This window comes from Rhodopseudomonas rhenobacensis (assembly GCF_014203125.1).
Taxonomy (GTDB): Bacteria; Pseudomonadota; Alphaproteobacteria; order Rhizobiales; family Xanthobacteraceae; genus Rhodopseudomonas_A; species Rhodopseudomonas_A rhenobacensis.
In genome coordinates, this window is the sequence record NZ_JACHIH010000006.1 from 57,672 (window position 1) to 150,227 (window position 92,556).

Below are 92,556 nucleotides of genomic sequence, written 5' to 3' on the forward strand. Positions count from 1 at the left end.
TCGATATGCGCCACCGACGGCGCGGTGAAGCCGTCGAGCTCCTCGGTGATGTCGTCCATCGCAATCCGCAGGTGATTGGCTTCGCTCACCGAGGGCGGACGCTGCACCTGGGCGACATTGGCCATCACGGTGAGGATATGGCTCGCCCCCGTCGCCTCGACGGTCGGATGCAATGCAGCGAGCGAGCAGACGTGAATCATCGCGGTCCTTGGGTTGCGGCGATTATAGGTCCGCCGCCCCGGAGGGGAAAGCACGATCGCGGTCGCGGATCAGTCCTGCAGCATTTCGAAGCGGGCGAGGAAACGCTTCGCCGCCTTGCCGGCCGACCATGGCGTCAGATAGTCGAGCCTGGTCGCCTCCGGCAGCCCGGGATCGTTGCCGAACAGCCGCTTGGCCTCGGCCTTGGTGAAGCCGGCAAGCGCGGTCGCCTCCAGATAGGCGGCGCCCATGTCGGCGGCCTTGATCTGCCGCTCCAGCGCGTCGTCGAGCTGGGGAGGCAGGCCGAAGCGGATGTGGATCGCCGCCAACAGGCGATGTTCGACCGCCTTGTAGGAGCCGCCGATCACCGCCTTGAACGGCGAGATCATGTCGCCGACGACATATTCCGGCGCGTCGTGCAGCAGCGCCGCCAGTCGGACGCGACGATCGATCCGCGGCGCGTGCGCCCGCATCACCGCTTCGACCAAGAGCGTGTGCTGCGCCACTGAGAAGATGTGGGTGCCGTGGGTCTGCCCGTTCCAGCGCGCCACCCGCGCCAGACCATGGGCGATGTCGGCGATTTCGATGTCGAGCGGCGAGGGGTCGAGCAGATCGAGCCGGCGGCCGGACAGCATGCGCTGCCAGACCCGCGGCGAGACGTCGGAGGTTTTTGGTTTGGCCGTCGTCATGTCGCGTGAGCCGATTCCAATTCTGATTCACAGCGGGATATCACGGCGGGCAAACCCCGGTCACGGTCTGTGTGACACTGGCGTGGCGGCGGCGGTGGCGGATGCGGCGGAGATCAGCAGGATTTCGGTTGGGTTCGATGCGCGCCCAGAAAATCAGCTGTCATCCCGGGGCACGAGCGGCGTGAGCCGCGAGTGAACCCGGGACCCAGTACTCACCGCCCTGCAATACTGGATTCCGGGTTCACTCGGCCTGCGGCCTCGCGCCCCGGAATGACGGTCGTTTTTTGGTTCGGGCGCAGCAACCCACCGGCGAACGGGCTGTTGCCGCTCGTTACTTCCGCATAGCCTTCGCCGCCGTCCGTTTCATCGCGCCGCAGCGCTCGTGACAGAAACAACTCACCAGATGATCGTTGACCATGCCGGTGGCTTGCATAAAGGCGTAGACGATGGTCGGGCCGACAAATTTGAAGCCGCGCGAAAGTAGCTCCTTCGACATCGCGGTGGACAGCGGCGTCGCCGCCGGCACGCTGGCGGTGGATTTGAAATTGTTGACCAGGGGCTTGCCGTCGACGAAGTCCCACAGCAGCTTGGAGAAGCCGGGGCCTTTCTCCATGATCTCCAGATAGGACTTGGCGCTGTTGATGGTGCCTTCGATCTTGGCGCGGTTGCGCACGATGCCGGCGTCGTTCATCAACGCGTGGATCTTGTTCGCATCGTAGCGCGCGATTGTTTCCGGCTCGAAGTTGTCGAAGGCTTTGCGGAAATTGTCGCGCTTGCGCAGGATGGTGACCCACGACAGCCCGGCCTGGAAGCCGTCGAGGATCAGCTTCTCGAACAAAGCGCGGTCGTCGTATTCCGGCACGCCCCATTCTGTGTCGTGATAGGCGACATAGAGCGGGTCTTCGCCCGGCCACGGGCAGCGCGTCAGCCCGTCCGAGTGCTTCACCGAGCGCGTCATGGCGAAACTCTCAAGCCAGCGTCCGGGTCGGCGCCTTCGGCACCTCAACCGGATCGAGCAGCCGCACCGCGACGCCGCCGGCGCTCAACGGCGCCGAAGCCTCGACCGCTTCGGCCAGCCGATCGATCCGCACCAGCGCCAGGCCGATGCCGTCGGCGAGCGAGCCGAGATGGCCGACCGGCTTGTCGGCGGCGAGCAACTCGGCTCCCGGCTCAGGCCGCGCGCCGTCGAACGCCAATCGCACCGTGCGGGTTCGCGCGGTGCCGCGATGCTGCATCCGCGACACCACTTCCTGGCCGACATAGCAGCCCTTGTCGAAATCCACGCCGTGCAGCCGGTCCATATTGGCTTCGTGCGGAAACGCGTCGCCGTAGCGGAAATCGATGCCGCCGGCCGGCGCGCCGCAGCGGATCCGATGCGCGTCGTACAGCGCGGCATCGACCAGCTCGGCGCCGATCGCAACCGCGGTCTTGTTGGCGAGCTCCACCGGCACCAGGCTGCGCCAGCCGAGCCGCGGATCGCGCGGATCGGCGAAGCTTGCCTCCGGCGGCGTCGCGAGATCGCCATCCCAGATCGCCAGCACGCCGAGCCGGTCGGAGAGGTTTTCCACCAGAACTTTCGCGCGCAATTTGTAGAACTTCAGCTTGTCGGCGAGCGGCTGCGCCAGTTCGCGCGCACAGTCGATCAGGAAGCCGCCGTCGTCGGCTGCCGGCAGTTCGGTGACGAAGAAGTCCGCGACGATCTTGCCCTGCGGCGTCAACAGCGCGCCGAACCGGCCCTCTCCCGGCACCACCTTGGTCATGTCGGTGGTGACGAGGCCGTTGAGGAAATGCCGGGCGTCCTCGCCGCTGAGTTTCACCACGCCGCGATCGGCGAGAAACGCTGCCTTCATGTCGGTTCTTTCGCTCGATGGCCGGGAGCAAGGCCGCGGCCGGATAGTCCATTTCAAGTTAAGTCGCTAAGGTGGCTGCAACAAGCCCGCATGATCAGCGGCGCTGCCTGCCAAACGGGCGAACGAGGACCCATGACACAACGTTTCGACACGATTTTGAAATCCGGCACCATCGTCAATCAGGACGGCGAGGGCATCGGCGATATCGGCATCACCGCCGGCAAGATCGCTGCGCTCGGCGACCTCGGCCAGGCCTCGGCCGGCGAGGTGATCGACTGCCGCGGCCTGCACGTGCTGCCCGGGGTGATCGACACCCAGGTGCATTTCCGCGAGCCGGGATTGACCCACAAGGAAGATCTGGAATCCGGCTCGCTGAGCGCGGTGATGGGCGGCGTCACCGCGGTGTTCGAAATGCCCAACACCAATCCGTTGACCGTCACCGCCGACGCCTTCGCCGACAAGATCAAGCGCGCCGAGCATCGCATGCATTGCGACTTCGCGTTCTACATCGGCGGCACCCGCGACAATGTCGCCGAGCTGCCGGAGTTGGAGCGCGCCCGCGGCTGCGCCGGCGTCAAGGTGTTCATCGGCTCCTCCACCGGCAGCCTGCTGGTCGAGGACGACGACAGTTTGCGGAAAATCTTGCAGGTGATCCAGCGCCGCGCCGCATTTCACGCCGAGGACGAATATCGCCTCAATGATCGCAAGGGCCTGCGCATCGAGGGCGACCCGCGCTCGCATCCGGTGTGGCGCGACGAGATCGCGGCGCTCACGGCGACGCAGCGGCTGGTGGCGCTGGCGCGCGAGACCGGCAAGCGCATCCACGTGCTGCACGTCTCGACCAAGCAGGAGATCGAATTTTTGCGCGAGCATAAGGATGTGGCGTCCGTCGAGGTGACGCCGCATCACCTGACGCTGGCCGCCCCGGAGTGCTACGAGCGGCTCGGCACGCTGGCGCAGATGAATCCGCCGGTGCGCGACGCCTCGCATCGCGACGGCATCTGGCAGGGCGTGGCACAAGGCATCGTCGACGTGCTCGGCTCCGACCACGCCCCGCATACGCTGGAAGAAAAAGCCAAGACCTATCCGGCGTCGCCCTCCGGCATGACCGGGGTGCAGACGCTGGTGCCCTTGATGCTGGATCACGTGAACGCCGGCAAGTTATCGCTGGCGCGGTTCGTTGACCTCAGCAGCGCCGGCCCGGCGCGGCTGTTCAACATCGCCTGCAAGGGCCGCATCGCGGCGGGCTACGACGCCGATTTCACGATCGTCGATCTCAAGCGTAGCGAGACCATCAGCAACGCCTGGACCGCCTCGCGCGCCGGCTGGACGCCGTATGATGGGGTGACGGTGAAAGGCTGGCCGGTCGGCACTTTCGTGCGCGGTGCCCGGGTGATGTGGCAGGGTGAATTGACGACGCCGGCAACCGGCGAGCCGGTGCGGTTTCTGGAAACGCTGGGCGCATAGCCCACGCGGTTTGAGTCATGCGCCTGGGTGTCCCGGGCGCGGTGCAGCGCCTTTGGCGCTGCTCCGCAGAACCGGGACCGTCACGAGTGCCGCGTTCTGGTACGGCCCCGGCTCTGCAGCGCACGCCGCCGCAAGTGCGGCGTGGTGCGCTTTGTCCGGGGCGCGCTTCTGTGAAAAGTCGATAATGGAGGCGAGCCGCTAATTACTGCCGCGCCAGGGACAGCGAAAATTCGCCGTTGCGGACTCGGCCGGGCAGGCCTTCCACGAATTTTGCCACCGCGTCCTCGCCATAGGTGCTGACCAGTTCGGCGAAGGCGGCGAACAGGCTGGCCTGCGCCAGGCAATCGCCATCGACTCCATCATGCCGGGCTTCGGCCCAGGCTTCGTTCAAATAACTGAGCGCGGCCTGCTTCTGTTCTTGATCGGGCAGCGGGTCGCGAGCGGCGGAAAAGGACGATTGCTGGCTCATGAAACTCAACAGGCTGGAGCGCGACCCACAGCGGACCGCGGCGAATGCTTGAGCATTAGCATGCGGATTAACCGGCGAAAGGGCAGTTCTTTAGGAAAGGTTAATGGCGCCATTGGGGTTCCCGGCGAGCGGGAACTGCGCGTATCGTTGCGCGAGACTCGTGTCCCGGACGCGTTGCCGCGCTTGCGCGGCGACGCGAGCCGGGACCGTTTCAAGCGCTCTGTCTCACCATGCCGTCATTCCGGGGCGCGAGGCCGCTGCAGCGGCCGGTCCAACCAGGCAGTCATTCCGGGGCGGGAGGCCGAAGGCCGAGCGAACCCGGAATCTCGCTGCGAGCAAGGAAGCGCTTGTTGCAAGATTCCGGGTTCATTCGCAGCTTCGCTGTTCGTGCCCCGGAATGACGTCGTTGTTGATGAGGCGCTAATTCGCGTAGCGCGCGGTGAGGTCGCGGGAGATCTTCGAGCCTTCTTCGAGATAGCGGCGGATCGCGATGTCGGCGGCCGGGGTGCAGGTCCGGTAGGTCTGCTGGAAGCCGTTATAGCCGCGGTTGAAGCCGGCGATCATCTTGGTGCGGCGCTCGCCGGACGGCGTCTCGGCGTCGACCAGGGCCTGCATCTCGTTGCGCCATTTGGTGCCCTCGTTGGCGCCGCAGATGCCGCGCAGGTAATGCAGCGCGCCGAGAATTTCCGCCAGCCGCTGCAGGTCGCCGTCGAACGGCGCGGCGGCGTCCTGCGCCCGGGCCGGGGCGAGGCCGCAGCTGGCGACGATCATCAGGATGGCGAAAAGGCGGCTGAGCATGAACGGGTCCAAGCGTGGCCTGATATGCCTTCTCGGGCCGGGCGGCGCAAGGCGCGGCAATGGCGGGGTCAGCCGCGGATCAGCGCGGAGGCGAGGGCGGCGATCGCCGGCAGCCCCTCGGTATGGCGCAATTCGGCGATTGCGTCGGGCGCAATCCAGCGGAAATCGTCGAGTTCCTCGTTGAGCTTCGGCTCGCCGCCGATCCAGCGCGCTGCGAAACTCATGATCAGATAATGCCCGGCGTGCTGCGGCCCCGGCAGCACTTCGTGCCAGCCGGCGAGGCTGGCGATCTCGATCGACAGCGCGGTTTCCTCGGCGACCTCGCGCGTGAGCGCGGCGCTGAGCGATTCGCCGTATTCGACCCGGCCGCCCGGCAGCGAATAGAACCCCTTGGCCGGTGACCTGGCGCGGCGCACCACCAAGAGCCGGCCGTCGCGAAAGATCGCGGCGCTGACCGCGAGCTGCGGCCGCAGCGGCGGGGTGTCGAGATCGGAGGGCGCGGTCACGGCGCTCAATGCGCCATGATGTAGTCGACGTCGGCCTCGGCGCCCTGGCCGTTGATGATGCCGCCGGCGCGGGCGACCAGCGGCTTGACCCAGCCGACCGCCTGTTCGGCCAGCGCGGCGCGGGTTTTGTCCTGTTTGGCCTCGCGCATTGCCGCACCGACCGCGTTGAGGATCGCGGTCATGTTGCGTGCGATATCGTCGAAATCGGCGCGTATCGACGGATCGGCGTTGTCATAGGCCTCGATCGCGAGGTCGCGGGCCTTGAAATTGGAGGCGTGGAAATGCTCCGCATAGGACAACGGCTGCCATTCGAGAAAATCCTCGAAACATTCCGGCAGGTCCGGAATCATCTCCAACAGCATGATCGCTTCGTTGAAATGGTTGAGATAATCGGTGGCCAGGCCGGTGTTCGGATTGATGTTGGCGGCTGCCAGCTGGGCGGCGCGCGCGGCGGCATCGGCGCCGGGCGGCGCCTGGCGAGCAGTCTGCGCCGATTGCATGGTCATCGATGACATCGCGGCAGTGTTGGGGGTTTTCGGTTAAAGGGTGCTGAAGATGACAGTTTTTTGGCCAGGTCTTTGGTCAGGCCGATGTGCGGCCGGTTCGTAATCACCTCGCCGCCGGCCGCGGTGCGGCTGGCATTCGGCTATAGCGACCAGCCGAATTTCCCGGCGCGCTACAATATTGCCCCGACCCAGCCGATCCCGGTGGTGATCCTGGACAATGGCGCCCGCAGGTTCCGGCTGATGCGCTGGGGGCTGATCCCGTCCTGGGTCAAGGACCCGCGGCAATTCAGCCTGTTGATCAATGCCCGCTCAGAAACGGTGCTGGACAAGCCGGCGTTCCGCAACGCCATGAAGCGGCGGCGCTGCCTGGTGCCGGCCGACGGCTATTACGAGTGGCAAAGCGGTGGCAAGCCGAAACAGCCGTATTTCATCCATCCCGCCGACGGCGCGCCGCTCGGCCTCGCCGGCGTGGCGGAAACCTGGGTCGGCCCGAACGGCGAGGAGCTCGACACCGTGGCGATCGTCACCACGGCGGCGTCGCAGCCGATGGCGGTGCTGCACGACCGGGTGCCGGTGACGATTGCGCCCGGCGATTATGCGCGCTGGCTGGATTGCGCCGAGGTCTCGGCCGAGGAAGCGGCGACGCTGCTGCATCCGCCGGCGGAGGGCGCGTTGCGCTGGCATCCGGTGTCGACCGCGGTCAACCGCGTCGCCAATGATGACGCGCAATTGATCCTGCCGATCGCGGTCGGCGAGCCGGCGCCGGTCGAGCCGCCGAAGCCCGCCAAGGCCGCGGCGGCGTCGCGCCGCGCCGCCAAGGCGGTGTCCGGCGACGACGGGCAGGGCTCGCTGTTCTAGCAGCCGCGGTTCGCCGCCCGGGTCGAAGGGCGCAAAAACGCCCTTATTCTGTCGGAAGCCGCAATCCGCTCCATTCCGATCATCTCATCCTCAAACCGCGGTTTCCATTCCATGAAAGCCACTATTTGCCTTGCCTTCGTTGCCACGGCTGCGACGGCGGGGGTCGGCGTCGGTCCCGTGCAGGCGAGACAGTCGCAGGATCAGCAGATGATGAAGCTGTCGCCGGAAACCCGGCTCGAGCAGCGCTGCAACGCCAAGGCGATGGGAACGGTGAACCGCGAGCACAAGAACTTCAAGACCGACGAATTCGTCGCCTATGCGTTCGCCGACACCATCATCCAGGGCGAGTTGGTGAAGGCGCCTGGCGGTGCGATCCGCAACGGCAATACCTGGTATCACCTGGCTTACACCTGCCTGACCGCCGACCAGGGACTCACCGTCAAGTCGTTCAGCTATCAGCTCGGCGCCGCCGTCCCGCGCGGCGATTGGGACAAGCATTTTTTGGTGCCGAAGTAGCCGCGCGGCGGCGCTCAGAACATTTACGTTTGGATTGAAGCATCCAACTTAAACACAGCCGTCATTCCGGATTGCGAGTTCGCAAGAACGAGCAAGTCCGGAATCCATACTCCCTGCAGGGGTTATGGATTCCGGGCTCGCTCGCAGCTTGCGCTGCTCGCGCCCCGGAATGACGGCCAGCGCATCGATCCACTCGAAAGGTCTCTGACGCGCGAGCCGCAATCTTTGTTTCGTCATTGCGAGCCGAGGCCGGCGCGTAGCGCCGGTCGACAGCGAAGCAATCCAGGGGCTGCACGCGGAGCCCTGGATTGCTTCGTCGCAAGAGCTCCTCGCAATGACGAACTTGAATGCCTGATTTCTTCAGTGGCGCTTTAATCGCGCTTGAAGTTACAGCTACGGCGTCGGCTCGCGGCCGTCGAGCCATTTGGCGAATACCACGCGGTCCTGCTCGGCAAAGCCGAGCTGCTGATAAAACGCCTTCACCGGAAGATTGTCGCCGCGCACCAGCAGCATCAGTTTCTCGATGCCGCGCCCGCGCAGCCAGGCTTCCGCGGCATCCATGATGCTGCGGCCAAATCGCTTGCCGCGGTGGTCGGGATCGACCGCGACGTAATACACCCAGCCGCGATGGCCATCATGGCCGACCAGCGCCGTCGCGACGATTACGTCGCCGATGCGGCCCGCCAGCACCTCGGCGTTGGCGCCGCGGCGCGCCAGCGCGATGTCGGCGCCGGGATCGTTCCACGGCCGCGTCAGCCCGCAGCGCTGCCACAGCGCGATCACTTCGGGACTGTCGGCGTCGGCGATCGGCGCGATCGCCAGCGTGTCGGTGCTAGTCATTCGGGATTTGCCGTTGTTGCTTATGGGTGGGGATGCGCCAGCAGAACCTTGCCGGGATTCATGATGCCGAGCGGATCCAGCATGGTCTTCAGCGAGCGCATCAGTTGCATGGCCACCGGGTCCTTGACGCCGGGAAGCTCCGCGGCTTTCAGGAGGCCGATGCCGTGCTCGGCGGAGATCGAGCCGCCCATCTTCATCACGATCGCGAACACCACCGCGTTGACCTCGTGCCAGCGCGCCAGGAACGCCGCCGTATCGGCGCCGACCGGCTGGCTGATGTTGTAGTGGATGTTGCCGTCGCCGAGATGGCCGAACGGCACCGGCCGCGCGCCGGGGATCAGTTTCACCACCGCCTCATTGGCATCGGCAATGAACGCCGGTACCGCGGCGACCGGCACCGAGACGTCGTGCTTGATCGAGCCGCCTTCCGGCTTCTGCGCCGGCGAGATTTCTTCGCGCAATTTCCACAACGCCGCGCGCTGGCTGAGATTTTCCGCCATCACCGCGTCGTCGATCAGCGCTTCTTCGAGGCCGCGGGAAAGAATCGCCTCCAGCGTGTCGCGGCAATCCGCGCGCGACGACGACAATTCGATCAGCACGTACCAATCGTGCTTGCTCTGCAGCGGATCGCGATTGCCGAGCGCGACGCTGAAGCGCACCGCGATGTCGGCGATCAGTTCGAAGCTGGTCAGCGCGCCCGCCGCCTCGCTGCGCGCGATGTCGAGCAGCTTCAGCGCATCCTCCGGCGATTTCAGCCCGACGAAGCCGGTCTCCACCGCGCGCGGCTTCGGAAACAGCTTCAGCGTCGCCGCGGTGATGATGCCGAGCGTGCCCTCGGCGCCGATGAACAGGTCGCGCAGATCGTAGCCGGTGTTGTCCTTCTTCAGCTTCGACAGGCCGTTGAGAATCCGGCCGTCGGCCAGCACCACTTCGAGCCCGAGCGCCATGTCGCGCGCCAAGCCATAGGCCAGCGCGGCGGTGCCGCCGGCGTTGGTCGACAGGTTGCCGCCGATGGTGCAGGAGCCCTGCGCGCCGAGCGACAGCGGGAACAGCCGGTCGGCGTCGGCGGCGTGGCCTTGCGCGTTCTGCAGGATCATGCCGGCCTCCACCGTCATGGTGTTGGAGGCGAGGTCGATGTCGCGGAGCTTGTCCATCCGCTGCAGCGACACCACCACCTCGCCGTTCAACGGCGTCTGGCCGCCGACCAGGCCCGTGTTGCCGCCTTGCGGAACCAGCGCGATCCGCGCGGCGGTGGCGAGCTGGCAGATCGCCGCCACTTCGGCGGTCGAGCCCGGCCGCAGCACCAGCGGCGAGCGGCCGTGGAACAGGTTGCGGTCCTCGGTGACGTAAGGCGCCACGTCGGTCGGGTCGGTGACGGCGTATTTGTCGCCGACGATGGTCTTGAACCGGGCGATCATATCGGCGGAGAGCGGCGGCATGGCGGGTCCTGAAGGCTTGTCTTCGGGCGGGACGGCGAGGGCGGCAAGGTAGCAGATCCTCTAGCAGATCCTTTGACGCTGCGGTGATGGTCCACCGCTGCAGTGCGGCGAGAGGGCGCGCGGCAGATTTGCCGGAACAGGGCCACGAATTCTTTTGTGTAAATTGCCCGGAAGCGGCCTTAAAAGACCGCCAACCCTTTCATCTGCCAAGGAACTCGCCATGCCCGCCTATCGCTCCCGGACCTCAACCCATGGCCGCAACATGGCGGGGGCTCGCGGTTTGTGGCGTGCCACCGGCATGAAGAATGAGGATTTCGGCAAGCCGATCATCGCGGTGGTGAATTCCTTCACCCAGTTCGTGCCCGGTCACGTGCATCTGAAGGACCTCGGCCAATTGGTCGCCCGCGAAATCGAGAACGCCGGCGGCGTCGCCAAGGAGTTCAACACCATCGCGATCGACGACGGCATCGCGATGGGCCATGACGGCATGCTGTATTCGCTGCCGTCGCGCGAATTGATCGCCGACAGCGTCGAATACATGGTCAACGGCCATTGCGCCGACGCCATGGTGTGCATCTCGAATTGCGACAAGATCACCCCCGGCATGCTGATGGCCTCGCTGCGGCTCAACATTCCGACCATCTTCGTCTCCGGCGGGCCGATGGAAGCCGGCAAGGTCACGGTCGGCGGCAAGAAGCGCGCGGTCGACCTGATCGACGCCATGGTGGCGGCGGCCGACGACCGCGTCAGCGACGCCGACGTCGAAGCGATCGAGCGCTCGGCCTGCCCGACCTGCGGCTCCTGCTCCGGCATGTTCACCGCCAATTCGATGAACTGCCTGACCGAGGCGCTCGGTCTCGCGCTGCCCGGCAACGGCTCGGTGCTCGCCACCCACGCCGACCGCAAGGCGCTGTTCGTCGAGGCCGGCCATCTGATCGTCGATCTGGCCCGGCGCTATTACGAGCAAGACGACGAGACGGCGCTGCCGCGCAACATCGCCAGCTTCAAGGCGTTCGAGAACGCCATGACGCTCGACATCGCGATGGGCGGCTCGACCAACACCGTGCTGCATCTGTTGGCCGCGGCGCATGAGGGCGAGATCCCCTTCACCATGCAGGACATCGACCGGCTGTCGCGCCGCGTGCCGGTGCTGTGCAAGGTGGCGCCGTCGGTGCCCGACGTGCATCTGGAAGACGTGCATCGCGCCGGCGGCGTGATGGCGATCTTGGGCGAGCTCGACCGCGCCAAGCTGATCAACGCCGAACTGCCGACCGTGCACTCGGCCTCGCTCAGCGAAGCGCTGAACCGCTGGGACGTGATGCGCACCCAGAGCGACAGCGTGCGCAAGTTCTATAAGGCCGCACCCGGCGGCGTGCCGACGCAGGTCGCGTTCAGCCAGGACCAACGCTATGACGAGGTCGACACCGACCGCGCCACCGGCTGCATCCGCAACGCCGAACACGCGTTCTCCAAGGACGGCGGCCTCGCGGTGCTGTCCGGCAACCTCGCGATCGACGGCTGCATCGTCAAGACCGCCGGCGTCGACGCCAGCATCCTGACCTTCCAGGGCCCGGCGCGGGTGTTCGAGAGCCAGGACGCCGCGGTCGACGGCATTCTCGGCGGCAAGATCGTCCCCGGCGACATCGTGGTGATCCGCTATGAGGGACCGCGCGGCGGCCCCGGCATGCAGGAAATGCTGTATCCGACCAGCTATCTGAAATCGAAGGGGCTGGGCAAAGCCTGCGCGCTGATCACCGACGGCCGGTTCTCCGGCGGATCCTCGGGGCTGTCGATCGGCCACGTCTCGCCGGAAGCCGCCGAGGGCGGGCTGATCGGCCTCGTCGAAGAGGGCGACCGCATCGAGATCGACATTCCGCAGCGCTCGATCCGGCTCGCGGTCGACGACGCCGTGCTGGCGGAGCGCCGCGCCGCCATGCTGGCGCGCAAGGACGCCTGGAAGCCCGGGAAACGCGCCCGCAAGGTCACGTCGGCGCTGAAGGCCTACGCCGCAATGACCACCAGCGCCGCCCGCGGCGCGGTGCGGGTGGTGAAGGATTAGGGCGTTTCGACTGGGATTGAAGCGTCCAATCCAAATGCAGCCGTCATTCCGGATTGCGAGTTCGTTAGAACGAGCAAGTCCGGAATCCATATCCCCTGCAGGGGTTATGGATTCCGGGCTCGCTCGCAGCTGAAGCTGCTCGCGCCCCGGAATGACAGCGGTGGGAATCTTAGCGGCCAAGGCGGCGACCGTAACGGTCCCGGGTCTGCGGAGCAGCGCTCCGCGCTGCACCGCGCCCGGGACACAGGGAGTCCGGGAACTGGTCAGTAGCCGTAGGATGGGTTGAGCTCTTGCGAAACCCATGTCTTGCGAAACCCATGTCTTGCGAAACCCATGCCGTCGTCAGCGGCGAGCGCCGACGGCGCTACCTACTTCAGCGCCTCGCACACCGAGACGTGCTCGCTCTGCAGTAGCCCGGGGCTGCGGGTCGAGACCGCGCTCCACCACGCTTCCAGCGCGACGCGGCTGCATTTCAGCCGCACGCTCATGCCGTCGGCGAATTTGATCCAGTCGTCGAAGCGATAGTCCGGCACCGCGATCAGCACCGGAATGTCGGCGCTGAGCGCGCGATCGATCAGGTAGCACAGCCCCTGGCCTTCGCATTCCAGCTTGCCGAAGCGGTTGATGATGACGAGATCGGCGCCGCGCTCGATCGCAGCTTCAATCTGCGCGCCGGCCTCGAGCAATTGCCCGACGTCGAGCCGGCAGCCGGAGGCGAGCGCGCCGAGATTCTGGAACAGCTGAAGCTGTTCGCCGGAATGCACCAGCATCGCGGTCAGTTGCCGCTGATCCAGTTCGTGATGGCCGATCTGCACCAGCCCGACCGGGCGTGAGCCTCGCACCGAAAGATCCGCGGCGAAGTCGCGCAGGATCGCGTCGGGGTCCTGGTCCTTGTCATAGACCAGGGCTGCGAGGTCGCATTGCGAATCGAACATGACGTATCCTTCGCGGCGCGCGGAACTTTTATCATTGGCGTTATAGCTCGCTGTATATCACGATGGCGCGGCGCCACCAACAACGTGAACGACAGAGGCTGCGGCGGCTGCGCAACCCAGCCCGCCGTCAGGCGCCGGCCTTCTCGGCCTTCTTGCGGCCCTTGGCGATGTCGGCGCGTAGCGCAGTCAATTGGGTGCGCGCGGCGGTTGCGGCGGCCTTTTCGATCGCGCGATAGCGCTCGACCAGCGACTGGCCGAACGGCGTCAGCATCGCGCCGCCGCCGTTCTTGCCGCCGGTCTGGCGGTCCACCGCGGCATGGCCGCAGATCCGGTTCAATTCGTCGACCAGATCCCAGGCCCGCTTGTAGGACATGTCCATGGCGCGGCCGGCGGCGGAGATCGAGCCGCAGGCGGCGATGTTTTCCAGCAACTGGATCTTGCCCGGGCCGATCCGGCCCTCGGGATCGAGATCGATGCGGACGCTGAGCTGCGGCAAGGCGCGGGCAGGGGCTTTGGGCATGGGACGACCGTTCACAAGGATGTCGGAGAAGAGAATAGCCTGCGCGGCAAAACGGTCCAATCGATCATCGCCGCAATGGCGCGATGCGCACCTGGACGTCGCGCGGCTTCGCCAGATAGGGCGACGAGGTGACCAGGAGATCGGCGCCGGCCTGCGCATAGGCCGCGGCATTGCCGGCGTTGACGCCGCCGGCCGCGGCGATCACTGGGCGCCGCGGCATTGCGGCCAGCCGCGCCATCAGCGCCGCGATGTCGGCCGGCACGAATTTCTCTGCCTGGATCACGTCGAAGCCGGCTTCGGCCGCCGCCACGCCGGCCTCCACCGAGCTGACCTCGATCACCAGTTTCTTTTCCGGCGCACCGCGCCGCAGCCGCGACGCGGTGTCCGTCAATGTCTCGTCGCCGAGAAAGCCGCGATGCTCGGCGAACACCAAGAGCGTCTCCGACAGCCCCAGCCGATGCATCACGGCGCCGCCGGCCTTCACCGCCGCCACCGCGAAGCGCTTGGTGCCGGGGGTGTTCTTGCGGGTGCAGGCGACTACGGGGCCGGGCGAAACCGCGGTGGCGGCATCGACGATGTCGCGCGCGGCGCTGGCGACGCCCGACCAGATCTCGATCAGGGTCTGCGCCACCTTCCAGCTTTTCAACAGCGCCGCGGCGGCGCCTTCCGCGGTGAGGATCGCCGCGCCCGGCGCCAGCCTTGTCCCGGAAGTGGCGTGCAGCTCGACGCGGCCGCCGGCCAGTTCGATGATCGCGGCGGCGTCTTCGGCGAGCGCCAGCAGCATCGGATCGCGTGCGAAAAACTGCATCTGGCCCCATGCGGCGCCGATGCCGAGCGCCTCGGTGGTGAGGTCGCCATAAGGCACGTCATCGGCGAGCAGGCGCTCGAGTTCGGCGCGGCTCGCCGCGGTCGACAGGGTTTGGCTCAAGGGTCCGTCCTCTTCTTGCAGGCCAGCTTTACGGCCAAGCCGCCGCCGCTGGCAATCCGGCCGCCGCGGTTGCGCGGCGCCGTTCCGTTATGTCCGTTTGGATACACCGATGTCGGACATCCGACGGCGCGGCGGCGGTATGGTCCGATTCCCGGCGAAATCGCCTGGTTTCCTCCGCATTCCCAGCAATTCACGGACCAGTCCGGCGCGGCACGAAGCTTGCTCTTAGGTTGGACACTTGTCGGGCAGTGGCTCATTGTCGGAGGGCTTCGGCGCGCAACGCGCGAAATCTTCCGCCCACCCAGGACGCTTCGTCATGACGCTAGACCTTCCGGACCCCGATCCGACCCTCGTCGCCGCCATCGCCTACCGCGCCGAGGACGACGTCGACACCCTGCTGGCGGATTTCGGCGAGGCCTTGGTGCGCGCCGGCACCAAAGTCGGCGGCATCGTCCAGCGCAACAGCAAGGACGGCAACGGCAAGCTCTGCGGCATGCAGGCGATCGACCTGATGACCGGCCGCGCCATCGGCATTTCGCAGTCGCTCGGCTCCGGCTCCAGCGCCTGCAAGCTGGATAGCGCCGGGCTCGCCGAGGCCTCGCGCGCGGTGCAGGCCGCGGTCGGTGCCGACCTTGACCTCATCATCGTCAACAAATTCTCCAAGCAGGAGGCCGGCGGCCACGGCCTGCGCAGCGAGATCGCCGACGCGATCCAGAGCGGCCGGCCGCTGCTCACCGCGGTGCCGGCGTCGTGCCTGGAAGCCTGGAGCGAGTTCACCGGCGATCGCGGCACCACGCTGTTGTGCTCGCGCGCCGTGGTCGAAGACTGGTGGCGCGAAGTGTCCACCCGGCAGGCGCTGCTCCGCGGCGCCGCCCCGTCCCAGCCCGACGCGCGGAGAGCGACGTGACCCATAGCCGATTGAATTCGCGGATCCGCGCCAGCCAGTTGCCGATCGCGGTGCTGCTCGGCACCAACGAGATCGCCTCCGCGGTCGCAGTCAGCCTGACCGGGCTCGGCTACGCGGTGATCCTGTGCCACGATCCGTTTCCGCCGGTGATGCGCCGGGCGATGTCGTTTCACGACGCGCTGTTCGACGACCGCGCGGTGGTCGATGGCGTCGCCGGCAAGCACGCCGAGACCCCGAGCGAGATCGCCGCGGTGTTCTCCACGCCCGGCCAGGTGGTCGTCACTTCGCTGCATCTCACCGACATCATCGCGCTGCACCCGATCAAGATCCTGGTGGACGCGCGGATGCAGAAGCATCGCGTCACCCCGGATTTCCGCGGCATCGCCGACGTCACCATCGGGCTCGGCCCGCAATTCACCGTCGACATCAATTGCGACATCGCGGTGGAAACCCGCCCGGCCAAGAACGGCACCGTGGTGCGCTCCGGCCGCACCGATGCGCCGGACGGCGTCGCCCGCGCGCTCGGCGGCGTCGGCGCCGAACGCTTCGTCTATTCCGACCGCGACGGCCGCTGGCATACCGCGCTGGAAATCGGCACCCGGATTTTCAAAGGCGTGGTGCTCGGCCATCTCGACGGCCAGCCGGTGCCGGCGTCGCTCGACGGCGTGCTGCGCGGCCTGGTGCGCGATTCCACGCTGGTGCCGGCCGGCGTCAAATTGCTGGAGATCGATCCGCGCGGCGCCAATGCCAAATGGACCGGCACCGACGAGCGCGGCCGCGACATCGCCAAGGCCACGCTGACGGCGATCCGGTTGCGTGCGCTGCGCCCGGCGATCAAGGATGTCGGCGCCGGCGTGTACTACATCTGAGCGCAATTCAGGCGGGGCGACCAGCGATGGCCAAAGTGACGTTCTACGAAAAGCCCGGCTGCGGCGGCAACGCCCGGCAGAAGGCGCTGCTGATGTCCTCGGGCCACGACGTCGAGGTGCGCAACCTGCTGACCCAGCCGTGGGACGCCGCATCGCTGCGGCCGTTCTTCGGCGACAAGCCGGTCGCCGACTGGTTCAACGCCTCCTCGCCGCGGGTGAAATCCGGCGAGGTCAAGCCGGCCGAACTGTCCGCCGAGGCGGCGCTTTCGCTTATGCTCGAAGATCCGCTGCTGATCCGCCGTCCCTTGATACAGGTCGGCGAACGCCGCGAAGCCGGCTTCGATCAGGCCGCGGTCGATGCCTGGATCGGGCTGCGGCCGACCGACGTTGTCGTTACCGACCGCTGCCTGAAGGAAGGCGACGCCGCGCACGCCGCGGCCTGCCGCGCCGCCGCGGAGCCGTAGCCGCTGCGTCATTGCCAGCCGCGCCCGCCGCTGGTGCCGTCGAGCGCCGCGCGGCAGGCCCGCGACACTTGCGGCCGATGGCTGTTCAGGCAGTTGCGCACGCCGCGATTGCCGTGCCGGATGCCGGCGCAATAGGCGTCGATATCACGCGCGCAGACCTGGCCGACCGGGCCGCGGCCGTCGCCATAGCCGCGGCCCTGCGCCTGCGCGGCGTCGATCGTCGACAACGCCAATGCTGCGAACAGCGCGGTGAGAATGAGGCTCTTGGTCATCTGTGGTCTCCATGGTTGCGGATGAGAAAGCGCGGGCTATTGCGGCGCGTAGCTGCGCCGCTGCCCCCAGCCGGTGTTGTCGAGCGCCATGCGGCAGCCTTCGCTGAGCTTGTCGCGGGTGGTGTCGAGGCAGCGCCGCACCAGCCCGCTGCCGTGCTCGATGCCGGCGCAGTGCTCGGCGATTTCGCTCATGCACAGCCGCGCCACCGGCCCCATGCCGGGGGCCATGTCGGGGCCGGTGCCCTCGATCGCGGCAAGGCAGTTTTCGCCGAGCTGCTTCTGGTGATCGTTGAGGCAGACCCAGGCCGCCGGACCGCGCGGTGTGGTCGGGCAATGCGCCTCGATCTCCTTGGCGCACAGCGCGGTGATCACCTGCATGCGGCCCATGCCGCCGCCCATGCCCATCCCCATGCCAGGGCCAGGGCCGCCGGGGCCCGGGCTCTGGGCGAGGGCGGGCGTGGAGAGCAGCGCGGCCAATGCGCCGAGCGCGACGATGCCGATTGGTTTGCGGGTCATGATGTGCCTCCTTGATTGCAGGTTCGCAGCGACCTTGCGCCGCGCGCTCTGTCGCCAGACTGAAACCCGGCTTCAGCGTCCTGTAAGGTTGCGGCCGCTAGATCACGGGGCGACCCATGCTCGCGGAGGACGCCGCAGTGACCACGCGCTCGATTCACGCTCTGCCGGCGGCACTGCTGCTGGCGCTGTCGGTCCCGGCGCTGGCGCAACCGACGCCGAGCCCGCGCGAATGCGCGCTGCGCGACGACGCGCCGCCCGAGACCACCGCGGCATTCGCGGCGATATTGGCCAAGATCAAGGCGCGTTTCCCCGATGCGCATATCCTGAAGATCGAGCGCACCGCGCTCGATCTCGAAGGCCGCCGGCTGGCCTACGAGGTCAAGCTGCTGCCGCAGGACGGCCGCATCGCCTGGCTGCGGTTCGATGCGCGCACGCTGGAGCCGCTACAAGGCGCCGCGCCGGAGCGCGATTGCGCGCCGTCATAGCCGCGCGGCGATCGCGGGCAGGAGCCACCATGCGCGTTCTGCTGATCGAGGACGACACCCGGCTGGCGCGGCAGATCGCCGAGGTGCTCGAGCGCGCCGGCTACACCGTCGATCGCAGCGCCGACGGCGAGGACGGCTGGTTCATGGGCGACAGCGGCGTCTATGACGCCGCGATCCTCGACCTCGGCCTGCCGGGGCTCGACGGGCTGTCGGTGCTGCGGCGCTGGCGCGACGCCAAGCGCGCGACGCCGGTGCTGATCCTGACCGCGCGGGCGTCGTGGCGCGAAAAGGTCACCGGGCTGCGCGAAGGCGCCGACGACTATCTGACCAAGCCGTTCGAGATCGAAGAACTGCTGGCGCGGATCGAGGCGCTGATCCGCCGCGCCTCCGGCCACGCCACCGCGGAGATCAGCGTCGCCGGGCTCAGGCTCGATCCCTCGACGCAACGCATCAGCCGCGACGGCGCGCCGCTCGATCTCACCGCGCTGGAATATCGCGCGCTGGCCTATCTGATGATGCATCCCGCCAAGGTGGTGTCGAAAACCGAACTCACCGAACACATCTACGGCCAGGACGACGACCGCGATTCCAACGTCATCGAGGTTCTGGTCAACCGGCTGCGCAAGAAGATCGGCGCCGATGCGATCCGCACCCGGCGCGGTCACGGTTACCAACTGACGGACGTGGCGCCATGACGCGGGCGCCGTCGCTGAAGCTGCGGCTGGTCAGCGCCTCGCTGGCCTGGGTGGTGGTCTCGCTCGCGGTCACCGGCGTGCTGCTGGTTTGGCTGTTCCGCTCGCATATCGAACGCCGCTTCGATCTGACGCTGCACGATCATCTCGAGGAACTCGCCGCCGCCGCCGAACTCGACGACCGCGGCGGGCCGACGCTGTCGTGGGAGCCGGCCGATCCGCGCTTCAAGCCGGCGCTGTCCGGCTGGTACTGGGAAATCCGCGCCGACGGCGGAATACTGCGCGCTTCGGCCTCGCTCGGCGGCGCGCCGCTCGCCGGGCAAAGCCCCGGCGTCGGCCGGCCGGCGTCCTATCAGTACGTCACGGGACCGGCCGGCGAGAGCCTGCGCGTCATCGTGCAGGACATCGTGCTGCCGAACCGCGCGGCGCCGCTCACCGTGCTGGTCGCCGGCCCCTGCCTCGACATCCATGCCGACGTGCGCAGCTTCGCCGGCAACCTTGCGCTGTCGCTCGGCCTGCTCGGGCTGACGCTCGGCGCGCTGGTGCTGCTGCAGGTCGGCTACGGGCTGCGGCCGCTGCGCGCGGTGCAGAGCGCGCTCAACGCGATGCGGTTCGGCACGCGCGACCAACTCGACGAAACCGCCGGCCCGGTCGAGGTGCTGCCGCTGATCCAGGAGGTCAACGCGCTGTTGCGGCAACGCCAGGCCACCATCGATCTGGCGCGCGCCGAAGCCGGCGATCTCGCCCATGCGCTGAAGACCCCGATCGCGGTGATCAGCAACGAGGCCGCGCTGATCGCCGGCGCCGCCGGCACGGTGTTGAAAGCCGAGATCGACCGCATGCGGCGCGCCGTCGAGCATCATCTGGTGCGCTCGCGCGCCGCCGCCGGTTTCCGCGCGCCGCACGCCCGCGCTGCGCTCGCCGAGGTGCTGGCCGATGTCCGCTTCAGCCTGCAGCGGCTCTATCCCGAGCGCGCTCTGAGCATCGACGCGCCCGCAGACGCGTGGTTCGCCGGGCAGGCCGACGATCTCGGCGAGATGATCGGCAACCTCGCCGACAATGCCGGGAAGTGGGCGCGGCAGCGGGTCGCGATCGGCGTCGCGCTGGCCGGGCCGCGGCTGATCGTCACCGTCGACGATGACGGGCCGGGGCTCGGCGCCGAGGATCGCGCGGCCGCGATGCAGCGCGGCGGCCGGCTCGACAGCGAAAAGCCCGGCCATGGGCTCGGGCTCTCGATCGTCGCGCATCTGGCGGAACTGTATGGCGGGGGATTGACGCTGGCGCCGTCGCCGCAAGGCGGGCTGCGCGCCGAACTGGATCTGCCGGCGGCGGTGTAAGCCGCGCCGCGCGATCGTGTAACGCGCAAGATCACATGGCACAGGGCTGTTGAGGCGGGATTACCCGGGAAAATCCGGGATATTGTGAGACGCCGCAATGGCTTGGGCGGCTCTTGAGTAGTCCCGCTGGCGGTGGGCACCGCGCAAGATCAAATGGCAGTTCTGGCGCCATAGGCTACGGGCGCGCTGCCGAAAAACATCGAGAAATCAGTGATCGCCAGCGCCGAACTCCGAAACGAGTTCGGAGTTCGGCGATTAGCACCGGAAATGCGGGTTATGCCCGTCTCACGCCGCTTTCTCTAGCTTCGCGGCTTCAGGCGCCGCGGCCGAACTCCGAAAACCGCGTGCCACACTTAACGCCGCACGCGGCGCTCGGCGGTGCGCAAGGCGCGCTCACAGCTCGCCAGGTTCTGCCGGTACGACTCGTCGAGCCGATTGACGGCGACCAGCGTCCGGGCCGGCTCCTCGTCGCGGACGATCGCCGCCACCGCAGCCGACAGATCCCCGGCCGCCATCCAGCACGACGCCCGGGCATCGCCCGGCTTGGTGCCTTGCAACAGCCGCGACTCGATCTGAAACAGCCGGCCCTTCTGCGTCCTCAACTCACGCGCGTCGCCGGTCTGTAATGCTGCCGTTATCAGCTTTTCGGCATCGCGAATCTCGCGAACGGCCGCCTCGAAGTCGGGATTCGCCTCGGCGTACGCGTTGAGCACCGCATCGACCTGCTGCATGGCCCGCTCGGCGCTGACCGGAACCGGCGCAGATGGCTCGGCCGAAGCCGTGCCGATGGCAAAAATGCAGGCCGAAAAGGCCGTCGAAAAGGTCTTAGAACCGGCCATTTTCAGCCCCAATCGTCAAACTGGTAATTGCAATTCGCTGCCATTGACCCGAGAAACGGATCTATCAGGGCCAGCAGCCGCACCACCATCAAGCCGAGGCTTTGCCGGTGCCGGGCGCGGCCTGTGCGGCTCTGATTTCTGCACGTAACTGCGCGACGATCAACTTGATCATAGCACCGCACTCCTCGGGGTCCCCGGTTGCGTCGATGATCTCGCTGTATTTACGGAAGGCGAGCCGGCCGAGGTCTATCGGCGGTAGCGCCACCCTCTCTTCCTTGTAGAGCCGATGGACCGCGTCAAAAACGCGGCCGAACAGCTCGTCATTGCCAGATGTCTCCCTTACGCGCCCGAAATTGGCGTCGCCAAATTTGGCATTTTGCGACGGTGTGAACCGGTCGTCCCCATCTCCCTTCAGCAGCCAATCGACTGACACGTCGCAAGCCTCTGCAATTTTCATCAGCGACGTGGCTGAAGGCTCGTTCGTCGCTGCGATGTAATGACCGAGAGTGCGCGGCGGAATTCCCGCCATTCTCGCAACGTCCTTTTGAAGTCCGCGTCTCTCGACGGCGAATTTAATCCGGCCTGCGAGGCCCATCAGATGCGGCTTTCGATCCAATTTCCAGTTCCAAACTGCGACATTTGGCTTGCGAATCAGATGCCAAATATGGCATTCAGAAATTCACAAAAGCGATCACGTTACGGACCCGAGAAAAGCCGGCCCCTGCCAGGGCCGGCTCAGCCGGAGGACATCAATGCAGCGTTGGGACAGGTTTTCGATCAAGGCCGAGGTGCAGCGGCGCGGAGAAACCCTAACCGGCCTGGCGATCGATGCCGGCCTTGAGGAATCCGCCTGTCGTGTCGCGCTGGTCCGCCGCAACACCCGCGGGGAACAGGCGATCGCCGCGTATCTCGGTATCCCGGTCGAGGACCTGTGGCCCGATCGTCACAAGATGCCCAAGCGCAAGACTATCGCGGAACGTCGGCGACTCGCCAGTCAAAAGCGGGACGCCTGCACGGACATCGGAGAGGCCGCATGACCCCCGATCTGTCCAAGGTCCGGCCGCTCGTTGACTTCCCGCGCGTGCGCCCGGCGCCGCTGCCACAGGCCGAGCGCGATGCCGGCCTGCTGGCGATGTGGCAGGCGAACCGCGGCCTTCCGGCGAGCGCGCGCGATGCGCTGCTGGCGCGCTACGCGGCGCCGTCACTGATCGGGGGTGCGCGATGACGTGGCTCCAGCTCGCTGCGGCCGCCCCGCAATCCTTCACTGCCGTGTCGACGGTGCCGGAGCAACAATACCAAGCCCTGCTGGCGGAAATTCATCGCGCCATGGCGGAAGGGGCTTCCTTTCAAACATTCCGAACACGAGTAGCAGCGCTGCAGTTGCGCGTTCTTGGTCCGGCCCTGATCGGGGGCAGGCAATGAACACCTCACCACATACCCCGGGGCCTCCGGTCGAAGATCACCGCGTCACCGTCATCCACCGTTTTGCGCACACGGCTACCGCATACGTGGCACGCCAGAATGTGCGCGTGCAGCTCCGCCTTCTCGAACTGCAGGAGCGACTTCTTCTTGTCGCCAAAGCAGCGAGCGCAGTAGCAGGGCGCTGGCTGTTGCGGTTGTCCCGCCGCGTTACTGACGTAGGCAAAGGCGTCAGGCCCGAGCTGCTGAAGAGAGTAGTTTTTCGCGTCGGCTTCGAATGCTCGCAGCTCGGCATTCTCGCGATCGAGCTCCGCATTGCGCTTTTCGATCGCGGAATAGCGATCAAGCAGCGCGCTATATGCCTCACGCATCGCCTGCATCCGATCGAGAAGATCGCCGATCTGCCCATTCAATTCGTTTCGGGCCTCCTGGTCGATTTTCCCGCCGATCTTCAGGGCCGTGTCCCGGAGTGTCTTCGCCGCCGTGGCGGCGGCGTTGAAGATGCCGAACGGGTCAATTGTCACTCGAATTCCTCCGACTCGGTTGGTCACGCGTCCGAGTGTGAGGAGACGCGCCACCTGCGGCAAGTGGTGGGGCGGCGGGGCTACCCGCATCCCTCCCGAATGACTGCGGCGGACGAACAGCCTTTGGCTGAGCGTTCGCCGCCTCTTTCCCACCCCTTCAAAGCCGGCTGAAATGATCCGAAAAAGCATCAAAATCGAAGATATCGACGCCTCCGAGCGTCTGCGCGAGCTGCGGCCCGATTGGGTCGAGACCTTCGCCGAACAGATTGCCGCCGGGGAGCCTCTTCCGGCGATCGAAGTTGCCGCCAAGCCGGACGGCAAGTGGCTGCTGCTACTCGGTGCGCATCGTCTCGCCGCCCACGCCAAGGCCGGCCGGACGATCATTGACGCCGACGTCTCCGATATTTCGGCGCTGGATGCCGACGCCTGCCGGCTCCGGGAAGTCAAGGGGAATCTGGTTTGCGCCGAGCTGTCGGTGCTCGATCGCGCGGTCTCGCTGGCCGAGTGGAAGCGGATTTACGAGGCCAAGAACCCGCTGCCGAAGCGCGGGCGCCCCGCCGCAGGGGAAAATGGCGAAAAGATTTCGAACATTTTCGTCGAGCGGTTTTCCGCGGCTGCGGCGCGCGCGCTCGGCATCACCGAGCGGTCGGTTCAGCTCGCTCTTGAAGTCGCTTCGATCGACGCCGAGGTGCGCCGTAAGCTCGCGCTGCACGAGGTCTCCGACAGTCAAAGCGAACTGCTGGCACTGGCGCGGCAGAGCGTCGCCCGTCAGCGCGAGATCGCCAAGCTGCTGCTCGATCCAGAGAGCGGCATCGCCTACGTCGACGACGCCATCGCGGCGATCGACAAGACCCCGGCTCCGGCGCGCGCCTCGGCCTGGGAGGCGATTTCCAACAAATTCTCCAAGCTGAAGGAAGCGCAGCAATACGCGTTCTTCGACGCGCACCAAGACGCCATCGCGATCTGGCAGAAGTCCCGAAAGGCGTAGAGCGATGGCCCCCCGGCGACGCGACACCTCAACCTTGGATCTGTTTCGGGACGTCGAGCCCACGCAAGTGGTGCGTCGGTTCGATGCCGAAGAGATCAAGGCGTGGAGTGCCGCGCGCCGTCTGTCGCGCGCCATCGCGGCGGCGCTCGACGGTTTCAAACGGGAAGAGGTCGCGATCCAGCTGTCCGAACAACTCGGCGAAGCCGTCTCCAAGGCGACGCTCGACGCCTACGCGTCGCCGGAAAAGCCCCACGCGATCCCGGCGCACCGGCTCGCGGCGCTCTACGCCGTTACTGCCGACGAGCGGCTGCTGAATGCGCTGCTCAATGAGGTCGGGCTGATCGCGGTTCCTGCCAAATACGAGGCGTTGCTGAAACGCGAGCGTGCTCGCGAGCTGAAGGAGCGCGCCGAGCGCGACGAACAGGCCGCCGATGCCGAGTGGAGGGCGCGCCGATGAAGGAATGGTGCACAGCGCGCGAACTTGCGGACGCATCTCTCGCCAGCCTTCCGGATACCGAGCGCGGAATCCAGCTCTTCGCGCAGCGTGAGGGCTGGAACGATAGTGTCGCCTATGTGCGACGCCGCTCCGGTCGCGGCGGCGGCCTCGAATACAACGTCAGCCTTTTGCCGCCGTCGGCACGTGTCGAGTTTGAGCGTCGCCACCGCGTGGTCCAGGCGCCGGAGCCGGCCGCTGTCAACGTTGCACCGACCCTCGGCTCCGGATTGAGCGACCGCGCCGCACGGGAACGCGACGCGCGGCTCGCAGTGGTCGCAGCCTTCCAGGCTTTCGAGCGGGGCCAGCGGCTCGGCAACGCGTCCCGCTCCAAGATCTTCGTCGACGCCTACAACGGCGGCACGTTGATCATTGATGCGTGGATCCGCGACCTCATTCCGCAACTTTCGCCGCGATCTCTCGCGCGCTGGTGTGCGGCGCGGCGCGCCGGGCGGGCCGATCGCCTCGCAGTCGATCGCGCCGCCGCCCGAAAGGGCAAGGGCGTGCTCGATGTCGCCTGCAACGGCCGGGTCCGCGCCTATTTGCTGGCGTTGATCGCGCACAATCCGCATTTGTCCGCGCAGCACCTGCGCACGCTCCTCCGCTCCGAGTTCGGCGACCAGCTCACGCTCGCCGATGGACAGCTGGTCGAGGTGCCGCCGGTGCGGACGATCCAGCATGCCGTGGCGAAGCTCAAAAAGGACGAAGAGGTCGCGCTCACCAAGCTGTCGCACCCGGATCGCTATCGCTCGACCATGGCACCGTCCGGTGTCGGCACCTATCGCTGGGTCAGCGAGCCGAACACGCTGTGGATGATCGACGCATCTCCTGTCGATGCGCTCTGTGTCGACGGCCGTCACTCGATCTACGCCGCGATCGACATCGCGACGCGCCGGCAGAAGCTCTATGTGTCGCGCACCCCGCGCGCCTCCGCCGTCGCGCTGCTGATCCGCAAAGCAATCATGGCCTGGGGTGCTCCGGACAAGATCAAAACCGATAACGGCAGCGATTTCGTCGCCAATGACACCAAGCGTCTGTTCGCCGCGCTCGATATCGAGATGGAGCTTTCAGACGCCTATTCGCCGCAACAAAAAGGCCATGTCGAACGCGTCATCAAGACTTTCCAGCACGATTGCGCCACGCTGCTGCCCGGCTTCGTCGGCCACAACGTCGCCGATCGCAAGCGGATCGAGGATCGCAAGAGTTTTGCCGCCCGGCTCGGCGAGGAAACCGCCGAAACCTTCGGCGTTTCGCTGACTGGCGCCGAGCTGCAGGCGGTTGTCGATCGTTGGGTCGATACGGTTTACGAGCAGCGCACTCACAGCGCGCTCGGCATGTCGCCGATGCTGGCCGCCGCCGGCTCGAAGCGACCGATCCGCACCGTCGATCCACGGGCGCTCGATCTGCTGCTGATGCCGGTTACCGGCATGCGGACCGTCACCAAGTTCGGCATCCGGGTCGATAATTTCCACTACGTGATCAACGCGGCGTTCCCGGGCGACCGGGTGATGGTCCGTCAGGATCCGATCGACGCCGGCCGCATCATCGCGTTCGACGCCGATAGCGGCGCCTATGTCGGTGACGGCATCTGCCCGGAGCTTGCCGGTGTCGATCCTGCCGAGTTGCTCCGCGCCAAGCGCGAGATCACCACCGAAAAGTTGGCGGAGAAGACCCGCGAGGCGCGCAAGGAAATCAAGAAGCTCACCAGCGGCCGGTCGCTGATCGAGCGCGTGCTCGAGGTCGCCCAGCGCGACATGCCGAACGTCATCGCGCTGCCGAAGCGCGAGGAGAAGCACGAGACGCCCGCGATCAGCGCAGCGCTCGACGCGATGGTGCCGCGCGAAGCGCCGCAGGCCTCCGCCGAGGTGCTGGCGATGCAGGCCAAACTGATCGCCGAAGAAACCGTCGTGCCGCTGCGCACAGCAGAAACCCCGCATCAGCTCTGGCAGCGCGCGCTTAATGTGATCGCTCGCATGCGCGCCGGCGAGCCCGTCAGCGCCGACGAGGCGATGTGGTTGGGCGGCTACCGCGAAGGCCCCGACTTCAAGGCGCGTGCGTTGATGCACGGCGACCCGATAGAAACGAAAAACCCCGCCGCGTCCTGGACCGACGCGGCGGGGCAGCAATCACTGTGAAGGAGATCAAGATGACTGCAACTAACAACGGCGTCAAGGGTGGGCAGGTGCCCCTGAAGAACGTCGCGTCGTTTCTGACGCTGACGATGCGGCTGATCGACAGATCTTCCCATCTGCCCGGCTTCGGCGTGTTCCACGGCCCCTCCGGCTTCGGCAAGACCGAGGCCAGTATCTACACGCAGAACAAGACCAACGCCGTGCGCGTCGAGGTCGGCGAATCGTGGACGCAGAAGAAGTTCCTCCAGGAAGTGCTGTTCGAGCTGCGCATGCAGGCCAAGGGGACGATCGCCGATCTCGCCGACCAGGTGAAGGCCGCGCTCGGCGATGATCCGCGGCGGCCGCTGATCATCGACGAGGCCGACAAGCTAATCCGCAAGAACGGCCTCCTCGAAATCGTGCGCGAGATCGGCGACGTCGCCGGCTGCCCGGTAATTCTGATTGGCGAAGAGATGCTGCCGGAAAAGCTGGCGGTGCACGAGCGATTCCACAATCGCGTGCTCGACTGGACCGGCGCCGAGCCATGCGATGCCGACGACGTCGCCGCGCTCGCGGCGGCGCTCTGCCGCGGCGTCACCATCGCGCCGGACCTGCAGGCGGAGATTTGCCGCCAGTCGGCCGGTCGAGCTCGCCGCATCTGCACCAACCTCGACGAAGCTCTGAAGATCGCCCGGAACAAGGGTCTGAAAACCGTCGACCTCGCGGCCTGGGGCGGAACGAAGTACTACACTAACAAGCCGCCGGGAGCGCGCTTCGTCTCCTCCAGCTCGCGTCGGGGTGCGTAGCATGCCGACGGCATCCACACTGATCGCCGCGAAGCTGACTGTGCCGGTTTCGACCGGCCAAGACGCGATCTGGCAAATCATCCGCGACCTCGACAAGAAGGGACCGTGGTCGATCCCGGACATCGATGGCGAGACCAACAAGGCGCACTTCGACACGCTGGTTGACTACGTCCACCGCCTGCGCGCGGGCGGCTATGTCGAGATCGTCGGCACCCTTCCCAAGATCGGCGAGATGACGCCGACCAACCTCTATCGGGTCAAGATCAAGACGAGCGCAACCCCGCGGCTTCGGCGCGACGGCAGCAAGGCGCCGCCGTCCGGCCAATTGCAGATGTGGCGGGCGATGCGCTCGCTGCGCCAGTTCGACTACCGCGATCTGGCGCGCGTGGCATCGACCGACGAGCTGGTGATCGCCGAAGTCACCGCGAAGACCTATCTGCACCGGCTGTCTGATGTCGGCTTCCTGCAATTGCTGAAGCCGGCCACGCCAGGCCGCGCCGATCCCAGCCCGGCGGTGTGGCGGCTGAAGCCGAGCATGAACAGCGGCCCGCTCGCGCCGAAGGTCATGCGAACGCATTTCGTGTTCGACCCGAACCGCAGGATCGTTGTCGGCGATCCTTCCGCGGCCGAAAACGAGGAACAGTTCCGATGAATCAGGTCGCGAAGAAAGACCCACTCGACACCGCGCGCGCGGCCTGGGGCGACGCGATGCCGGCATGGGTCGAGGCTCTCGCGCAGGAAGCCGGTCGCACCAGCGGCGTCGCAGCCGGCGACCGCATTGGTTACTCCGGCTCGCTGGTCTCTTCGGTGCTCGCCAACAAGTACAAGGGCCGCCTCGATATCGTGGAGGCCCGCGTGTCCGGCGCGCTGATGGGCGCCACTGTCGACTGCGAGGTGCTCGGCGAGATCGCCCGCGACCGTTGCCTGGACGAGCAGATGTGCGGCTTTTCGTCGTCGTCGTCGGTGCGCGCGCGGCTGTACCGTGCCTGCCGCAGCGGCAGGTGCGAGCACTCCCGCCTCTCCAGCGAGAAATGAGCCGATCATGCAGCCCCGCGTTTCCGTCAACATGATCTTGCAGGCCACATCGGTGGTGTTCGGTGTCAGCGTGATCGAGATGCGCTCGCACCGCCACCATGAAGTGGTGGTACGTGCCCGCTTTGCCGCCTGCCTGCTGTGCCGCGAATTGACCGACCACAGCTTCCCCATGCTGGGCCGCTCGATCGGCCTTCGCGACCACACCACGATCCTGCGCGCCGTGCGGCGCGCGGAACAGATGCGCGCCTCCGATGCCGAATTTGCGCAGTGCTACGAGGAAGCCAAGGCGGCGATCCTGTTCGTGTCCGGGACCAAGCTCGCCGACCTCCTGCGCGACGATGACGCGGTCGAGGTCGCGGTCCGCATCCTCGACGCACCTAACTCAGCACCGGTGCGGGTCTCGACCCGTGAGATCATTGCCATGGCGGTGCGCCTCATCACGCTGGAAGAGCTCGCGATCAGCAATCTTGAGCTGCTCACAACGCTCGATGTTTTGGCCGAGACGCAATCCGAAACCGAAGCGCAAGCGCTGCGCGCCGAAGCCGCATTGCTGATCGACGGCATCGCCACCTCGCTGGGTTCGCTCGGCCTCGCTAACGCATCGATCCCGTCAGCCCCCAAAGGAGACCTCCATGCCTGAAGCCGCCACCATGCAAGCCCCGATCGCCGATGGAACGATCGAGATCTCCGGCAAGATGTTCATGCACGACTCGTCGGGGCGGCTCGTGCCGACCGAGCTGATCAAGCCGCAGTACCTGCTGGAAGATCAGACCGTGCGGAAAATCATCGGCTTCGCGCAGGAGCTTTCTGACCAGATCACCCGCTTTCGTGGCCACACCTTCGACGACGTCGCCGCCTTCGGCGAGCTGCTCGCCGAGCAGTACCAGGCCAAGCGCGGCGGCAAGAAGGGCAACGTGACGCTGTCGACCTTTGACGGCCTGTTTAAGGTCGTTGTCCAGGTCGCCGATCAGCTGTCGTTCGGCCCCGAGCTGCAGGTGGCGAAGACGCTGGTCGACGGATGCATCACCGCCTGGTCGGACGGCGCCCGCAGCGAGATCCGCGCGCTGGTCGACTACGCCTTCCAGGTCGACAAGGAAGGCCGCATCAACCGCGCCGCGCTGTTTCAGCTGCGCCGGTTGGAGATCGACGACGAACAGTGGCGCCATGCGATGGCCGCCCTCGGCGACGCCATCCGCGTCGTCGGCAGCAAAGAGTACGTGCGGTTCTATCGCCGCCCAAACCTCTCCGCGGCGTGGCAGCCGATCACTATCGATCTCGCAGCGGCGTGAAGTCCACCATCCATCAACCCAACTGAGGAGAACACGATGACTGATAAAAACGGCAAGGGACCCTTCAATGTGCATCCCTTTCTCAAAATCATCGCTGCATTCCGGGGGCCCTGGGCGCGCAACTATTCGAGTAGTTCGGACGAACTGCAGAAGCAGATTTCGGACCTTGGCGCTGCCAACCTCTTAGAAGCCATGGCTATCTCCGACAAGCTTGAGAAGGTCTTTTCGACGAAAATCGAGCCGAGCATCAGGATCGCTTGTGGCGAGGAAACGAAGACCGATCATCCGTTCTTGAAGCCGGCCCCGCCGCCGAAGCCGCAGCCGCACTACGAGAACGTCGAGGAGATGTTGGGGCTGCTAGACGGCGAGTGGAAGTGTCAGGTGCATCCCGTCGACCGCACTACAGACATCGAGCACTTCGTATCCCTCAAGATCGAGACCGGGCACACCTGGGCTTTTAAGGTGGTCCTATGGTCATTGGTTGACCGGCGCGTGCGTATCGCGATCCTGGTGAGCCCATTCCAGTTGCTGCAGACAGCTCATTTCGAGTGCGACAGCGAGAAGTTCGGCTTCAAGCCAGAAATCACAACCTGCAGCGACGATCCCTTCCTCGATCTGTGCAAGGTCGTCATCGCTGGAAAGCTCGACCGCTACAATCATGCGGCGGGCGAAGATCTGGACTGACGCTGTGCCCTGGGCGGATCGATCGCTGCCACCCGAGCGCGACGATGACCCGCCGGCCGAACTGCCGGCGCCGATCGAGGCCCTCGCGGCCGAGCGCGGCGCCCTGATGAAGCAAGTCCGCCGCGGCGTCCAATCGGAACGCCAGCGGCGGATCCTTAAGCGGATCGCGGCAATCACGCTGGCGATCCTCGCGACGGCCGGAGGACGAACGACGTGAGCGAAGAAATCATCAAGTCGACGCAAAACAAGATCGCGGAGGTCAAGCAGGCCTTCGGAGCGCCCGGCGATTGGGGTTACGACGATCCCAAAGGGCAGGCGCTTTACGGGCTGTACAATTTCGGGGCGACGCTCGCTGCTCACGCTCCTGCCGCAGCCGCTGATACGCGCGACGCTGTCCGCTATCGCTGGCTGCGCTCGCGGGACGTGGGGACGATCTACGACGGCGGCGTATTCGTCGGCAAGACACCCGGGAATCTCGTTCTGAGCGGCATCCACCTTGACGCCGCGGTCGACGCCGCCCGCATCGCCGAACAATCGCCGGACGCGGGAGAGTGAGATGCGCAAGTACGGTCACAAGACCTCCACGTCGATCGACCGCATCGGCACTACGGTGCAGGTCAGCATCGCCTTCGAAGACGAAGTCACCGCTGAAGCGGCTACGGAACTGCTGCGCCGCCGTCAGCAGCACGGCGCGCTGACGATCGACCTGCAGCGCGTCGGCTTCACTCAGATCGAGGGGAGCTTCGAGCGGCTATGAGCAACATGGGGCAGGAACGCATCACCTTCACAGACACAGACATGGCCTTGGCGTTGACGCTGATGCTTCCGCGCCTGCGCAGCGGGATCGAGCACGACCTGCATATGGCCCGCTGGGTTGCAGACGAGATCGGGCTTCCGCTTCCCAGTCTGGAGTTGTCGATCGCGCAGATGCAGCGCGATGTTGCAGCGATCGAAGCTATTCCCGATCGGCTGAAGCAGCTCGCGACTGTGGAGGCCGAGATAGACGTACTGATCCTGCGCAAGGCATCGGGTTGTTGGATCATCAGTTCGATCGAGAACCCTTCCGCGCACGTCAGCTCCCAACTCAGTGAACCCTTCCTTGGAGCGCAGCCATGACAAGATTTGCAGTCGCGAAGGTGTCGGCGCCACAGATTGCGATGATCCACTTGCTGGCGAAGCAAGCCGGCATCGACGATGACTGCCGCCGCGACGTGATGGAAGCCGTCTGCGGCAAGCGCTCGGCGCGCGACCTCACCGCGATCGAGGCGGTGAATGTTATCGACCGCTTGAAGGGCGCTTCAAAGTCCGCCGATATCGACGGGCCTTATGGCAAGAAGATCCGGGCGCTGTGGATCTCGGCCTGGAATCTCGGCGTGGTGCACAACCGCACCGATGCCGCGATGCTGGCCTTTGTCGAGCGGCAGACCGGCATCGAGCGCACCCGCTGGCTTCGCGCCGCGAAGGATGCCCGCAAGGCCGTCGAAGCGTTGAAGCAATGGCTGGCGCGTGAGGCCGGCGTGAAGTGGCCGGCCGGCGACGATCCGATCGCCGTGCGCCGCGCGGTGATCGAGGCGCAGCAACGGCTGCTCGGTTTGCCGGTGATGCCGGCGACTGAATTGCTGCCCGACGACGCGGTCTATCTCGACCAGAAGATTAGTCTGCTCGGTCGCCAGTTGCGCAAGGCGCTGGCTAAGCCCGCGAGGTACTGAGCCATGTTCGCGAATGACAAAAAGTCGGTGGAAGAGTTCGTCGAGCTGCTGCGCAGCGCGGCGCCGGAATTGAACGTCGTGTTCTCTCTGGATGATGCGGATGCCGTTGCTGATCTTGCTCGAGGTCTGATCACGGTTTCCATGCCAGAACTTCCGCCCGCGCTCCGCACTCTGGAGCTTCCGGCGGGCACGGTGCTGCCATGACCAGGCGCTCCGGGATCAACGTTTCAGATCACGCGCTGCTGCGGCTGCTGGAGCGTGCCGGCGCCGTTGACGTTGAAGCACTGCGCCGCGCGGTGGCGACGTCGATCGGTCGCGCCGTTCTGGTCGCCGAATCGATCGGCGCCAGCGAATTTGTGATCGTCGCCGACGGGCTGTCCTACGTGGTCAAGAACGGCGTCGTCACCACCGTGTTTCCGGAGCCGCGCCGGTGACCTACACCTGGCTGCCGGAGGTGCTGGCCGAGATCGCCGATGTGGCGGGGCTCGACGCTGCATTGAAGGTGGCCGAATCCTTTGGCGGCACCCGCAAGCAGGTTCCGGCTCAAGTCCCCGACGGACCTCACTGGCTGACTGATTGTGTTGGTCGGCGGGCGGCCGAGGCGATCTGCAAGCACTTCCGCCAAGGGACGGCCAGCGGCCGATTTGGTGGTGCGTATTTGACGATTCCGCTCGGCCCGGCCGGAACGGTGGCGGCGGCTCGGCGTCGCATGGCGAAAGCCCTGCTGGACGGAAAGTCCGCGTCAGAAGCGGCGCGGATCGCCGGCATGACCGAGCGCACAGCCTACCGCGCCCGCTCACGCGCCCGCAATCGTGGGTGGGATGACAATCAGGACGACATGTTTTAGGTTGGTCGCGCCTCCCGATCGCCCTTCGTCATCGCCGCCGATGACATCTGTCAGCCGGGATATGCAGAGCTAGGAGCGCCTACGGTCTTTCGTCGATCACGCGATGGAGACCGCTTTCATGCCCTGCGAAATCAAATCCAACCGCATCTACCGCGACGGCAAGGCCGTCGGTTTTCAACAGACAAAAAACGTTGGCGGCGCCATCGTTCCAACCGTCATCGTGCTCCACGACACCGCAGGTCATCTGCACGGTCGCGACTCGATCGATTGGCTGCTCGGCGGACCGGGACGATCGCAGGCTTCCAGTGCCCATGTGGTGATCGGCCGCGACGGCACGATCACCCAGCTTGCCGCCACCAACATGAAGACCTGGCACGCTGGCGCAAGCTCTTGGCGCGGGCGGCAGATGCTCAACGGTTGGTCAATCGGGATCGAGATCGTTAATCCGGGCGGACCGCTCACCCCCCTCGGTAATGGTCGCTACAAGGGCGTCGACCTGATCGACACCAAGGCCGATCCGTCGCTGAAAGTGCGGACCGGGGTTTTCCCGCAGCGCACCGAGGACGGCAAGCCGATGCCGACGAACGCCGGTGCCGGCTATTGGCTTGAACATTCGCCGCAGCAGATCGCAGCCATAGTGGACCTGTGCCGTGCCCTGGTCGCGGCCTATCCGACGATCACCGAGATCGTCACTCATTGGATGATCGCGCCGACCCGCAAGGTTGATACCAATCCGCTGTTCCCGCTCGCCGAGGTCCGCGCCCGTGTGTTCGATCGCACGATGCCGGTCGGCTTCGGCGATATCCCGCTCGCCGATGATGCCGGCGAGGACGCTTCCGCTACGGCCGACGAGGCTGATGCCGCGCCAGGTCCCGTCGACGACGGCCTCTACTCGGATCCCTCTGCGGCGGCAGCCCCGGCGCCGGACCATGCCGGACCGCCGAAGGCACTCGTCGAGTTCGTCCAGGGGCGGCTTCGCTCGCTCGGCTACTACGAGGTCGGCGATATCGATGGCGATTTCGCCGGGCGCACCGAAGACGCGCTGGTGACGTTCAAGCGCCACAACGGCCTTCCGCCGGACCCGGTGCTCGACCAGGCGACGCTCAATGCGCTCACCTCCGCAGAGCCACGCGAGGTTGGCGAGGCCCGCGCCAATGCCACCGCAAAGTCGCTGCGCAAGGCGGTGCCTGCGGTGCAACAGGCGGGCCGGTCGAAACTGCTAGCATGGGTGCTGGCAGCCCCGTCGGCCCTCTTCGCGGCGCTGCAGGGCATCGCCTCGAACGTGTCGAGCGTGATGACGCAGCTCGCGCCGATCACCGGCTGGCTTTCCGCCGTGCCCGGCTGGGCCTGGGCGCTGCTGATCCTCGCGATTGCCGGCGGCATCTGGTGGTCCTCCCGCGCGGTCGAGACCGAGACGGTCGATGCTTATCGCGCCGGCCGGCTCACCTGACGGAGGCAATCATGCTCGCTGCTATCCGGATCGCCGCAATTTGCCTCGGTTTCTACATCGTCATCGTGGTCGCCGTGATGATCACCGTGCGCGCCCGATGGGTGCATCAGACCTATGGCGCCGATTTCAGCTTCGCCGATCGCGTCGAGGCGGTGATGACGCCTGCGCTGTGGAGCTGGGCGGGCATCGGTGTGGCGTTGCTCGGCGTCAGCTGCGGGATCGCGCCATGATTTCGCTCGCCGCACTGACTGCTGTCGCGGCGCGGCCGATCGGCAAGGCCGCGCTGATCGCCTTGGGAATCGCCGGCCTGTTGGCGATCGGCGGCCTCGGCGCCTGGCGTGCCGCAGCCACGGTGCAGGCCATGGTCGATGACGCCGCCGCGACCGCGAAAGCCGAGCGCGACGCGCATTGGCGCTCCGAGATCGCGGAAGCCAACGTCAAGGTGGCGCAGGCCGAGGTCGAGCAGGCCCGCGCGGCGATGACCGCGGATACCGAGGTCAAAGCCGCTGAAACGCGTCGTGAAGAGGCATTGAAAGAGTTGGAGACGAAGAATGCGACGCTTGCTGACAGCGGTCGTTGTGGGCTCGGGCGTGATCGTGTCCGGCTGCTCAACAACTCGCGATGAGCCGGTGGTGAAGCTGGAATTGATGTGGCCGACCGTGCCGGCTGCCGCAACCGAGCCGTGCGCCGACCCGGTGTCGGTGCCCGATCGCGATCTGACCGAGCGCGAGACCGTCAGCTATTGGGGGCGCGATCGCGCCTCGCTCAAAACCTGCGAGGGCCGTCGTCGCGTGGCGGTCGACGCGATCAAGGAGCGGCCGTGACCGACCAGCTGGATGAGGCGCAGCTCCTCGAGGAGAGCGAGCGGACAGCAAGCATCGAGCGCGTCGGCGCGCGGCTCGCGGGGCGCGGGTCGATTTTTTGTCAGGCGTGCGGCGAGGAGATCGAGCCCGCCCGCCGCAAAGCGTTGCCTTCGGCGACGCGCTGCAGGGATTGCCAACAGCGGCGCGAGAATTGGCGCCGCATGAAAGGAACGCGGTGATGGATTTCGGGTGGGCGGGGATGGTCGCCCTGATCAAGGACGTCTGGTGGTTCCTATCTGTGCCGTTGGCGGCCCTGATGGCATTCGGCATGTGGTACCTGCGCGGCCAGTTTCCGACCAAGGCCGAGTACGCCGACCAGACGAAGGCGCTGAACAAATCGGTGACAGAGCTGTCGGCTAAGATCGATGCCAACGACAAAAAGACCGGGGACCGCCTCGTCAAGAGCGAGCGCGAGATGAGCGATCGGATCGCGAAGCTGGAGGGGGACGTGAAACAGCTGCCCGGCCGTCCGGAGATGGAAAACCTGTCGGACCGCATCAGCCGGGTCGAAACGCAGATCGCCGCCTCTGCCGAGATGACGCGCGGCGTCGAAAAAACCGTCAACAAGATGGACCACACCCTCAGTCTGATCCTCGGCCATCTGCTGGACGCCAACAAGAAGGAGAAATCGTCGTGACCGACAGCCTCGCCGAAACCTTCGACAAGGATCGCCGCCTCGTCATCCTGCGGCTACTTGCCGAACAAGATGATTACTCACTGTCCGCGCCGCTGATCACCAAGGCGGCGCAACAACTGCGCCACCGTGTTTATCCGGACGTGGTCGAGGCCGATCTCGTGCTCCTCGAGCAGCACCGGCTGCTCAAGCGCGAGGAGCTGGAGGTCGGCGGATCGAAAATGACGATTGCCACGCTCACCAAGTTCGGCCGCGATGTCGCCTGTGGCCGGCCTCACCCGATGGTGGCGCGGCCGTCGCCGAAGGATTGAGCGATGTCGAAACGACCCTCCTCGATCGACCGGATGCCGCCGGAGGTGCGCGACTGGATCGGCCGGCTGCGCGATCAGGGTCGCACGCTCGACGAGATCATCGCCAAGCTGCGCGAGTTGGACATCGATGCCCTGCCTTCGCGCTCGGCGCTGCACCGTCATCTTCAGAAGGCGGAGGAAGTCGCCGAGCGGATCCGCAAGTCTCGCGCCGTTGCCGACGTCATCGTGCGTCGGCTCGGCGAATCCGACCCGGACAAAACCACACGGATGAATATCGAGCTGATGCACAACGTGCTGTTCGAGATCGCATCGCGCACCTCCGACGAAGATGGTGAGCCGGTCACGTTCGAGCCGATGGAGGCGATGCTGTTGGCGAAAGCGCTCGACCATCTCGGCAAAGCCGCGAAGGACGATGTTTCGCGCACGGTGGTGATCGAGAAGCGCGCCGCCGATCGGGCGCGGGCCGAAGCCGTCAAGGCGATCGATGCTGTCGGCGACGAAAAGGGTCTTTCCGCCGACACCATCGAACAGATCAAGGCGAAGATTTTGGGCGTGACGAAGCCGGAGCCAAAGCCGTGATCGACACCTTTCCGCAGCTCGCTCTGTCGGTTCGCCAGCCGTGGGCGTGGGCGATCGCCGCCGGGTTCAAGCCGCTGGAAAATCGTTCGGCCGCGATGATCAAGCACCTTCACCCGCTGAAGGGGCGTCGCGCCATCCACGCCTCCAAGGGCATGACGCGCGACTACTACGAGCAAGCGCGAGCCTTTATGGCGTCGATTAGCATAGAGTGCCCGGCGCCGGCCGATCTGTTGCGCGGCGGCATTATCGGCAGCGTTGATGTCGTTGACGTCGTGTCGAAAAGCGGAAGCCCGTGGTTCTTCGGCCCCCGGGCGCTGGTGCTGCAGAATGCGCAGCCGTGCGACTTCATCCCGTCTGTTGGCGCGCTCGGCTATTTCGAGTGGCGGCCGGCCGATCCGTCGATTGTCCCGCCGCCGGCGCGCTGGATGCTCGCGGGCCATCATTCGATTGGCGATGATGTCCCGGCACGGTCCGACCTGTTCGGTGACGCGCCATGAGTGACCTCCTCATCACTGCCGAGGATTGGGCGCGGCATCGGCGCGAGCAGCTCTCGCAATTGCCGCCGCAATTGGCCAACACGTCGCTTCCCGAAGTGCTGTTGCCATATCAGCGAGAGTTGCTCGCCGCGACCGCGGCCTACCAGCTTGTGGTCGTCGACAAGTCCCGCCGGATCGGCGCTACCTGGGGAATTGGCGCCGACGCCGTTCTCACCTCCGGCGCGCGCAAGAGCGAGGGCGGGATGGATACGCTTTATCTCGGCTACAATCTCGACATGGCTCGGGAGTTCATCGACACCTGCGCGAGGTGGGCGCGCGCGTTCTCGCAGGGCTGCAGCGAGGTACAGGAGTTTCTGTTTCGCGAGCAGGATGACAAGGGGGCGGATCGCTCGATCCAGGCATTCCGGATCAGCTTCGCGTCCGGCTTTGAGATCGTTGCGCTGTCGTCGCGGCCCCGCTCGCTGCGCGGCCGGCAGGGCTATGTGATCCTCGACGAATTCGCGTTCCATGACGACGCTGACGAACTCTTGAAGGCCGCGATGGCGCTGCTGATCTGGGGCGGCAAGGTGCTGGTGATCTCGACCCATGACGGCGTCGACAATCCCTTCAACGTGTTGATCCAGGAAATCCGCGAAGGCCGGCGGCCTGGTCACGTCGTGCGCTGCAGCTTCGACGACGCGTTGCAGCAGGGTCTTTATCAGCGCATCTGCATGGTGAGGGGAAAGACCTGGTCACCCGAGGCCGAGGCGCAGTTCCGCTCCGAAATTCGCGGCTTCTACGGCTCGGCGGCGGCCGAGGAGTTGGACTGCGTCCCCTCGCAGGGCTCTGGCGTCTATCTCACCAGCGCGGTGATCGAGGCTTGCATGACCGCGGATGCACCGATCCTGCGCCTCAACTGCCCGCTCGGCTTCGAGTTGAGGTCGGACGCCGAGCGCGCGTCCTATGTGGACGACTGGCTCGAAGAACAGGTCGAGCCGGTGTTGAAGCAGCTCGATGGCCGGCTGCGCCACGTTTACGGCTACGACTTCGCGCGATCGGGCGACTTGTCGGTGATGCTGCCGCTGGCCGAAGGCCGTGACCTGGTGCGGCGGACGCCGTTCGCGATCGAGCTGCGCAATGTGCCGTTCCGCGAGCAAGAGCGGATCATGTTCTACGTCGCCGATCGGCTGCCGCGGTTCGGCGGCGCCAAGCACGACGCGCGCGGCAATGGTCAAGCTCTGGCAGAGTACGCCGTGCAGAAATACGGAGCGCTGGCGATTGAGGCGGTGATGCCTTCGCAGCCCTGGTACATCGCCAATGTGCCGCCGCTTAAACGCCGCTTTGAAGATCGCACCATCGCCATTCCGCGCAACAATGACGTGAAGGACGATATGCGGCAGATCAAGATGGAGCGCGGCGTGCCGAAGGTGCCGGACGATGCGCACACCACCGGCGCCGATGGTGGTCAACGTCACGGCGACTTCGCCATTGCGCTCGTGCTCGCCAACGCGGCGATGGATGCCGGCGTGATCGAATACGCCTATCAGCCCGCGACGGCCGAGGCCGCCGGCGCCAATCTGTTCAAGACCCAAGGAGGGCGTGCGCTGTGGTGAGTCGAATTCTCGGTCCCGACGGCAATCCCGTCGACACCACGCTCCTGTCCAGGGAAGTGGCGACGCCGACCGTGATCGGCGTGCGGGCAGTCCATCTGGAAGGCGTCGCATCCGGGCTGACGCCGGAACATTTGGCCTATCTGCTGCGCCAAGCCGCGCAAGGCAACGCGCGCGACTACCTCACGCTGGCCGAGGAGATGGAGGAGCGATACCTGCACTATGCATCGCAGGTGCAGACCCGCCGCCTTGCGATAGAGGGCGTCAAGCCGTCCGTCGCGGTGCCGAAGGGCGTGCCGGCCAAGATCGTCGACTTCGTTCACGAACTGATCGACGATTCCGGCTTGCGCGACACGCTGGGCGAACTGACCGACGGCATCGCCAAGGGCTATGCGGTGTCCGAACCCGTTTGGGAATACGAGCGCCGCGCGCTGCGGCCGGTCGCCTACAAATGGCGCGATCAGCGGTTCTTTCAGTTCGACCGCCTGAAGCAAACCCAGCTTCGGCTCGCGGTCGACGGCAGTCTCGACGGCGAAGAGATCACCAAGCCCACCTTCATCGTGCACAAGCCGCGATCCAAGGCCGGCATCCCCATCCGCCGCGGCTTCGCCCGTGCCGCGGCCTGGGCGTTCCTGCTGCAGTCGTTCGCATTGAAGGATTGGAGCGCGTTCGCCGAGGTGTTCGGCATTCCGCTGCGGCTCGGCAAATATCATCCGGGTGCCTCCGAGGCCGACAAGAAGGCGCTGCTGCAGGCGGTGCGCTCAATCGCCTCCGATGCGGCGGCGATCATCCCGCAAGGGATGGAGCTGGATTTTGTGGAGACCAAGGGCCAGCGCGGCGAAGCCGTGTTCGGTCAGTTGCTCGACTACCTCGACAAACAGGTGTCGAAGCTGGTGGTCGGCCAGACCATGACGTCCGACAACGGCGCGTCGATGGCGCAAGCCAAGGTGCACAACGAGGTCCGCCTCGACATCCAGCGCGCCGATGGCGTTCAACTCTCCAACACGCTCAACCGCGATCTGGTGCGATGGGCCGTGGCGCTCAATTTCGGGCCGCAGGATGATTACCCGCGCGTCGAACTCCCCGTCGCCGAGCCGGAAGACACCAAGGCGCTGGCGGACGGCGTCGCGAAGCTGGTGCCGCTCGGGTTCCGGGTGTCGCAGGCGGAGATGCGGAGCAAGTTCGGCCTCTCCGAGCCCGGCGAAAATGACGAGGTGCTCAGCGCACCAGCCGGCACAACCGCGGCCAACGACGATCCCAAGAAGGCGGCGCGGCTGTCGGCGGCCGACTGCCATTGCCCGGCCTGCGGCGGATCGCAACGCGCGTCGCTCGCCGCCACAGCGGTGGCCGAGCGCGATGATCTCGATGACCTGGTTGACGACGCGATGAACGGCTGGGAGGAACTGGTCGATCCGATGCTGAGGCCGCTGCGCGACGCGGTGGCGCGGGCCAACAGCTTCGCCGAACTGGAAGCGATGCTGCCGCAGCTCGCGGCGGAGATCGACGGCTCGAAGCTTGCCGAGGTGCTGGCGCGGCTCACCGCGAAGGCGCGCGGCCTTGGCGACGTGGCCGACTGATGCGTGTCACGCGCCGGCAGACCCTCACGCTGATTGCCCGCATGGCCGCGGTGAAACGCGGCATGCAGACGCCGCCGGAGATCCTCGACTACTTCCGGGCCAAGGATCTCGCGCCGCGGTTCTCCTGGCTCGACGTGTGGGGCGAGGAGCACGCCCACGCCTTCACGGTGGCCGGCGTCACCGAGACCCGGGTGCTGTCGGATTTCCGCGCCGCGATCGATAAGGCGCTCGCCAACGGCACCGGCTTCGAGGCCTTTAAGTCGGATATTCAAAGCCGCTTAAAGCCGCATGGATGGTGGGGGCCGCGCCAGGTCGCCGACCCCGAGGGCAAGTGGAAAACCAAAACCGTCGATTTCACCCGGCCGGGGCGCCTGGAAACCACGTTCTGGGCGAACGTGCGCAGCGCACGCGCCGCCGGCCAGTGGAATCGCATCCAGCGCACCAAGGCGTCGCGGCCCTATCTGCTCTACGTTCGATCGACCGCCGAGCGGAAGCGGCCGGAGCATCTCGCGGTGGCCGGCACCATCAAGCCGGCAGACGATTCTTGGTGGTCGTATTGGTTTCCCCCGAATGGTTGGGGCTGCAAATGCAGCGTGCAACAGCTCGATGGCGAGGATCGCGACCGCTACCTGGCGCAGGAAGGCTATTCGGAAGACGCGCCGGACCTCGGCGCGAAAACCTACGTCAACCGTCGCACCGGCGAAGTGACGACGATTCCGCGCGGCATCGATCCCGGCTGGCAGACCAATCCGGGCCTCGCGCGCGCCCGCACGCTCGTGTCGCAGCTCACCGGCTCGCTCGCCGAGGCGGGGCCGGAGCGCGCCGCCGCCACCATCCGAAAGCTCTGGCGCGGCAACTGGCCGAAGGCGGTCGCGAAGATGGACGAGCGCGTGCATCTGCCGGTGGCCGCGTCGGCGCGCGTGGTCGACGAGCTAGACGCCAAGGTCGATATCGTCACTGTGATGAATGACGTCATGGTCAAGAAAGCTGGCAAACATGCGGCCGTCGATATCGAGAGCTTTGCGCTGGTCCAGCAGATCATCGACGCCGGCGAATGGACGGAGGACCGCGAACCGGCGGTGCGCAATATTCTCGCGGTGATCGGCGGGGTGCATTGGGTGTTGGCGATCCGCCGCTCGAGCAACGGCTACATTCAGGTGCGGACGCTGTTCAAGGTTGATGCCCGCCGCCACGGGGAAATCCGGCGGCGCGAGGCTCGGTACAAGGCTGAAGGGAGTGAGTAGCAGCCGGGGGGCCGTGACATCCCCGCGTCCACCTGGGACGGTAACACGTGGCTCGGCTGCAATGAGAATATAGGGCGGCGGGGCCGCGATGGCAACTGAAACGCCAAACCGCCACACAGGGCCACAGGGGCGTTATTTCGGGCCGCCCCCTGCGATGGCACCAGCTGCGGGAAAAACGCACCAGAACGTTTAATAACCGCTTTAACTCGCGAGCTGCTTGGGGGAGAAAGGTCGCGGGCGGGATCAGAGGGCCAGTTTGGCCCAAAATGCCCCAGCTGACACCTGTCAGCGGTCCGACCCCGGGGGTGCACGGCTAGATGTGCACCCATGACACGCGCTTCCGCAAGTCCCCAGTTCGCCAGCCTCGACGCCGCGCCCGATGTCGCGTTGGGCGCGGTGACGATCGATGTCGCAGCGCTCGCCGCCGGCGCCGAGGACTGCGAGCGCTGGATCCGGGTCACGCCGCGCGGCGCGATCGACACCCGCGACGATCGGCATTTCAATTTCGAGCCCGAGCGGTTGGTCGCGCGCTTCGATGCCGACGGCATCGACGTCCCGATCGATTTTGACCATGCGATCCCGACCAAGGCCAAGCTCGGCGAGAAGGCCGACGCGGTCGGTTGGATCAAGCAGCTGCAGGCCCGTGCCGACGGCACCTATGCGCTGGTCGAGCTGCTCGCCGCCGGCGCCGCCGCGCTGAAGGCCCGCACCCACCGTTTCGTCTCGCCGACCTTCACCTACACGAAGGAAGGCCTGGCGCTGTGGCTGCATTCGGTCGCGCTGGTCGCCGCCCCGGCGCTCGCCATGCCGGCGATCGCCTCCGCCTCACTCACACCCACCAAGGAGCAACCCATGTTGAAGGCGATCGCGAAGGCGTTAGGCCTCGCGGAAACCGCCGACGAGGCCGCGTGCCTCGCGGCGATCGGCAAGCTGTCCACCACGGATCCGTTGAAGCCGATCGCCAAGGCGCTCGGCCTGGCCGGCTCGGTCGACCAGGCGGCCTGCCTGTCGGCGATCGGCACGCTGTCGACCGGCAAGGTCGATAAGCTGGTTCACGACCAGGCGCTTGCCAATCTCACCGCGGCGACCACTCAGGTGGCCTCGCTGCAGGCGCAGCTCGCCGAGCGCAGCACCTCTGATCACAAGGCCAAGGTGGAAGCGACCATCGAGGCCGCGCTCACCGCGAAGAAGATCGTCCCCGCGCAGCGTGAACATTACACGACGCTGTGCGCCACGGCCGAAGGCTTGGCGCAGGTGACCGCGCTGCTCGGCAGCACGCCCGCAGGTCTGCAGTCCTCCGCGCTCGACACCCGCCCGACGCCGGAAGGCGGCGTCGCGGCGCCCGACACGCTGCTCGCCAAGGCCTATGCGCTGATCGAAACCGCGGCGAAGTCGGGCCGCACGCTGTCGCTCGCCGACGCCGTCGTGCAGGCCAACAAAGGAGAAGCCAAGTGAGCTGCGAGCTGATCAAGGGTTTCGTCGCCGACGCCGCGATCCGCGGCAATCGGATCGTCGCCTTCCACGCGACCAAGCAGGCTGTGATCGAGGGCGCTTCCAACGTCGCCCCGCTGACCGGCGTTTCGACCTCGACCGGTGCGAAGGCTGGCGGCGTGGTCGACGCGGTGCAGCTCGGTCTGACCGAGGTGGTTGCCGGTGGCGTGCTCGCGCGCGGCGCCCAAGTCACTTCCGATGTCGAAGGCCGCGCCGTCGCTCTGCCGGCGCCGGCCGCCGCGGCCGTCACTGTGCGGACGATCGGTCAGGTCCAGGCGGCGGCCGTCGAAGGCGACATCGTTCCGATTGTCGTCTCGGCCGGCTCCGTCTTCATCCCAGCTTCCGCCTAATACCCCGAGCGCGGTCACCGACAGGCGCGGCAGAAAGACCCGGCTGCAGCGGTGACGCGGCCGGGCCGTCAAATCTCTCAATCACAAGGTAGCAACCGATGGCCGTCAATCGCCCGTTCCCCGTCAACCCCGTGCTGACCGCGGTCGCGATCGGCTACGCCAATCCGGCGATCACGCTGATCGCCGACCAGGTGCTGCCCCGCACCCCGGTGGGCTCCGAGTCCTTCAAATGGCTGGAGTACCCGCTGGCGGAGGGCTTCAACGTGCCGGACACCAAGGTCGGCCGCAAGAGCCGCCCGAACCGCGTCGAGTTCACCGCGACCGAGCGGGACGGCTCGACCGACGATCACGGTCTCGACGGCGAGGTCCCGCTCTCCGACATCCGGGAAGCGGAACGGCAGCGCGCAGCCGGCTTGTCGAATTACGACCCGCGCGCGCGATTGACCGAGGGGCTCACCAACAACCTGCAGCTCGCCCGCGAAGTCCGGGTGGCTTCCATCGTGCATAACGCGGCCACCTATGCAGCCGGCCGCAAGATCTTGCTGTCCGGCTCCTCGCAGTTTTCCGATTACGTCAACTCCGATCCGATCGCGATCCTCACGGCGGCGATCGACGGCACGCTGGTGTTTCGCGCCAACGCGCTCGTGATGGGTCAGGCGGTGTGGGCAAAGCTGCGTAGTCACCCGGTGCTGGTGAACGCTCTGCGCGGCAATCTCACCAACAAGGGCATCATCACCCGCGAGGAGCTGGCCCAGCTCCTCGAGATCAAGAAGGTGCTGATCGGCGAAAGCTTCGTCAACAGCGCGGCCAAGGGTCAGAGCGTGTCGCTGTCCCGCGTCTGGGGCAAGCACATCGCAGCGCTCTACCTCGATCAGGCGGCGACCACCAAGGCCGGTGTCACCTTCGGCTTCACCGCCGAGGTCGGCACTCGGATCGCCGGCTCGATCCCCGACCCGGACATTGGCCTGGAGGGCGGCGAGCGTGTCCGCGTCGGCGAGAAGGTCAAGGAACTCGTGGTCGCGCCGGACGCCGGTTACTTCATCGAGAACGCAGTCGCGTAAGGAGCAGCAGATGGCCAGGGCTCCGACCAACACCAACACCAGCGGCACCGACGGCGCCCAGCGCGCCGGCGCCACCTCCAACGCCAGTACAGACCAGGGCGCGGGTACCGCCGCGACCACGTCCACCGACGCCGCGACACCACCAAAAAAGCGGGCTGCGAAGGCGGAGACCCAAGAGCACGTCGTCACCCGCGAGGTGCTTCACGACGGCGATCTCTATGTGGCGGGCGATGATATCTCGCTGACCCGCGATCAGCATGCCCAGATGCATGCAGTGGGCGCGGTCGAGGAAGTCTGGCGCGCCTGAAGGTTCGTGCGCCCGCCGCCGGACGCACCACGCGAGCCATCCGGTTCGCCCCGCCGAGGACGGTCCGCCGCCCTCGGCGCCTTATCGAAAGCCCGCCGGAGAATTCCCATGGCCGCGTTCGCCACCCTTTCAGACGTTTTGGCGCGATATCCCTCCGAGGCGACTATCCTTGCAGCGGATGAAACCACGCGCCTGCGCGACGACAGCCGGATCGAGGCCGCGCTCGACGACGGCACCGCCGAGGTCCGCGCCATCCTTGCGGCCCGGTACACCCGCGACGAACTCGACCGGATCGATGACGACAGCCGCGCGGCGCTGCGCATCTACACCACCGACATCGCGCTCTATCGCGTGGCGCTCTCATTCGGGCGCTCCAACGAGCGCGTCAAGGAGCGCTACGACGTAGCGATCGCGCGGCTGCAGGCGATCGCCAAGGGTTCGGCCGCGTTGACCTTCGACGGACCGGGCGGCGGCGGCAGCGGTGCTGCCGGGGAGCCGGCCGGCGCCGTCTCTCCGAATGAAGCGATCGTCGTCGCCAATGACCGCGTACTGACGCGCGATAGATTGCGGGGCTGGTGATGGACGCCGGCATTCGCATCGACGTCGATATCTCGGACCTCACCAAGGCGCTCGCCGGGCTGTCGCACCTCGACAACCCGGACACCGAGCCGTTGATGTCGGACATCGGGGCGCGGCTGGAATTCTCGATGCGCGAGCGCATCACCACCACCAAGACGGCTCCGGACGGTTCCCCCTGGCCTGCGAATCTCGAAGGCACCTCGATCCTGATGCGGACCGGCGATCATATGTTGGGTTCGGTCGCCTGGACCGCCTCGGCGACCGAAGTCGAGGCCGGCCTGTCGTGGGAGTACGCGCACGTCCATCAGGACGGCATGACCATCAACGCCAAGAACGCGCCATTTCTGTCGTTCGTCGTCGGCGGCAAACGGGTCAACAAGAAGAGCGTCACCATTCCGGCGCGGCCGGTGGTTGGTATCTCGGCCGAGGACGCCGAGAAAATTGACCGGCTCGCGACGAACTTCGTCGCCGGCCGGCTCGGCGGTGGCGAATGATCGCCCCGGCCACCATCCCGCAGCGGCTGGAGCGCGCCGCCCTGGTGCGGTTTCTCAACGCGGTGGAAGCGGCTTTGAAGCCGCTGTTTCCGGACGTCACCGTGCGCCAGCACCCGGGCCGGATTGACGTCTCGGACATCATCGACAAGGACATTTTCAACCCGCCGATGATCGCGGTCAGCGCGTCGCGCTGGAAGCTGGACGGCGATCTCGACGGCTCCTGGAGTCTCGCGATCGAGCCAGTCGCCTACATCGTCACCGAGGACGCGGCCTTCGGCGGCAAGTTGGTTCGCCGGCAGGAGATCGCGCACGCGCTCTCGCAGGGGCTACTCGAAGTTCTCGGCGATCTCAACGCGCATCGCTGGGGCCTGCAATCGATCGGCTCGCCCAAGAAGGTGGAAGTCCGCCCGCTGTTCACCAGTGAGACGTTCGCCAAGGGGGCTGCCTACTACGTGGTGACCTGGGAACAGACGCTTTCCAACATCGGCGCGAGCCCGCTGGCCAGGCCGGTGATCGCCGAGCCGCAGTTCGTCGATTTCGACGGCGAGCCGATCGACGTCAGCGACGGGGCGCCGGTATGAGCATCACCGATCCGGGTGTCCGCGCCCTCAAACGCCATCTGCGCAATCTCGAAAAGCAGATCGTCGAAGTCGATCAGCGTGTCGCGCGCGTGGTCATGCACGGCAAGGTGAAAAAGGGCGGTGTTCGTAAACAGGGCGACGACTGGCAGGTGCAGCTCGAACTCGCCCGGGACGAGAACGATAAGCCGGTGGAGTCGCCGTGGGTCGCGGTGCAGCCGGTTGGTGCCGGCGCGCTCAAAATCAAGGTCAAGCCCGCCGAGGGTGAGCGCTTCACGCTGCTGTCACCCTCCGGCGTGATCGGCAGCGGCTCTCAGGCGATCCGCGCGCCGTTCGACGACGATCACCCGGCGCCGAAGGGCGACGAGGATCTCGTGCTCGAAGTCGGCAACGCGAAGCTCCTGATCAAGGACGGACAATTCAACATCAAAGTCGGCGACAGCGAAATCGAACTGACCGCCGCCGCGATCAACACCGTCTCCAAGAGTCAGCACCTGGTTGGCAAGGTGCACCTCGGGGTCGACGCCAAGAACCAAGAAGCCGGGCCGCTGGTCACCACCGAAGCCGGGCCAGCCAAGCAAACTTTCGCAAAAACATAGAGGGCAACAATGAGCGACAAAAAGAGCTATCGCATCACCACCCGCCGGCCGATCGACGGGCGCATGCGCAAGGAAGGCGACATCGTCGCGCTGACCGACCGCGAGTATCAGGCCGAGGCCGGCTGGGGTGGCATCGAGCCTGTCAAGGCCGAGCTGGCGCCGGCGGCAGCGCCAGAAGCTCCGGAGACGAGCGAGACCGAAACCGCCACCGGCAAGAAGCGCAAGTAGGCGATGGCGGAGCGCACCACCAGAACCGGGGTCGACGCGCGCACCGGCCGCATTCTGCGCGGCAGGGCGCATGCCGAGCATTGCGTGGCGCGGATCCTCGCGACCCGCGTCGGCACGCGGGTGATGCGGCTCGATCTCGGGGCCGACCTGGCGCCGCTGCGGGGTGAGAACCTGACGGCCGTCAACGTGCTGCGCGCCTATGCGGAGATGGTCACGGCTGTGCACAGCCAGGAGCCGGCGGTTCGGTTTTGCAATATCCAGCCCGAGCTGCTCGATGGCCGCAACGGCGCGATCGGCTTCATCTTCGGCTACAAGTTCTATCCCTACGGACACCTTGGCGATTACTCCGTCGAGGAAGACGCTGACTTTCGGGTGCCGGTGACGGCACTCGCGCGCGGCACCGCGGCGGTGTCGCCATGACGACGGCAGCCACTCTCGATCTGTCGCGCATCGGCGCGCCGACGCTGGTCAAGATTGACTACGAGGCGACGCTGCGCGTCCGCCTCTTGAGTTTCAAAGCGCGGTGGGATGCGGCGCGGCTGAAGGACCCGACGCTGCCGGCATTCGACTTGATCGATGCGGACGGCAACCCGCTGACGCAGTTCGACACCTCCATCGTGCTCGAGCAAGAGTTCGCGGACGGTGAGACGAAGATCGAGCAGACCATCAACGATCACGGCAACGCCCTGCGGCTCGCCACCGCAACCGGCGCTGACCTCGCCCATCTGGCGCTGACCTATAAGGCCACTTCGCGTCTCATCTTGTCGCCAGCTACCGAGACTTCGGACGAACAACAGGAATCCGACGACGAGCTGCGCGCGCGCGCCCAGCTCTCCGACGAGGCGCGGCCGCTGTTCGGCCTCACCCCCGGCGGCTACGCCTGGCGGGTTCGCAAGCTGTTTGGCGACCGCGTCAAGGATGTTCGCCCGCTTCGCCGGCCTGGCGGTCATATCGATCTGATCATCCTCGCGCGCACCGGCGACGGCACGCCGGCGGAGACGCTGATCGGCGACATCCAGGGCGCCTTCGACGGCGAAGCCGGATCGCAGTCCACCGACATCGTCACCGTGCGGCCGGCGCGGATCGTGCCGGCGGCCGTCGCCGTGAAGCTCTGGGTTTCCAATGGGCCCGACCCGGCAGCTGCCGTCGCGCTGGCCACCACGGCGATCGCGGGCCTCGGCGCGGAGCGTCACAAGATCGGTGAGACGCTGCACGCCCAGGCGATCGGCGCCGTCGCCAAGTCCGGCGCGGTGCGCAAGGTCGACGTGCTTGGTCCGCTCGCCGATGTCGCCGGCGGCGACGATGGCGCGCCGTACATCTCGTCGATCGCCGTGAGCTGGGGGATCGACGGATGAGCGCAGATTTTAACCCGATCCAGCCGACCATCGGCGACGCCGAGCGCGGCCATAGCCTGGTCAACGCCGAGCGCTGGCCTGTGCTGTTCGCCGAGGCCGCCAAGCTGCGTACGCTGTGGGACCCGTGGACATGCCCGGCCGACCAATTGCCGTTGCTGGCCTGGGCTTGGTCGGTCGATTTCTGGCGGAGTGAATGGCCGGAGCATCGCAAGCGCCAGGTGATCGCCGAGTCGCCAGCGTATCACGAGGCCAAGACCACGGTCGCCGGCTATCGCATGGCGCTCGGCTATGTGGATGCCGAATTCGTCCGGGCGCGGCTGCCGCGCCACGCGTTCTTCGTCGGCGCCGCGCCGACCAAGGAGTCTCACGATCGCTGGCTCGCCGGCCTGCCGGAGATCCGCATCTACACGGCGGACTACCCGATCCGCTATCAGCCCGTGCCGTGCCTCGAGGCGGACGGAACGATCGTTCAACGCACGCTCAAAGGCCGCTTCATCGGCCGGCGTTTCGTCGTGCGATCCGCCGCCGCCGTGGTGCTCGGCCGCCGGCGGCCGGAGCTGCGCAAGGGCGGCACGGTCCAGCGCCTGGTGTTCGCCGGCGTGCGGATCGACGCCTCCGGCCGGCTGCTGTCCGACCCCGAACGGCTGGTCATTCCCGGACCGCGTCGCAACACCTTCCAGGTCGGCAAGCGGCTGCGCGGCCGCTTCGTTGCAGACGGTCGGCTCGCGAGCCAGCGCGTCATCCTACTGAGTTTCACCGCCGGCGGCGATCAGTTCATTCCGGCCGTGATGTCGCCGGGGCTGATGCCGCTCGACGCCACCCCGCGCAGGCTGTGGGAGCCGCAGCCTGGCGGCCGCGGCTGGTTCGTCGGCCGCAGCCTGAAAGGCCGCGGCATCCGGCCGAACCGCGCCGACGAACAGGCTTACTTGTCGATCCGTCTGGCCGATGGCAGCTCGGCCGTGCTCGGCCGGATGCGCAACCGGATCGGCCGCACACGAATCCGCCGCGCGCGTTTCACCGCCACCGTGCTGGCGCATCTTGGGACCACGCCGAAGTCCGGATTTCCGCTCGGCCGCTATCTGCGCGCCGGGCCCGAGCCCCGCGTGGTCGAAGTTCTCGACGCGCTCGCGGTCACGCAGGCCGCTCGCGACATCCTGTTTCTCGACATCAATTCCGTCCGGCCGATCACGTTCGGGGACCTTGCGAGGTTGCCTGACGATGTGCGGTACGGCGCTGTTCTCCGCCGCTGAAAGGGCTGTCATGTACAAGCGTACGATTTGGGATATCGACCAGGAAGGCACCGACGAGGATATGGAGCGGATCGGCCAATGGCCGCAGCAGGGCATCGCCCAGCTCACCGACGATCTCCTCGTCTCCGGCCGGATGTACAAGGGCTTTACGACGCTCGCCTCCGGCACCGCCGCGATCGAGGTGGCGCCCGGCCGCATCTATGATGGGGGCGCGATGTATGCGCTCGAAGCGGAGCTGTCGATGTCGGCCGCCGAGTTCGTGCCGATCACCGCCGGCCAGAAAGTGTACGTCACGCTGATCGGTCAAGGCCGCGAAGACGACGGCTATGTCGAGGCGCGCAACTACGAGCGCGAAGTGCCGCAGTCCGGCGGGGGCACCGCGATCCAGCAGGTGCCGCAGACCGGCGCCCGCGCCAAGGTTCGCAGCGCCATCCTGACGCTGTATCCCGGCGCGCCGTCGCTGATCCCGGTGAAGCCGTCGATTCCGCTCGGCACCGTGGCGATCGCCGACATTCTGGTCGGCACCGGCGGCATCGAAAGTATCGAGATGCGCACCGCCAATGAGGCGCCGGAGCTCGACGAACTGGCGACCAAATGCACCGGCCTCAGCGGGCGGCTCGATCTCGTCAATCAGGAGATGGCCGGCCTGCGCAACGACATGGCAGCGCTCGCGCGGCAGATCAAAGGCGGCGTGTCACCCGAAACTTTCCGGGCGTCGCAGGGCGAAATCGCCAAGATTAAGCAGGTGCTGGCGATTCCCGACACCGGCTCCCCGTTCTCGGCCGACAACTTCCTCGACGATAGCGAGAGCGACATCGCGAATGTCGACTACAAGGCCCGCGTGCTTGAGGGCATCCGCTTCCCGGCGGCCAATCAGGACAAGAAGCCGCTGGCGCTTTACAACCCGAACGACGGCAACCTGATGCACGCCTCGGCTGGGCTGATCTGTCCGAAATACACCGTGATCGAGGGCATCAAGCTGGCCGATCGCGCCGGCACGATGCCGCTCGGCGGCACGGTGTATCAGACGCTCGAACTGACCCAGATGCTGATGAGCCGTCAGGAGACGGCCTATGGTGATTACTTCGAGGCCTGCGAGAACTCGGAGTGGTGGCAGAGCGGCCAGTACGATCCGGCCAAGGGCATCCTGCGCATCGGCAACGAGACCTATGAGATCTCCGGCACGGTCGGCAACTACGATTGGACCGGACACCAGATCAAGCGGCTCCGGAAGTTCTGGACCACCACCGTCAAGGAGCCCTACGACGTTTACGCGCCGGTCGCCCATACCATCCAGGGCGTCATCAAGGCGCAGAGCTGGCTGCAGTCGCAGGATCGCTGGTCGCCCGGCATGCGGCTGTATCTCGACAGCTGGTCCGCCGGCGCGGAAATCACCGTCACGGTGGTCGAATGTGGCGAGGACGGCCGGCCGCAGAAGGGCCGGATGCTCACGAAAACCACGCTGGCTGCGTCGCAGTTCAAGCGTTGGCCTGAGGCGACGCGGTTTCCGTTCGCGGTGCCGAGCTTCCGCCAATCCGGCAAGCAATACGCCTATCTGATCGCCACCACCGGCGACGTCACCGCCGTCTATGCCGAGGGGCAGAAATTCCTCAGCGGCAATCTGCTGGAGAGTACCGACGGCGGCAGCTTCTATGTCGGCGATCTCACCCGGGACCTCTGCCACGTGACCGAATATTGCAGCTTCGACCTGACGTCGCTCACGGTGCCGCTCCAAGGCGTCAATCTCGATGGCGGCATCCACAACCTCCGCATCCGCAACGCCGAGGTGGTTCCGAATAACTCATCGCGGCAGTTCCAGCTGCAGGTCGGCGGCGCCTGGCGCACGATCGAGGATCCGGCCGGGGAAGACACGCTGTTCGGCTCCGGTGTGACGGCCTACTACGACTTCCGCCTGGTGCTGAACGGCAACCAGTGGGCGATGCCGATCCTCGACATGGGGGCCAGCGAGGTCGAGCTGTTCCGGGCCGACGATGACTTCTGCCACATCTCGTTGCCGCTGGTGTTAGGCACCTCGCTTCAAACCGTGGTGATCTCGACGCCGGTCGGAGCCTGGGATCCGGCGCGCCACACCATCGCGGTGCGGCTGAGGCACGGCGCCGGCTTTGCCTCGCTCAAGACCCACACGGCGGTCGAGACCAAGCCGCTGATCGGCAAGAAGGGCGTGGTGCGAGCCGATGCATACGAGAAGATCTGGACCTTCTCGTTCGCCGGCGCACCGATCTCGACCTGCAAGGTCGACATCGTCGGCACCACCAATAATCCCCGCGTCACCTGGCACGTCGAGGGACGTGTCCAAACCACGGAGTAACCCGCTATGGCCACCAAGAAGTCCACCGCTGACGTCGCCGCCACTCCGGAGATCATCGCCGACGCCTACTACGCCGTCGAGGTCTCAGCCCGGTTCAAGGCGTTCGGCGTCGGCTTCGGTCAGGCATCGCAAACGCAGGTCACCGGCGAGCTGCTGACGCGCCTGCTCGCATCCGAGCACGCCGCCGAGGTGGCCAGCTACACGCCGGTTTAGGGCCGGCCCGGGAGACCATTGGATGACGCGCAAATTCGAGACCGAGTACCGGGTCGGCAAGGCCGACGAGATCCTGAAGAAGGAAAACAAATTCCGGCAGGATGTCGACATGCGGCTCGACGCCATCGAGCGCGCGGTTGCGGCGCTCGGCGGCGATGCCAATGTCCTGGTGGCTCGGGTGCTGCGCGTGATCGAACTGGAGATCTCGCCGCGCGCGGCCGAGATCGAGGCGCAGCTGAACGACTACCGCAGTGGTGTTCCGGCGGCGAGCGTCCAAGAAGAAACCACCGGCCGGCAATTCCTCACGCCGGCCCGGCGCGCCGCGATCCTCGCCGATCTGCGCGGCGGCGTTGACGCCGATCACGACACGCTCGCCAAGCTGCTCGCGTATCTGATTGCGGTCGACGCTGCGAAAGCGCCGTCCGTCGATCCGGTGCTCGCCGGCACGCCGCGCGCGCCGACGGCGCCGCTCGGCACCAACTCGACGCAAATCGCCACGATGGCGGCGCTGTTGCAGATGCGGGCCGATCTGCTCAACTATCTGACCAACGGTGCCGGGCCGGCGCTCGATCAGTTCAACGAGATCGCGACGGCACTCGGTAACAATGCCAACCTCGCCGCGACGCTCAATGCCGCGATCGCCGGCAAGCAGCCGCTAGACACCGACCTAACGGCGATTGCGGGTCTTTCTACAACCACATTCGGCCGATCTCTGTTGACGCAGGCGGACGCGGCGGCGGCGCGCGGGACGTTGGGAGCACAGGCCGCACTTGGCTTCACTCCTGCCCAGCAGGGAACTGGCGTCGGACAGAACCCAAGCAGTATCGTCAAGATTGGCTGGGGCTCGGGCTCTGTTAGAGCGACGGTCGACTCCACCGACTTCGGCAAGGTATGGACCGACCATGATACTGTGGCGTCGTTTGGCACCAGCGGTTACCAGAAACTCCCCAGCGGATTAATTATCCAGTGGGGAACAATGGGCGGAAGCGATACGGCCAACAACTTTCCAATGGCCTTCCCTAATTTCTGCTTCTCCGTAGTTGCGTCGATCGGCAGCAACGTAGGGATTGAAGGCACACAATCACTTTCGATTGCGGTCGAAGGCATCAACCCTGTTGGGTTCACCGCCCGGGCAAGATACGTTAATAACGGTGGCGTCGTGGGATATGCGTCACAACCTGGGCGCTATATAGCGATGGGATACTGATCATGCATCTCTACGCAGTTTTCACGCCCGCCGGATTCCCGGCCGGATTTTACAGCGACGATATTCATGGCCCGCGGCTGATCGACGGTCAGCCGAACCCGGACTGCAGGGTCCCGGCGGAGGCGGTCGAGATCACCGAGCCGCAGTGGCGGGACTTGCTGGCCCACCCCGGGCTCCGCCGGCTGGTGGACGGCGCCGTTGTGGACTACACGCCGCCGGAGCAGCCCATTGATCTGCCCGCCTACACGGCGGCTGTCCGCTGGGCCAAGGAGACCGGCGGCACGGCTTGGTCCGGCTGGCCGGTCGCTACCGACGATCGCAGCCAAGGCAAGATCCTGGCCGAGCTGACCGCCATCGACCGCGGCCAGCGCGCCGACCCGGACGGATGGAAGTTCGCCGACGGTGAGTTCCGGCTGGTCTCCAACGCCGATTTCGTCACCTTGGCGATGGCGGTGCGGGCGCATGTCAGAGCGTGCTTCGCCGCCGAGGCCAGCGTTCTCGCCGGCATCGCCGCCGGCTCCATCACCACCACGGCGCAGATCGACAACGCGTTCGGTTAACCGCACGCCTTTCCTGCCGCGACGCTTCTGCCGCCGGAACGAACGAGGCCGCTGACAGCTGTCAGCGGCCCTCTTTGCTTGTGCGCCCCATAGGTTCATCCCGATCCAATTTCTGGTCAAGGGGCTTCGCTCATGGCGGCACTCACCAAGAACCACGGCGTCCGCTTTATCGACGCGGGCGAGGACGCTCGTACAGTCCAGGCACCAGACTTTTCCACGATCGCCCTGGTGGCGCCGGCCGACGAGGCCAACCCGTCGATCTTCCCGCTCGAAACCAACGTCCACCTCTACGGCGACGAGGCCGACAAGATCGCCACGCTGGGCGACGCCGGGGAGCTGTCGATGGCGATCGATGACATCCTGAGCGAGGGCATCAACGCCAGCATCCTTGTCCGTCGCGTCGCCAAGGCGACGAGCCGCAACGAGCAGCTCGGCGCCATCATCGGCGATCCGTCCGACCGCACCGGCCTCTGGGGCCTGCTCGATGCTCGCGCGCAGACCAGCGTGCGGCCGGGCATCATCGTGCCGCCCGGCTTCTGCAACGAGTCGCCGATCGGGGCGACGATCGCCACCATGACCAACCGCGGCGCCGATTACACGCATGCCGACGTGACCTTTACGGCGGCCGGCGCCGTCGTCGTGCCGAAGGGGCATTGCGTCATCACCGGCGGCAAAGTGGACGTCGTGATCGACGATGCCGGCTTCGGCATCCCCAACACCTGCACGATGACCATCACGGGCGACGGCGCCGGCGCGGCTGGCACGGTCGAGGTCGGCGCGGTCGCGAATCCCGTTGCGCTGGCGGCGTCTGCCGTCGCCAAGCGCGTGCTCGGCATTAGCGTGATCGACGGCCCGAACCTCGACCGCGTCGCGGCGGCGCAGTGGGCCGAACGGCTGAAGCGCGACAACGGCCGCTACCTCTACGCGATCGACCCGGCGTTGCGGCGTTTTGCGGTGCTCGACGGCGCCGATGACACCATCCTGACCCGGCCGGCCTCGACCACGGTGGCGGCGCTGTTCGCCAAACGTGACCGCGAGCGCGGCGGCCCGTACTGGTCGCCGGAAAACCAGACCTCGTCGGCGATCGTCGGCACCGCGCGCCCGGTCTCCTACTACGACGGCGAGATCGATCACGAGGCCAACTTCCTGATCAATGCCGGCGTCAACACCTTCATCGAAGGCAAGGAGCTGTTCGGCTCCGAGACGCTGTCCAACGACAGCAACTGGCGCTTCATCAACAAGGTGCGGACCGAGAACGCGATCCGCGCCTCGCTGCCTGGGGCGTTGCGAAAGTGGCGTGGCGAGCTCTTCACCGCGCACAACGCCCTGATGGTGGTCAAGACGGTCGAATACTTCCTCGACGAATTGGTATCGCTCGGCGTGGTGCTCGGTTACACGCGCTATTTCGACCGCGCGCTGAACCCGAACGCCAACATGCGCCAGGGCATTCTGCGGATCGAACTGCCGCACGAGAACACGCCGATCATCTCCGACATGGTGTTCGGCATGCGGCCCTACGCCCCCGCCTTCGACATCCTCGCCTCGGACATCCAGCGTGCGCTGGGTGGCTATGAAGCCATCGCGGCCTAAGGGAGACCCACCATGGAATTCGTCCGTAAAGCCGGCAACCTGTACTGCGAGGGCGTCAACACCTGGCTCTCGCTCGCCAGCTACAAGCTGCCATCGCCCAAGGCCATCACCGAGGAGCATCTACCCGGCGGCGGCATCATGAAGCTGGACGTGCCGATCGGCGCGATCGAAGCGCCGAAGCTGCAGTTCAACCTGAAGGGCGCGCCGCCGGCGGTGCTCGGCCAATTCGGCCTCTCGCTCGGCGAGAGCAAGCTCTACACGATCTACGAGCTGATGGTCGATGAACTGGACGGCACCAAGCGGGAGCGGATCGTCACGGTTCGCGGCCTGTTTCAGGAGGCCGATGCGGACGAGATGAAGGGCCGCGGCCTCAACGGCTATGCTTACCACGTCGGCTCGATCACTGATTTCGAAGACGTGATCGAAGGCTACGGCATCATCGCGGCCTTCCGGTTCAAGACCAACACGCGGCTCGGATATCTCGGTAGCGCCAGCTCCGACGCCGAGAACCGAATTCTGCGGATTGCGGGTTGATCAATCCCGAGCGAAAGAACCAGAGGCAAGCGGCCATAATCGGCGGGACAGACCCTTGCGGACCCGCCACCGCGGTTCGAGTAGGCGACGGCCCGGCGCGGACCCGGGCCACCATTTCGAGGGGCCTTAAAGGAGCTTTCAATGGCCATTGATCTACCGCCGCCGGTCGAGGTCGAGCCGGCGCTGAAGCCAGTTGTTCCGCCGCCCGGCTCGCCCGACGCCAAGCGCAAGGCCGGCGCGAAGACGGACGATTTGGCGGTCGCACAGCCCGCTGCCGAGGCCCCGGCCGAGGCGCCGCCGATGGTGGCTGTTCTCGACTTTGCCGGCGGGCGATCGAAGCGCGTCCCGCTGTCGTGTCCGTTCATGGACGGCTCGCTCTGCCGAGACGCCGTCGTGATCAACCGCCTGACGATGGTGCAGGTCGACAAGCTGGTAAGCGAAAATCGCCACAACGATCTCTACGAAATCTACGCCGAGATGACCGGCGTTCCGGCGCCGGTGCTGCGCGGCATGGATGCGGACGATGGCGAGGCCATGATGGAGGCCGGTGCCGATTTTTTGCCCCGGTCACTCCGGAAGGCGTTCGGCTTTACGTCGGGCTGAAACGTTGGCGCAGCTACGCGGCGCGCGTCGCGGCGGTGCTCTCCACGCCGGTGCCCGCCGTGATGGCGATGACGTGGCCCGATGTGCTGCTGTGGTGGAATGAGGCGGCTGATATCGACCGCGAGACCTGGGGCCAGCTGAGGGGATCATGAGTAATCTCGACGTCTCGCTGCGGCTGCGCCTGGTCAATCAGCTCGCAGGCCCCGCCAAGGATGCCAAGCGCGAGCTGGAAGGCGTCGGCGCTGCTGCCAAGAAGCTCGACGGCGCCAAGGCTGGCAAGCTCGCCGCCGATCTCGCCAAGACCAAGAACGAGGCGAAGGGCGCGGACGCGGCTCTTAGCCAGGCGTCGACCAGCGCCCGGAAGCTCGGCGCGGCCAAGGCCGACAAGCTGGCACGCGATCTGGCGAAGACCCGCACCGAGGCGCTCGCCGGCATGAAGGCGCTGGCGCAGTTCAACACTCAGCTCCAAAAGCTCGATGGAGGCCATGTCGACCGCTTGGTCCAGGGCCTGCGCAACGCCACGGCTCAATCCGAGCGGCTCGCGCGTGGCTTGCGTCGGGTGCGAGATGAGAGCCGGGGTGCGGGGCAAGGAGGCTCGGGCGGCGGTGCGTTGCCGCCGACAACAGAGCGGCGCGGACAGGGCGGTGGCGCGCTGCCAGCCGTTATCGGCATGGGCGCGCGTGCGGCTGGCGTCGTCGGCGGTGTGTATGCTGGTGTCCGCGTTGCGGGCGCGGTCAAGCAGAGCTTTCAGGACTTCGCCGAGTTGGACCGACGCATGACGCGGCTCGGTATCACGGCTGAGGCGACCAAGGCCCAGGTCGATGCGGCGACGGGCAACGTTCGGGCAATCGCCAGGCAGTATGCCGTGCCCGTCGAGGAGGTGCTGAAGGGCCTGGAAGCCTTGGTCGCCCAGGGCAAGGAACTGCCCGAGGCGCTGGCGATGATGGATGCGGTCGTCAAGTCGGCGCAAGCATCCGGCGCGTCGGCTGAGGACATGTCCAACTCCGCCGGCGCGATGATGACCAACTTGAAGCTCAAGGTCGAGGAGTTGCCGGAGGCATTCGACAGGCTGGCCTATGCGGGCAAGAAGGGCCAGTTCGAACTCAAGGACATGGCGCGATATTTTCCGGAGTTGGCCGCGGCATGGGCCAACGTCGGGCAGAAGGGGGCCGGCAAGTTGGCCGATCTGGCGGCCGCGACGCAGATCATCCGCAAGGAGGCCGGGACCTCCGAGAAGACGTTCAACGGCATCCGTGATCTGCTCGCCAAAATCAACACCACCGACGTGCAGAACAACTTCAAGAAGATGGGGGTCGACCTCGAGGCCGGGCTGAAGAAGGGCGCCAAGGAAGGCAAGCCGTTGCTCGACGTGATTATCGAGCTGACTGAGAAGGCCCTCAAGGGCGACATGGCGAAGCTGCCGAAGCTGTTCGGAGAGATCGACTCCCGGACAGCGATCAGTGCGCTGATCAACCTGAAGGCCGAATTTCGGTCTCTGCGTGCGGAAATCCAGACCAAGGCTCTCGGGACGATCAACACAGACGTCGTCCGCCTCACCGGCGATGCGCAGGCCTCGATCGACAAGCTGGCGGATTCGTGGTCGGCGGCCGGGATCGCGGTCGGGAAATTCGTGGCCGAAGCGACGCCGGCTGTTGGCCTTCTGGAAAGACTTTCGCGCGGCATCGATAGCGCACGCGAGTATTTGTCCGGCGACAAAAAGGATGATTCCAAAAAGGACGCGCCCCGAGTCGACGAACCCGCCGGGCCAAAATCCCAGTTTTCCGGCCGCATGCAGAGCTACGAGCACGCACGCGCCACCCGCGCGGCCCTCAATGCCAGGCGCCCCAAGCTGTCGGACTTCTCGGGCCGTTTCCAGTCGCAGAACTACGCGAAGGCGCTCGCTCAATGGGAGCGAGAGCAGCGTTCCAACAAACCATTGCGGGGGCCCGCGACTCCGATCCCTGAGGTCGGCAACTATTCTCCGGTGCCGAGCTTCAAGCCGCCCGCGATCGGCCGGCGCCAGGCCGCGCCGGCCGATCCGCGTAACTACTCGCCGGTGCCGCCGGTTGCAGCCAGCGTGGCCGAAACGACGATGCAGCGGATCAGCCGGGCGGTTGCCAGCGAGAGCGCCAAGGCGGTCGCCGAGTCCCAATCGGCGGCCGAGCGAATCCGTGCGATGTGGAATTTTCAGGTTTCGCCACAGATCTCGCCGCGCTTCTCCGGGCCGGCCGCAAGCGGCGCGCCCGCCGGCGGCGCTTCCTCCGCGCCGCGGGGCCCGGCATCAGCGCCGGCCCCAGAGTCGCCTCGAAAGCAAGCTGGCCTCGCTGGAGGGCGAACGGTGCACGTCACGGTCCACGTCAACGGCGCCGGCCGCGACGGCAGCCGCATTGGCCAGGACATCGCCCGCCAGCTCGCGCAGCTCGGCGACAGCTCCTCCGCTCTGTTCGACACGGTGTAGCCATGGCGCTGATGGCGATCGGACCGCATGTGTTTCAGGTGGTCGGGCTCAACTCTCAGGAGATCGACACCAGCTCCGAAGCCGTCGTGGCGGACGTTCCGCGGTTCGGGCTGATGGATGGCGCCCAGATGCACGGCATGAAGCGGCCGGAGATGTCGGTTCGCGGCGTGCTTTTTCCCGATCAGCTCGGTGGTCTGCCGGACTACGAGGGCTTGCGAGCGGCGCAGTTCGCGCTCCGGCCGCTTCCGCTGATCCGCATGGGCCGCGGCTTCACCGCCGTCGTGCTGGGAGCCGTGACGATCGAGCGGCTGTCGGACGTCGAATACTACGGCGGCAAGAAGCTGGCCTTTACGGCCGATTTGAAGGGCTATTACGGATGAGCAGCTTCGACCGGCTTTACATCGTGCGGCGGGACGGCGAGCGGCTCGACAAGATCGCGAAAGCCGAACTCGGCACCGAGCGCGACGGCACCGTGGAGAGCATCCTGAAGCTCAATCCCGGCCTCGCGGCGGTCGGCTGGCGGCTGCCGCTGGGCACCAAAATCAAGCTGCCGCCGCGTCCGAGCGGCGGCCCGCCGAGACCGACCGTCAAGCGCGTCTGGGGCGACACATGACGCCGGTATTGAAGGTGATGAAGGGCGACGTCGACCTGATGATCGGCATGGCGAAGGTCTTCCTCAGCGCCACCCACACCGACAACGCCGGCGACGACGACGACGAGTTCGAGCTGGAGCTGGACGACAACTACGGCCAGATCCCGCTGCCGCAGGAAGATGATCTGCTGATCGTGTTCGCCGGCTACAAGGAAACGATCGCGCCGATGATCGGCGCCTTCAAAGTCAACGGCTGGGAGTCGGGCTGCGAGAACGGCCCCGAGACGATGAAGATGACCGCCCGGGCCGCCACCATGTCGGGCGAGTTCAAGGCCGGCGGAATGAAGCACTGGCACGATTCCACGCTGGGCCAGGTGCTGGAAGACACCGCCAAGGCGGCGAAGCTCTCGCTGGCGATCGACCCCGAGCTGGCCAAGGTCAAGCTGCCCTTCGTGCTGCGCTGGGAAGCCAGCCCGATCGACTTCGCGCACCGCGTCGCGGCCGAGGCCGGCGGCATGGTGAAGCCCGGCGGCCAGAAGCTGGCCGTAACCAAGCGCGGCTCCGGCAAGGGAGCGGACGGCGGTGAACTGCCGCCGATCGTCATCAAGCGCATCGGCAATTCGGGCTGGCGCATCAAGGGCGAGCCGCGGCCACGCTACGGCAAGGTCGAGGCATCGTGGCACGATCCGAAGAGCGGCAAGCGCAAGTCGATCCGCTATTCGACCGGCGCCAAGGGGCCGACCCACACGCTGCTGCATCCACGGGCGAGCGAGGACGAAGCCAAGCGCGCCGCCGAGGCGCACGGCCGCAAGCTCAACATGCTCACCGGCGGCGGCCACTTCACGCATGCCTATAACCCAGCCTGGTCGGCCGGGGCCAAGGTGATCGCCAGCGGGTTTCGGGACGGGATCGACGGCACGTGGCTGTCGGAATCGATCTCGACCACCTGGGCCAAGGGCTCGCCGGTGCTGTCGACGATCACCGTAAAGGCGCCCGCAGAGGGCAAGGGAGGCGGGGCATGAGCGAAGCTTGGAGGAGCCGCTTGTTCGCGGTCTGGATGGTCTTCCTTATCTGCGCTTATACGACCCTCTGCGGCGCGGTAATGTTCGTCTCCTGGGGCCTGGTCAAAGCGAAAACCGCCCAAGCCTGCGATCGGCAATGCGCAGGTCTCGCGTCCTTCTACGGCAGCGAATCCGGGCCGCGCACGAGCTCCGGCCAGCGTTTCAGGCCGAGCGCGATGACGGCGGCCCACCGCTGCCTGCCGTTCGGGACCAAGCTTCGCGTGACCTACGCCGAACGGGAGGTCACGGTCACGATCAACGACCGCGGTCCGTTCATCCGTGGCCGGGTGCTTGACCTGTCGGAGGGAGCCGCCCGCGTGATCGGCCTGATCGACCGCGGCGTCGGGCGGGTCGGATGCGAGGTGCTATGAGGGCCGCAGGAGCGGCCTGGGTGACGGGGTCCGGGAATTACCCGGTCGCGGGTGAAGTTTGGCAACGAGCCCGCGAAGCGACGCAGAAGAATTGCCGCCACCCCGCCGAGGCTCTGACGAGCGGCGGCGAAGTGGCCCGATTCGAGTTAACAAATCATGGAATCCATCCGCTGCGCTCGATGCCGAGCGCTGCTGTTTCGGGCGGTAGCCGACGCGATCGTCGGCACCGTCGAAATCAAATGCCGCCGCTGCGGTGGCATCAATATCTTGAGGCCAACAGAGCCCTCCACCGAGCGCCACGAGCGTCCGACCTCGGGAGAGGCCCTATGTTCGTCAAGCGACGCCGGATCGGTCCGGCAACCGTATATCTCGGAGACGCCCTCGAAATCCTTCCGACGCTAGACCCGGTCGGCGACGTGTTGACCGACCCGCCTTATTCAAGCGGCGGCAACGTCCGCGATCGGGCACAGGCGACAACCGCAAAATACCTCAGCACGGGTCACCCGCAGTATCCCGAGTTTCAGGGCGACACCCGCGACCAGCGCTCCTACCTCGCCTGGTCGACGCTCTGGATGGGACGCGCCCGGGCGCTGACGCGGCCAGGCGCGATGCTGGTGAGCTTCTCGGATTGGCGGCAGCTTCCGGTCACCAGCGATGCGCTCCAGTGTGCCGGCTGGGTCTGGCGGGGGATTGTGCCCTGGGACAAAACGGAGGGCTCACGGCCGCAGAAGGGGCGCTACAGGGTGCAGGCGGAATACGCCCTGTGGGGGACCAACGGCGCCAGGCCGCAGGCCGGCCCCGTCGCGCCCGGCGTGTTTCGGATGTCGGTGCCGAGGGTGAAACACCACGTCGCGGGCAAGCCGGTCGACCTGATGACCGGCCTGATGACGGTGATGGAGGGGCCGATCCTCGACCCGTTCATGGGATCGGGCACGGTCGGGGTGGCCTGCGTTCAGAAGGGGCTGGCCTATGTCGGGATCGAGGTCGACCCAACCTATTTCGAGATCGCGTGCGGGCGGCTTGAAGAGGCGGTGAAGGCCGCTTCACGATCCAAAACCGTTGCCATCTGATCTTGCGCGCCATGCCATTTGATTTTGCGCGCTACAGATCGATATCTGGTAAAGGGTCGGCTTGCCTTGAAACGCTTCGGGAAAAAGGCAAAAAGCCTGTCGGGAATTACTGGTCGGAGTGGCAGGATTCGAACCTGCGACCCCTGCGTCCCGAACGCAGTGCTCTACCGGGCTGAGCCACACTCCGACAGTGGCCGGCTTATAGCCAAGGGTTTCGCACTCCGCAAGCAGGCGAATTGAGGATTGGAATTTAGATGAAACTGGACCTTGCGACGGCGATCGTCGCCGCCGGCGACGACGGGGTGGCAAAAGCCGCGAAATGCCTGCAGGACGGCGGTCTGGTGGCGTTTCCGACCGAGACGGTCTACGGCCTCGGCTGCGACGCGGCCAATGCCGGCGCGATCGCGCGGCTGTATCAGGCCAAGGGCCGGCCGTCGTTCAACCCGTTGATCGCCCATGTGGCGGATCTGGCGGCGGCCGAGCGGATCGGCCGATTCGACGGCGACGCGTTGAAGCTCGCCGCGGCGTTCTGGCCGGGGCCGCTGACGCTGGTGGTGCCGAAAGCTGAGAACTGCCCGGTCGCCGATCTCGCCACCGCCGGCCTCGATACCGTGGCGATTCGGGTGCCGGCGCATCCGGTGGCGCAAGCCATTCTGCGCGGCTTCGGCGGCGCCGTGGTGGCGCCGTCGGCGAATCGCTCGGGCCACGTCTCGCCGACCACCGCCGCGCATGTCCATGCCGACCTCGACGGCCGCATCGAGCTGATCGTCGATGGCGGGCCGGTGTCGGTCGGCGTCGAATCGACGATTGTTGCGTGTTTCGACCAGCCGGTGCTGCTGCGTCCCGGCGGTCTGCCGCGCGAAAAGATCGAGGCCGTGCTCGGCCGCGCGCTGGCGATGCCCGTGGCTTCCGATCCGGCGCGGCCGCTGGCGCCGGGCATGCTGGCGTCGCATTACGCGCCCCGAACGAAAGTGCGGCTGGAGGCGACTGGCGTGGAGCCCGGCGAGGCGCTGCTGGCGTTCGGCGCGGCGGCGCTGCCGGGCGTCGATGCGACGACCGTGGTGATGAACCTGTCGGCGCAGGGCGATCTGGCGGAAGCCGCCGCCAATCTGTTCGGTTATCTGCGCGCGCTCGACGCCCGGGGCGCCGCCGGCATCGCGGTGATGCCGGTGCCGCGCCACGGGCTCGGCGAAGCCATCAACGACCGCCTCCGCCGCGCCGCGCTGCCGCGGGGGTGAGGCACGTTGCGAGACCGACACTCGGCAACGCTGCGCGTGTGCCGCGCCGCGCTCTGCCACAATCAGCCGTCATTCCGGGGCGCGAGGCCGAAAGGCCGAGCGAACCCGGAATCCAGTATTCCAGGGCGGTGATTACTGGATCCCGGGTTCACTCGCGGCTCACGCCGCTCCTGCCCCGGGATGACAGCTTGTTACTTGCGCTCTCGCGCCCCGGAATGACGGCTTGGTTTTGGCTTGGTCGCACGCAATTCGGTTCGGCGGCGTCCAATCACCCGAAGTCGCCTTCAATGCATCCGCGGCTTCTTCAGAAACCTGTTGCGGTCGGACGACACCAGTTCGACATCGAAAGTGTCGCCGCCGCGGTACAGCGTCAGCGGCACGTCGACGCCCGCGGTGCCGAGCGACCAATATTTGCGATAGAACTCTTCCGAGCTCGACACCTTCTCGCCGCGCACCGCCAGAATCACGTCGCCGGTCTTTAACTCGGCGCGCGCCGCCGGCCCCTTCGGCGCGATGCCCACCACCACGATCTTGTCCTCGATCTCGGCGGAATACAGCCCGAGCCAGGGCCGCGGCGCGGCGTTGACCTTGCCGAATTTGCGCAGATCCTCGAGGATCGGCTTCAACAGGTCGATCGGCACGATCATGTTGAGATGTTCGTCGCGGCCGGAATGTTCGCGCTCGATCTGCAGCGAGCCGATCCCGATCAATTCGCCGGCCTCCGAGATCAGCGCCGCGCCGCCCCAGTTCGGATGCGCCGGGGTGGTGAAGATCGCCTCGTCCAACAGATATTCCCAATAGCCGGCGAATTGCTGCTTGGCGGCGATCTGCGCCGCCACCGAGCGTTCGGGGCCACCGACGCCGCCGACCACGACGCGGTCGCCGACCGAGGCCGCCGCCGAACTGCCGAGCGGCAGCGGATCGACGTCGAGCTCGCCCAGCGCCTGCACCAGGCCGAAGCCGGAGTCCTGGTCGAAGCCGAGCGCGTGGCCCTCGACGATGCGGCCGTCGCCGAGATGCAGCCACACCGTCTGCGCCTCGGTGATCAGATAGCCGATGGTCAGCACCAGCCCGTGATCGATCACCACGCCGTTGCCGGCGCGCTCGACGCCGAGCGTGTCGGCGGTGAAGGCGTCGCCGGGGATGATGGAATGCAGCCCGACCACCGAGCTCAGCACGTGGTCGAGGTCGAAGCTGTAATCCTCGGCGCGCGGCTGCGCCGAGGCGGGGACTTTCCAGGCGGTCAATGATGGCATCGCGGGTCTCCCACTTCGGCTTAAAGATAGGTGTCGTTCAGCGCGTTACCAGCAGGTAGCCGCCGACGACCAGGATCGTGGCGAGCAGAAAGATCGCGCCCAGCACCGCGATCACGATCGCCGCCAGATCGTGGGCCTCCAACCATCGTCGTAACGCATTCACCATTCGCTTCGTCCGTCATGCACATTGTCTCTGCGGGAGGATACCAAACGCTTGATTCGTCGTCGCGCCCAACATTGCGGCGTCGCTGCGGCAATGAGGTCGGGAAGTCGGCTTGACAGCGGCGGTGATCCGCAGCCTGAATCGCCACGATGCGCCCCGCGCGATGCGGCGGGCAGCCGTTCGCGCAGACATCGGCCGTACCCAATGGACTTGTCAGACCTCGACTGGTTGCAGCGCTTTCCGCCGCTTTCGGATCTGGCGCCGAACGAGCGCGCGCCGCTGATCGGCGGCGCGGTGGCGATGCAGCTGCCGGCCGGCGCCACGGTGTTCGCGCCGGATCAGCCGTGCGGCTATTTCATCATGGTGTGCGAAGGCCAGGTGCGGGTCTATCAGCTCGACGCCGACGGCAACGAGATCGTGCTGTACCGGCTCGGTCCCGGCAGCATGTGCATCCTGACCACCCTGGCGCTGCTCGCCGACACCCATTACAGCGCCTTCGCGGTGACCGAGACCCCGGTGCACGCCATCGGGCTGCCGGCTGCGACCTTCCACGATCTGATCGGGCGCTCGGCGCGGTTTCGCAGCTTCGTGTTCAACGCCCAGGCGGCGCGGATGGCCGATCTGATGCGGGTGATCCAGCACGTCGCCTTCGCCTCGATCGAGTCGCGGCTGGCGGCGCGGCTGTTGGCGCTGGCCGCCAACGGCCACGACGTCGCCATCACCCATCAGCAGCTCGCCGCCGAGATCGGCAGCGCCCGCGAGGTAGTCAGCCGGCAGCTGAAATGCTTCGAAAAGCGCGGCTGGGTCAGCCTCGGCCGCGGCCGGGTCGAATTGCGCAACGCAGCCCCGTTGCGCGCCGCGGCGCAGCCGGCACGGTGACTTGATCGGTGACTTGGTCACAGACCGCGGGCGGCCTGCGCCCTATCCCTGCTGCATTGGCTCTCAATCAGGAGGAAATCATGAGCACGAATGTCGGAATGATCGATCGCGCGCTGCGCGCCCTTGTCGGCCTGGCGCTGATCGGCTGGGCGCTGACCGGCGGCCCGATCTGGGCCTGGATCGGCGTGGTGCCGCTGCTCACCGCGGCGCTCGGCTTCTGCCCGGCCTATACGCTGATCGGCCTCAACACCTGCCCGGCGAAGAAGGGCTAAGCACGGTCGCGGGCCACCCAGGCCAGCGCTCCATCCAAGCGTGCCCCGGACGCAGCGCAACGCGCCGCTCTTGCGGCGTGGTGCGATGCAGAGCCGGGGCCGTGACGGATGTTGCCCTCGTAACGGTCCCGGCTCACGACGCAGCGCAGCACCGCGGCCGGGACACGGTGCCGAAAGCCGCGGCAGTCTGGTATGGCTGAAGCGTCGTCACCTTTGTCAGGAAGACTTGCATGCATAAGAACTGGATCGACGTGACCGCCGAGTTGTCGGTCGCGCTGAAGGAAGTCCGCGGCGGCGCGCCCGAGGTGATGAAGGGCTTCGCCGCCATCGCCCAGGCGGCGCTGAAGGCCAACGCGCTCGACACCAAGACCAAGGAATTGATCGCGCTGGCGATCGCGGTCGCCACCCGCTGCGACGGCTGCATCGGCTTTCACGCCGAGGCCGCGGTGAAGCACGGCGCCAGCCGCGACGAGGTGATGGAAACCATGGGCATGGCGATCTACATGGGCGCCGGGCCGAGCGTGATGTATGCCGCCCAAGCGGTGGAAGCCTACGACCAGTTCGCCAAGCGCAAGGCCGCCGCGGCGGAGTAGCTCGTTCCTTGTGGAGTTGTGGAGTTGTGGCGTAGGCGACGCGGCTTCCTTCCCTCTCCCCGCTTGCGGGGAGAGGGTGGCGTGACAAGCGAAGCTTGTCGCGTCGGGTGAGGGGGCGCCGCGTTATGCCGAGACGCGGGGGGGGGGGGGGGGGGCGGGGGGGCGGGGGGGCCCCCCCCCGCCGCGTTATGCCGAGACGCCCCCTCACCCGACCCCGCTTCGCTTGCGCTACGCGGGGTCGACCTCTCCCCGCAAGCGGGGAGAGGTGAGGTCAGTGCTCATGTGAGCGTCAGGCCACAAAGCAAACGACCTCCTTCCGCCCCACCTTAAAAGCATTCCATTCTATTCTACCGCTGCCCCCTTGAATCCGCGCGGGCGATGGTGGATTGCTGCCCGCGTTAACATCCGATTAGGATGTCTCGGGGTGCCAGCGATGGCAGGGGGCGGGATTGACGACGGCTCGACGGCACAGCCAGCTCGGTCGTAACGGCACGCGACGGCCGGTTGCCCGGCACGGCGCGGGCCTCGATCTGCCGCGCGCGGTCGCCAAGCGGGCGGCTTTGTCTGCCGCTGCGCTGCGCCGCGCTGCCCGCCTTTCGCTGATCTGGTTCACCGCCTTCGCGCTGATCTTCCAGACCACGCTGGCGCTGGCGGCGCCGGTTGCCGGCGCTGCGCAGCCCGACGCGCTGGGGCTGTCGGCGCTGTGCGATTCCGGCTTTGCTCACGCCCCCGCCGATTCCGGCGATCACGGCGTCGCGCCGCATATCAAATGCATCGCCTGCGTGATCGGGCACAGCCTGGCGCCGCCGGTGCCGTTGCCGGCGCTCGTCCCGCTGCCGAGCCTGGTCGATACCGCGCCGAGTTGGCGGCTGTCCGCCGCGGTGCCGCGCGGAGCTCCTGTCGCCTCACACTCCGCCCGCGGACCACCCGCCGCGATCTAACTCCCGAACGCCACGCCGATGTGCCGCTGCTCGCGGCCGCGTGGCTTCGGCCGTTGATCGCCGCCGCGCGAAGCCGATCCGCCTTGCTGGTGGGGCAGTTTCGCAAAAAAACCATCGTCCCGCGGGCCGTGACGCGCTGTGGCGCGCCTGCAAACACCCCTTGAGTCCTCATCATGCTGTCCAGCTCACCCGCCGGCACTCGCCGCGTTCTCCTTACGACCAGTGCCATCCTGTCGCCCGGTTTCGCCGTGCTGCTGTCCAGCGGTTTGCTGGCGGTGGCCGCCGCGCCGGCCGCGGCGCAGACTGCCGTCTCGATGCCGACCATCGTGGTTGAGGGCACCAAACCGAAGCCCAACCGGCAGGCGCAGCGCTCCGCCGCGCCGCGTCGCACCGCCGTCGCGCCCGCACCCGCGCCGGTCCCCGAAGGCCCGGTGGTGCCGGCCGACAGCACGACGATTTCCGCCGCCACGGCGACGTCGCGCAGCCTCTCCACCAGCGACTCGGCGGCGCTGATCGCCGATATCCCGGGCGGGGCGGCCTGGGGCGCCGGCGGGGTCTCCAGCCTGCCGGCGATCAACGGGCTCGGCGCCGACCGCGTCCAGGTCGCGATCAACTCGATGCTGATCAGCCCGGCCTGCCCGAACGAGATGAATCCGCCGTTGTCCTTCGTCAATCCGACCATGATCGCCAAGATGCGGGCCTATCTCGGCGTGGCGCCGGTCAGCGTCGGCGGCGATTACATCGGCGCCCGGATCGACGTCACCACCGCGCCGCCGCTGTTCGCCAAGGGCCCGGGCTGGCTGACCACCGGGCAGGTGTCCGGCTTCTTCCGCAGCAACGGCACCGGCTACGGCGTCGACGCCATCGCCACCGTCGCCAACGCCGACACCAGCGTCACCTACACCGGCGGCTGGGCCAAGGCGTCCGACTACAAGGCCGGCGACGGCACCAGGATCAAATCGACGCTGTACGAGATCCAGAACCACGCGCTCAGCATTTCCAAGCGGACGTTCGGAAACCTGTTCACCGTGCAGGTCGGCGGCCAGTTCATCCCGTACCAGGGCTACGTCAACCAGTACATGGACATGGTCTACAACCAGAGCGCCTTCATCAACGGCCGCTACGAGGGCGTGTTCGACTGGGGCCAGCTCGAAGCCTCGGGCTTCTATCACCAGGTGCAGCACACCATGGGCTTCATCGCCCCGGACAAGACCGGCTCGATGCCGATGGACACCAAGGCCAGCGACGCCGGTTACAAGCTGAAGGCGACGCTCGCGCTGTCCGGCCACGATCTGCTGCGGGTCGGCAACGAATTCTATCACAATAAGCTCGACGATTGGTGGGACCCGGTCGCCGGCTCATCCATGATGGGGCCGAACACCTTCATCGGCATCAACGGCGGCCAGCGCAGCCGGCTCGGCAGCTTCGTCGAGTGGGAGCGACATTGGGACCGCGAATGGACGACGCTGGTCGGTCTGCGCAACGACATGGTGTGGAGCGACACCGGCGACGTGCAGGGCTACAACGCGATGATGTACGGCGCCGACGCGGCGGCGTTCAATGCCCGCGATCACGCCAGGACCGACGTCAATTTCGACGGCTCAGCGCTGCTGCGCTATGAGCCGGGCTTGACCAGCCAGTTCGAGCTCGGCTTCGCCCGCAAGACCCGCTCGCCCAATCTGTACGAGCGCTACGCCTGGTCGAGCTCGGCGATGGCGATGAAGATGATCGGCTGGTTCGGCGACGGCAACGGCTATGTCGGCAATCTCGATCTGGTGCCGGAAAAGGCCCACACCGCGAGCTTCACCGCGGCCTGGCACGATCCGGCGCAGAAGCTGTGGGAGGTCCGGGTCACGCCGTATTACAGCTATGTGCAGGACTATATCGACGTCGATCGCTGCGCGACGCGCGCCGGCTCGTCGACCTGCACCGCGGCCAATCTGACCAAGACCAACGACTTCGTCTATCTGCAATTCGCCAATCACGACGCCTATCTGTACGGCGTCAATCTCGACGGCAAGCTGCAGGTCTGGGACGGCCCGGTGTACGGTCGCGGCGTGTTGCGCGGCCAGCTCGGCTACGTCCGCGGCCAGCGCACCGACGGCGTCAATCTCTATCATGTGATGCCGATCAACGCCAAGCTGGCGCTCGACCACACGCTCGGCAACTGGACTAACAGCGTCGAGCTGCAGCTGGTCGGCGCCAAGGACGACGTCAGCCAGGTTCACAACGAATTGACCACGCCGGCCTACGCGCTGGTCAATCTGCGCACCGGCTATCAGTGGGACGCGGTGCGGGTCGATCTCGGCGTCGACAACCTGTTCAACACCAACTACTACCTGCCGCTCGGCGGCGCCGATCTGGTGGATTACAAGGTGGTGTCGATGATGGGGTCGTCGACCGCCTACGGCTACAACGTGGCGGGGCCGGGGCGTTCGCTCAACGCAAGGCTGACCGTCAAATTCTGAGCGACAGCAGCCCTCTCGCCGTCGCGCCGCACCGGAAAATCCAGCTGCGGCGCGGCGGCGTCGCGTCGCGCCGTCCGCGGGCCGGAATAGGCTGTCGCGCGGCCGATCGGCGCGCGGGGACATTGAGACTGGCGCCGTTCCGCGAGTCCGGCTATTGCTCCGCAAAGAGGAGCAAAACCAACGATGGCCCATCCGATTCAGGAAGTTCTGCAAGCCTTTTCCCAAGGTGAGATCGTCGTCGTCACCGATGACGACGACCGCGAAGGCGAGGGCGATCTGATCGTCGCGGCGTCGTTCTGCACCGCCGAGAAGATGGCCTTCATCATCCGCCACACCTCCGGCATCGTCTGCGCGCCGATCACCGTGGAAGACGCCCGCCGGCTGCGGCTCGATCCGATGGTGTCGAACAATGATTCCAATCACACCACCGCCTTCACGGTGTCGATCGACTACAAGCCCGACAACGGCACCGGCATCTCCGCCGACGAACGCGCCTCGTGCTGCCGGGCGCTGGCCAATCCGAACGCCGGCGCCAATGATTTCGCCCGCCCCGGCCACATCTTCCCGCTGATCGCCCGTGAGGGCGGCGTGCTGCTGCGCTCCGGCCATACCGAGGCCGCGGTCGATCTGTGCAAGCTCGCAGGGCTCCCCGCGGTCGGCGTCATTTCGGAATTGATGAACGACGACGGCACCGTGATGAAGGGCGAGCAGGTCGTCAAATTCGCCGCCTTGCACAACATCAAGCACGTCACCATCGCCGACCTGATCGCGCATCGCCAGGCCCGCGAAAAGCTGATCGAGCGGGTCTCCAGCTTCACCATGGAGACCCCGATCGGACCGATGCAGGGCTACGCCTATCGCTCGCCGTTCGAGTCCATCGCGCATATCGCGCTGATCTATAAGGGCATCGGCGACGGCAAGAACGTGCTGACCCGGTTCCACAAGCCGAACATCCTGAAAGAGATGTTCTCCGGGCCGCGGCGGATGCAGGCGGTGCTGGATCATTTCAAGGCGAACGGCTCCGGCGTATTGGTCTATCTGCGCGACGGCGCCGCCGGCGTCCCGGTGGAGCCGATCGACGAGCCGCAATCCGCGGAGGCCGACCGCCACAAGCAATGGCGCGAGATCGGCGTCGGCGCGCAGATCCTGCGCGATCTCGGCGTCTCCTCGATCCGCCACCTGACGTCGTCGCAGCACGACTACAAGGGGCTGTCGGGCTTCGGCATCGAGATCGTCTCCAACGAGCGGCTTGAAGGCTAGTTCTTGAGCAACTAACCTGCCGCTGCCGCATTTCCTCTTCGGGAGCGTCGCCTTGTGAAAGGAATTTCGATGAGCGTCCGTCCGCAGTCCAAGGACAAGCCGGCTCCGGTGAATTTCCAGTGGGACGATCCGTTCCTGCTGGAAGACCAGCTCACCGAAGACGAGCGCATGATCCGCGACACCGCGCGCGCCTACGCGCAGGACAAGCTGTTGCCGCGCGTCGCTTCGGCCTATCTCGAAGAGCGCACCGATCGCGAGATATTCCACGAGATGGGAGAACTCGGACTGATCGGCATCACGCTGCCGGAAGACTACGGCTGCGCCAATGCCAGCTACGTGGCTTATGGGCTGGTGGCGCGCGAAATCGAGCGGGTGGATTCCGGCTATCGCTCGATGAATAGCGTGCAGTCGTCGCTGGTGATGCATCCGATCTACGCCTATGGCGACGAGAACCAGCGCAAGAAATATCTGCCCAAGCTCGCCTCCGGCGAGTGGGTCGGCTGCTTCGGCTTGACCGAGCCCGACGCCGGCTCCGATCCCGGCGGCATGAAGACCCGCGCCGAGAAGGTGTCCGACGGCTACCGGCTGACCGGCACCAAGATGTGGATTTCCAACGCGCCGATCGCCGACGTGTTCGTGGTGTGGGCGAAGTCGCCCGAGCACAACAACCAGATCCGCGGCTTCATCTTAGAGAAGGGCATGAAGGGGCTGTCGGCGCCGAAGATCGGCGGCAAGCTGTCGTTGCGCGCCTCGATCACCGGCGAGATCGTGATGGACGGCGTGGTGGTGGGCGAGGAGGCGCTGCTGCCGAATGTGGCTGGCCTCAAAGGCCCGTTCGGCTGCCTCAACCGCGCCCGCTACGGCATTTCCTGGGGGGTGATGGGCGCCGCCGAGGACTGCATGGCGCGCGCCCGGCAATACACGCTCGACCGCAAGCAGTTCAACCGGCCGCTGGCGGCGACGCAACTGGTGCAGAAGAAGCTCGCCGACATGCAGACCGAGATCGCGCTCGGGCTGCAAGGCTCGCTCCGCGTCGGCCGGTTGATGGACGAAGGCAAGATGGCGCCGGAGATGATCTCGATCGTCAAGCGCAACAATTGCGGCAAGGCGCTCGACATCGCCCGGATGGCGCGCGACATGCACGGCGGCAACGGCATCCAGATCGAGTACCACGTGATGCGCCACGCCCAGAACCTCGAGACGGTGAACACCTACGAGGGCACCCACGACGTCCACGCGCTGATCCTCGGCCGCGCCATCACCGGGATCCAGGCGTTCAGCTGACGCGCGTGTCCCGGACGCGATGCCGCGCTCGCGCGGCGTCGCAGAGCCGGGACCGTTACGGAGAATTGCTTGGCCGTTTCAAGGTCGTCATTCCGGGATGCATCCCGGTCCGCGAAGCCGGGCCGGGGGCAGGCCCGGAATCCATACTCCCCGCGGTGGTTATGGATTCCGGGCTCGCTCGCCAACTGGCTCGCGCCCCGGAATGACGAACTTGGTTGTGGTTTAACGCGTGAGACAGGCCCCCGCATGAGCGACAATGACGACGTCCCGTTCAACCGCGACTTTGCGCTGAAGCCCGGCGTGGTCGAGGAGGTGCGGCCGGGGCTGCGCCGAATCCTGTGCAACAATCCCTCGCCGTTCACCTTCACCGGCACGGTGAGCTACATCGTCGGCCGCGGGCGCGTCGCGATCATCGATCCCGGCCCGGACAATGAGGCGCATGCGCAGGCGCTGCTCGACGCGGTGCGCGGCGAGACCGTCAGCCACATCGTCGTCACCCACACCCACAAGGACCATTCGCCGAACACCCCGCGCTTGAAAATGGCGACCGGCGCCACGGTCTACGCCGAAGGCGCGCACCGCGCCTCGCGGCCGTATTACGACAGCGAATCCATTTCCACGGAGTCCGGCGCCGACCGCGACTTTTGCCCCGACGTGATGCTGCGCGATGGCGACGTGGTCGAAGGCGACGGCTGGACGCTGGAGACGGTGGCGACGCCGGGCCACACCGCCAATCACCTGGCGTTCGCCTGGCGCGAACAGAATGCCAGCTTCGTCGGCGATCACGTGATGGGCTGGTCGACCTCGATCGTGGCGCCGCCGGACGGCGCGATGCCGGACTACATGGCCTCGCTGCACAAGCTCGCGGCGCGCCCCGAGCAGATGTATTTCTCCGGCCACGGCGAGGCGATCCCGCAAGGCCCGCGCTACGTCCGCTTCCTGATCCGGCATCGCCAGGCCCGCGAGCAATCCATCCTGCATCGGCTGCACAAGGGCGAGGCCGATATCCCGACGCTGGTGCGCGCGATCTATATCGGCATCGACCCGCGGCTCGCCGGCGCCGCCGGCTATTCGGTGCTGGCGCATCTGGAAGACCTGGTCGATCGCGGCGTGGTCGCCACCGACGGCGATCCGTTGATCGGTGGCAGCTATCGGATGGCGAGGCCGTAGCGTCGCAGCGCCAAGCTGTTGCGTGGAGATGTGAGCGGCGGGAGCGAGTAGGGGGGAAGACGCGTTGGTTCGGATCGACGCGCCCAACCAACAACAAGCCGTCATCCCGGGGCACGAGCAGCGATAGCTGCGAGTGAACCCGGGATCCAGTAATCACTGCCCTGGAATACTGGATTCCGGGTTCGCTCGGCCTGCGGCCTCGCGCCCCGGAATGACGGCAGTGTTCGTGTTTGACGCTTGGTTGAAGCCACGATTGCGGCAGTCATGCCGCCTCGCGCCCTCGCTACTTCTTCCCCTTCACCACGCCCGTTGCGGGCGCCGGCTTCTTCGCCAAGGCGGCGTTGTCGGCGGCGGTGTTGATGTCGGCGATCAGCTTGCTGATGCGCGCTGCGTTGCTGCCGAGGTCGCTTTCGAAATAGCGCGACGAGGAGCGGATATCGACCCGCGCGCCGTCGCCGTCCGGCAGCACCCGGATCGCGACGTCCTCGCGAAACCCCATGATCAGCGTGCGCGCCACCGCCTCGATCTTGCCTTCGCGGCGCGGCGGCTGCGGCGCGCGGGCGTCGACGATCCGCCATTTGCGCTTGGTGACCAGTTCCAGCGTGAGGTCGTAGGCCTTCTGCACCGGCACATCGAGCTGCACGGTTTCGATCTCCGGCCAGGCGGCGCGCTGCTGCTCGGCGGAATACAGTCCGGCATAGACCGCGGTGTTGGCGCCGTCGCCGAGCCGGAGCCGCGCCAAAGCCTCGAATTTCGGCGGGTCGATCGAATCGGTGGTGATGTCGTGGATCGGCGGCAATTTACGATATTGCAGCCCGAGATAGGCCGGGTAGGCGAGGATCGCCACGTCGATCGCCAGCGCCAGCAGGATCGCGCTCATGCCGCGCGAGCCGTTCTGCCAGATCGCCACGAAGCCGGCGAGCGCCACCAGGATCGACAGCCCGGCGATGCCGAGCGCTGCGAAAAATGCCGCCAGCGCCGGCTTCACTTCGAGAAAGCCGAATCGCACGATGCCGATCGAGGTCAGCGTCGCGACCGCGGAAAACACCGCCAGCCGCCGCGCCCACAGCGCGAGGTTGGACACCGGCTCCGTTTGATACGGCGCGGAAAACCTGCGGGCCATGGGCGGAATGTCTGCCGGTTGGGAGGCGCGGCCGCCGAGCACCGACCGCCGTGAACCCGTTTGAGACCATGCTCGGAGGCGAAATTCAAGCCTCGAATTCGCACCGCGGCTTCTTCACCTCTCCCGTTTTGTCTCGAGGAGAGGTGAAGCAAGGTCCCTTCACGCCGCGGCGGTCGGCAGTTTGTAGTTGGAGAACTGATCGCGCAGCGCGGTCTTCAGGATCTTGCCGGTGGCGGTGTGCGGGATCGCCTCGATGAAGATCACGTCGTCGGGCATCCACCATTTGGCGATCTTGCCGTCCATGTAGTGCAGGATCTCGTCGCGGGTCGCGGTCTCGTCCGGCTTGAGCTGGCAGATCAGCAGCGGCCGCTCGTCCCACTTCGGATGATAGACGCCGATCACCGCGGCCTCCGCCACCTTGGGATGGCCGACCGCGAGGTTTTCCAGATCGATCGAGGAGATCCACTCGCCGCCCGACTTGATCACGTCCTTGGAGCGGTCGGTGATCCGCATGTAGCCGTAGCCGTCGATAGTGGCGACGTCGCCGGTGTCGAAAAAGCCCTCCTTGTCGAGGATCTCGTCCTTGACCCGGAAATACGCCGCCGACACCGCAGGCCCGCTGACCTTGAGCCGGCCGAAGGTCTTGCCGTCCCAGGGCTGCGCGTGGCCGGCGTCGTCGGTGATCTTCATCTCGACCATGAACGGCGGATAGCCCTGGGTCTGCAGGATGTCGAGCTTCTGTTCGGCGTCGAGCGAGGTGAATTGCGGCTGCAGCGAGCACACCGTGCCGAGCGGGCTCATCTCGGTCATGCCCCAGGCGTGGCGCGGCTCGATCCCCATGTCGGAGAACGCCTTGATCATCGCCCGCGGCATCGCCGAGCCGCCGCACACCACGGTCTTGAGATGCGGCAGCTTGAGCTTGGTCTTCTCCATGTATTGCAGCAGCATCAGCCACACCGTCGGCACGCCTGCGGTGTGGGTGACCTTCTCGGTGTCGAGCAGCTCGTAGACCGAGGCGCCGTCGAGCTTCGGCCCCGGCAGCACCAGCTTGGTGCCCATCGACGGCGCCGAGAATGCGATGCCCCAGCTGTTGGCGTGGAACAGCGGCACCACCGGCAGCATTGTGTCCTTGGCGGTGGTGCCGAGCGCGTCGCCGTTATTGGCCATCAAGGCGTGCAGCACGTTGGAGCGATGCGAATACAGAACGCCCTTCGGATCGCCGGTGGTGCCCGAGGTGTAGCACATCGCCGCGGCGGTGTTCTCGTCGAACCGCAGCCACTTGAAGTCGCCGTCGGCTTCGGCGATCCAATCCTCGTAACACACCGCATCCTTCAGCGTGGTCTGCGGCATGTGGGCTTTGTCGGTCAGGATGATGTAGCGCTCGACGCTCGGCAATTGCGCGGCGATCTTTTCCAGCACCGGCACGAAGCTGAGGTCGGTCATGATCACGCGGTCTTCGGCGTGATTGACGATCCAGGCGATCTGATCGGGAAACAACCGGGGGTTGACGGTGTGGCAGATCGCGCCGATACCCATGATCCCGTACCAAGCTTCCAGATGTCGCCAGGTGTTCCAGGCGATGGTGGCGACGCGGTCGCCGAGCTTGATGCCGTCGCGGTCGAGCCGCTGCGCGACTTTCAGCGCGCGCTGCCGTATTTCGGCGTAATTGGTGCGGTGAATGGGACCCTCGACCGACCGTGTGACCATCTCGCGCTCACCGTGGATCATCGCCGCATGGTCGATGATCCGATGACACAGCAAAGGCCAGTCTTGCATCAAGCCGCGCATCGAAACGTTCCTCCTTCTTGTTATTCCTTTCGGATTGGCAGCAACTTTAGCGCGGACAACGGCGTGAGCAAATGGGCTTGTCGGGCGAGGCGCCGCGGCGAAGCGTCCATGCTGACGCTGGCCGCAATGCTGGTGTTGTTATTTCCGGATGCCGGAATGGCGCGCGGCCAGGTGCCGTTGCCGAAGCCGCGCCCGGCGGAGGCGCCGGCCGCTGCCGCGCAGCCGTCCGCTGAGGAGGCCGAGCAACCAGCCGCGGAAGCCGCGGCGCCGCCGCCTCCACCCGCGGCAAAGCCGGCGCCGCAGCTCTCCGCTTGCCGGATGGCGTTGACCGAGCAGCTCGCGATCGCGCCGTCGATCCCCGACATCAAGGGCGCCGGCGGCTGCGGCGGCGAGGATCTGGTGCGGCTCGAAGCCGTGGTGCTGCCGGATCATAGCCGTGTCGCGGTGAAGCCGGCGGCGATCCTGCGCTGCGCGATGGCCAGCGAACTCACGCATTGGATTCGCGACGACATGGCGCCGCTGGCAGCAAAGCTCGGCAGCAAGCTCGCCGATCTGGACAATTTCGATTCGTTCGAATGCCGCGGCCGCAACCGGGTGGTCGGCGCCAAGCTCTCCGAACACGGCCGCGCCAATGCGATCGACGTCCGCGGCCTCAAGCTCGCCAACGGCGCGATGATCTCGCTGACCGACCGCGCCGCGTCGCGCGAGGTGCGCGAGACCGTGCTGGCGTCGGTGTGCACGCGCTTCACCACCGTGCTGGGACCTGGCTCGGACTGGTACCACGAGGACCACATCCACCTCGATCTGGCGCAGCGCCGCGGCGGCTATCGGATCTGTCAGTGGAATGTCTGGGATCCGTTGCCGGTGGTGGCGCCGCTGTTGCCGGCGGAACGGCCGGAGGAGGCGCCGCCGCGCGTGGTGGCGGCCAAGGCCGAGCAGGGCGCAGAGCCGCCGGCCGCGGCGCAGCAGCAGGAGGCGCAGCCGGCAGAGGCCGAGCAGCAGCCCGACGCTCAGCCGCAAGCCGCCGAACAGCCGAAGCCCGCCGGCCAGCCAACAAAAAAGCGCCGGGAGCACCGGCGCTTTTGAATTCAACAGGCGTGCGGGCGAGGGCCCGCCGCTTCGGGTGCTGGATCAGAACGATCCGTTGCTGTTGCTGCCCTGCAGCGCCAGCTTGGAATTCACCGGCGAATCGCCGTGCTTCGGCTCCAGCACCACCACCACGGCGCCGGGCTTCACCCGGCTGTAGAGGTCGATCACGTCTTCATTGGTCAACCGGATGCAACCGGAAGAGATCGACGCGCCGATATATTCCGGCTGGTTGGTGCCGTGAATCCGGAACAGGGTGTCCTTGCCGCCGGAGTAGAGATACAGCGCGCGCGAGCCCATCGGATTGTCCGGGCCGGGGGCGACGAATTTCGGCACGCCGAGCCGGGAGATCTCGCTCTGCGTCGGGTGCCAGGCCGGCCACTCCGCCATGTTGCCGATCTTGGCGATGCCGGACCACGCCATCGCTTCCTCGCCCACCGTGATGCCATAGCGGATCGCCTTGCCGCCGTCCTGCACCAGATAGAGATAGTGATTGTCGGAATCGACCACGATCGAGCCCGGCGCTTCCTTGCGGTGATAATCGACGATGGCGCGGCGGAACGGCTCGGCGACCGGCGTCTTGACGTAGGACACCTTGGCCAGCAGCTCCTTGTCGCGCGGCTTGAAAATGTTCTGCGACGTCTCCTGATAGGTCGTCGTCTGCACGCAGCCGGAAAGCAACAGGCCAGCGGCCAGCAGTCCGAGTTTCGATCCCAAAGTCGCCATCTCTTTAATCCAATCGAATTCCGGCGCGCACACACGCCAAAAACCGGCCTTCGCGGCCACGATTCCATGTGCCCCGATTATCGCCGAAATCCCCCGTCATTCCAGCGCTTAGATGCCGCTCACCGTACGCGGCCCGTAAGCTGTGGCAATTTTGTCTCAAAAAACCGGGGCTGCGATGAATTAGCAGGCAGTTGTTGCGGCGCATGAGCCGGCGTTCACGCGTCTGTCATTACGGCTTGGCAACACCGGGGCAAGTCGGGCGTTGGCGGGCTTGCCAAATCCCGCGGAGTTGCGCACTGCAGGACCGCGTCCCGCCTCGACCTGCCCGTCCCCGTTCTCGGAGCTGCAATGATCGCGATCTTCTCCCCGTCCCAGTCTGCGTTGAAGAAATCCGCCGGCTCCGATCTGTCCGAATTGCCCGCGGACGCGGTCTGGATCGATCTGGAGAAGCCGACCCCGGAAGAGGACCGCGCGGTGGAGCGGCTCGCCGGGGTGGCGGTGCCGACCCGGGAAGACATGCAGGAGATCGAGATTTCCAGCCGGCTCTACACCGAGAACGGCGCCCGCTACATGACCGCGACGCTGGTCTGCGCCGCCGACACCAATTCGCCGCGGATCAGCCCGATCACCTTCATCCTCTCCAACCAGCGGCTGGTGACGGTGCGCTACGACGCGCCGAAGCCGTTCCTGCTGGTGGAGAACAAGCTGGCGCGCGGCGTCGCCCCCGGCACCAACGGCGCGATGGTGCTGTTGGAATTGCTCGACGCGGTGATCGACCGCTGCGCCGACATTCTGGAGCGGGTCGGCGCCGACATCGACCAGGTCAGCCGCGACATCTTCGAGCCCGACGCCTCGCTGCGCACCGGCCACGCCAAGCGCTATTCCGACATCCTGATCGCGATCGGCCGCAAGGGCGACCTGACCTCGAAGGTGCGGGAAAGCCTGGTGTCGATCGGCCGGCTCGTCACCTACGTCACCGCCGAGACCGAGGACATCAAATGGTCGAAGGAGATGCGCGCGCAGCTGAAAACCATGCAGCGCGACGTCGGCTCCTTGAGCGACCACGCCTCCTATCTGTCGAACAAGATCACCTTCGTGCTCGACGCCATGCTGGGCGTGGTCAATCTCGAGCAGAACAACATCATCAAGCTGTTCTCGGTGATGGCCGTGGTGTTGATGCCGCCGACCCTGATCGCCTCGATCTACGGCATGAATTTCCGGCTGATGCCGGAATTGCAATGGCAGCACGGCTACCCGATGGCGCTCGGCATGATGCTGTGCGCCGCGGTGGTGCCGTATCTGCTGTTCAAGTGGAAGAAGTGGTTGTGAGGGGGCGCGCCTCGTCGACCGCAAATTCCGCTGGACGCCGCGCCGTTGTGGCGCTGGAATGACGGCTGAGAGCACTGCAACCAGCGGAGGCGTTCGATGGGAATCGTGGTCTCGGACGACAAGCTCGCCGGGCGCATGTCGGTCGCCGAATTCCGGGCGTTTCAGGACCGGCGCCCCGATCACGAGCGGTGGGAACTGATTTCTGGTGTTCCAATGATGATGACGCCAGCGACGATCGCGCATAATCGGATCGCCAGCAATCTCGAATGGCTATTGAACAACGCACTCGGTCGGTTCGATCGGTCGCGGCTTGCCACCCAGCGGCCCGGCATCGAACTCGGCTCGCTTGCCTTTCGCCCGGAGCCCGATGTCGGCGTGATCGACGCCGACTACGCCGCCGGTCAGCGCTTCGTCGAGCGTTGCTATCTGTTGGCCGAGATCGTTTCGGCGACCGACGAGTTGCCGGTGCCCGGCAGCGGCGGCCGCTGGATCGACGTCAAGCGCGAGATCTATCTGGCGCATCCGCCCTGCGAGGCGGTGCTGATCGTCGAGCAGGATCGCATCGAGGTTGCGGTCGATATCAGGTCGAACGACGGCTGGACCTCCGCACGGCTCAGCGGCCCCGAAGCCGAATTGCGACTGCCGGCGTTCGGGCTAAGTTGCGCGCTCGCCGCGCTTTACGACGGCACGCCGCTGATGCCGCGGAGCGCGTAGGGTGGGAGCTTGTAGGGTGGGAGCTTGTAGGGTGGGTTAGCGCGCAGCGCGTAACCCACCGAGCAGACCGTGGCGTGTGCGGCGGTGGGTTACGGCGCAACAGCGCCTAACCCACCCTACGGGCTACGGCATGAATTTCCGGCTGATGCCGGAATTGCAATGGCAGCACGGCTATCCGATGGCGCTTCGGCATGATGCTGTGCGCCGCGGTGGTGCCGTATCTGCTGTTCAAGTGGAAGAAGTGGTTGTGAGGGGGCGATTCAGCAAGCGTAGCCCGGATGGAGCGAAGCGAAATCCGGGACAAAATATCGGGCGGCCTCTTGGCAAGATATCACACCGATACAACTGCGGCGGAGAGACCATGTCCCCGGATTTCGCTGCGCTTCATCCGGGCTACAGCGCTACAGCGCCGACCCATTGACAGTTCCCCAATCCTGATTATATTCCTAGTCGTCCTGTCCGTGAGGGGCGCTTCTCGAGGGCGCTTTTGAAGCGGGACAGAGCGAGCGGCGGGGCGACCCGCCAAATACTCGCTGCCGAGAGGGAGGCAACTCCCACGCGGTCGACGCGGCGTCCCGCGCTGGTGCCTCGCAAGCATCACCCGGGAGGCCCCAGGTCACCGTCCGGGCCCACTAGGAGGCTCTGCCACTTGCTGGTTGGCTGGACGCGGGACAGGTGAAGGCGGGGAAAGCCCGCTGGATCAGTGGTGCGGAGTGCATCGCGCCTGTCCCCGGAAGCACGGTCCCGGGGCCATAAATCGCCGCAGGTGGCGCGCCGCAAGGCGACGCGGTTGGCTTCTCGCCGTTCGCAGCGGCCGGGAAACAACCGCGAAACAACCACCCCCGCGCCATGCGGCGCGCCTCCCCCCTCATTGCGTCGAGGGGGGCACTTCGCAAAGCTCGGGCGCTCCGCGTCGCGAGATCGCGAGCGGCTATCCGGGGTTCATCGTGGCTGTTTGAAACATCCAAGCCGAGATCATGAAGCGCAATGCCGCGCTCCGCTCCCTGCGGTCATCGCCCGGCTTGACCGGGCGACCCAGTATTCCAGAGCGTCGATCGGGCTGCATGCAGCCGCAAGCGCTCTGGAATACTGGATCCCCGCTTTCGCGGGGATGACACCTATATCTGGAGGCGCGGGAGTGCACTGACGGCCGATCTCCGACAAGAGTCCAGCACCGCCTGCGCTGCGGCAGCAGCAAGTTCGCGGCCGCAAACCCGCGCCGCAGCTGCCCAGCTACTCCGCCGCCTTTTTCGCCAGCTCCGCCTTCGGCCGGCCGAAGTCGGCGGCTGCGGCGTCCTGGCCGATGTCGACGATGCCGCGGCGGATGGTGCGGGTGCGGGCGAAGTGCTCGTACAAGGCGTCGCCGTCGCCGCGGCGGATCGCGCGGGTCAGTTTCGACAGATCCTCCTGGAATTCGCCGAGCATCTCCAGCACCGCGTCCTTGTTGTTCAGGAACACGTCGCGCCACATCGTCGGATCGGACGCCGCGATGCGGGTGAAATCGCGAAAGCCGCCGGCGGAAAACTTCAGCACCTCCGAGCGCGTCACCCCTTCGAGCTCCTCGGCGGTGCCTACGATTGTGTAGGCGATCAGATGCGGCAGATGGCTGGTCACCGCCAGCACCAGATCGTGGTGTTCGGCGGCCATCACCTCGACATTGGCGCCGAGCGCGCTCCAGAACGCCGCCAGCTTCTCCACTGCCTTGGGATCGGCGCCTTCGGGCGGCGTCAGGATGCACCAGCGGTTGATGAACAGTTCGGCGAAGCCGGAATCCGGGCCGGAATTCTCGGTGCCGGCGACCGGATGCGCCGGGATCAGATGCACGCCGGCCGGCAGATGTTCGGCCATCGCGTGCAGCACCGCGGCCTTCACCGAGCCGACGTCGGAGACGATCGCGCCGGGTGCCAGATGCGGCGCGATCTCCTTGGCGACCTCGGCGGAGGCGCCGACCGGAATGCACAGGATGACGAGGTCGGCGTCCTTCACCGCCTCGGCATTGCTCTCGAACACCTGATCGACGATGCCGAGTTCGGCGACCCGCGCGCGGGTCTCAGCCGAACGCGCGGTGGCGACGATCTCGGAGGCCAGACCCTGCGCCCGCGCGCCGCGCGCGATCGAGCCGCCGATCAGCCCGAAGCCGATCAGCGCCAGCCGTTTGAAGGGCGCCGTGGCGATCATTTCTGCGCCATGAAGTCGGCGACCGCGTCGACCACCAAGCGGTTGGCCTCCTCGGTGCCGATGGTCATGCGCAGCGCATCCGGCAGGCCGTAATTGTTCAGCGCGCGCAGCACCAGCCCGCGCTTGGTCAGGAACGCGTCGGCATCGGCCGCGGTCTTGCCCTTCCTCGTCGGGAAATGGATCAGCACGAAGTTGCAGACGCTCGGCGTCACGGTGAGGCCGAGCTTGGTGAATTCCTCGGTCAGCCAGCCGCGCCATTGTTCGGTGAAGCTGCGCGACATCTCGACATGCGCGGTGTCCTCGATCGCCGCGACCGCGGCGAGCTGCGCCGGGACCGAGGTGTTGAACGGGCCGCGGATCCGGTTCATCGCGTCGACGATGGCGGCGGGACCGAACATCCAGCCGATGCGCAGCGCGGCGAGGCCGTGGATCTTGGAAAAGGTCCTCGTCACGACGGTGTTGTCGGTGGTCGAGACCAGCTCGATGCCGCTCTCGTAGTCGTTCTTCGAGACGTAGTCCGCATAGGCGCCGTCGAGCACCAGGATGACGTGCTCGGGCAGGTTCGCGCGGAGCCGCTTCACCTCGTCGAACGGCACGTAGGTGCCGGTCGGGTTGTTCGGGTTGGCGAGCCACACCAGCTTGGTGTTCGGCGACACCTTGGCGAGGATGGCGTCGACGTCGCAGGTGAAGTCCTTCTCTTCGGCGATCACCAGCTTGGCGCCGTTCGCCATGGTGGCGATCGGATAGACCAGAAAGCCGTAGGTGGTGGCGATCGCCTCGTCACCGGGCGACAGATAAGTGTGCGCCAACAGGTTGAGGATCTCGTCGGAGCCGGCGCCGCAGATGATGCGGTCGGGATCGAGCCCGTAGGCGCGGCCGATCGCTTCGCGCAGCACCCGCGAGGTGCCTTCCGGATAATCCTCGAGATGATCCGCCGCGCCCTTGTACGCCGCGATCGCGTGCGGCGAGGGGCCGAACGGGGTCTCGTTGGCGGACAGCTTGAACACCTTGCGGCCGGGTTCGGCGACCGGGCTCTTGCCGGGGGTGTAGGGCGCAATATCGAGAATGCCGGGATTCGGCACGGGGCGGGACATCGTCAAACTCCAGATGATGACGCGGGATCAGGTTTTCGGCGCGCCGGTCGGGGGCACCATATAGCGGGTTGCATGGCTGCCGACGAGGGCCGAGGAGCGCAGCGAGGCGCCGGCCTCGACCAGCGCCGCCTTGACGGCCTCGAGGCTGGTCGCCGCGGTGATCGAGATCAGCAGCGCGGCGCCGTCGAACGCGGTATCCGGCACTGCGACGATCTCGGCCAAGGGCGACAGCGCCCGGGCGATCTCGGCATTCCAGCCGGACACCCGCACGCTCCACATCTCGACCTCGGTGACCATGGCGCTGTCGGCGACGCGCGACACCACGAACACCGGCAAGGCGGCGGGATGGTCGGCGCGCTCGATGAACGGCAGCCTTGCGATGATCTTCGGCGCGCCCGCGGTTTCCAGCGCGACCCACCACGGCGTGCGGCTCGAGGTCGCCGACACCAGCGCCAGATCGCCCTTCGAGCGCGACACCCCGTCGACCGCGGCCTGCGCGGAAAAATGCGGCACGAACGGCACGGTGAAGCCGAAATGGAATCGCGCGGAATCCCGCATCGCGGATTCGCCGAGCGAGAGATCGGCATGCACCGAGAACGGCGCCTGCACATAGGTGAAGGTCGCGATGATCACCCGCCAGATGCTTTCCACGGTATCGAGCGGCAGGATGCCGTGATGGCGCTGCACCAGCCGGCGCATCATGTCGGCCTCGCGCGCCGGGCGGAACGCGGAGCCGACCTCCTGGGTCTGCTTTACCGAGATCAGCCGGTCGATGATGTCGGCGCGCTGCATCAAGAGGTTGTGGACCTGCTCGTCGATCGAATCGATTTCGCGGCGCAGATTCGCCAGCGACGGCGGCGAGGGAGGCAAAGTGGACATTGTTGAAGACCTTCGAGGGACGCGAGAGGCGCTCCCGCCAAGCCATCCCGGTTCGGTCACGGCCGACCGCCGGGCAAGAGGCATTGCTTAAGAAAGAGCGGCCGCGAAAGCAAAGAAAAGCTTAAGGCTTTGGCTGCCACACAGGAGACCGGCCATTCCGCGGCGGCGCTTGACGAAAGACCCCTGTGGGATTAATGTCTTAGCTCGTCGTGGTCATTTGAGCCGGCCGGCTTGCAGCCACGTTAAACAACTCGCTAAACAGGCCGGGGACAGTTTGATCCCGGCCGAACATTGTTCAGGCCGGTTTTTTTGTGCCCGATCGATGTTGCTGGGAACCGTGAGGAGACCGGTCTCAAGATGGTGAAGGTTCAGTCGGTCCATAGCCAGGCGATCCACGCCGAGGAGCGCGCCCACGAGGCGGACCATCCGTCGTCGCAAGTGGCGCGGTTCGGCGCCGAGCAGCCGTTGCGGCTGGATTGCGGCGTCGACCTGGCGCCGTTCCAGATCGCCTACCAGACTTATGGCGAGCTCAACGCCGACAAATCCAACGCCATCCTGGTCTGCCACGCGCTGACCGGCGACCAGCACGTCGCCAATATCCACCCGGTGACCGGCAAGCCCGGCTGGTGGCAGACCCTGGTCGGCCCCGGCAAGCCGCTCGACCCCGAGCGGTTCTTCATTATCTGTTCCAACGTGATCGGCAGCTGCATGGGCTCGACCGGCCCGTCCTCGACCAACCCGGCGACCGGCAAGCCGTGGGGGCTGGATTTCCCGATCATCACCATTCCGGACATGGTCCGGGCGCAGGCGATGCTGATCGACCGGCTCGGCATCGACCGGCTGTTCTGCGTGGTCGGCGGCTCGATGGGCGGCATGCAGACGCTGCAATGGACCGTGGCCTATCCGAAGCGGGTGGCCTCGGCGCTGGCGATCGCCTGCTCGACGCGGCATTCGGCGCAGAACATCGCCTTCCACGAGCTCGGCCGCCAGGCCGTGATGGCCGATCCGGACTGGCGCCACGGCCGCTATTACGAGGAGGGCACCTACCCCCACCGCGGCCTCGGCGTGGCGCGGATGGCCGCGCACATCACCTATCTCTCCGACGCCGCCTTGCACCGCAAGTTCGGCCGCAGGATGCAGGACCGCGAGCTGCCGACGTTTTCGTTCGACGCCGACTTCCAGGTCGAAAGCTATCTGCGCTATCAGGGCTCGTCCTTCGTCGAGCGGTTCGACGCCAACAGCTATCTGTATCTGACCCGGGCGATGGACTATTTCGACATCGCCGCCGACCATAACGGCGTGCTGGCGGAGGCGTTTCGCGACACCGCGACGCGGTTCTGCGTGGTGTCGTTCACCTCGGACTGGCTGTTTCCGACCTCGGAATCCCGCAACGTGGTGCACGCGCTGAACGCCGGCGGCGCGCGGGTGTCGTTCGCCGAGATCGAGACCGATCGCGGCCACGACGCCTTCCTGCTCGACGTGCCGGAATTCGTCGATATCGCGCGCGCCTTTTTGCAATCGGCCGGCGTGGCGCACGGTCTCGTCGCGAAAGGCAAGTGACATGTCGGCTCAGGAATCACTGCCTTTCATCGCGCCGGAACCGCATCCGCTGAAGTGCTACCGTGCCGACCACGTGCTGGTCGCCGAGATGGTCGAGCCCGGTTCCAAGGTGCTCGACGTCGGCTGCGGCGAGGGCGACCTGTTGCAGCTGTTGGAAACCCGCGGCATCGACGGCCGCGGCATCGAATTGTCGCGCGAGGGCGTCAACCGCTGCGTCTCCCGCGGGCTCGCCGTGGTGCAGGGCGACGCCGACACCGACCTCGTCAACTATCCGAACGACGCCTTCGACTACGTGATCCTGTCGCAGACGCTGCAGGCGACGCGGCAGCCGCGCGTCGTGCTGGAAAACCTGCTGCGGATCGGGCGGCGCGCCATCGTGTCGTTTCCGAATTTCGGCTATCTCAACATGCGGCTGCAGCTGTTGATCCACGGCCAGATGCCGCGCACCGAGAATCTGCCGGCGACCTGGTACGACACCCCGAACATCCACTTCTGCACCATCAAGGATTTCGTGCTGCTGTGCGACGAGATCAACGTCAAGATGGAGCGCGCGGTGGCGCTCGATCAGCACGGCCGCCCGCTGCGGCTGAACGCGCCGTGGTGGTTCTGGAACCTGTTCGGCGAGCAGGGGGTGTTCTTGCTGAGCCGCGCGGAGAAGACCAAATAGGCAGTCGAACCGCGATGCCGTGTCCCGGACGCGGTCCTGCGTCGTTGCCCTACATACTCCAAGTTAGTCGCAGCGCCTCTGCAACGGCGGCGCGCTCCCTCTCCCCGCAAGCGGGGAGAGGTGAAGGCCGCTCCGCTACGCCCTCACCGAACGCGGATCGCGCGGGCCCCAACGGCCGGCTTCGGCCAGCGCCAGGAATTTTTCCAGCGCCGCGTTGAACAGCGCGGGCTCTTCCAAGTTCAGCACGTGGCCTGACCTCGGAAACATCGCAAGCCCTGACGTCGCGATCTGCTGTTTCAAAAACAGGCTCGCGTCGATGCAGGCATCGTCCTCGTCGCCGACCATGATCAGCGTCGGCAGCGTCAGTTTGGCGATCGCCTCTTTGAACTCCGAGAGCGGCGGCCGCGCGCCCTGAAAATTGCGCATGGTACGCGCCGAGCCGTTGGCGTCGTGTTCGCCGAGCGCGTCGTGGAAGTCGCGGAAGCCGCGCGGATCTTTTACCAAGAACGGAATCCGGCCGGGCGTCAGGCCTGCGAGCTTGGTGATTTCCGAAGCGCCGCCGCGTTCGAACTCATCGGCCTCGGCGCGGCATCGCGCGCGATAAGCCTCGAGCCGCTCGGCCTCGAAGCCGGAGCCGATCCCGGCCAGCGTCAATGATAGTACGCGCGACGGCACTTGCAGCGCGACCTGCAGCGCCGAATAGGCGCCCATCGACAGTCCGACGAAATGCGCGGCGGCAATCCGCAACTGATCGAGCATCGCGATCGCGTCGTCGCGGACATGTTGGAAGTCGTAATCGGCGTCGCTATCCGGCACGTGCGACGGCGTATAGCCGCGAGCGGAGTAGGTGATGCAGCGATGGCCCCGGGAAAAATAGCGCATTTGCGGTTCCCAGCTCGCATAGTCGCCGGCGAATTCATGCAGGAACAGGATCGGCGTGCCGTCGCCGGCTTCTTCGTAATACAGCTGCACATGGTCCTTGGTGGTAGCAAAAGGCATCGCGATTCCCTTGGCGTAATGGCGCGATGATGCGCGCACACGTTGAAACATAGCAATTTCGCGCCAGCGGCGCAGCCCTTGGTTAACCCGATTTGTCGTTCGCGTTGCGCAGGATAGCGGTGTCAATGGCCGGACGGTCACGAAATGATTAGCCCGCGGGTCTTGATCTCGCCACATCCCGAAATGCATTAGGCGCCCTCGTTGTCCGGCCCGGTTGGCCGGATGGAATTGGGGGTGTTGATGAGGACATCTGGTATGGTTGAGTTTCGTGCGTTTCGTCGTTGCTTTGGTTTTTCTGCAATCGCTCTGCTGATCACGGTGATCACCGCCTTCGCGACGCCGGCTTCGGCCCGCTCGCATCACGGCGCCGCCCGGCACGCTCACGGGCATCACGCCCATCACGCCGCGCAGCGGCCTCATCATTTCAATCGGCATCACGGCGCGCGACGTTACGGCCGCCATCATCGCCGCGCGGCAGCTATGCCGGCCGCGGCGCAGCCGCAGTTCGGCTTTGCCGAGAGCAACGCCGCAGCGACGCAGCCGAGCAGCGGCGGCGGCTTCGGCGTCTCCAATATCGTCGCCACCGCCCGCAGCTTCATCGGCAGCGGCAATCCGACCGGCCGCAGCAGCCTGTGGTGCGCGCGGTTCATGAACATGGTGCTGCAGCGCTCCGGCCATTCCGGCACCGGCTCGGACATGGCGCGCTCGTTCGCGCAGTACGGCCAACGGATTTCCGGCCCGCAGGTCGGCGCCATCGCGGTGATGTCGCGCGGCCGTCGCGGCGGCCATGTCGGCGTGGTCAGCGGCATCGACAGCAAAGGCAACCCGATCGTGGTATCGGGCAATCACGGCCACCGCGTCGCCGAGGCGACCTATTCGCGCAGCCGGGTCTACGCCTATGTGATGCCGGCGAGTTGATGAAGTGGCTGCTCTTGCAACGTGGAAGTTGATAAGAGCGGTGCGGCATCTTTCCCCTCGCCCCGCTTGCGGGGAGAGGGTGGCGAGACAAGCGCAGCTTGTCGCGCCGGGTGAGGGGGCGCCGCGTTCTGCCGAAGCGCCCCTCACCCGATCCGGCTTCGCTAACGCTGCGCCGGATCGACCTCTCCCCGCAAGCGGGGAGAGGTGAAGGCCGTGCCTGGACCGGCGGCCACTGAGGCTCGCCGCTGACGAAATTGTGAGGGAACCCCTTTCGCGGCCCGGAATCCCTTCCCACATTGGTGTCAAGCCGGCCGATCGCGCCGGCGAGCCCCGCCGCCGGCTGAGCAAATCAGCGCGGTCGGCACAACCCAATGAAGATGTCGTTCGCGTGCTTTCGGGGCGCAACGGCAGGCTGAGGGACATTCGAAAATGAACATTGAAAAATACACCGAACGGGTGCGCGGCTTCATTCAGTCGGCGCAATCTCTGGCGGTCCGAGAGGGCCACCAGCAGTTCTCGCCGCTGCACATTCTCAAAGTGCTGCTGGACGACAGTGAAGGCCTCGCCGGAGGCCTGATCGACCGCTCCGGCGGCAACTCCCGGGCGATCCTGCAGGCCACCGAGGACGCGCTCAACAAGATGCCGAAAGTGTCCGGTGCCGGCGCCGGCCAGGTCTATCTGGCCCCGGCCACCGCGCGGGCGTTCGAGACCGCCGAGCAGGCCGCCGAGAAGGCCGGCGACAGCTTCGTCACCGTGGAGCGGCTGCTGCTCGCGCTGGCGCTCGACAAGGATAGCGAGGCCGGCGCGCTGCTGAAGAAGGGCGGCGTCACCCCGCAGAACCTCAACGCCGCGATCAACGCGCTGCGCAAAGGCCGCACCGCGGATTCCGCGACCGCGGAAAACGCCTATGACGCGCTGAAGAAATACGCCCGGGATCTCACGCAAGCCGCGCGCGATGGCAAGCTCGACCCGGTGATCGGCCGCGACGAGGAAATCCGCCGGACGATTCAAGTTCTGTCGCGCCGCACCAAGAACAATCCGGTGCTGATCGGCGAGCCCGGCGTCGGCAAGACCGCGATCGTCGAAGGCCTGGCGCTGCGCATTCTCAACGGCGACGTGCCGGAAAGCCTGAAAGACAAGAAGCTGTTGTCGCTCGATCTGGGCTCCCTGATCGCGGGCGCGAAATATCGCGGCGAATTCGAGGAGCGGCTGAAGGCGGTGCTGGCCGAGGTCACCTCGGCCGAGGGCGGCATCATCCTGTTCATCGACGAGATGCACACGCTGATCGGCGCCGGCAAGGCCGACGGCGCGATGGACGCTTCGAACCTGTTGAAGCCGGCGCTGGCGCGCGGCGAGCTGCATTGCATCGGCGCCACCACGCTCGATGAATATCGCAAGCATGTGGAAAAGGACGCCGCCTTGGCGCGCCGGTTCCAGCCGATTTTCGTCTCCGAGCCGACGGTGGAAGACACCATCTCGATCCTGCGCGGCCTGAAGGACAAGTACGAGCAGCACCACGGCGTGCGTATCGCCGATTCCGCGCTGGTGGCGGCGACCACGCTGTCGAACCGCTACATCACCGACCGCTTCCTGCCCGACAAGGCGATCGACCTGATGGACGAGGCCGCGGCCCGGCTGAAGATGCAGGTCGATTCCAAGCCGGAAGAACTCGATTCGATGGACCGCGAGATCATCCGGCTGAAGATCGAGCAGGAGGCGTTGAAGAAGGAAACCGATCCCGGCTCGAAGAGCCGGCTGCAGACCTTGTCCGGCGAACTCGCCGAGCTCGAGGAGAAATCCGCGGCGCTCACCGCGCGCTGGAGTGCTGAGAAGAACAAGCTGTCGAACGCCCAGAAGCTCAAAAGCGAGCTCGACGGTCTGCGCATCGAATTGGCGGACGCGCAGCGCCGCGGCGAGTATCAGCGCGCCGGCGAACTGGCCTATGGGCGGATTCCGGAATTGGAGCGCAAGCTCGCCGAGATCGAAGCCAATGCCGGCAAGAGCGAGATGATGGAGGAGGCGGTCACCGCCAACCACATCGCGCAGGTAGTGTCGCGCTGGACCGGCGTGCCGGTCGAGAAGATGCTGGAGGGCGAAAAGGACAAGCTCTTACGGATGGAAGACTCGCTCGGCAAGCGGGTGGTCGGCCAGTTCGAAGCGGTGCACGCGGTGGCGACCGCGGTGCGGCGCTCGCGTGCCGGCTTGCAGGACCCGAACCGGCCGATGGGCTCGTTCATGTTTTTAGGCCCGACCGGCGTCGGCAAGACCGAACTGACCAAAGCGCTCGCCGAGTATCTGTTCGACGACGAGACCGCGATGGTCCGGCTCGACATGTCCGAATACATGGAGAAGCATTCGGTCTCCCGGCTGATCGGCGCGCCTCCGGGCTATGTCGGCTATGACGAGGGCGGCGCTTTGACCGAAGCGGTGCGGCGGCGGCCTTATCAGGTGGTGCTGTTCGACGAAATCGAAAAAGCCCATCCGGACGTGTTCAACGTGCTGCTGCAGGTGCTCGACGACGGCCGTCTCACCGATGGGCAGGGCCGCACCGTCGACTTCCGCAACACGCTGATCGTGATGACGTCGAATCTGGGCAGTGAATTCCTGGTCAACCAGCCGGAGGGCGAGGACACCGAGGTGGTGCGCGAGCCGGTGATGGCGATGGTGCGGGCGCATTTCCGCCCCGAATTCCTCAACCGGGTCGATGAGATCATCCTGTTCCACCGCTTGCAGAAGAGCGAGATGGGGCGGATCGTCGAGATCCAGTTCACCAGGCTCGCCAAGCTGCTGGAGGAGCGCAAGATCGTGCTCGAGCTCGATGCCGCGGCGCGCGATTGGCTGGCCGAAAAGGGTTGGGATCCGGCCTACGGCGCGCGGCCGTTGAAGCGGGTGATCCAGCGCCACGTGCAGGATCCGCTGGCCGAGATGATCTTGGCCGGCGACGTCAAGGACGGCGACCACGTGGTGATCGCGACGGAAGGCGGCGTCTTGACCTTCAACGGCAGGCCGCCGCACACCGCCGACATCGCGCCGTTCGCGCGGCCGCTGTCGAAACGGATGCTGAACTAAGCGGCTTGGCGCAAACTCGCGCGGCTCTGCAGCCTCGCGCCGGTGCATGGCTTCCCCACCCCAACCCTCCCCCGCAAGCGGGTCGCAAGCGGGGAGGGAGCGCGCTGCCGATGGCGAACGGTTTTTGGTCAATCGAAGCGATTTTCAATCGAGCGATTGCGTCGCGGTCTGCAATCGACGCCGTGCGTGGCGGTTTTCAACCAAAGCGTCGCGTCGGGGTGATCGAAGCCAACGCGGCGCCTGTTGAATTTATCTTGCCCTGAAATTGTATCCGCAGCGCGCGCCGCAGTGGAAACCGGCTCCCTCTCCCGCTTGCGGGCAGGGGAATCGCATGTGGGAATTTGTAAGCTGTTGCGAAGCGGAGGGAAATTGATTCTGAAGGAGGCTCCCGATTCGGATGGAGCAGCCGATGGA

Annotated in this window: 112 protein-coding genes, 1 tRNA gene, 1 pseudogene and 1 riboswitch (1 of these 115 cut by a window edge); of the genes and pseudogenes, 85 read left to right on the forward strand and 29 right to left on the reverse strand. The window is 66.3% G+C overall.

Annotation, left to right across the window (positions count from 1 at the left end):
* The 4 genes from HNR60_RS07295 to ygfZ form a co-directional block, all read right to left on the reverse strand.
* On the reverse strand, positions 1 to 200 hold the beginning of the coding sequence (locus HNR60_RS07295; protein ID WP_184255894.1) for a tyrosine phosphatase family protein. It extends 307 nt beyond the left edge of the window; 200 of the gene's 507 nt are visible here — the first part of the coding sequence; its start codon is at positions 198 to 200; its stop codon lies beyond the left edge, outside the window.
* A 69-nt stretch (positions 201 to 269) separates the two neighbouring features.
* Positions 270 to 887: a YfbR-like 5'-deoxynucleotidase gene (locus tag HNR60_RS07300; protein WP_184255896.1), complete on the reverse strand. Its 618-nt coding sequence runs from the start codon at positions 885 to 887 to the stop codon at positions 270 to 272.
* Positions 888 to 1,218: 331 nt separating this feature from the next.
* The gene (locus HNR60_RS07305) at positions 1,219 to 1,845 is read right to left on the reverse strand and encodes a DNA-3-methyladenine glycosylase I (protein ID WP_184255898.1); all 627 of its coding nucleotides are present in this window, start codon (positions 1,843 to 1,845) and stop codon (positions 1,219 to 1,221) included.
* Between the two features lie 10 nt (positions 1,846 to 1,855).
* A complete protein-coding gene (gene ygfZ, locus HNR60_RS07310) occupies positions 1,856 to 2,737 on the reverse strand; it encodes a CAF17-like 4Fe-4S cluster assembly/insertion protein YgfZ (RefSeq protein ID WP_184255900.1) in 882 nt (293 codons plus the stop codon).
* A gap of 132 nt (positions 2,738 to 2,869) precedes the next feature.
* Between ygfZ and HNR60_RS07315 the strand changes: the two genes are divergently transcribed.
* Positions 2,870 to 4,204: a dihydroorotase gene (locus HNR60_RS07315; RefSeq protein WP_184255902.1), complete on the forward strand. Its 1,335-nt coding sequence runs from the start codon at positions 2,870 to 2,872 to the stop codon at positions 4,202 to 4,204.
* Between the two features lie 202 nt (positions 4,205 to 4,406).
* Here HNR60_RS07315 and HNR60_RS07320 read toward each other — a convergent pair whose 3' ends face one another.
* From HNR60_RS07320 to HNR60_RS07335, 4 genes are all read right to left on the reverse strand, one after another.
* The gene (locus tag HNR60_RS07320) at positions 4,407 to 4,673 is read right to left on the reverse strand and encodes a hypothetical protein (protein ID WP_184255904.1); all 267 of its coding nucleotides are present in this window, start codon (positions 4,671 to 4,673) and stop codon (positions 4,407 to 4,409) included.
* A gap of 420 nt (positions 4,674 to 5,093) precedes the next feature.
* The gene (locus HNR60_RS07325) at positions 5,094 to 5,471 is read right to left on the reverse strand and encodes a TIGR02301 family protein (RefSeq protein WP_184255906.1); all 378 of its coding nucleotides are present in this window, start codon (positions 5,469 to 5,471) and stop codon (positions 5,094 to 5,096) included.
* A 68-nt stretch (positions 5,472 to 5,539) separates the two neighbouring features.
* The gene (locus tag HNR60_RS07330) at positions 5,540 to 5,977 is read right to left on the reverse strand and encodes an NUDIX domain-containing protein (RefSeq protein ID WP_184255908.1); all 438 of its coding nucleotides are present in this window, start codon (positions 5,975 to 5,977) and stop codon (positions 5,540 to 5,542) included.
* Between the two features lie 5 nt (positions 5,978 to 5,982).
* Entirely contained in the window at positions 5,983 to 6,492 is a 510-nt protein-coding gene (locus HNR60_RS07335) for a hypothetical protein (RefSeq protein ID WP_184255910.1), read from the reverse strand.
* 75 nt (positions 6,493 to 6,567) lie between these two features.
* On the opposite strand from HNR60_RS07335, the gene HNR60_RS07340 reads away from it, so the two are divergent.
* Complete coding sequence (locus tag HNR60_RS07340; protein WP_184255912.1) at positions 6,568 to 7,341, forward strand: SOS response-associated peptidase; 774 nt, start codon at positions 6,568 to 6,570, stop codon at positions 7,339 to 7,341.
* 207 nt (positions 7,342 to 7,548) lie between these two features.
* Positions 7,549 to 7,857: a DUF930 domain-containing protein gene (locus HNR60_RS07345; RefSeq protein WP_184255914.1), complete on the forward strand. Its 309-nt coding sequence runs from the start codon at positions 7,549 to 7,551 to the stop codon at positions 7,855 to 7,857.
* Between the two features lie 393 nt (positions 7,858 to 8,250).
* Here the strand turns inward: HNR60_RS07345 and HNR60_RS07350 are convergent, their stop codons facing one another.
* Both HNR60_RS07350 and HNR60_RS07355 read right to left on the reverse strand, forming a co-directional pair.
* The gene (locus tag HNR60_RS07350) at positions 8,251 to 8,697 is read right to left on the reverse strand and encodes a GNAT family acetyltransferase (protein WP_184255916.1); all 447 of its coding nucleotides are present in this window, start codon (positions 8,695 to 8,697) and stop codon (positions 8,251 to 8,253) included.
* Positions 8,698 to 8,717: 20 nt separating this feature from the next.
* The gene (locus HNR60_RS07355; protein WP_184255918.1) at positions 8,718 to 10,136 is read right to left on the reverse strand and encodes an FAD-binding oxidoreductase; all 1,419 of its coding nucleotides are present in this window, start codon (positions 10,134 to 10,136) and stop codon (positions 8,718 to 8,720) included.
* Between the two features lie 220 nt (positions 10,137 to 10,356).
* Here HNR60_RS07355 and ilvD point away from each other — a divergent pair, with 220 nt between their 5' ends.
* Positions 10,357 to 12,195 carry a dihydroxy-acid dehydratase gene (ilvD, locus tag HNR60_RS07360; protein WP_184255920.1) on the forward strand — a complete coding sequence of 613 codons (1,839 nt, stop codon included), beginning with the start codon at positions 10,357 to 10,359 and terminating at the stop codon, positions 12,193 to 12,195.
* Positions 12,196 to 12,563: 368 nt separating this feature from the next.
* Here the strand turns inward: ilvD and HNR60_RS07365 are convergent, their stop codons facing one another.
* From HNR60_RS07365 to modD, 3 genes are all read right to left on the reverse strand, one after another.
* Positions 12,564 to 13,130: a DUF2478 domain-containing protein gene (locus HNR60_RS07365; RefSeq protein ID WP_184255922.1), complete on the reverse strand. Its 567-nt coding sequence runs from the start codon at positions 13,128 to 13,130 to the stop codon at positions 12,564 to 12,566.
* 127 nt (positions 13,131 to 13,257) lie between these two features.
* Positions 13,258 to 13,650, reverse strand: a complete 393-nt coding sequence (locus HNR60_RS07370; RefSeq protein WP_184255924.1) for a winged helix-turn-helix domain-containing protein — start codon at positions 13,648 to 13,650, stop codon at positions 13,258 to 13,260.
* Positions 13,651 to 13,714: 64 nt separating this feature from the next.
* Positions 13,715 to 14,578, reverse strand: a complete 864-nt coding sequence (gene modD, locus HNR60_RS07375; RefSeq protein ID WP_184255926.1) for a ModD protein — start codon at positions 14,576 to 14,578, stop codon at positions 13,715 to 13,717.
* A gap of 316 nt (positions 14,579 to 14,894) precedes the next feature.
* Here modD and HNR60_RS07380 point away from each other — a divergent pair, with 316 nt between their 5' ends.
* The 3 genes from HNR60_RS07380 to HNR60_RS07390 are packed head-to-tail and all read left to right on the forward strand — an operon-like array spanning position 14,895 to position 16,818.
* Positions 14,895 to 15,485, forward strand: a complete 591-nt coding sequence (locus HNR60_RS07380; RefSeq protein WP_184255928.1) for a DUF2478 domain-containing protein — start codon at positions 14,895 to 14,897, stop codon at positions 15,483 to 15,485.
* Positions 15,482 to 16,354, forward strand: coding sequence for a xanthine dehydrogenase (locus HNR60_RS07385; protein ID WP_184255931.1), 873 nt, complete (start codon positions 15,482 to 15,484; stop codon positions 16,352 to 16,354). Before HNR60_RS07380 ends, HNR60_RS07385 begins: the two co-directional genes overlap by 4 nt.
* Before the next feature lie 26 nt (positions 16,355 to 16,380).
* Positions 16,381 to 16,818 carry an ArsC/Spx/MgsR family protein gene (locus HNR60_RS07390; protein ID WP_184255933.1) on the forward strand — a complete coding sequence of 146 codons (438 nt, stop codon included), beginning with the start codon at positions 16,381 to 16,383 and terminating at the stop codon, positions 16,816 to 16,818.
* Between the two features lie 8 nt (positions 16,819 to 16,826).
* Here the strand turns inward: HNR60_RS07390 and HNR60_RS07395 are convergent, their stop codons facing one another.
* Both HNR60_RS07395 and HNR60_RS07400 read right to left on the reverse strand, forming a co-directional pair.
* Entirely contained in the window at positions 16,827 to 17,090 is a 264-nt protein-coding gene (locus HNR60_RS07395; protein ID WP_184255935.1) for a hypothetical protein, read from the reverse strand.
* A 36-nt stretch (positions 17,091 to 17,126) separates the two neighbouring features.
* A complete protein-coding gene (locus tag HNR60_RS07400; protein WP_184255937.1) occupies positions 17,127 to 17,606 on the reverse strand; it encodes a hypothetical protein in 480 nt (159 codons plus the stop codon).
* A 137-nt stretch (positions 17,607 to 17,743) separates the two neighbouring features.
* Between HNR60_RS07400 and HNR60_RS07405 the strand changes: the two genes are divergently transcribed.
* Genes HNR60_RS07405 through HNR60_RS07415 form a run of 3 tightly spaced genes read left to right on the forward strand, consistent with a single transcriptional unit; the run spans position 17,744 to position 20,120 of the window.
* The gene (locus tag HNR60_RS07405) at positions 17,744 to 18,091 is read left to right on the forward strand and encodes a PepSY domain-containing protein (RefSeq protein WP_184255940.1); all 348 of its coding nucleotides are present in this window, start codon (positions 17,744 to 17,746) and stop codon (positions 18,089 to 18,091) included.
* A 29-nt stretch (positions 18,092 to 18,120) separates the two neighbouring features.
* Positions 18,121 to 18,786 (forward strand): response regulator transcription factor, encoded by a 666-nt coding sequence (locus HNR60_RS07410; protein ID WP_184255941.1) that lies wholly within the window; start codon positions 18,121 to 18,123, stop codon positions 18,784 to 18,786.
* Positions 18,783 to 20,120, forward strand: a complete 1,338-nt coding sequence (locus HNR60_RS07415; protein ID WP_184255943.1) for an ATP-binding protein — start codon at positions 18,783 to 18,785, stop codon at positions 20,118 to 20,120. Before HNR60_RS07410 ends, HNR60_RS07415 begins: the two co-directional genes overlap by 4 nt.
* Positions 20,121 to 20,473: 353 nt before the next feature.
* Here the strand turns inward: HNR60_RS07415 and HNR60_RS07420 are convergent, their stop codons facing one another.
* Complete coding sequence (locus tag HNR60_RS07420) at positions 20,474 to 20,959, reverse strand: hypothetical protein (RefSeq protein WP_184255945.1); 486 nt, start codon at positions 20,957 to 20,959, stop codon at positions 20,474 to 20,476.
* An 88-nt stretch (positions 20,960 to 21,047) separates the two neighbouring features.
* Complete coding sequence (locus tag HNR60_RS07425; RefSeq protein WP_184255947.1) at positions 21,048 to 21,575, reverse strand: helix-turn-helix domain-containing protein; 528 nt, start codon at positions 21,573 to 21,575, stop codon at positions 21,048 to 21,050.
* 136 nt (positions 21,576 to 21,711) lie between these two features.
* Between HNR60_RS07425 and HNR60_RS07430 the strand changes: the two genes are divergently transcribed.
* The 3 genes from HNR60_RS07430 to HNR60_RS07440 are packed head-to-tail and all read left to right on the forward strand — an operon-like array spanning position 21,712 to position 22,381.
* Positions 21,712 to 21,996, forward strand: a complete 285-nt coding sequence (locus HNR60_RS07430; protein ID WP_184255949.1) for a helix-turn-helix domain-containing protein — start codon at positions 21,712 to 21,714, stop codon at positions 21,994 to 21,996.
* Entirely contained in the window at positions 21,993 to 22,184 is a 192-nt protein-coding gene (locus HNR60_RS07435; RefSeq protein WP_184255952.1) for a hypothetical protein, read from the forward strand. The genes HNR60_RS07430 and HNR60_RS07435 overlap by 4 nt, the downstream gene beginning before the upstream one ends.
* Positions 22,181 to 22,381, forward strand: a complete 201-nt coding sequence (locus tag HNR60_RS07440) for a hypothetical protein (protein ID WP_184255954.1) — start codon at positions 22,181 to 22,183, stop codon at positions 22,379 to 22,381. The genes HNR60_RS07435 and HNR60_RS07440 overlap by 4 nt, the downstream gene beginning before the upstream one ends.
* 5 nt (positions 22,382 to 22,386) lie before the next feature.
* Here the strand turns inward: HNR60_RS07440 and HNR60_RS07445 are convergent, their stop codons facing one another.
* A complete protein-coding gene (locus HNR60_RS07445) occupies positions 22,387 to 22,902 on the reverse strand; it encodes a hypothetical protein (protein WP_184255956.1) in 516 nt (171 codons plus the stop codon).
* Positions 22,903 to 23,074: 172 nt separating this feature from the next.
* Between HNR60_RS07445 and HNR60_RS07450 the strand changes: the two genes are divergently transcribed.
* From HNR60_RS07450 to HNR60_RS07720, 55 genes are all read left to right on the forward strand, one after another.
* Positions 23,075 to 23,890: a ParB N-terminal domain-containing protein gene (locus tag HNR60_RS07450; RefSeq protein WP_184255958.1), complete on the forward strand. Its 816-nt coding sequence runs from the start codon at positions 23,075 to 23,077 to the stop codon at positions 23,888 to 23,890.
* Positions 23,891 to 23,894: 4 nt separating this feature from the next.
* Positions 23,895 to 24,347, forward strand: a complete 453-nt coding sequence (locus HNR60_RS07455; protein ID WP_184255960.1) for a phage regulatory CII family protein — start codon at positions 23,895 to 23,897, stop codon at positions 24,345 to 24,347.
* Positions 24,344 to 26,518 (forward strand): Mu transposase C-terminal domain-containing protein, encoded by a 2,175-nt coding sequence (locus tag HNR60_RS07460; protein ID WP_184255962.1) that lies wholly within the window; start codon positions 24,344 to 24,346, stop codon positions 26,516 to 26,518. Before HNR60_RS07455 ends, HNR60_RS07460 begins: the two co-directional genes overlap by 4 nt.
* On the forward strand, positions 26,515 to 27,300 hold the full coding sequence (locus HNR60_RS07465; RefSeq protein WP_347339318.1) for an AAA family ATPase: 786 nt from the start codon (positions 26,515 to 26,517) through the stop codon (positions 27,298 to 27,300). The genes HNR60_RS07460 and HNR60_RS07465 overlap by 4 nt, the downstream gene beginning before the upstream one ends.
* Before the next feature lies 1 nt (position 27,301).
* The gene (locus HNR60_RS07470) at positions 27,302 to 27,952 is read left to right on the forward strand and encodes a hypothetical protein (protein ID WP_184255964.1); all 651 of its coding nucleotides are present in this window, start codon (positions 27,302 to 27,304) and stop codon (positions 27,950 to 27,952) included.
* The gene (locus tag HNR60_RS07475) at positions 27,949 to 28,335 is read left to right on the forward strand and encodes a transcriptional regulator (RefSeq protein WP_184255966.1); all 387 of its coding nucleotides are present in this window, start codon (positions 27,949 to 27,951) and stop codon (positions 28,333 to 28,335) included. Before HNR60_RS07470 ends, HNR60_RS07475 begins: the two co-directional genes overlap by 4 nt.
* A gap of 7 nt (positions 28,336 to 28,342) precedes the next feature.
* Positions 28,343 to 28,975: a helix-turn-helix domain-containing protein gene (locus tag HNR60_RS07480; protein ID WP_184255968.1), complete on the forward strand. Its 633-nt coding sequence runs from the start codon at positions 28,343 to 28,345 to the stop codon at positions 28,973 to 28,975.
* Positions 28,968 to 29,624, forward strand: coding sequence for a DUF3164 family protein (locus HNR60_RS07485; RefSeq protein ID WP_184255970.1), 657 nt, complete (start codon positions 28,968 to 28,970; stop codon positions 29,622 to 29,624). Before HNR60_RS07480 ends, HNR60_RS07485 begins: the two co-directional genes overlap by 8 nt.
* A 36-nt stretch (positions 29,625 to 29,660) precedes the next feature.
* Positions 29,661 to 30,308, forward strand: coding sequence for a hypothetical protein (locus tag HNR60_RS07490; RefSeq protein ID WP_184255972.1), 648 nt, complete (start codon positions 29,661 to 29,663; stop codon positions 30,306 to 30,308).
* Between the two features lie 4 nt (positions 30,309 to 30,312).
* Positions 30,313 to 30,525, forward strand: a complete 213-nt coding sequence (locus HNR60_RS07495) for a hypothetical protein (RefSeq protein WP_184255974.1) — start codon at positions 30,313 to 30,315, stop codon at positions 30,523 to 30,525.
* Complete coding sequence (locus HNR60_RS07500) at positions 30,522 to 30,863, forward strand: hypothetical protein (protein ID WP_184255976.1); 342 nt, start codon at positions 30,522 to 30,524, stop codon at positions 30,861 to 30,863. The genes HNR60_RS07495 and HNR60_RS07500 overlap by 4 nt, the downstream gene beginning before the upstream one ends.
* Before the next feature lies 1 nt (position 30,864).
* Positions 30,865 to 31,065 carry a hypothetical protein gene (locus HNR60_RS07505; protein WP_184255978.1) on the forward strand — a complete coding sequence of 67 codons (201 nt, stop codon included), beginning with the start codon at positions 30,865 to 30,867 and terminating at the stop codon, positions 31,063 to 31,065.
* Positions 31,062 to 31,424 carry a hypothetical protein gene (locus HNR60_RS07510; protein WP_184255980.1) on the forward strand — a complete coding sequence of 121 codons (363 nt, stop codon included), beginning with the start codon at positions 31,062 to 31,064 and terminating at the stop codon, positions 31,422 to 31,424. Before HNR60_RS07505 ends, HNR60_RS07510 begins: the two co-directional genes overlap by 4 nt.
* Positions 31,421 to 32,017: a regulatory protein GemA gene (locus HNR60_RS07515; RefSeq protein WP_184255982.1), complete on the forward strand. Its 597-nt coding sequence runs from the start codon at positions 31,421 to 31,423 to the stop codon at positions 32,015 to 32,017. The genes HNR60_RS07510 and HNR60_RS07515 overlap by 4 nt, the downstream gene beginning before the upstream one ends.
* A 3-nt stretch (positions 32,018 to 32,020) precedes the next feature.
* On the forward strand, positions 32,021 to 32,221 hold the full coding sequence (locus HNR60_RS07520) for a hypothetical protein (protein WP_184255984.1): 201 nt from the start codon (positions 32,021 to 32,023) through the stop codon (positions 32,219 to 32,221).
* Positions 32,218 to 32,451, forward strand: a complete 234-nt coding sequence (locus tag HNR60_RS07525) for a hypothetical protein (protein ID WP_184255986.1) — start codon at positions 32,218 to 32,220, stop codon at positions 32,449 to 32,451. The genes HNR60_RS07520 and HNR60_RS07525 overlap by 4 nt, the downstream gene beginning before the upstream one ends.
* On the forward strand, positions 32,448 to 32,864 hold the full coding sequence (locus tag HNR60_RS07530; protein ID WP_184255989.1) for a helix-turn-helix domain-containing protein: 417 nt from the start codon (positions 32,448 to 32,450) through the stop codon (positions 32,862 to 32,864). The genes HNR60_RS07525 and HNR60_RS07530 overlap by 4 nt, the downstream gene beginning before the upstream one ends.
* 103 nt (positions 32,865 to 32,967) lie before the next feature.
* Positions 32,968 to 34,314 carry an N-acetylmuramoyl-L-alanine amidase gene (locus tag HNR60_RS07535; RefSeq protein WP_184255991.1) on the forward strand — a complete coding sequence of 449 codons (1,347 nt, stop codon included), beginning with the start codon at positions 32,968 to 32,970 and terminating at the stop codon, positions 34,312 to 34,314.
* An 11-nt stretch (positions 34,315 to 34,325) separates the two neighbouring features.
* Entirely contained in the window at positions 34,326 to 34,544 is a 219-nt protein-coding gene (locus tag HNR60_RS07540) for a hypothetical protein (protein ID WP_184255993.1), read from the forward strand.
* Positions 34,541 to 34,939 carry a hypothetical protein gene (locus HNR60_RS07545; protein ID WP_184255995.1) on the forward strand — a complete coding sequence of 133 codons (399 nt, stop codon included), beginning with the start codon at positions 34,541 to 34,543 and terminating at the stop codon, positions 34,937 to 34,939. Before HNR60_RS07540 ends, HNR60_RS07545 begins: the two co-directional genes overlap by 4 nt.
* 7 nt (positions 34,940 to 34,946) lie before the next feature.
* Positions 34,947 to 35,138 (forward strand): hypothetical protein, encoded by a 192-nt coding sequence (locus tag HNR60_RS07550; protein ID WP_184256113.1) that lies wholly within the window; start codon positions 34,947 to 34,949, stop codon positions 35,136 to 35,138.
* Entirely contained in the window at positions 35,135 to 35,356 is a 222-nt protein-coding gene (locus HNR60_RS07555; RefSeq protein WP_184255997.1) for a TraR/DksA C4-type zinc finger protein, read from the forward strand. Before HNR60_RS07550 ends, HNR60_RS07555 begins: the two co-directional genes overlap by 4 nt.
* Positions 35,356 to 35,814, forward strand: a complete 459-nt coding sequence (locus HNR60_RS07560; RefSeq protein WP_184255999.1) for a hypothetical protein — start codon at positions 35,356 to 35,358, stop codon at positions 35,812 to 35,814. The genes HNR60_RS07555 and HNR60_RS07560 overlap by 1 nt, the downstream gene beginning before the upstream one ends.
* Positions 35,811 to 36,122: a VpaChn25_0724 family phage protein gene (locus tag HNR60_RS07565; RefSeq protein ID WP_184256001.1), complete on the forward strand. Its 312-nt coding sequence runs from the start codon at positions 35,811 to 35,813 to the stop codon at positions 36,120 to 36,122. The genes HNR60_RS07560 and HNR60_RS07565 overlap by 4 nt, the downstream gene beginning before the upstream one ends.
* 3 nt (positions 36,123 to 36,125) lie before the next feature.
* Positions 36,126 to 36,701, forward strand: a complete 576-nt coding sequence (locus HNR60_RS07570) for a DUF3486 family protein (RefSeq protein WP_184256003.1) — start codon at positions 36,126 to 36,128, stop codon at positions 36,699 to 36,701.
* A complete protein-coding gene (locus tag HNR60_RS07575) occupies positions 36,698 to 37,198 on the forward strand; it encodes an ASCH domain-containing protein (protein ID WP_184256005.1) in 501 nt (166 codons plus the stop codon). Before HNR60_RS07570 ends, HNR60_RS07575 begins: the two co-directional genes overlap by 4 nt.
* Positions 37,195 to 38,790, forward strand: coding sequence for a hypothetical protein (locus HNR60_RS07580; protein WP_184256007.1), 1,596 nt, complete (start codon positions 37,195 to 37,197; stop codon positions 38,788 to 38,790). Before HNR60_RS07575 ends, HNR60_RS07580 begins: the two co-directional genes overlap by 4 nt.
* Complete coding sequence (locus tag HNR60_RS07585) at positions 38,784 to 40,364, forward strand: DUF935 domain-containing protein (protein WP_347339319.1); 1,581 nt, start codon at positions 38,784 to 38,786, stop codon at positions 40,362 to 40,364. Before HNR60_RS07580 ends, HNR60_RS07585 begins: the two co-directional genes overlap by 7 nt.
* Entirely contained in the window at positions 40,364 to 41,608 is a 1,245-nt protein-coding gene (locus HNR60_RS07590) for a phage head morphogenesis protein (protein WP_246432853.1), read from the forward strand. Before HNR60_RS07585 ends, HNR60_RS07590 begins: the two co-directional genes overlap by 1 nt.
* Before the next feature lie 327 nt (positions 41,609 to 41,935).
* On the forward strand, positions 41,936 to 43,063 hold the full coding sequence (locus HNR60_RS07595) for a phage protease (protein WP_184256009.1): 1,128 nt from the start codon (positions 41,936 to 41,938) through the stop codon (positions 43,061 to 43,063).
* Entirely contained in the window at positions 43,060 to 43,449 is a 390-nt protein-coding gene (locus tag HNR60_RS07600) for a hypothetical protein (RefSeq protein WP_184256011.1), read from the forward strand. Before HNR60_RS07595 ends, HNR60_RS07600 begins: the two co-directional genes overlap by 4 nt.
* 98 nt (positions 43,450 to 43,547) lie before the next feature.
* Positions 43,548 to 44,510, forward strand: coding sequence for a capsid protein (locus tag HNR60_RS07605; protein ID WP_184256013.1), 963 nt, complete (start codon positions 43,548 to 43,550; stop codon positions 44,508 to 44,510).
* 10 nt (positions 44,511 to 44,520) lie between these two features.
* Positions 44,521 to 44,817, forward strand: a complete 297-nt coding sequence (locus HNR60_RS07610; protein WP_184256015.1) for a hypothetical protein — start codon at positions 44,521 to 44,523, stop codon at positions 44,815 to 44,817.
* A 108-nt stretch (positions 44,818 to 44,925) separates the two neighbouring features.
* Positions 44,926 to 45,396: a phage protein Gp36 family protein gene (locus HNR60_RS07615; protein ID WP_184256017.1), complete on the forward strand. Its 471-nt coding sequence runs from the start codon at positions 44,926 to 44,928 to the stop codon at positions 45,394 to 45,396.
* Positions 45,396 to 45,890 carry a phage virion morphogenesis family protein gene (locus tag HNR60_RS07620; protein WP_184256018.1) on the forward strand — a complete coding sequence of 165 codons (495 nt, stop codon included), beginning with the start codon at positions 45,396 to 45,398 and terminating at the stop codon, positions 45,888 to 45,890. The genes HNR60_RS07615 and HNR60_RS07620 overlap by 1 nt, the downstream gene beginning before the upstream one ends.
* Positions 45,887 to 46,471, forward strand: a complete 585-nt coding sequence (locus HNR60_RS07625; protein ID WP_184256020.1) for a hypothetical protein — start codon at positions 45,887 to 45,889, stop codon at positions 46,469 to 46,471. Before HNR60_RS07620 ends, HNR60_RS07625 begins: the two co-directional genes overlap by 4 nt.
* Entirely contained in the window at positions 46,468 to 47,067 is a 600-nt protein-coding gene (locus HNR60_RS07630; protein ID WP_184256022.1) for a hypothetical protein, read from the forward strand. The genes HNR60_RS07625 and HNR60_RS07630 overlap by 4 nt, the downstream gene beginning before the upstream one ends.
* A 9-nt stretch (positions 47,068 to 47,076) precedes the next feature.
* Complete coding sequence (locus tag HNR60_RS07635) at positions 47,077 to 47,295, forward strand: hypothetical protein (protein ID WP_184256024.1); 219 nt, start codon at positions 47,077 to 47,079, stop codon at positions 47,293 to 47,295.
* Between the two features lie 3 nt (positions 47,296 to 47,298).
* Positions 47,299 to 47,715: a GPW/gp25 family protein gene (locus HNR60_RS07640; protein WP_184256026.1), complete on the forward strand. Its 417-nt coding sequence runs from the start codon at positions 47,299 to 47,301 to the stop codon at positions 47,713 to 47,715.
* Positions 47,712 to 48,650 (forward strand): baseplate J/gp47 family protein, encoded by a 939-nt coding sequence (locus HNR60_RS07645; protein WP_184256027.1) that lies wholly within the window; start codon positions 47,712 to 47,714, stop codon positions 48,648 to 48,650. Before HNR60_RS07640 ends, HNR60_RS07645 begins: the two co-directional genes overlap by 4 nt.
* Positions 48,647 to 49,900: a phage tail protein I gene (locus HNR60_RS23955; RefSeq protein ID WP_210313347.1), complete on the forward strand. Its 1,254-nt coding sequence runs from the start codon at positions 48,647 to 48,649 to the stop codon at positions 49,898 to 49,900. The genes HNR60_RS07645 and HNR60_RS23955 overlap by 4 nt, the downstream gene beginning before the upstream one ends.
* Positions 49,901 to 49,910: 10 nt before the next feature.
* A complete protein-coding gene (locus HNR60_RS07655) occupies positions 49,911 to 52,229 on the forward strand; it encodes a hypothetical protein (RefSeq protein ID WP_184256029.1) in 2,319 nt (772 codons plus the stop codon).
* Positions 52,230 to 52,235: 6 nt separating this feature from the next.
* The gene (locus HNR60_RS07660; protein ID WP_184256031.1) at positions 52,236 to 52,442 is read left to right on the forward strand and encodes a hypothetical protein; all 207 of its coding nucleotides are present in this window, start codon (positions 52,236 to 52,238) and stop codon (positions 52,440 to 52,442) included.
* Between the two features lie 22 nt (positions 52,443 to 52,464).
* Positions 52,465 to 53,649, forward strand: coding sequence for a gp53-like domain-containing protein (locus HNR60_RS07665; protein ID WP_184256033.1), 1,185 nt, complete (start codon positions 52,465 to 52,467; stop codon positions 53,647 to 53,649).
* 2 nt (positions 53,650 to 53,651) lie between these two features.
* A complete protein-coding gene (locus tag HNR60_RS07670) occupies positions 53,652 to 54,209 on the forward strand; it encodes a DUF4376 domain-containing protein (protein WP_184256035.1) in 558 nt (185 codons plus the stop codon).
* A 132-nt stretch (positions 54,210 to 54,341) separates the two neighbouring features.
* Complete coding sequence (locus HNR60_RS07675; RefSeq protein WP_184256037.1) at positions 54,342 to 55,799, forward strand: phage tail sheath protein; 1,458 nt, start codon at positions 54,342 to 54,344, stop codon at positions 55,797 to 55,799.
* A 12-nt stretch (positions 55,800 to 55,811) separates the two neighbouring features.
* Positions 55,812 to 56,333: a phage major tail tube protein gene (locus tag HNR60_RS07680; protein WP_184256039.1), complete on the forward strand. Its 522-nt coding sequence runs from the start codon at positions 55,812 to 55,814 to the stop codon at positions 56,331 to 56,333.
* Positions 56,334 to 56,474: 141 nt separating this feature from the next.
* Complete coding sequence (locus HNR60_RS07685; RefSeq protein ID WP_184256041.1) at positions 56,475 to 56,936, forward strand: hypothetical protein; 462 nt, start codon at positions 56,475 to 56,477, stop codon at positions 56,934 to 56,936.
* Positions 56,937 to 57,084: 148 nt separating this feature from the next.
* Positions 57,085 to 59,394: a phage tail tape measure protein gene (locus tag HNR60_RS07690; protein WP_184256043.1), complete on the forward strand. Its 2,310-nt coding sequence runs from the start codon at positions 57,085 to 57,087 to the stop codon at positions 59,392 to 59,394.
* A 2-nt stretch (positions 59,395 to 59,396) separates the two neighbouring features.
* On the forward strand, positions 59,397 to 59,774 hold the full coding sequence (locus HNR60_RS07695; protein ID WP_184256045.1) for a phage tail protein: 378 nt from the start codon (positions 59,397 to 59,399) through the stop codon (positions 59,772 to 59,774).
* Positions 59,771 to 60,007 carry a tail protein X gene (locus HNR60_RS07700; protein WP_184256048.1) on the forward strand — a complete coding sequence of 79 codons (237 nt, stop codon included), beginning with the start codon at positions 59,771 to 59,773 and terminating at the stop codon, positions 60,005 to 60,007. Before HNR60_RS07695 ends, HNR60_RS07700 begins: the two co-directional genes overlap by 4 nt.
* Positions 60,004 to 61,008: a hypothetical protein gene (locus HNR60_RS07705; RefSeq protein ID WP_184256050.1), complete on the forward strand. Its 1,005-nt coding sequence runs from the start codon at positions 60,004 to 60,006 to the stop codon at positions 61,006 to 61,008. Before HNR60_RS07700 ends, HNR60_RS07705 begins: the two co-directional genes overlap by 4 nt.
* Complete coding sequence (locus HNR60_RS07710; RefSeq protein WP_184256052.1) at positions 61,005 to 61,418, forward strand: septal ring lytic transglycosylase RlpA family protein; 414 nt, start codon at positions 61,005 to 61,007, stop codon at positions 61,416 to 61,418. The genes HNR60_RS07705 and HNR60_RS07710 overlap by 4 nt, the downstream gene beginning before the upstream one ends.
* 156 nt (positions 61,419 to 61,574) lie before the next feature.
* Entirely contained in the window at positions 61,575 to 61,820 is a 246-nt protein-coding gene (locus tag HNR60_RS24450; RefSeq protein ID WP_184256054.1) for a Com family DNA-binding transcriptional regulator, read from the forward strand.
* Positions 61,745 to 62,488 carry a DNA-methyltransferase gene (locus HNR60_RS07720; protein ID WP_184256056.1) on the forward strand — a complete coding sequence of 248 codons (744 nt, stop codon included), beginning with the start codon at positions 61,745 to 61,747 and terminating at the stop codon, positions 62,486 to 62,488. The genes HNR60_RS24450 and HNR60_RS07720 overlap by 76 nt, the downstream gene beginning before the upstream one ends.
* A 110-nt stretch (positions 62,489 to 62,598) precedes the next feature.
* Here the strand turns inward: HNR60_RS07720 and HNR60_RS07725 are convergent.
* A tRNA-Pro gene (locus HNR60_RS07725) sits at positions 62,599 to 62,675 on the reverse strand.
* A 67-nt stretch (positions 62,676 to 62,742) separates the two neighbouring features.
* Between HNR60_RS07725 and HNR60_RS07730 the strand changes: the two genes are divergently transcribed.
* Positions 62,743 to 63,726 (forward strand): L-threonylcarbamoyladenylate synthase, encoded by a 984-nt coding sequence (locus HNR60_RS07730; protein WP_184256058.1) that lies wholly within the window; start codon positions 62,743 to 62,745, stop codon positions 63,724 to 63,726.
* Between the two features lie 284 nt (positions 63,727 to 64,010).
* On the opposite strand, the gene HNR60_RS07735 is transcribed toward HNR60_RS07730, so the two are convergent.
* Together HNR60_RS07735 and HNR60_RS24310 are read right to left on the reverse strand one after the other, a co-directional pair.
* Positions 64,011 to 64,982 (reverse strand): S1C family serine protease, encoded by a 972-nt coding sequence (locus HNR60_RS07735; protein WP_184256060.1) that lies wholly within the window; start codon positions 64,980 to 64,982, stop codon positions 64,011 to 64,013.
* Between the two features lie 37 nt (positions 64,983 to 65,019).
* Complete coding sequence (locus tag HNR60_RS24310) at positions 65,020 to 65,148, reverse strand: hypothetical protein (protein WP_283810623.1); 129 nt, start codon at positions 65,146 to 65,148, stop codon at positions 65,020 to 65,022.
* Between the two features lie 201 nt (positions 65,149 to 65,349).
* On the opposite strand from HNR60_RS24310, the gene HNR60_RS07740 reads away from it, so the two are divergent.
* The 8 genes from HNR60_RS07740 to HNR60_RS07775 all read left to right on the forward strand — a co-directional run bounded on the left by HNR60_RS07740 (position 65,350) and on the right by HNR60_RS07775 (position 74,012).
* The gene (locus HNR60_RS07740) at positions 65,350 to 66,024 is read left to right on the forward strand and encodes a Crp/Fnr family transcriptional regulator (RefSeq protein ID WP_184256062.1); all 675 of its coding nucleotides are present in this window, start codon (positions 65,350 to 65,352) and stop codon (positions 66,022 to 66,024) included.
* An 80-nt stretch (positions 66,025 to 66,104) separates the two neighbouring features.
* Positions 66,105 to 66,296, forward strand: a complete 192-nt coding sequence (locus HNR60_RS07745) for a YgaP family membrane protein (protein WP_184256064.1) — start codon at positions 66,105 to 66,107, stop codon at positions 66,294 to 66,296.
* Between the two features lie 230 nt (positions 66,297 to 66,526).
* On the forward strand, positions 66,527 to 66,889 hold the full coding sequence (locus tag HNR60_RS07750) for a carboxymuconolactone decarboxylase family protein (protein ID WP_184256066.1): 363 nt from the start codon (positions 66,527 to 66,529) through the stop codon (positions 66,887 to 66,889).
* A 449-nt stretch (positions 66,890 to 67,338) separates the two neighbouring features.
* Positions 67,339 to 67,830, forward strand: coding sequence for a DUF2946 family protein (locus tag HNR60_RS07755; protein WP_184256068.1), 492 nt, complete (start codon positions 67,339 to 67,341; stop codon positions 67,828 to 67,830).
* A 173-nt stretch (positions 67,831 to 68,003) separates the two neighbouring features.
* The gene (locus HNR60_RS07760; RefSeq protein ID WP_184256071.1) at positions 68,004 to 70,298 is read left to right on the forward strand and encodes a TonB-dependent receptor; all 2,295 of its coding nucleotides are present in this window, start codon (positions 68,004 to 68,006) and stop codon (positions 70,296 to 70,298) included.
* 183 nt (positions 70,299 to 70,481) lie between these two features.
* Positions 70,482 to 71,558 (forward strand): 3,4-dihydroxy-2-butanone-4-phosphate synthase, encoded by a 1,077-nt coding sequence (ribB, locus tag HNR60_RS07765; RefSeq protein ID WP_184256072.1) that lies wholly within the window; start codon positions 70,482 to 70,484, stop codon positions 71,556 to 71,558.
* 69 nt (positions 71,559 to 71,627) lie between these two features.
* Positions 71,628 to 72,842 (forward strand): acyl-CoA dehydrogenase, encoded by a 1,215-nt coding sequence (locus tag HNR60_RS07770; RefSeq protein ID WP_184256075.1) that lies wholly within the window; start codon positions 71,628 to 71,630, stop codon positions 72,840 to 72,842.
* 246 nt (positions 72,843 to 73,088) lie between these two features.
* A complete protein-coding gene (locus HNR60_RS07775) occupies positions 73,089 to 74,012 on the forward strand; it encodes an MBL fold metallo-hydrolase (protein ID WP_184256077.1) in 924 nt (307 codons plus the stop codon).
* Between the two features lie 283 nt (positions 74,013 to 74,295).
* Here HNR60_RS07775 and HNR60_RS07780 read toward each other — a convergent pair whose 3' ends face one another.
* A complete protein-coding gene (locus HNR60_RS07780; RefSeq protein ID WP_184256079.1) occupies positions 74,296 to 75,135 on the reverse strand; it encodes a DUF1499 domain-containing protein in 840 nt (279 codons plus the stop codon).
* Between the two features lie 159 nt (positions 75,136 to 75,294).
* Positions 75,295 to 76,923 carry a fatty-acid--CoA ligase gene (locus HNR60_RS07785; RefSeq protein ID WP_184256081.1) on the reverse strand — a complete coding sequence of 543 codons (1,629 nt, stop codon included), beginning with the start codon at positions 76,921 to 76,923 and terminating at the stop codon, positions 75,295 to 75,297.
* A 108-nt stretch (positions 76,924 to 77,031) separates the two neighbouring features.
* Between HNR60_RS07785 and HNR60_RS07790 the strand changes: the two genes are divergently transcribed.
* Positions 77,032 to 78,009, forward strand: coding sequence for an extensin family protein (locus tag HNR60_RS07790; protein ID WP_184256083.1), 978 nt, complete (start codon positions 77,032 to 77,034; stop codon positions 78,007 to 78,009).
* Positions 78,010 to 78,054: 45 nt separating this feature from the next.
* On the opposite strand, the gene HNR60_RS07795 is transcribed toward HNR60_RS07790, so the two are convergent.
* A complete protein-coding gene (locus HNR60_RS07795) occupies positions 78,055 to 78,735 on the reverse strand; it encodes a L,D-transpeptidase (protein WP_184256085.1) in 681 nt (226 codons plus the stop codon).
* 348 nt (positions 78,736 to 79,083) lie between these two features.
* Between HNR60_RS07795 and HNR60_RS07800 the strand changes: the two genes are divergently transcribed.
* From HNR60_RS07800 to HNR60_RS07810, 3 genes and pseudogenes are all read left to right on the forward strand, one after another.
* The gene (locus HNR60_RS07800; protein WP_184256087.1) at positions 79,084 to 80,064 is read left to right on the forward strand and encodes a magnesium transporter CorA family protein; all 981 of its coding nucleotides are present in this window, start codon (positions 79,084 to 79,086) and stop codon (positions 80,062 to 80,064) included.
* Positions 80,065 to 80,160: 96 nt separating this feature from the next.
* Positions 80,161 to 80,778: a Uma2 family endonuclease gene (locus HNR60_RS07805; RefSeq protein WP_184256089.1), complete on the forward strand. Its 618-nt coding sequence runs from the start codon at positions 80,161 to 80,163 to the stop codon at positions 80,776 to 80,778.
* 124 nt (positions 80,779 to 80,902) lie between these two features.
* Positions 80,903 to 81,029 (forward strand): annotated as a pseudogene (locus tag HNR60_RS07810) (CorA family divalent cation transporter); the annotation flags it as partial.
* Positions 81,030 to 82,011: 982 nt separating this feature from the next.
* Here the strand turns inward: HNR60_RS07810 and HNR60_RS07815 are convergent.
* Genes HNR60_RS07815 through HNR60_RS07825 form a run of 3 tightly spaced genes read right to left on the reverse strand, consistent with a single transcriptional unit; the run spans position 82,012 to position 84,929 of the window.
* Entirely contained in the window at positions 82,012 to 82,956 is a 945-nt protein-coding gene (locus HNR60_RS07815; RefSeq protein WP_184256091.1) for a prephenate/arogenate dehydrogenase family protein, read from the reverse strand.
* A complete protein-coding gene (gene hisC / locus HNR60_RS07820) occupies positions 82,953 to 84,050 on the reverse strand; it encodes a histidinol-phosphate transaminase (protein ID WP_184256093.1) in 1,098 nt (365 codons plus the stop codon). Before hisC ends, HNR60_RS07815 begins: the two co-directional genes overlap by 4 nt.
* A 27-nt stretch (positions 84,051 to 84,077) precedes the next feature.
* Positions 84,078 to 84,929, reverse strand: a complete 852-nt coding sequence (locus HNR60_RS07825) for a chorismate mutase (protein WP_184256095.1) — start codon at positions 84,927 to 84,929, stop codon at positions 84,078 to 84,080.
* 199 nt (positions 84,930 to 85,128) lie between these two features.
* Positions 85,129 to 85,208: riboswitch (SAM riboswitch) on the forward strand.
* A gap of 78 nt (positions 85,209 to 85,286) precedes the next feature.
* On the opposite strand from HNR60_RS07825, the gene metX reads away from it, so the two are divergent.
* Positions 85,287 to 86,489: a homoserine O-acetyltransferase MetX gene (gene metX / locus HNR60_RS07830; protein ID WP_184256097.1), complete on the forward strand. Its 1,203-nt coding sequence runs from the start codon at positions 85,287 to 85,289 to the stop codon at positions 86,487 to 86,489.
* A 1-nt stretch (position 86,490) separates the two neighbouring features.
* A complete protein-coding gene (metW, locus tag HNR60_RS07835) occupies positions 86,491 to 87,156 on the forward strand; it encodes a methionine biosynthesis protein MetW (protein WP_184256098.1) in 666 nt (221 codons plus the stop codon).
* A gap of 135 nt (positions 87,157 to 87,291) precedes the next feature.
* On the opposite strand, the gene HNR60_RS07840 is transcribed toward metW, so the two are convergent.
* On the reverse strand, positions 87,292 to 88,515 hold the full coding sequence (locus tag HNR60_RS07840; protein ID WP_347339320.1) for an alpha/beta fold hydrolase: 1,224 nt from the start codon (positions 88,513 to 88,515) through the stop codon (positions 87,292 to 87,294).
* Between HNR60_RS07840 and HNR60_RS07845 the strand changes: the two genes are divergently transcribed.
* Positions 88,411 to 89,073: a TIGR02594 family protein gene (locus HNR60_RS07845; RefSeq protein WP_430694889.1), complete on the forward strand. Its 663-nt coding sequence runs from the start codon at positions 88,411 to 88,413 to the stop codon at positions 89,071 to 89,073. The genes HNR60_RS07840 and HNR60_RS07845 overlap by 105 nt on opposite strands.
* 429 nt (positions 89,074 to 89,502) lie before the next feature.
* The gene (clpB, locus tag HNR60_RS07850) at positions 89,503 to 92,142 is read left to right on the forward strand and encodes an ATP-dependent chaperone ClpB (RefSeq protein ID WP_184256103.1); all 2,640 of its coding nucleotides are present in this window, start codon (positions 89,503 to 89,505) and stop codon (positions 92,140 to 92,142) included.
* Positions 92,143 to 92,270: 128 nt separating this feature from the next.
* On the opposite strand, the gene HNR60_RS23960 is transcribed toward clpB, so the two are convergent.
* Positions 92,271 to 92,556: hypothetical protein (locus HNR60_RS23960; RefSeq protein WP_210313349.1), on the reverse strand; the 286-nt coding region annotated here is incomplete at its 5' end.

Excerpts from the sequence above, each read along its gene's own strand:
- HNR60_RS07785 (WP_184256081.1), bottom strand. The coding sequence starts at position 76,923 with ATGCGCGGCTTGATGCAAGACTGGCCTTTGCTGTGTCATCGGATCATC.
- HNR60_RS07645 (WP_184256027.1), top strand. The coding sequence starts at position 47,712 with ATGACGACGGCAGCCACTCTCGATCTGTCGCGCATCGGCGCGCCGACG.
- HNR60_RS07695 (WP_184256045.1), top strand. The coding sequence starts at position 59,397 with ATGGCGCTGATGGCGATCGGACCGCATGTGTTTCAGGTGGTCGGGCTC.
- HNR60_RS07670 (WP_184256035.1), top strand. The coding sequence starts at position 53,652 with ATGCATCTCTACGCAGTTTTCACGCCCGCCGGATTCCCGGCCGGATTT.
- HNR60_RS07635 (WP_184256024.1), top strand. The coding sequence starts at position 47,077 with ATGAGCGACAAAAAGAGCTATCGCATCACCACCCGCCGGCCGATCGAC.
- HNR60_RS07355 (WP_184255918.1), bottom strand. The coding sequence starts at position 10,136 with ATGCCGCCGCTCTCCGCCGATATGATCGCCCGGTTCAAGACCATCGTC.
- HNR60_RS07515 (WP_184255982.1), top strand. The coding sequence starts at position 31,421 with ATGACAAGATTTGCAGTCGCGAAGGTGTCGGCGCCACAGATTGCGATG.
- HNR60_RS07710 (WP_184256052.1), top strand. The coding sequence starts at position 61,005 with ATGAGCGAAGCTTGGAGGAGCCGCTTGTTCGCGGTCTGGATGGTCTTC.
- HNR60_RS07435 (WP_184255952.1), top strand. The coding sequence starts at position 21,993 with ATGACCCCCGATCTGTCCAAGGTCCGGCCGCTCGTTGACTTCCCGCGC.
- HNR60_RS07420 (WP_184255945.1), bottom strand. The coding sequence starts at position 20,959 with ATGGCCGGTTCTAAGACCTTTTCGACGGCCTTTTCGGCCTGCATTTTT.
- HNR60_RS07690 (WP_184256043.1), top strand. The coding sequence starts at position 57,085 with ATGAGTAATCTCGACGTCTCGCTGCGGCTGCGCCTGGTCAATCAGCTC.
- HNR60_RS07365 (WP_184255922.1), bottom strand. The coding sequence starts at position 13,130 with ATGTTCGATTCGCAATGCGACCTCGCAGCCCTGGTCTATGACAAGGAC.
- HNR60_RS07625 (WP_184256020.1), top strand. The coding sequence starts at position 45,887 with ATGATCGCCCCGGCCACCATCCCGCAGCGGCTGGAGCGCGCCGCCCTG.
- HNR60_RS07535 (WP_184255991.1), top strand. The coding sequence starts at position 32,968 with ATGGAGACCGCTTTCATGCCCTGCGAAATCAAATCCAACCGCATCTAC.
- HNR60_RS07335 (WP_184255910.1), bottom strand. The coding sequence starts at position 6,492 with ATGTCATCGATGACCATGCAATCGGCGCAGACTGCTCGCCAGGCGCCG.
- HNR60_RS07460 (WP_184255962.1), top strand. The coding sequence starts at position 24,344 with ATGAAGGAATGGTGCACAGCGCGCGAACTTGCGGACGCATCTCTCGCC.
- HNR60_RS07630 (WP_184256022.1), top strand. The coding sequence starts at position 46,468 with ATGAGCATCACCGATCCGGGTGTCCGCGCCCTCAAACGCCATCTGCGC.
- HNR60_RS07795 (WP_184256085.1), bottom strand. The coding sequence starts at position 78,735 with ATGGCGACTTTGGGATCGAAACTCGGACTGCTGGCCGCTGGCCTGTTG.
- ygfZ (WP_184255900.1), bottom strand. The coding sequence starts at position 2,737 with ATGAAGGCAGCGTTTCTCGCCGATCGCGGCGTGGTGAAACTCAGCGGC.
- HNR60_RS07790 (WP_184256083.1), top strand. The coding sequence starts at position 77,032 with ATGCTGACGCTGGCCGCAATGCTGGTGTTGTTATTTCCGGATGCCGGA.
- HNR60_RS07455 (WP_184255960.1), top strand. The coding sequence starts at position 23,895 with ATGGCCCCCCGGCGACGCGACACCTCAACCTTGGATCTGTTTCGGGAC.
- HNR60_RS07775 (WP_184256077.1), top strand. The coding sequence starts at position 73,089 with ATGAGCGACAATGACGACGTCCCGTTCAACCGCGACTTTGCGCTGAAG.
- HNR60_RS07735 (WP_184256060.1), bottom strand. The coding sequence starts at position 64,982 with ATGCCATCATTGACCGCCTGGAAAGTCCCCGCCTCGGCGCAGCCGCGC.
- ribB (WP_184256072.1), top strand. The coding sequence starts at position 70,482 with ATGGCCCATCCGATTCAGGAAGTTCTGCAAGCCTTTTCCCAAGGTGAG.
- HNR60_RS24310 (WP_283810623.1), bottom strand. The coding sequence starts at position 65,148 with ATGGTGAATGCGTTACGACGATGGTTGGAGGCCCACGATCTGGCGGCG.
- HNR60_RS07680 (WP_184256039.1), top strand. The coding sequence starts at position 55,812 with ATGGAATTCGTCCGTAAAGCCGGCAACCTGTACTGCGAGGGCGTCAAC.
- HNR60_RS07485 (WP_184255970.1), top strand. The coding sequence starts at position 28,968 with ATGCCTGAAGCCGCCACCATGCAAGCCCCGATCGCCGATGGAACGATC.
- HNR60_RS07655 (WP_184256029.1), top strand. The coding sequence starts at position 49,911 with ATGTACAAGCGTACGATTTGGGATATCGACCAGGAAGGCACCGACGAG.
- HNR60_RS07545 (WP_184255995.1), top strand. The coding sequence starts at position 34,541 with ATGATTTCGCTCGCCGCACTGACTGCTGTCGCGGCGCGGCCGATCGGC.
- HNR60_RS07345 (WP_184255914.1), top strand. The coding sequence starts at position 7,549 with ATGATGAAGCTGTCGCCGGAAACCCGGCTCGAGCAGCGCTGCAACGCC.
- HNR60_RS07675 (WP_184256037.1), top strand. The coding sequence starts at position 54,342 with ATGGCGGCACTCACCAAGAACCACGGCGTCCGCTTTATCGACGCGGGC.
- HNR60_RS07325 (WP_184255906.1), bottom strand. The coding sequence starts at position 5,471 with ATGCTCAGCCGCCTTTTCGCCATCCTGATGATCGTCGCCAGCTGCGGC.
- HNR60_RS07610 (WP_184256015.1), top strand. The coding sequence starts at position 44,521 with ATGGCCAGGGCTCCGACCAACACCAACACCAGCGGCACCGACGGCGCC.
- HNR60_RS07490 (WP_184255972.1), top strand. The coding sequence starts at position 29,661 with ATGACTGATAAAAACGGCAAGGGACCCTTCAATGTGCATCCCTTTCTC.
- HNR60_RS07540 (WP_184255993.1), top strand. The coding sequence starts at position 34,326 with ATGCTCGCTGCTATCCGGATCGCCGCAATTTGCCTCGGTTTCTACATC.
- HNR60_RS07845 (WP_430694889.1), top strand. The coding sequence starts at position 88,411 with ATGGTTGAGTTTCGTGCGTTTCGTCGTTGCTTTGGTTTTTCTGCAATC.
- HNR60_RS07480 (WP_184255968.1), top strand. The coding sequence starts at position 28,343 with ATGCAGCCCCGCGTTTCCGTCAACATGATCTTGCAGGCCACATCGGTG.
- HNR60_RS07305 (WP_184255898.1), bottom strand. The coding sequence starts at position 1,845 with ATGACGCGCTCGGTGAAGCACTCGGACGGGCTGACGCGCTGCCCGTGG.
- HNR60_RS07315 (WP_184255902.1), top strand. The coding sequence starts at position 2,870 with ATGACACAACGTTTCGACACGATTTTGAAATCCGGCACCATCGTCAAT.
- HNR60_RS07805 (WP_184256089.1), top strand. The coding sequence starts at position 80,161 with ATGGGAATCGTGGTCTCGGACGACAAGCTCGCCGGGCGCATGTCGGTC.
- HNR60_RS07825 (WP_184256095.1), bottom strand. The coding sequence starts at position 84,929 with ATGTCCACTTTGCCTCCCTCGCCGCCGTCGCTGGCGAATCTGCGCCGC.
- HNR60_RS07340 (WP_184255912.1), top strand. The coding sequence starts at position 6,568 with ATGTGCGGCCGGTTCGTAATCACCTCGCCGCCGGCCGCGGTGCGGCTG.
- HNR60_RS07640 (WP_184256026.1), top strand. The coding sequence starts at position 47,299 with ATGGCGGAGCGCACCACCAGAACCGGGGTCGACGCGCGCACCGGCCGC.
- HNR60_RS07570 (WP_184256003.1), top strand. The coding sequence starts at position 36,126 with ATGTCGAAACGACCCTCCTCGATCGACCGGATGCCGCCGGAGGTGCGC.
- HNR60_RS07350 (WP_184255916.1), bottom strand. The coding sequence starts at position 8,697 with ATGACTAGCACCGACACGCTGGCGATCGCGCCGATCGCCGACGCCGAC.
- HNR60_RS07745 (WP_184256064.1), top strand. The coding sequence starts at position 66,105 with ATGAGCACGAATGTCGGAATGATCGATCGCGCGCTGCGCGCCCTTGTC.
- HNR60_RS07615 (WP_184256017.1), top strand. The coding sequence starts at position 44,926 with ATGGCCGCGTTCGCCACCCTTTCAGACGTTTTGGCGCGATATCCCTCC.
- HNR60_RS07660 (WP_184256031.1), top strand. The coding sequence starts at position 52,236 with ATGGCCACCAAGAAGTCCACCGCTGACGTCGCCGCCACTCCGGAGATC.
- hisC (WP_184256093.1), bottom strand. The coding sequence starts at position 84,050 with ATGTCCCGCCCCGTGCCGAATCCCGGCATTCTCGATATTGCGCCCTAC.
- HNR60_RS07505 (WP_184255978.1), top strand. The coding sequence starts at position 30,865 with ATGCGCAAGTACGGTCACAAGACCTCCACGTCGATCGACCGCATCGGC.
- HNR60_RS07370 (WP_184255924.1), bottom strand. The coding sequence starts at position 13,650 with ATGCCCAAAGCCCCTGCCCGCGCCTTGCCGCAGCTCAGCGTCCGCATC.
- HNR60_RS07620 (WP_184256018.1), top strand. The coding sequence starts at position 45,396 with ATGGACGCCGGCATTCGCATCGACGTCGATATCTCGGACCTCACCAAG.
- HNR60_RS07450 (WP_184255958.1), top strand. The coding sequence starts at position 23,075 with ATGATCCGAAAAAGCATCAAAATCGAAGATATCGACGCCTCCGAGCGT.
- HNR60_RS07390 (WP_184255933.1), top strand. The coding sequence starts at position 16,381 with ATGGCCAAAGTGACGTTCTACGAAAAGCCCGGCTGCGGCGGCAACGCC.
- HNR60_RS07415 (WP_184255943.1), top strand. The coding sequence starts at position 18,783 with ATGACGCGGGCGCCGTCGCTGAAGCTGCGGCTGGTCAGCGCCTCGCTG.
- HNR60_RS07470 (WP_184255964.1), top strand. The coding sequence starts at position 27,302 with ATGCCGACGGCATCCACACTGATCGCCGCGAAGCTGACTGTGCCGGTT.
- HNR60_RS07520 (WP_184255984.1), top strand. The coding sequence starts at position 32,021 with ATGTTCGCGAATGACAAAAAGTCGGTGGAAGAGTTCGTCGAGCTGCTG.
- HNR60_RS07760 (WP_184256071.1), top strand. The coding sequence starts at position 68,004 with ATGCTGTCCAGCTCACCCGCCGGCACTCGCCGCGTTCTCCTTACGACC.
- HNR60_RS07730 (WP_184256058.1), top strand. The coding sequence starts at position 62,743 with ATGAAACTGGACCTTGCGACGGCGATCGTCGCCGCCGGCGACGACGGG.
- HNR60_RS07815 (WP_184256091.1), bottom strand. The coding sequence starts at position 82,956 with ATGATCGCCACGGCGCCCTTCAAACGGCTGGCGCTGATCGGCTTCGGG.
- metW (WP_184256098.1), top strand. The coding sequence starts at position 86,491 with ATGTCGGCTCAGGAATCACTGCCTTTCATCGCGCCGGAACCGCATCCG.
- HNR60_RS07475 (WP_184255966.1), top strand. The coding sequence starts at position 27,949 with ATGAATCAGGTCGCGAAGAAAGACCCACTCGACACCGCGCGCGCGGCC.
- HNR60_RS07580 (WP_184256007.1), top strand. The coding sequence starts at position 37,195 with ATGAGTGACCTCCTCATCACTGCCGAGGATTGGGCGCGGCATCGGCGC.
- HNR60_RS07590 (WP_246432853.1), top strand. The coding sequence starts at position 40,364 with ATGCGTGTCACGCGCCGGCAGACCCTCACGCTGATTGCCCGCATGGCC.
- HNR60_RS07750 (WP_184256066.1), top strand. The coding sequence starts at position 66,527 with ATGCATAAGAACTGGATCGACGTGACCGCCGAGTTGTCGGTCGCGCTG.
- HNR60_RS07300 (WP_184255896.1), bottom strand. The coding sequence starts at position 887 with ATGACGACGGCCAAACCAAAAACCTCCGACGTCTCGCCGCGGGTCTGG.
- HNR60_RS07700 (WP_184256048.1), top strand. The coding sequence starts at position 59,771 with ATGAGCAGCTTCGACCGGCTTTACATCGTGCGGCGGGACGGCGAGCGG.
- HNR60_RS07720 (WP_184256056.1), top strand. The coding sequence starts at position 61,745 with ATGTTCGTCAAGCGACGCCGGATCGGTCCGGCAACCGTATATCTCGGA.
- HNR60_RS07400 (WP_184255937.1), bottom strand. The coding sequence starts at position 17,606 with ATGACCCGCAAACCAATCGGCATCGTCGCGCTCGGCGCATTGGCCGCG.
- HNR60_RS07395 (WP_184255935.1), bottom strand. The coding sequence starts at position 17,090 with ATGACCAAGAGCCTCATTCTCACCGCGCTGTTCGCAGCATTGGCGTTG.
- HNR60_RS07665 (WP_184256033.1), top strand. The coding sequence starts at position 52,465 with ATGACGCGCAAATTCGAGACCGAGTACCGGGTCGGCAAGGCCGACGAG.
- HNR60_RS07605 (WP_184256013.1), top strand. The coding sequence starts at position 43,548 with ATGGCCGTCAATCGCCCGTTCCCCGTCAACCCCGTGCTGACCGCGGTC.
- HNR60_RS07780 (WP_184256079.1), bottom strand. The coding sequence starts at position 75,135 with ATGGCCCGCAGGTTTTCCGCGCCGTATCAAACGGAGCCGGTGTCCAAC.
- HNR60_RS07510 (WP_184255980.1), top strand. The coding sequence starts at position 31,062 with ATGAGCAACATGGGGCAGGAACGCATCACCTTCACAGACACAGACATG.
- clpB (WP_184256103.1), top strand. The coding sequence starts at position 89,503 with ATGAACATTGAAAAATACACCGAACGGGTGCGCGGCTTCATTCAGTCG.
- HNR60_RS07595 (WP_184256009.1), top strand. The coding sequence starts at position 41,936 with ATGACACGCGCTTCCGCAAGTCCCCAGTTCGCCAGCCTCGACGCCGCG.
- HNR60_RS24450 (WP_184256054.1), top strand. The coding sequence starts at position 61,575 with ATGGAATCCATCCGCTGCGCTCGATGCCGAGCGCTGCTGTTTCGGGCG.
- HNR60_RS07840 (WP_347339320.1), bottom strand. The coding sequence starts at position 88,515 with ATGCGAGCGGGCCGAAGCCGGCGTCGCGAAGGCGGTGATCACCGTGAT.
- metX (WP_184256097.1), top strand. The coding sequence starts at position 85,287 with ATGGTGAAGGTTCAGTCGGTCCATAGCCAGGCGATCCACGCCGAGGAG.
- HNR60_RS07430 (WP_184255949.1), top strand. The coding sequence starts at position 21,712 with ATGCAGCGTTGGGACAGGTTTTCGATCAAGGCCGAGGTGCAGCGGCGC.
- HNR60_RS07685 (WP_184256041.1), top strand. The coding sequence starts at position 56,475 with ATGGCCATTGATCTACCGCCGCCGGTCGAGGTCGAGCCGGCGCTGAAG.
- HNR60_RS07770 (WP_184256075.1), top strand. The coding sequence starts at position 71,628 with ATGAGCGTCCGTCCGCAGTCCAAGGACAAGCCGGCTCCGGTGAATTTC.
- HNR60_RS07705 (WP_184256050.1), top strand. The coding sequence starts at position 60,004 with ATGACGCCGGTATTGAAGGTGATGAAGGGCGACGTCGACCTGATGATC.
- HNR60_RS07380 (WP_184255928.1), top strand. The coding sequence starts at position 14,895 with ATGACGCTAGACCTTCCGGACCCCGATCCGACCCTCGTCGCCGCCATC.
- HNR60_RS07320 (WP_184255904.1), bottom strand. The coding sequence starts at position 4,673 with ATGAGCCAGCAATCGTCCTTTTCCGCCGCTCGCGACCCGCTGCCCGAT.
- HNR60_RS07560 (WP_184255999.1), top strand. The coding sequence starts at position 35,356 with ATGGATTTCGGGTGGGCGGGGATGGTCGCCCTGATCAAGGACGTCTGG.
- HNR60_RS07525 (WP_184255986.1), top strand. The coding sequence starts at position 32,218 with ATGACCAGGCGCTCCGGGATCAACGTTTCAGATCACGCGCTGCTGCGG.
- HNR60_RS07410 (WP_184255941.1), top strand. The coding sequence starts at position 18,121 with ATGCGCGTTCTGCTGATCGAGGACGACACCCGGCTGGCGCGGCAGATC.
- HNR60_RS07740 (WP_184256062.1), top strand. The coding sequence starts at position 65,350 with ATGGACTTGTCAGACCTCGACTGGTTGCAGCGCTTTCCGCCGCTTTCG.
- HNR60_RS07440 (WP_184255954.1), top strand. The coding sequence starts at position 22,181 with ATGACGTGGCTCCAGCTCGCTGCGGCCGCCCCGCAATCCTTCACTGCC.
- HNR60_RS07800 (WP_184256087.1), top strand. The coding sequence starts at position 79,084 with ATGATCGCGATCTTCTCCCCGTCCCAGTCTGCGTTGAAGAAATCCGCC.
- HNR60_RS23955 (WP_210313347.1), top strand. The coding sequence starts at position 48,647 with ATGAGCGCAGATTTTAACCCGATCCAGCCGACCATCGGCGACGCCGAG.
- ilvD (WP_184255920.1), top strand. The coding sequence starts at position 10,357 with ATGCCCGCCTATCGCTCCCGGACCTCAACCCATGGCCGCAACATGGCG.